A 112,716-nucleotide genomic window follows, 5' to 3' on the forward strand; every position below is an offset into this window, starting at 1 on the left:
CAAGGCGGCGCAGTTGGCGGACGTGCTGTCGGCGGCGATCGGCGCCCTGGACGAGGAGGACCACCGATGAGTGAGAACGGCTTCCCGTCCCTGAATCTGGTGCCCAAGGCCGAAGGGCCGCAGAGTGCCCGGGACTTCAAGACCGACCAGGAGGTGCGCTGGTGTCCCGGTTGCGGGGACTACGCGGTCCTGGCGGCGGTGCAGGGTTTCATGCCGGAGCTCGGCATCAAGCGCGAGAACACCGTGTTCGTCTCCGGGATCGGCTGTTCCTCGCGTTTCCCGTACTACATGAACACCTACGGGGTGCACTCGATCCACGGGCGGGCGCCGGCGATCGCGACCGGGCTGGCGTCCTCGCGGCAGGACCTGAGCGTGTGGGTGGTGACGGGGGACGGTGACGCGCTGTCCATCGGTGGCAACCACCTGATCCACGCGCTGCGGCGCAACGTCAATCTGAAGATCCTGCTGTTCAACAACCGGATCTACGGGCTGACCAAGGGTCAGTACTCGCCGACCAGCGAGCTGGGCAAGATCACCAAGTCGACGCCGATGGGCTCGCTCGACGCGCCGTTCAACCCGCTCTCGCTGGCGATCGGCGCCGAGGCGACCTTCGTCGCCCGCACGATCGACTCGGACCGCCAGCACCTGCAGTCGGTGCTGCGGGCGGCGGCCGCGCACGAGGGCACGGCGCTGGTGGAGATCTACCAGAACTGCAACATCTTCAACGACGGCGCGTTCGAGGCCCTGAAGCAGCCCGGCACCCGGGACGAGGCGCTGGTCCGGCTGGAGCACGGGCAGCCGATCCGCTTCGGCGCGGACCTGGCCGGCGGCGTGTTCCGCGGCCCGGACGGCGAGCTGTTCACCGCGCCGGTGACCGCGGACAACGAGGCGCGGGTCCTGGTCCACGACGCCCACGCGGCCAACCCGGCCACCGCCTTCGCGCTCTCCCGGATCGCCGACGCCGACACCCTCCACCACACCCCGATCGGCGTCCTGCGCGACGTCCACCGACCCGTCTACGACGAGCTGATGGCGGGGCAGCTGGCCGCCGCGCAGGCCGATCGCGGGCCGGGCGACCTGGCCGCGCTGCTGGCGGGCGGCGACACCTGGACGGTGGACTGACCGGTCCGGTCCGGTCACGGCGGCGCCCCCTCGGCCGATGGCCGAGGGGGCGCCGCCGTTTCGGGCCTCGGTCACTGCTGGGGGGCGGTTACCGCTCGGCCCACTCGACCAGTTCGATCACGACCCCGTTCGGGTCGGTGACCTGGAACAGCTTCTCGCCCCACGGCTCCTCGCGCAGCGGCAGGGTGATCTCGACCCCCTCGCCGCGCAGCCGCCGCTCCTCGCCGGCGAGGTCCTCGACGACGAACGCCAGGATGACGCCGGTCGCGGTCCGGTCGCGCTGGTCCTCGGACAGCACCTCCAGGCCGCGCCGCAGGCAGACGACGCCGACCCCGCCGCCGGGGTGCTGGAGCGAGACGAAGCCGTCGGCCGACATCTCCTCGGTGTAGCCGAAGTGCCGCTGGAGGAAGGCGGCGGAGGCGGTGGCGTCCTCGACGGTCAGGGCGAGGGTGGTGGTGGTGATCTGCATGGCGGAGCCCTCTCGTCGGCGCGAGCGCGCGGTTATCCCGTACGCAGTACACTATACATAGTACGGAGAATCATGCGAGGGGTGTCCGCCCTGGGGTCGGACGCGGGGGAAGGGCGTGGGGAAAAGCCGTGGGGAAAAGCCGTGGGGAAAAGCCGTGGGGAAAAGCCGTGGGGAAAAGCCGTGGGGAAAAGCCGTGGGGAGGCTCCCTGGTGGGAGCCTCCCCACGGCTCGGTGCGGTGCGTCAGGTGCGGGGTGTCAGTAGACGCAGGGGATGCCGCCGTCGCTCTGGGCGTCGACCGACGGGCCCTGTACGGGCAGGTTGGCCGCCGGGTCGGACGGGGCCCCGGTCGCGCCGCCGCCCGGCGCTGCGGCGCCGGTCTTGTCGTCGGTCGCGCCGGTGAAGCCGGTGCCGAGGGTGACGACCACCCGGTCGGCGGGGGCCGACGCGGACTCCATGGCGGTGACGCCGTAGCGGGCGGCGATCTGGTCGGCCGCCTCCTTGGCGCCCTTGCCGTAGGCCACGGTGGTGGTCTTGGGCTTCGCGGCGGCGCTGCCGGTCTTGCCCGCCTTGAAGCCCATCGCGACCAGGGCCTTGGACTCGGCGGTGGAGGAGACCCCGGCGGCCGTGGAGGCGTTGAAGACGTCCACGGTGGTGGGGGCGGCGGCCTTGGTGGTGGGCGGCGCGGTCGTGGCCGGCCCGGAGGGGGCCGCCGGGGCGGGCGTGTCGCCCGCCGCGTCGGGGGCGGCCGGCGCGGAGTCGGCGTAGCCGAAGATCTGCTTGACGACCTTCTGGAGCTTCGCGGGGGTGACCAGGTTGACGTCCTGGCCGTTGCGGGTGCCGAAGCCGTCGAAGGTCAGGGTGTTGAACTCGACGTTGCCGCCGGTGAGGTTGGGGGCCTGCTGGGCGAAGTCGAGGACGTTCCACTCGTTGTCGATGACCAGGTCCTTCTGCACCACGCCGAACAGCTGCTGCAGCTTGCCGAGGTCGCTGATGACGCCGTCCTGCTTGAGCTTGTGCACGACGGAGGAGATGAAGGCCTGCTGGCGGTGGGTGCGGGCGAAGTCGCCGCTGTTGCCGTCCGGGCCGTCCAGGTTGTGGCGCTGGCGGACGAAGGAGAGCGCCTGGGAGGCGTTGAGCTTGTTGATGCCCTTGTGGAAGTCGGCACCGGAGCCCTGGCCCTCCATGGCCGGGTCCTTGGTGTCGTGGGTGAGGCAGACCTCGATCGGCTCGACGGCCTTGGCGATGTCGTAGAAGCCCATCAGGTTGACTTCGGCTATGTGGTCGACGGGCTGGTCGAGGAACTTCTGCACGGTCTGGATGGTGGCCGCCCGGCCGGCGTCGCGGCCGGCCTTCTCCAGGTCCGCGCCCTTGAGCCCCTTCGCCTGGAGGGCCGGGGTGGCCTTCTCCTTGGCCTCGCCGTAGGCCTCCTTGATCTTGCGCATGCCGGCCTGCTTGCCGTCCCCGGTGTAGGTCATGACGTAGTCGTCACGGGGGATGGAGACGGCCTGCGCCTTGCCGCCGCCGGCGGGGATGTGCAGCAGGATCAGGGAGTTGGTGTTGTAGCCGCCGATATCGGAGCTGTGGCCGGCGTGCAGTTCGTCCTGGACGAACTCCGGCGGCAGGTCCGTCCCGTCCATGTTCTTGCGGCTGTCGAGGCCGATCAGCAGGATGTTGACGGAGTTGTCGAGGTGCTTGGGCGCGTTCTTCTTGGTCTCGGCGATGGCGTTGGAGGTGGTCATCCCGTCGGTGAGGGACGTCACCTCGTACCAGACCACCCCGCTGGCGCCGAACACCGCCAGGGCGACCGAGCAGGCCAGCGTCCGGCCCGCGATCAGCAGGGGGGAGATGCGGCGGGTCGGGGGCGCGGCGGCGCGGCCCCCGTCCCGGGTCTGCGGGTTCTCAGCCATGGTCCCTCCTCCGGTCCCGGACCAGCCGGACCACGATCACCAGGGCGGCCGCTGCGGCGGCCGCGGCCATCACGGGAAAGTCGTGGACCACCCACTTCGCCGAGCCGGTGGCCAGGTTCTTGCCCCGGTAGGCGTCGCCGTTGGCCAGCAGTTCCGCGCCGGCCGTCACCCCCAGGACCAGCAGCGGAGTGGAGGCGAGGACCCACCACCAGCCATTGCGGCTGCTGAGTGCGGCCGCCAGGCCGGTGCCGAGCACGGCGCCCACCAGGAAGGCCGTCCCCATGCCGGGGCCGGAGAGTTCGTCGATCCCGGCGCCCACCGCCGGCAGCCCCACGGCCAGGGCCACGGGCAGGGCCGCTCCGCCGGGGAAGGGGCGGACGGGGGCCTTGTTCGCCCGCCGACGGGCTCCCTGGTCGGAGGTGCGCCCCGGTGCCCGCCGGTCGGGTGTCCGCCCCGGTGACCGCTGGTCGGCCGTCCGTTGGTCGGTCGTCCGCGCCTGCGTCTCCTGGCCTGGCGTTCGCCCGCGTGCCTCCTGGTTGGACGTCCGTCCTCGCCGCCCCGCCACGCACTCACCCCCGGTGTTCCCGTGCTTTGCGCCCCTGTGGCGCCTGCGCCCGGTCCTCGTGTGATGAGCCGTTGTGCGCTGCCACTTCTGGACGCTGCTGTTCGGCCGGCCGGTTCCCGCGCTCGGCTTCCGTGTTCCGGTCGGGGGCAGGCGTGCTGTTGAATTCCCTCTACACGGGTGTAGAGGTTGTAGGCAGCATAGAGCACCCTTGTTCGATGGCAACCCGGCTCAGGCGGGCTCGGGAGACACTACACCGGGCAGTTTTCGAGAGTCCCGGTAGATGAGGAGTGGCGCCGTGGCGGCGACGGGCGGAGCGGGACGGCCGGAGAAGCGCAAGGCGATCACGCGGGCCGCGACGGCGGTGTTCGGGCGCGAGGGATACGTCCGGGCCAGCATGGACGCGATCGCGGCGGAGGCCGGGGTGTCCAAGCGCACGGTCTACAACCACTTCGCCGACAAGGAGACCCTCTTCCTCTCCGTCGCACTCCAGAACTCGGCCGAACTGACCGAGGTCATGCGCGAGTTGATGGACAAGCACCTCGACCGGGTGGTGGACCTGCGCCAGGGCCTCACCGACTTCGCGGTCGAACGGGCCCGGGCCGTCCTCTCGGCCGGGGACCGCGGCGCGCTCGGCCGGGCCATCCGCGCCGAGGTCGCCAACATCCCGGCCGACGTCCTGGAGGCGTGGCTGGAGGCCGGCCCGATCGCCTCGCAGCGCGACCTCGCGCAGCGGTTCGAGGCGATCGCGGACCGAGGCCTGCTGGCCGTCGACGACGCCCCGCAGACCGCCGAGCAGTTCACGCTGCTGACCTTCCACGGCGTCGCCGAGCGCTCGTTCTGGGGCGCCCTGCCGGTGGCGGACGAGGAACTCGCCCGGATCGCGGCGCTCGGTGTCGACGCCTTCCTGCGGATCCACCGGGTGCCTGTGGCGCGGTGACGGCGCGGGTGCCTGCGGCGCGTTGACGGCGGACGCCGGAGCGTGAGACGCCCGCAGCGCGGTGACGGCGGACGCCTGACCGTGACACGCCGTCGGGGAGGGGGTCGGCGGCGTGTCACGGGGCCCACTCGTGGGCGAGCAGGTCGAGGACCGGCTCGCCGACGAACCCCTCCGCCGGCCCAGGGGTGGCTCGGGCGGAGGGTGGTGGGCGCGGACCGGTCCGCCCGCCGGAGTCGGCGAACGGACCGGGGACGGGTCGGGTCCGACGATTCGCGCCCCGGGCGGGAACCGTCGGACCCCTCTCGGGGAGCCGTCAGCCGATCTTCCAGCGCTGGGCCGGGTCGCTGCCGTTGCAGGACGTCACCGAGGTGAGCTGGGCGACGCCGTTGGACTTGAGGCACTGGCCGGTGGCCACGTTCTGGATCAGGTACCAGCCGCGGTCCTCGCTGGTGCGGATCCACTTCTGGTTGGCCGGCAGCCAGTCGCCAGCCGGGCGGTTGAGGCCGTCCCAGCCGCCGGGGGTGTCCCAGAGCTGGACGGCGCCCGAGCCGGTGTCGAGGTCGACGACCTTGCCGGCCGAGCCGTGCGAGATGGCGGTGGTGCCGTCGCAGTAGCCCCAGAACGACCAGGTCTGCGCGGGGCTCTGGTTGCCCTGGTAGACGCCGATCCGCTGGCCGTTGGTCTCCGTGTTGGCCGGCAGGTCGAGGACGCCGGTGGCGCCGTTGTAGACGGCGGTGACGGTCTGCAGGTTCGGCGCCAGCTCGCAGCCGGCGGCGTGCGCGGCCGGGGAGGTGACCACGGCCGCCCCCGCGACGGCCGCGACGGCGCCGAGCCCGGCGAGGAACCTGCGGGTACGGGTGACGGGTTTCATCGGGTTCTCCTTCTTGGGTGTGGTGGATCCGGGTGTGGTCGAGGTGCGGCGTCAGCCGCGCGGGACCTGGAGGGCGTCCCACTGCTTGGGGCCGGGGACTCCGTCGGCGTCGCTGCCGGAGTCACCCAGCTTGTGCTGCCAGTTGCGGAAGGATTCGAGGTCCGCCCCGGACCACTCGGGGCCGGGGCCCTCGGCGTAGGCGGAGCAGCCCTCGGCGACCAGGCGCTCGCCCATCCGGGTGATGACGTCGCTCTTCTGGCCGTCCTGGAAGAAGTCGGCGCCGGGGAAGGGCTCGTAGCCGCCCTCGCCCCCGCCTCCGTCCCCGCTGCTGTCGGCCTGGGGCCGGGCGCCGCCGTTCGGCTGGTCGGCGGCGGAGGCCTCCTGCCCGAAGTAGACGGCCCCCTGGCGGTCCCGCCACTGCGGGTCGGCGAGGATGACGCCGTCGGCGAAGTCCGGGACGCCGTACCCGTACACCCAACTCGACTTGCGGTCACGGGTCTTGAGGTAGACGCCGTCGCCCTCGGAGCTGCCGTCGTCGTTGGTGTTGCCCTCGACGGTGGTGATGGTGGAGCTGGTGTAGGCGACGCAGATGCCGGTGTGGCTGCCGCCGCCGGGGCCGTAGAACACCTGGCCGCCGATCACCGGGTAGTCGGTGAAGCGGTCGCGGTCCCTGAACCAGGCGACGCCCTCGGCGCAGGAGGCCGTCACCGGGAACAGCCCGGCGTTGCCGGACTGCTGGGCGCACCAGGCGACGAAGGTCGCGCACCAGGCCTCGCCCTGGGACCACTCCAGGCCGGGGACGGTCGGGGAGTACTTCTGGATGTTGTTCCAGTGCGAGCCGCTGCGGCCCTCCTGGTATCCGACCTCGTCTCGGGCGACGCGGATCAGGTCCGCCGCGTTCGAGGACATGAGGGTGGCTCCTTGCTTGCTGTGGCTGCTGTGGCTGCTGTGACGGCTGAGGGGGCGGGGAGGTCAGGCCTGGGCGAAGGTCTGGACGTAGCGGCCCCAGTTGCCGCGCTGGCGGGGGGTGTAGCCGATGCCGATGGAGGTGAAGTCGCGGCCCAGGATGTTGTCGCGGTGGTGCGGGCTGTTCATCCACATCTGCATGGCCTCCGCCACGCTGTTGCCCGGGGTGACGTTCTCGGCGGCCGAGCGGAACTGGAAGCCGGCGGCGTGGATGCGGTCCCACGGGTTGCTGCCGTCGGTGCCGTCGTGCTGGGTGAGGTCGTGGGACGCCATGTCGTTGGCGTGCCGCTGGGCGGCGGCGCTCAGGCGGTCGTCGAGCCGCAGCGGCTGGAGGCCGGCCCGGCCGCGCTCCGTGTTGACGGAGGCCAGCATCTCGGTGCGGAAGTCGCCGCCGGGCTGCGGCTGCGGCTGGGGCTGGGGCTGCTGCTGGCCGCCGGCGCCGCCGTTCTGGCCGCCGGCCGGGATGAGCTGCCAGCGCTGCGCCGGGTTGTTGTCGTCCTGCTTGGTGAGGGTGAGCGGGGCGCCGGGGGCGGCCGCGGTGAGGAACAGCTGGCCCTCGTCGCCGCGGACGGTCCGGACCCGGAACCAGTCGTTGTCGATGACGTCCAGCACCCAGCGCTGGTTGGGCTGCCCGTGCTCGTTGAACAGCCAGGTCTGGCCGGTGGAGTAGTTGTAGTCGATGACGACGGCCTGGCCGGGGGCGTGCCTGCCGTTGGTGAGCTGGGTCTCCAGGAGCCAGCTGCCGCCGTCCTTGGCCCAGAAGACCCAGCCCTGGGCGGTGGTGCCGTTGGGGCCCCAGGACTGGACCGGGGTGCCCGGGCTGCTCTGGCTGGAGCGCACGTCGGCGACCGTTCCGTTCGCGGACTTGAGGGTCCAGACCTGGCCGTTCTGCGGGAGCGTGGGCATGAGTGGCGCCTATCTTCGATGGGAGTGGCCCCGGCTCCGCACTGGTGCGGTCCGCGACCTGACGAGAGAGAAGATCGCGGACCGCGGTAGACAAGTGATCAACAAGGGGGGGCGGCCCCCGGGCCCAGGGCCTGCCAGGTCTCGTCCGGCCCGCCGAGATCGGCCGGGACCTAGGGCTGCGGCAGGCCGTCCAGCAGGGCCCTGGTCCGCTCGGCGTCCTCGCCGAGTCCGAGCCGCTCGTACACCTCCAGCGCGTCCGCGAGGCAGGCGCGGGCCTGGCGGGGGCGGCCGAGGCCGGTGAGCGCGGTGCCCAGGGTGCGCAGCAGCGCGGCCTCCAGGGCGGCGCTGGTGCGGCGGGCGAGCGGCAGCGCCGCCTCGGCGGCGTCGGCGGCGAGCAGCCAGCGCTCGGCCTCGGCGTGGATCCGGGCGGCGAGGTCGCCCGCCGCCGCCGCGAACACCGTCACCTGAAGGGCGGCGAACTCGTCGCGGGCGCCGGCCGCGTGGGCGAGCGCCGCCTCCGGGTCGCCGCACAGGCGCAGGACCCGGGCCAGGTAGTAGCGGCCGGTGGCAGCGGACACCGGGCCGGAGCCGCTCATCAGGCGGGCGCCGCGCTCGGCGGCGTCCCGGGCCTCGGCCAGCCGGCCGGTCTGGGCGCAGCTGAACGCGAACTCGCCGAGGGCGCTGCCCTCGGAGCGTTCGGCGCCGAGGCGGCGGAACAGGTCGGCGGCGCGGCCGGCGTGTCGGGCGGCGTCGGCGTAGCGGCCGTGGACGCGGGCGTTGCCGCCGAGGGTGAGCAGGGCCTTGGCGAGGACGCGGACCTTCGGGCCGTCGCCGCTGCCCCCGTTGCCGCCGTCGTCGTCCTGGCAGAGCGCGACGGCCTGGCGGATGTCCTGCTCGGACTCGGCGTAGCGGTTGATGTGCCAGAGCATGCCGCCGCGCACGTAGCGGGCGAGGGCGAGCGGGCCGTGGTCGCCGCGGGCGGCGGCCTCGCGGGCGATGCGGTCGGAGAGGTCGGCGATGTCGCGGGTCTGGGTGCGTTCGGCGAGTACGGAGCCCATCCGGTCGGCGAGTTCGGCCGCCCGGTCGAGCGGCAGCGCCGGGTCGGCGCAGCTCAGGGCGATGGCGGAGGCGTGCACGCCGGCCTGTTCGCGCATCCAGCGGACGGCGGCGGGCCCGTCCGTGATCGTCTTGCCGGGGGAGCGGACGGGTGCGTCGAGCAGGCTGAGTTCGACCGGGTCGGCCTTGCGGGCGGCGCGGTCGGCGTTGCGGGCGGTGGCCAGGCAGTAGTCGACCAGCCGGTCGGCGGCGGCGGTGCGTTCGGCGGCGGGCTCCTCGGCGGCGAGCCGGCCGCGGGCGTAGTCGCGGACCAGGTCGTGGAAGCCGTAGCGGCCGAAGCGGGGGGAGTGCAGCAGGTTGAGGTCGACGAGCGCTTCGAGGAGTTCGTCGGTCTCGGCTTCGGTGCGGCCGAGCAGCGCGGCCGCGCAGGGCAGCGGGACGTCCGGGGCGTCGGGCAGGGACAGCAGGCGGAAGGCGCGGGCGAGTTCGGCGTCGAGGCGGTGGTAGGAGAGGGCGAAGGTGGCCTCCACGGTCCGTTCGCCGTCGCTGAGTTCGGCCAGCCGGTGTTCCCGGCGCAGCCCGTCGGCGAGCGCGGCCAGGGTGAGCGCGGGGTCGGCGGCGAGCCGGGAGGCGACGATGCGCACGGCGAGCGGCAGCAGTCCGCAGGCCCGCACGATCTCCTCGGCGGCCCCGGGTTCGGCGTCGACGCGGTCGGCGCCGATGATCCGGGTCAGCAGTTCCAGTGCCTCGGCGGGCGGCAGGGTGTCCAGGCGCATCTGGTGCGCCCCGGCGAGGCCGGCCAGCCGGACGCGGCTGGTGACCAGGACGGCGCAGCCGGACGAGCCGGGCAGCAGTGGTTCGACCTGGCCGAGGGTGGCGGCGTTGTCGAGGACGACGAGGACCTGCCGCCCGGCCAGTGCCGAGCGGTAGAGGGCGGAGCGCTCCCCGGTGTCGAGCGGGATCTCGGCGGCGGCCACGCCGAGGGCGCGCAGGAAGCCGGCGAGCACCGCGCCCGGGTCCAGCGGGGTGCGGTCGGCGCCGCGCAGGTCGGCGAAGAGCCGCCCGTCGGGGAAGCGTCCGTGGGCCTGTCGGGCGACGTGCACAGCGAGTGTGGTCTTGCCGACCCCGCCCATGCCGTCCAGGGCGGAGACCACGACGGCTCGCCCGCCGGCCCCGGCGAGGCGGTCCACCAGGGTCTCGACCTCCTCGGTGCGGCCGGTGAAGTCGGCCAGGCCGTCGGGCAGTTGGTCGGGCGGCTGCCAGGCGGCGGCGGGTTCGGCGCGGACGGAGGCGGAGGCGGCGGGGGCGGGCAGCAGGGACGGGTCCTCGCGCAGGATCCGCAGGTGCAGTGCGGCGGGGCCGTCCTCGGCCGTCGGAGCGGCGGCGGCGGCCGTCGGCGGCCGGCGGGTGTCCTCGTGCCGGGTGGGCCCGTCCCCGCCGGACGGCAGTCGGCGGCGGGCGTCCTCGTACACGGCGAGCGCCTCGGCCTTGCGGCCCGCCTGGTAGAGGGCGCGCATCAGGACGGCGGTCAGCCGGGGCCGTTCGGGGTGTTCCAGGGCGAGTGCGGCGGCCTCGGCCGTCAGACCGGTGTGGTCGCCGATCTCCGCGTCCAGCTCCAGCCGCGTCTCCTTGGCGTGAAGTCGCTGTTCGGCGAGGCGGGAGCGGACGGCCTCGGCGTGCGGCCCCGGCAGCCCGGCCAGCGGTTCGCCGACCCACAGCCGCTGCGCGGCCAGCAGGACCTCCCGGACCTCCTGCGGCGGGGCCTGCTCGTCGCGCAGCCGTCCGGCCGTGGCCAGCAGTTCCTCCCAGCGGGCCGCGTCCACCTCCGCGTCCGGCACCCGCAGCGCGTACCCGTCGCCGACCCGCACCAGCGGCATCCGCTGCGGATCCGGCCCGGTGTACGGCTTGAAGGCCGAACGCAGCCGGGAGACGGCCAGCTGGACGGCCTTGCGGGGGTCGGCCGGTGCGGCCCCGCCCCACACCCCCTCCACCAGCACCGGCGTCGCCACCGTCCGTCCGGCGGCGTCCAGCAGCACCGCCAGGACGGCCCGCTGCTGCGGTCGGCCCAGTTCGATCTCCCGCTCCCCGTGCCAGGCGCGCAGTGGTCCCAGCAGTCCGAACCGCAGCCCGGACGCCCCGATGTCAACCATGTCCCGTCCCCGAATGTCGTCCGGTGCCCGGATCACGCCACTTCCGTACGGACGGCGGCGCCCCCTGATCCGGTCACCTATGCTCTGTCACGGATTGTGTACTTGAACTCATGGCTTCGAGGGGTGGGGGCATGGGGCTCGAATTCCGTGTTCTGGGGCCGCTGCGGGCCCGGTGCGACGGCCACGAGATCGATCTCGGTCGGCCGCAGCAGCGGGCCGTGCTGGCCGCCCTGCTGCTTGCCCCGGGCCAGCTCGTGCCCACTGAACGGCTGGTCGAGGGCTTGTGGGGCGAGGATGTCGCCCGTTGGCCCAAGGCCCCGGCCGGCCAGATCGGCACCCACGCGCACCGGCTGCGCCGTGCCCTCGCGGCCCCCGGCCTGCTGGTCGCCACCGCCGGTGGCTACCGGTTGGAGGTCGACCGGGCCGCCGTCGACCTGTTCCGCTACGAGGCCGGGGTGGGTGAGGCCGTCACGCTGCGCTACGACGACCCGGTGCGGGCCCGGGAACTGCTCGCCGGCGCGCTCGCGCTGTGGGAGGGGCGTGCGCTGGACGGCGTGCCCGGCGGTTTCGCCGAACGCGCCCGCGAACGGCTCGCCGCCGGTCACCATGCCGCCGTCAAGGTGCTGCACGACCTGGACCTGGCGCTCGGCCGGCACGCCGAGGCGCTGCCCGCGCTGGACGCGCTCGCCGCCGCACACCCGCGCGACGAGGAGGTGCAGCGCCTCCACCTGCTGGCCCTGCACCGCTGCGGGCGGACGGCCGAGGCGCTGGCCGCCTTCGAGGCGCTGCGCGAACGGCTGGACCGCGAGCTGGGGCTCGAACCGGCACCGGCGGTCGCGGACCTGCACGCCCGCATCCGGAGAGGGGACGCCGAGCTCGCGGCGCCGTCCGCCCCGGTACCGCCGTGCCGGCCCGCCCGGCCCTGCCAGCTGCCGCCGGACATCCCCGACCTGGTCGGGCGGGCGGCCCAGGTGCGGGAGGCCGAGCGGATCCTGCGGTCCGGTGCCGGTGCCGGTGCCGGCGGTGATGTCGACGGCGGTGATGCCGGGGCCTCGCCGGTGCTCGGCCTGTCCGGGCCGGCCGGCAGCGGCACCTCCGCGCTCGCGGTGCACCTGGCGCACACCGTCCAGGACGCCTTCCCGGACGGGCAGCTGTACGCGGCCGGCGGGACGGCGGAGCCGGGAGCGGTGCTGGCCGCTTTCCTGCGGGCCCTGGGGGAGCGGCCCGTCGAGGACGCCGGTGTCGGCGAACTGGGCGTGCGCTACCGGGCCGCGCTCGCCGGACGGCGGGTGCTGGTCGTGCTCGACGGCGTCACCGACCCGGCGCCGCTGCTGCCCGCGGTGGCGGGCTGCGCGGCCGTCGTGGCCGGCGCCGAACCGGGCGCCCTGCCCGCCGACGCGGCCCGGCTGGCCGTCGGCCCGCTGGAGCCGCAGGACGCGTACGAGCTACTGGCCCGGGTCGTCGGCGCCGAGCGGATCCGCCGGGAGCCGGGCCCGGCCGCCGAGGTCGCCGAGCTCTGCGGCTACCTGCCCGTACTCCTGCGGTCGGTGGCGGCGCGCCTCGCGGCCCGCCCGCAGTGGTCCGTCGCCGACCTGGTCCGCTGGCTCGCCGAACGGGGCGCCTGAGCGGCGCTCCGGGCCGGTGCGGTGGTCAGTAGAGGTCCGAGGACATCGCCCACATGCGGATGTCGTTGGTGGGCGTGGTGACGATGGGGACCTCGCCGTCACCCCAGTAGATGGCGACGCCGCCGAGCCTCTTCACCACCAGCCGGGCGCCCGGGTGCCCGTACGTGCCGGAGGACCAGCAGACGCCCCCGGAGGCGGAGTAGACGACCAGGTTGCCGTCGGACTGCATGACCGCCTTGTACCCGCAGTGGTTCACGTGGGTGCCGGAGTTCCAGACGGCCAGCGGGTTCGGGGTGTTGTACCCGCGGTAGACGACCAGGTTGCCGTCGGACTGCATGATCAGCCGGGAGTTCTCGGAGTCGACGTGCCAGCCCGGGTAGAGCGGCTCGTCGTTCCAGAGCGTGTGGGTCGTCGGGTCGTACGCCGCCTGCGCGGTGCCGGCCCCCAGCATCGTCCCCGTCAGCGCCAGCGCCGTGGCCGCCACCCCGACGGCCATGCGTCGCACTGCCTTCACTGCCTTCATCCCCGGGTACCTCTTTCGTCCATATCGCGCCCGTGAAAGTTCGGGGCGCCCCGTGGGACTGACCATGGGGCAAGGCGGTAGACAAACGATGAACGATCCCGTTGATGGGCGCGGGCGGGACGGCTCAGCCCCGGTGCTCCTCGTCCTCGTGGGTGGCGGCGTGGTCGGCTCGGCGGCCTGCGGTCGGGCCGGACATCACCCGCCGGGCGTTGGCCTCGGCCTCGCGCTCGAAGCGGTCGGACGGGTCGCTGACGCTCAGCCCGGAGCCGTTGTCGGAGCCCGCCACGGGGCCCTGCCGCTGCTGGAGCACGTGGGTCAGCTCGTGGGCGAGGGTGTGCCGGTCGCCGCCGCCGTCGCCGATGACGACGTGGTTGCCGGAGGTGTAGGCGCGGGCGCCGATCTCGGCGGCGGAACTCCGGGCGGCGCTGTCGTCGTGGATCCGGACGTCCGAGAAGTCGGCGCCCAGGCGGGCCTCCATGTCGGCGCGGGTGGCGCCGTCGAGCGAGCGGCCGCCACTGCGCAGCACGTCGTGGACGGCGGCGGCGGAGCGCTGCACCTGGCCGGCCCGCTGGAGTCGTCGGACGACGGCGGCGTTCCCGACGGACGCCTGGAGGCCGAGCAGCGCGGGTGCTGGTGCGGGCGCGTGCGCGGGTGTCCGGGCGGTCGAGGGGGCGTGCGCCTTGTCGTCACTGTCGCTGGTCCTCATCGGCGTCCCTTCGGGTCGATGGCCGGTGAGTCCTGGATACCCCGCCCACACCCGGAGCGATAGAGATGGCGGGGGCAGCAACCCTGCCCACCGAGGGCAGTCCCGCCCGCCGGTCGGTCCCCAACGCGCGGGCAGGGCAGGGGTTTTCGCCGTCGAGGGCAGGGCGTGCAGGCGAGGCGGCCATGGCGGATCAGCGAAGCCGGTACTCCTCGTGCGGGATGGCTCGTTCCCACACCGTTTCGAAGGCCGACTGCACCAACTCCACGACGGCCGGCTCGGTGCGCCATTCGCGGTCGACGACCTCACCGACGCCCGAGAAGTACGTGAAAAGTACCGACGACCCGTCGAACAGCCACAGGTCGGTGCCGGGCAGCGCGATGTCGGCCGCCTTCCGGCGGGGAAGCCAACGGACCTGTTCGCCCGCCCGGACGTTCGGGAACGTCACGTCGTACTCGTACCGGATGTAGTCGGTGACCGGTTCGGAGACGACCCGGGCACGCCTCATCACGAGACCGCGTGCCGTCGTCTCGGCCACCACGTCCAGGAACGGGCGCCACCAGGACGACCGCTCGGCGGCAGGGTCAAGGCGTTTGCCCTGCTGCCATGCGATGAACTCGGGGTCGCTGGGCTGGTAGGCGTCGCGCATCTCAAGGTGTACGGCGGAAACCTTGGCCGTGGCCAGGCCCTCAAGTGCCGGGTTTGTCATCGCTCCTCCTCATCGTCGCGCAGATCTGCTTTGCCGCCCGCTCGTTGGGTTCCAACGAGCGGGCGGGAGGGGCTCGTCCTACGGCACCCGGCTGATGACGGTGGTCGGGCCGTCGAGGAAGACCTGCTGCTCGTCGCCGACGATCCGGAGCCCGAACCGGTCCGGGCCCGGCCGGTCGGCCTTCTCCCACCAGCCGTGGGCCTCCTCGATCTCGTCCCAGAGTCGGCGAGGCCCGTACTGCCAGACCGTGAACCGGTCCTCCTGGCGGCCGTCGTGGTCCACCGCGGCCCACGAGGTGGCGTCCGTGGTGGCCACCCACAGGCGGGTGGCCACCCCCTCGACGTCGGGTTCGTGGTGCCAGGCGGTCCACACGTCGCCGAGTTTCAGGCCGAGTGCGAACCGCACGTCCAGGTCCTCGCCGCACACCTGCCACGGCGACAGCCGGGTGGTGGACTCGTCGGGCTGGTGGTGGTCGCGCACGACGTCCCGGTAGATCCGCAGGTCCGTCCGCTGGGCGCGCATCAGCATGAAAGAGGCGTGCGGGCTGAACTTCCCGTAGGTGTGCTGCTCGTCGACGACGAGCCGGAGCAGGCCGAAGGAGAGCATCGGGCTCTCCCAGGGGGTGACGATCACGCCGCCGGGGGCGGTCTGCTCGATCCACGCCGTAGGCACCCTGCGGACCGAGCAGGTGGAGATGATCCGGTCGTACGGCTGCCGCGAGCCCCAGCCGCCGGCGCCGTCCCCGCAGACGGCCTCCACGGCGAGCCCGGCCGCGTTGAGCGAGGCGCGGGCCTGCCGGGCAACGTCAGGGTCGACCTCGATCGAGGTGACCCGGTCGGCGCCGAGCCGGTGGGCGAGCAGCGCGGCGTTCCAGCCCGTCCCGGTGCCGATCTCCAGGGCGTTCAAGCCCGGCCAGACACCGAGGTCGTCGAGCATCCGCACGACCATGGCGGGCGAGGAGGCGGAGGACGACGCCCAGGCCTCCGCGCCGTCGGCGGGTTCCTCGCCGTCGTTGACCTGCGTGACGACAGGCCCATTGGCGTAGGCGGCCTCGAACCACCGGTCGGGCTCATCCCGGAGGTCGCAGGGCCGGAGATCCCCGTTCTCGTCGTCCAGCCAGATCCGGTCCGGCAGGAACCGGTGACGAGGGGTCGCCCTGATCGCGTCCTTCCATTCCTGCGGGACGGGCTTGTCGAGTTCTTCGCTGATGGCCAGGAGCAGACCGCGCATGGCGGCCTGCTCCTGGCGGATGTTCTCCGTCACTGGTCCTTCTTTTCGTGCTTCGGAGGCGGCTTCGGGCGCGAGGTGTCCTTGGACGGCTTGTCCTTGCCCGGGTCCTGCTGGCCCGCGTGCTTGCCGGCCGTTCCGCTCATTGGCCCTCCCTGTTGGTCGGTGAGGTGTGGAGGTCGTCGCGTGGCTACAGGTCCGGCGGCCTCGGCGACGGGGGTGAGGCGGGCTTCTTCGGCTTCGGGGGATCGGTGACCTGCAACGTCCCTCTCCTGTCGGATCGTTGTGTCCTCGACGGTAGGGAGGGGGCTTGCGCCCGGTCGATGGACTTGCTAGACCTTGCCCGGATTCACCCGAGCGCGTTGATGGCCTGGGTGATGAGCGAACGTGCCTCGGCGCCGTAGACCGCGATGCTCGCCAGTTCGGAGAAGGTCTGGCCGTACTCGGCGATCTCCGCTGGTTGGGTGATGGTGAGGTGGGCGGAGACAAGCTCGACGTTCACCTGCGCATCGTCGTACATGGTGAAGGACTCAACCGGCCATCCCGCGCCCCTGGTTGTCCCGAGGGGAATCACTCCGAGGCTGACCGAGGGGAGGGAGCCGATACCGATCAGACGGCCAAGCTGGCCCAGGAGGACGTCCGGCGTGCCGATGACCGTTCGCAGCACCCACTCCTCGACCAGGACGGCGAAGCGGTGGTCTCCGGTGTGCAGCACGTTCTGCCGTTCCATCCGTACAGCGACGGCTTCATCGACGTCGTCGGGCGTGTTGCGCAGCGACACGATCGTGTGGAGCACCGCACGCGTGTAGGCGGCGGTTTGGAGCAGGCCAGGGACGACCCACGACTGATACATGCGGAAGCGGCGTGTCCGCTCGAACAGCGGGCGCACGGATTCCTGCGCCCGCTTGAGTCCGGCTCGTTCGAGGCGGCGCCACTCGACGTACATGCCTTCGATGTTCCGAGCAGTCGCGATGAGGTCCGCAGCCTGATCAGGGACGCCACAGATGGCCGTCCAGACGCGTATGTCAGCCTCCGACGGCATCACCCGGCCGCTCTGGATCTTGGAGCACTTCGATTCATGCCACCCAGCGGCCTCGGCCACCGCCCGCGCGCTGAGTCCGGAGTCTCGCCGGATATCGCGCAGGCGCTGGCCGAGAGCCTGTTTGGCTTGCTGGACGCTGGATGACGCGGACACGGTCTAGTGCAGCCGGAAGTCCTCGTGCGGCACTGCCCGCTCCCAGACGGCCTCGAACGCGGAGTGGCAGAGCTTCAGGGTCTGAGGGTCGGTGCTGATCTCGTCGTCGACGAAGTCGCCCTCCCCGCTGAAGTGGTGGACGACGAGATACTGCCCGTCGATCAGCCAGAAGTCATTTCCCGGGAGAGCCAGATCGGTCGCCTGCCGCCGGGGAAGCCACCTGACCTGCTCGCCGGAAACGACGTTCCGGAACGTGATCTCATACTCGAACCTGATGTACTCGCTCACCGGTTCCGACACCACACGGGCGCGTCGGACCTCGACGCCTCGGGCGGTGGTTTCGTGGATCAGCTGCAACCACGGGTTCCACCACGACGAGCGGTCGGCCGGGTCATCCCGGTGCCCGTTGAGCCAGCGCACCAACAGGGGGTCGTCGCGCATGTAGCCGTCGCGCATCTCAAGGTGAAGCGCCGACTGGGTGCAGGTCTGCAGCAGGTCCTCAAGCGTGGGGGCCGCCGTCACCGTTCACCTCCGGGAAGAACTGCATCATTCGTTTGGGGAATTCGATCACGGTCTCGTGCCCGGGGACATCCATCTGCGCGAGCCGGTCCGGGTCGAGGACCTTCCAGCCCTGGAGGATGTAGTTGCCCGTCGCATCGTCGAAGTAGACGGTCGGGGACTTGCCGTCGGGGCTCTCGGGGTCTTGTCCGAGCTTGTGCAGCGCCATCGTGGGCCTCCTCGTGGTTGGAGTCGATCGCTGTGAGAGAGCTTGCCGCACAACTCGGGACCCGCACCACGAACTTGCTTGAACTTGCCCGGCGAGAGCCAGCAGGTTCATGCAGCGGAAGTCGCTGACGTTGTTTTTGATGACCTATCAGATCCAGCTTTCGGCAGCCGAGGTGAGCAGCCGCCGGGCGTCCGTGTCGTAGAGCGCGCTCGGGGCCAGCAGGTCGAAGACCTTGCGGTACTGGGCGATCTCCTCGGGCAGGCCCAGTCGGAGTTCGCCGCTGACGACCTCGACGGAGGCCAGTTGGTCGTCGAAGATCCAGAATCCGTGCACGGGTGAGGCCGGCAGGCGTGTGCGGAACGGCACGATGCCCAGGCGCAGGGCCGGGAGGGTCGTCGCGGAGACCAGGCGGTCGATCTGGGCGCGCATCACCTCGGCGGAGGCGGTCCCGTAGAGCAGGGCGGCCTCGGTGAGGAGGATGTGCCAGTGGCGGCCGCCGGGCGAGTGCGAGTACAGGATCTGTTGACGGGCGAGGCGGGCGGCCACGGTGGCGTCCGTGTCCGGCGGGCTGTCGTTGAGCTGGGCGTGCTCGCGGAACCGTGCGGCCGCGTAGTCGGCGGTCTGGAGAAGACCCGGCACCCAGCAGGGTTCGAATGCGCGGATGGTCTGTGCCGCGGCCTCCATGTCGGCCCAGGACTTCTGGACTGCGGCGTGGCCGTGCCGCAGCTCGCGCCGCCATTGGGCGTACCGGTCGTCCAGCTCGTGCAGTTGGACGACGAGTTCCGCAGCCGCCTCGGGGACGTCGCAGGCGTCGACCCAGGCTCGGACGTCGGCGACCGTAGGGGATTGCCGCCCCTGCTGGAGCTTGGACACCTTGCTCGTGGGCCAGCCGAGCCGGCTCGCGAGGGTGCGTCCGTCGAGCCCGGCCGCCGTGCGGATCGTGCGAAGGCGGCGGCCGAGTTCCAAGCGGGCTTCGTGGACACCCTGTCGTGCGGTGCTCAACGCGGGCTACCGATGAGTCGCAGCTTCACGATTGCTCCTCCTAGCCGAAATTTCTCAAAATTTCTCACCGGCGTGGTCGTGTCGGAAGGCTGGAATCGGCCAACGATGCGTCATGGCGGGCTCTTTGAGGGCGGGAGGCCGGCCGGGCAACGGGAGGTGCCCGCTCGTTGGGATCGACGAGCGGGCGAGGGTGTGTAGCTGTGGAGCGGGGCTGCCTCAGATGGCGAAGAGGCGGCGGCGGGGAGCGCGCGCGATGACCTTGGCGTGTTTGAGGGTGCCGGCGAGCTCGATCCGGAGCCGGGGCCCGGTGGCGTCGCCGCCGCCGGCGGAGCGCTGCTTGACCTTGGAGAAGACGACGGTGAGATCGTCGGTGTCGACGGTGACGAGGCCGGGCGGGCTGATGATGAGCAGCTTGCCGTACTTCAGGGCCATGTCGATCAGAAGGGTGTCGGCCGTGATCACCGCCTCGGTGAAGTCGAGGGTGACCGTGCAATGTTTCGGCCGCAACTCGATGTGCCGGGGGACCACCCAGCGTCCGGTCCGGGTGTACTTGCCGCCGCGCTGGTCGATGACCAGCACGTCCTTCGGCGTGGGCACGGCCGACGCGAAGCTCGGCAGGTCGGTGGTCAGCTCAGCCAGCTCGGCGAGCGTCCGGGCCGAGAGCGCGGATTCCAGCCGGGCTTCGAGCTCCTCGGGGGTGAGCCGGCCGTCTGCGGCGGCGACCTGCAGCGTTTCTACGGTGCGGTCCCGGTCCTGATGGGATGCCCGTAGCGCGGGCAGGTCTCTCGACATGGGTCCACGCTAACCCAGTGCGGGCGGCCCGGAACAGGGAGCTGAGCGGAGGCGGTCAGCACCGAGTGTGCTGACCGCCGGGCGTGCGTGGAGTTCAGGCTCGGACGAGATGGTCGAACTCGCCGGCCTTGGCGCCGAGGAGGAAGGCGCGGAGTTTGGGGACGGTGGTGGTGACGATGACGTCGGGGTCGTCGGACTCGCGGAAGTGACGGAGGCTGTCGACCCCAGTCGCTAGTTCAAGACATGTGCTGCCGCCGTCTGCGTCGCTGAAGGATGACTTCTGCCAGGCAAGGTCGGACATCGGGCGCCTTTCACGTTTGAAGCTGGTAGATGAGGTGCTGAAGGAGTCCCCACGAGTCACGAGAGGAATCACGCCTGGGCTTCGACGCATCCACGGCCGGTAATGAGAGATCGCAGGCCTCGCGAAACTTCTGGTGGTAGGCCACTACATCTGATGGATCCCCAAGGTGAATAGCGCGCTTGGGCCCATCCAGGATGATGGTCGACAGCGCGGTGCACCCGGGGTCGCAGATCAGGAAGGCGCCTGTGTAGGGGACCTTCTTGGGGGCGTCGAATGGAATGATCTCGATCGTGACATTGGGTAGCTCCGCCATATCGACGAGGTGAAGAAGCTGCTCGTGCATGACCGACTTGCCGGCGAACCGCATCTGAAGAGCTGCTTCGTGGATGACGAATCGAAACTGACGCCTACTGTCGGTCAGGACGCGCTGCCGCTGTAGACGGAACTGGACGGCGGTCGCCGTGTCCCAACGGCCATCTTGGTAAGCATCCTTGTAGATAGCTTCGATATAGCCCGGGACCTGCAAGCTGCCGGGGATATGGAGCGTATCGAACACTGAGAAGGTCTGTGCCCTGTCCTCCGCCTCGGCCAGATCCAGCGCGAGTGTCGGAACTTTGCCCTCGAACTCGCTCCACCAGCCCTTGCCGCTGCTCCGCCCCATCTCGGTAAGACCCGCGCGGTATACCGGGTCCGTGCAGCCATAGGCGTCGAGCCAGACTTCGAGGCGTTCGGGGTTGAGAGTGATCCGACCAGCCTCGGTGTGGCTCACTGCCGGAACCTTCATACCGACCAGTGCCCCGGCGTCGGCAGACGACAGCCCGGCGGCTGTCCGCAGGTGCTGCAGCTCCTCGCCGAATCGGCGCTGCCGTTGGCTGATTGGTCCCTTGTATCCCACGATCGTCCTTCCCTGTCGGCGCAGTCTCGCGCACAACCCCTCCGGGATGCCACCAACGAGTGATGGCTGGTACGAGTCTCCTGGATCTGCTTGCAACCTTGCCAGACAGACCCCTACTCTCAGTGTTGCACTGATCACATGACGGAGCGTCAGTCCGGTTCATGGCGACGTTTCCGCCGATTCCCCTCCTCTCCTCCTGGGGTCTCCCATGCGTGCTTCCAACCCTCCCGACTGGACCGCCGCCCGCACCGAGCTGTGCGACCTCCTCACCACCGCCGGCTGGCCGCCCCCCACCATCTCCGACGCCGAACTCGCCCTCCACGAACTCTTCTTCAACGCGTGGAAGCACGCCGGGAGCCTCGCGCCCCTCGTCGTGCTGTCCCTCCTCAACCGCAGGCTCCGGGTCTCGGTCTGCGACGACAGCCAGACCCTCCCGCCCGAGCCGTGCGTCCCCGCCGACCCCCTCGCCCTCTCCGGCCGGGGCCTCCACCTCGTCCGTTCCCTCACCCACCGCTTCGGCACTGACCTGCGTAAGCAGGGCAAATCCGTCTGGTTCGAACTGCAGTTGGACGCCGCCTGATGCCTCTTCCCCGCCGCTACCCGATGCTGCCGACCGACCCCCGGATCCGGTACTACACCGACGACCACATCCGCACGCTCCTCGCCGAAGTCGACGAGCGCGGCCGCAGGTTCGGCCTCATCTTCCCCTCCGCGACCACCGACCGCACCATCGACGGCCGCATCCTCGTCCGCTTCAACACGGCCCCCGCCTCCACCCTCCTCAACCTCCTCTCCCTCCTCCTCGCCGCCGACCGAGACTGCGACGACCCGTGCGCTTTCTGATCGCGGCCGCCTTCGCCGTCCTCCTCGCCCTGGCGATCGCCACCGTCGTCCTGGGCGTCATCACCGCACTCAACGTTGCAAAGCCCGACGAGGAGGACCCCTGACATGTCCGACCCCGCCCCGGAGCCCGACTTCGGCCCCAACCCCCTGGCCAACGCCCTCGCCGCGACCCACTACGCCGTCGCCGCCGCCTTCAACACCCTCGCCCCCGGCGCCGCCCAGCCCGTCCCCGACGACTTCGACTGGCGCGAACTCGAAGCCTTCATCTTCCACTTGGGCTTCGCCGCCGACGACTCCGACGCCGCTCTCAACCTCTACCGCCTGCTCACCGCCGTCCAGCGCATCGCCTACCGCGAGGCCGCCGGTCGCAACGCCGCCGGGCACCCCGCCCGCCTCAACCCCCACCTCAACCCCAGCCCGAGCCCTCGCTCGTCCTCGACCGCGTTCACCCGTGGGAGTGGTGCCGGGTGAATGCCACCGACCGCGCCCCGCGCGGCCCCTAGCGTGGGCAGCGCCAAGCGCCAGCCACCCCAGGGGAGGGGACCCGACGTGTCCGACGTCGCCGAATACCTGCTGCTCTACGTCGAGGGCGACGCGGTCGTGGCGCACGACGCCGACCTGCGCCCGCACACGTTCCCCCTCCCGCCCGGCGAGCTGGGCGCCACCATTGCCCGGGCCGACGCGGCCGGCGGTGCGCAACTCCTGTTGACCGTCAGCTCGTCCGTGGTCATCTCCTGCCGCAAGATCTGACGGATCGTCAATCTCCGGGCGTGTTCCGCGCCGACCGCCGTCCGTGTCTGGTTGGCTACCCGGATGCGAGGCGACAGGCGCCTCCAAGTCAAAGGAACACCGGCATGACGACAGAGCGCACCAACCCGGCGGCCCGGCTCGGGTTCGAGCCCGGGCAGGTCGTCCAGGAGATCGGCTACGACGAGGACGTCGACCAGGATCTCCGCGAGGGCATCGAGGTGCTGATCGGCCAGGACCTCGTCGACGAGGACTACGACGACGTGGCCGACACCGTCCTGCTCTGGTTCCGCGAGGACGACGGCGACCTCACCGACGCCCTGGTCGACGCCATCGGCCTCCTCGAAGAGGGCGGCATGATCTGGCTGCTCACCCCGAAGCCGGGCCGGGGCGGCTACATCGAGCCCAGTGACGTCAACGAGGCCGCCCAGACCGCCGGCCTCGCCTCGACCAAGGCCATCAGCGCCGCTGCGGACTGGACCGGCATCCGCCTCATCGCCCCCAAGCGCTGACACCCCCGGAGCAGGAAGTCGGCCCCGCCGACTTCCTGCTCCACGCCCTTCGCCTCACCGCTGCGGCAGCTCGCACCCGTCCGGCCCGCAGACCTCGCCGCTGCCCTCACCGCCGGCGCCGCCGACCAGCAGGGGCACCGCCACCCGGCTCTCCCAGGCCTGCTCCAGTGCCGCCGTGAACGTCTCGGCGGGCTGGGCGCCCGAGACCCCGAGCCGCCGGTCGAACACGAAGAACGGGACCCCGGTGGCGCCCATCGCGCCCGCCGTCGCCTCGTCCTCGCGTACCGCCTCCGCGTAGGCGTCCGGATCGGCCAGCACCGCCGCCGCGGCCTCGCCGTCCAGCCCCGCCTCGACGGCCAGGTCCACCAGTCGCCCTTCCGCGAACGCGGATCGCGCGTCGGCGAAGTTGGCCCGGTACAGCGCGTCCAGCAGCTGCCCCTGCCGCCCGTGGTCCTTGGCGAAGTGCAGCAGGCGGTGCATGTCGAAGGAGTTCGCCGCGTCGCGCCCCTCGCGGAGGTACGCCAGCCCCTCCCCGTGCGCGTTGTCCGCGATCCGCGCCTCCGCCGCTTCGGCCTGGTCCAGGCTGAGCCCGTACTTGGCGGCGATCAGCGGGACGACCGGCCGCGCCTCGGCCGGCGAGTGGGGGTCGAGTTCGAAGGAGCGGTGGACGACCTCCACGTCCCCGCGGTGGGGGAACCGCTCCAGGGCCTGCTCGAACCGGGCCTTGCCGATGTAGCACCACGGGCAGTTGATGTCGGTCCAGATCTCCACGCGCACGGCGTCGCTCCCGTCTCCAGCCGTGCGGGGCCTTCCCGCACCCGGCTCCGTGGTCAACGCCGACGACCACCTGAATATTTCTCGTGATGAAATATTCAGGTGCCCGACGGGACCGGCCTCACCGCAGCCGCGCCGTCGCGAGGTGGATCCTGAACCCGTACGGGAGGTGCCCGTCCGCCGAGCCCGACGCCGCCCGGGCCTCCGTGAGGAACGCCTCGTGCAGGACGGCGCAGGCTCCTCGTCGAGCGCTGGGATGCGCCGGTCTGCGGGGGGCCGTGAGCAGGAAGTCGGCCCGGTCGACTTCCCACGCACGGGGTCGCCGGTCAGCAGGAGATGTTGCCGCCGCCGACGTCGGTGCCGAGGACGCCGACGAACTTCTTGTAGAGGTTGATGCGGTCGTTGCGCTCGTCCGGGTTCTTGCCGTTGCACTCCAGGTCGCCGTTGATGCTGCGGATGGTCTCGCCGAAGCCCTTGCCGTTGACGATGGCGTCGTGCGCGGTCATCGTCCCGGCGCCCTTCTGGGTGTTCCAGAACCAGAGGCCGGTCTTCCAGGAGACGGCCGGGTCCTTCTCGGCCAGGTAGGGGTTGTTCAGCAGGTCGATGTGCAGGGCGTCGCCCGCGGCCTTGTAGTTGAAGTTCCAGCTGATCTGGAGCGGGCCGCGCCCGTAGTAGGCGCTCTTGCCGGCGGGACAGCCGTAGGGCTGCGAGGCGTCGCAGTAGTGGCTGTAGTTGGCGGTGTTCTGCTCGACGACGTACTTCAGGCCGCCGGTCTCGTGGCTGACGTTGGCGAGGAACGCCGCGGCCTCGCGCTTGCGGGTGGCGTCGTTGCCGGTGGTGGTGAACCCGGGGTAGGCGCTGAGGGCGTCGGTCAGGCCGCGGTAGGTGTAGAAGGAGTTCCGGCTCGGGAACATCTGGTTGAACTGGGCCTCGCTGACCACGAACGAGGCGGCGGCCGCTGGTGTGGCGTGCCCGGTGAGGGCGGTGGTGCCCAGGGCGACGGTGCTCAGGACGGCGGCCGAGGCGGCCATGGACAGGGTGCGGGAGAGCTTCATCGTCACTTCTCGCTTGTCGTCGGGGTGGGGGTGCTCCGGTGGGTGCTCCAGTGAGTGCTCCGGTGGGTGCACCGGGGGGTGCTTCGGGAGCGAAGCGTCGGGAGCGAAGCGTCGGGAACATCGTGGTGCGCCGATTCCGGGAAAAGGCGCCGACCAGCACCCAAACCACTCGTTCGGGGTGTATCCGACCTAGAGGTGAGCGCGATTCAGGCCAATTCCAGCTCGTCCGACACACCGGCAGATTGATCATCCGGTCATCAGATACGCGGGATAGCCTCGTCCGCGCACAAGGCAGACACCGCGAGCGGGGGGACGACCACATGGGGCACGCCGACGACGAGGGCGACGAGCGGCTGGCGGCGGAGGGCGAGGTGGCGGTGGCCCGGCTGGCCATCGACTCCGGAGACCTCCCGCACGCCGCCGACCACCTGGCCGACGCGATCCTCGCCGACCCCCAGCTGCCCGAACTGTACGAGGCGCTGGCCGAGTTGTGCGCCGCCGCCGGAGGACCGGCCGCCGCCCGCGACCTGTTCCCGCTGGACGGCCAGGTCTACCTGGGCACCGTCGCCTGCCGGGCCCACGTCGAGGCCGCCGCCGGGGACTGGGACACCGCCGTCGGCCTGCTCGCCTCCGCGATCCAGTACGAGCCCGCGAGACCCTGGGCGCACACCGCCTGGCTCGCCCGCGAGGACCTGCCCGCCCTCGTCGACCCGGACGCCGTCGCCCAGGCGGTGGCCCGGGCCGCCGGCGGACTGCCCGACCCGCTGCCCGCCGAACTCGCCGAAGCCGTCCAGCCGTTCGAGGACTTCGTCCAGTCCGTGGTGGCCCGCCACGGCGACCACGCCTTGCTGCTCGCGATGGCCTCCGGCCTCACCCGCCGCCTCGGCGCCACCGACCGCGCCGTCGAACTCGCCGAACTGGCCCACCTGCTGGCCCCCGGCTACCTGCCGTCCGTGATGCTCGGCAACGCCCTGCGCGCGCACGGCCGGCCGGAACGGGCGCTCGCCGTCTGGGAGGCCGAACTGGCCCGGGTCGAACCGGAGCGGGACAACTCCAGCAGCTACCTCGCCGTCGACGTCGCCGAGTTGTACGGCGCCCTCGGCCGCCCCGCCGACGGCCTGCCCTGGCTGGACCGCGTGCTCGCCACCGAACCCGACCACCCCAAGGCGGCCCCCGCCCGGTACGGCCTGCGGCACGCCGCCGACGGCGACCCCGCCCACCTGCTCGCCCTGGCCGACCACCACCGCGCCCACCCGGACCACGAGTACGCCCAGGACCTGCTGGAACGGCTCAGCCACCGGGAACCCTGGCTCGGCATGGTCTCCGGCGCCACCGAGGCGACCGTCAACGTGCTGCACCAGCTGCTCGCCGCCCCCGGCACCACCCGCGACAGCGAGATCGAGTGCAGCGCCTCCGCCGTGGAACCGCCCAGCTCCCTGCTGGCCGTCCGCCTCGCCCTGCCGCGCGCCACCGTCGACTACCGGTCCGTCGCCGAGCCCGACCCCCGGCTCCCGCTGGCCGAACCGGCCACCCGGATCTGGGCCTGGGACGGGACCGACCCGCGCCCGGCCGTCGCCCCGCCCGCACCGGACAGCGCCGAACTCGTCCGGGCCACCGCCGAGATCGTCTGGGCGACCGTCCCCGCCGCCTACGACCACGCCGTCCGGCTGGCCGGGCTGCCGCTCGACGACCTGCTCGGCGCGCTCGTCCACCCGCCGATGCCCCGGGAGGACGACCTCGGCCGGGCCCTGCTCGCCCACCAGCCCGAACTGTGGGTGCGGGCCGTCCAGGTCTTCGCCTGCCTCGGCATCGCCCACCACCGCACCGACCAGCCGTGGGAGGACTCCGACCGCCGCCGCGTGCTGGTCGACCTGCTGCTCGGGCCCGAGGACTGGGTGGTCGAGGCGGCCGGCTTCGCCCTCGTCGCGATCGGCTGGACGCACCCCGAGACCCGCGCCGACATCGCCGACCGGCTCCGGCAGCGGCTGCACTACAGCGCCCGGGCCCGCCGCACCCGCGTGGTGACCGTCCTGCGCTCGCTCGCCGCGCTGGCGCTCACCGCGCCCTGGCTGCCCCGGGCCGACCTCGACCTGGCCCGGCGGCTGATCGAGCGGGCCGAGGCCCAGGAGGCCAGGGAAGCCCGGGAAGCCGGGGAAGCCGGGGAAGTCGGGGAAGTCGGGGAAGCCCAGCAGGCCGAGGTGGCGCCCCAGGAGCAACCGGAACCCCGCCCCGGCCTCCTGCGCCGCCTCTTCCGGCGCGCCTGACGGGCGCTACAACAGAGGTCGGCGGGCTACGCCCGTCACCCGATGCCCGGCAGCGGATCCTGGTCGACGTCGAAGCGCGCGACCCGCTCCGCCGGATCGCGGCACTCCGGGCCGAGCCGCAGGATCCGCGACTCCGGGTCGTGCAGCGGGCGATGGCAGCGGCGGCAGGTGACGCGGGGCCGGATGGCCTCGGGAGTGTCGGTGCCCGGGATCGGGTCCGGGCCGCCACCGGTCGAGCCGCCGCCACTCGGGCCGTTGCTGGTCGGGCCGTTGCTGGTCGGGACGCTGGTCATGGGGAGACGGTAGCCCGGCCTCGGGGAACACCGGTACAGCGGTTGGCGCCGAGCTTGATCATGGTCGGCTAGGGACCTCTCTTTCGGATCTTGTCGAATCAGCGCGGCATCGGGCGGCCGGGAAGACCGGAGTGAGCAGGCCTGAACGTCTGCGCAGAACGGGAGAGGAGCCGGCGTCGACTGGCTGATCGGCTTCTGGACGCGGGGTCAGCCGTGGTACTCAAAGTCCTCGATGCAGAAGCAGGCCGCGCTGACCGAGGTGTCCCCTGCCCGCTCCGCCCGTGCCCACACCTGAGAGTCGCTCGGGCTGATGTCCCCGCCGCAACCCATGCGCAGGTCCAGGCCGCGGTCCTGGATGTAGCGGATGATGTCCGCCTCGACGGCGGAGGGCTTGCGGCCGATCAGTTCGATGCCGTAGAGGGACACCAGGGGGCCGCTGCGCCCGTGGACGCTCACCCGGGCCAGCACGGAACCCCTGCCCGCCTGCGACGCGTAGAAGTAGTGCGCGCTCGCCCCAGCCCGGGCGTAGTACTCCTTGCTCACGTGCCACTCCTCGGGAGTGCCCTGGTCCTCCCAAGGGCTGCCCACCGGGAAGGGGTGGTGGCCCCAGCCCTCGGCCGGCACCTCGCCGTCCAGGGCGGCCGACACCTGCTGCGGACTCATCCCGAAGCGCAGCGGACCGACTCCCTCCAGCGGGGTGCAGTACCACCGCTGTCGGTCCCCCTGCTTCCTGTTCCTCAGGCTGGCTGCGCCGCAACCGGGACCGCGGCCTGCTCCGCTTCCGGCACTGGCCGTCCCGGACCCGCCGCCCTCGGTGCCGCGCTCGACGGGCTCTTCAGCAGCAGGGCGCAGGCCAGCGCGGCCAGCAGGGCGAGGCCGGCGGAGACCAGCAGGCACAGCCGCATGCCGTCCAGGAAGGAGTTGCTCAGCGCGGCCAGGGCCTGTCCCGTGGCGGGGCCGAGGTCGAGTCCGGCGACGGCGCCCAGGCCGTGTTCGCGGGCGGAGTCCAGGACACGCGCGCCGGTCTGGGCCGGGACGCCGGCGTTCGCGAGCTGTGCGGGCAGGGCGTTCAGGGCACGGGTGGTGAGCAGCGCCCCGAGGACGGCGGGGCCGAGCGCGGCGCCGACCTGGCGGATCGCGTTGTTGCCGGCCGCGGCCATCCCGGCCAGGTGGAAGGGAACGGCGGAGACTGCGGAGGCGGTCATCGGGGTGAGCACCGCGCCCATGCCGAGTCCGAGCAGCACCAGTCGCCAGGTCAGCGCCGCGTAGGAGGTGTGGGCGTCGACGCCGGTCATGGCGAACATCGCGGCGGCGACCAGCGCCAGCCCGGAGGTGATCAGCACCCTCGGCGGGATCCGGTGCATCAGCCGTCCGACAGGGAGGCCGGCCACCAGCGAGGTGCCGGACACCAGCACCATCCGCAGTGCCGCCTGCATGGTGCTCAGGTGCTGGACCAGGCCGAAGTACAGGCTGAGCACGAAGAAGAAGCCGATCAGGCCGAGGAAGCTGACCACGGCCACCAGTGCGGTGGCGGTGAACGCGGGGCTGCGGAACAGCGCCAGGTCCAGCATCGGGCTGGTACTGCGGAGTTCCACCAGGACGAAGGCTCCGGCGGCGACCGCGCCGAGCGTCAGCGCGGTGATCACAGCGGGTTCGTCGAAGCCGTCCGCGCCGCCCTCGATGACGCCGTAGACCAGTGCGGTGACGGCGGTGGCGGCGGTGATCTGGCCGGGCCAGTCGAGCCGGCGGCCGTGCGGGGCGCGCGAGTCGGGCAGCCGGAACGCGGCGACGGCCAGCAGGGCCACGGAGAGCGGTATCGGCAGCAGGAAGATCCAGCGCCAGGTGGTGTGCTCCAGCAGGGCGCCGCCGATCAGCGGGCCGACGGCGAGCGGGGCCGTCAGGCTCATCGCCCAGAAGCCGATGAACTTGCCCCGCTCACGGTGGTCGGGCACGGCATGGCTGATCAGTGTGAGTGTGGTGGGCAGCAGAGCGGCGGCGCCGATGCCGGAGACCGCCTGCCCGACCCACAGTGCCTGCACCGAGCTGGACAGCAGCGAGATCGCGGCGCCCAGCGCACAGAAGACCATGCCGGTCTGGAAGACCTTCTTGCGGCCGTGGACATCGCCCCAGACGCCGGTGGTCAGGATCAGCGCGGCCATCGGCAGCACGAACGCGTCCGACACCCAGGACAGTTCGGAGGTCGACGTGCCCAGCGCGCGCTGGATCGCCGGCAGGCTCACCGACACGGTGGTGACGGGCAGGTAGGCGACGAAGACACCCAGGCAGGCCATGACGAGCGTGGCGGCCCGTCCGGCCCTGAGGTCCGGCGTCGTTGTGGAGTTCACGGGGTCGTTCCTTCGGCTGCTGCGGGGGAGGCCCCGCATTCTCGGAGCGCCGCCGGGAGCGTGCGCCCGCTCCCGGGGGCGACGGCCGATGGCAGCCGCCCGTGGAGCCGCCGATCAGCTTCTCCCCGAAGCGCCCGAAACCCGCAGTCGATCCCAAGAAGCCTCCCGGAACCTCCGCCTGAGCGCCTGGCGATGGGACCATTCCTCCATGGCTGATGATCTGGACCGCAAAATCATCCACGGTTTGCAGTGCGCGCCCCGGGTCTCGTTCCGGCGGCTCGGGGAGGTCATCGGCGTGTCCGAACAGACTGTGGCGCGCCGCTACGCCGCCCTGCGGCGGGACGGCCTGCTGCGCGTCGTCGGACTGGGCAACCTGAACGCCGACGGCCAGGCGGAGTGGATCGCCCGGCTGCGCTGCCGACCTGATGCGGTGGCACCGCTGGCCCAGTCACTGGCCCGCCGGTCCGAGGTGGCGTACGTCGGCATCGCCTCCGGCGGCTCGGAGATCATCTGCATCATCCGGTCCCCCGCCGGAACCGACCATGACGACCTGCTGCTGCGCCAGCTGCCGCGAGCGGGCGCGGTCCTGGACGTGAACGTCGACCTGGTCGTGCGTATCTACGGCGGTCCCGGAACCGCGCCCTGGACCGACCCCGACGCCTCGCTCACCCCCGAACAGGTGCGGCGGCTGACCTCCGGCCACCCCACCCCGGCAGTGGCCTCGTCGACGCCCCTGGGTGAACAGGACCTGCCGCTGCTGCGCGCGCTCGCCGAGGACGGCCGGGCCACCCATACCCACCTGGCCAAGGTCACCGGCTGGTCCAAGCCCCGGGTCGCCCGTCGCCTGGAGGCACTGGAGGCAGCAGGCTCGCTCACGTACGACGTCGACACCCTGGCCGAGCGCCTCGGCTACCGGCTCAACGCCACCCTGTGGCTGCAGGTCGACCTACCGCGGTTGCACCAGGTCGGCGAGGAGGTCGGCGGCCACCACGAGTGCGCGTTCGTCGCCGCGATCAGCGGACGCCACAACCTGATGGCCGTGGTCGCCTGCCGGGACACCCCCGACTTCTACCGTTACCTCACCGGCCGCCTGGCCCACGTCGAGGGCATCCGCGGCTACGAGATCAGCGTCCGGGTGAACCGGCTCAAGCAGTCCGCCTCGCTCATCCACCACGGGCGGCTGATCCACCCGGCGCTCGTATGACGCCGGCACCGGGCTGCCGAACCGCCGAGCGACCGTCCGTCGCTCCGTCGAGCTGTCGGCGGGGCCGTGAAAAGATCCCCCCATGGCCACGGACCGCAGCAGCGCAGGAGATCCGGCGCGCACCCTCGCCCTGCTCTGGGGGCTGACCGCCGAGGAGAAGCCCGGCCGGCGCGGCCCGCGGCAGGCCCGGTCGACCGGCGAGATCGCCGCCGTGGCCATCGCCCTGGCCGACGCCGAGGGCGTGGACGCCGTCACCATGCGCCGGGTGGCGCAGGAGCTGGGGCTGTCCCCGATGGCGCTGTACACCTACGTCCCCGGCAAGGCCGAACTGCTCGACCTGATGCTGGACACCGTCTACGCGACGACGCCGCGCAGCACCCCCGCCGACGACGGCTGGCGGGCCAGGGTGACCGCCGTCGCCGACGACAACCGGGCGCTGCACCGAGCCCACCCGTGGGTCTCGGCGGTCTCCACCAGCCGCCCGCCGCTCGGCCCGGGCCTGATGGCCAAGTACGAGTACGAGCTGCGCGCCTTCGAGGGCACCGGCCTGCCCGACGTCGAACTGGACGCGGCGCTCACCCACCTGCTGGGCTTCGTCCAGACCTGCGCCCGGATGGCCGCCGACGAGCGCGCCGCCCGGCAGGACAGCGCGATGACCGACGCGCAGTGGTGGGCCGCCAACGCCGAGCTGCTCGCCAAGGTCTTCGACGCCGAGCGCTACCCGGTCGCGGCCCGGGTGGGCGCCGCCGCCGGCGAGGCCCACGGCGGCGCGTACGACCCGGACCACGCGTACGCCTTCGGCCTGGCCCGCGTGCTGGACGGGCTGGCGGCCCTGATCAGCGAACGCTAGGCCGGGCGTCGTACTCCGCGCGGGCGGCCTCGACGGCGGGGACCCGCTGCTCGGACCAGTGCGCGAGGGCGGCGACCAGTTCGGCGGCCTCCCGGCCGAGCGGGGTGAGGCTGTAGTCGACCCGGGGCGGGATCACCGGGTGGGCCTCGCGGTGCACGAAGCCGTCGCGTTCCAGCGTCTGCAGGGTCTGCGCGAGCATCTTCTCGCTGACGCCGGAGACCCGTCGGCGCAGTTCGCTGAAGCGGTAGCCGCGCTCGCGCAGCGCGCCGAGCACGAGGACGCCCCAGCGGCTGGTGACGTGCTCCAGCACGCCCCGGGACGGGCACATGCGGTCGAACACGTCCGCCGGCGGCAGCTCGCGCACCGGGACGGCCGGGCGGCCTTCCTCCAGGGTCTTCATGACTGTCCTGCCATTACCTTCATGTCAGTACCGTACTTTGAAGTGCGTACTTTCGAAAGGTTAGTGCAGTCCCTAGGGTGAGTTTCGAGGCGGGAACCCCGTCGAGGCAGAAACCCACCCAAGGAGCATCCCCATGTACGTCGTCACCGGTGCCACCGGCCAGCTCGGCCGTCTCGTCGTCGAGGGCCTGCTGGCCGCGGTCCCCGCGAGCGAGGTGGCGGTCGCCGTCCGCTCCGCCGAGAAGGCGGCCGACCTGGCCGCGCGCGGGGTGGCCGTCCGCGTGGTCGACTACGACGACCCGGCGTCCCTGGCCGGCGCCTTCGCGGCCGGTGACCGGGTGCTGCTGATCTCGGGCAGCGAGGTCGGCCGGCGGATCCCGCAGCACCGCGCGGTGGTCGACGCGGCCCGTGCGGCCGGCGTCGCGCTGTTCGCCTACACGAGCGCGCCGGGCGCGGCGACCTTCCGGCTGGCCGACGAGCACAAGGCGACGGAGGAGCTGATCCGCGCATCCGGCCTGCCGTCCGTCCTGCTGCGCAACGGCTGGTACACCGAGAACTACCTGGGCGACGCGGCCGGCACGGTGGCGCGCGGCGTGGTGCTCGGCAGCGCCGGGGACGGCCGGGTGGCCACCGCCCCGCGCAAGGACTACGCGGACGCGGCGGTCGCCGTGCTCCTCGGCGAGGGCCACGAGGGCCGGGTGTACGAGCTGAGCGGCGACGCCGCGTGGAGCCTGGCGGAGCTGGCGGCCGAGCTGGCGCTGGTCTCCGGGCAGCCGGTCGCGCACCAGGACGTGGCACCGGCGGAGCACCTCGCGGCGTTGGTCGGCGCGGGCCTGCCTGAGGGCTTCGCCGAGGTGCTGGTGGACGTGGACGCGGGCATCGCCCGTGGCGAGCTGGCCGGCACCCCGGGCGACCTGGCCCGGCTGATCGGCCGCCCGACCGTCCCGCTGGCCGAGTCGGTGCGCGCCGCGCTCCGGGCCTGAGGCGCTCCAGGCCTGAGGCGCTCCGGGCCTCAGGTCCTCCCGCACTCCGGACCCGCCGTGGGCCCGCGTTTCCCGAGGTCAGCGATGTCATGACCAAAATGCGGAAACGGAGATGACAGCCTGCCCCTCCGCCCGCTACCGTCACCTCGACACACGCGCGCGGAGGGCAGGCGGCCATGCCAGAGACAACCCAGCAGGACAGCGGCCGAGGCCTCTGGTACGGCGTCGCGGCCTACGGCATCTGGGGCCTCTTCCCCCTGTTCTGGCCACTGCTGGAGCCCGGCGCCGCCGACGACATCCTGGCCAACCGGATGGTCTGGTCCCTGGTCGCCGTGGTGCTGCTGCTGATCGCCCAGCGGCACTGGAGCTGGATACGCCCGCTGCTGCGCCAGCCCCGCCGGCTCGCCATGCTGGCCGGCGCGGCCACGGTGATCTCGATCAACTGGGGCGTCTACATCTGGGGCGTCAACGCCGGGCACGTCGTCGAGACCAGCCTCGGCTACTTCATCAACCCGCTGGTCACCATCGGCTTCGGCGTCCTGGTGCTCAAGGAGCGGCTGCGGACGGCGCAGTGGGCGGCGGTCGGTGTCGGCGCGGCCGCCGTCGCGGTGCTCAGCGTCGCGTACGGGCGGCTGCCGTGGATCGCGCTCACCCTGGCGCTCTCCTTCGCCACGTACGGGCTGCTGAAGAAGAAGGTCGGGCTGAGCGGCCTGGAGAGCCTGGCGGCGGAGAGCGCCTTCATGTTCCCGTTCGCGCTCGGCTACCTGGTCTACCTGGAGGTCAGCGGGCGCGGCACCTTCGGCCACACGGTGGCCGGCTCGTACGGCTGGGGGCACTCCGGGCTGCTGCTGCTCAGCGGCGTGATCACGGCGATCCCGCTGCTGTTCTTCGGCGCGGCGGCCGTGCGGGTGCCGCTGACCGTGCTCGGGCTGCTCCAGTACCTGGCGCCGGTGTTCCAGTTCCTGATCGGCGTGGCGGTGTTCCACGAGTCGATGCCGCCCGCCCGCTGGGCCGGCTTCGGCCTGGTCTGGCTGGCGCTCGCGGTGCTCACCTGGGACGCGCTGCGCCAGGTGCGGGCCGACCGCGCGGGGCGGGCCGCGGCCGTGCCGCAGCCCGCCCCCGCCGCCTCGGCGGTCAGGCGCTGATCCGCTCCCGCTGATCCGCTCCCGCTGGTCCGCTCCCGCTGGTCCGCTCCCGCTGGTCCGCTCCCGCTGGTCCGCTCCCGCTGGTCCGCTCCCGCTGGTCCGCTCCCGCCGAGGCGGCGGTCAGACGCTGATGTCCCGGCTGGTGAAGCGGGACCAGGCCGCCGCGCCGAACACGGCGACGTAGGCGGCTTGGAGGCCGAGGTCCTTCCACACGCCGTCCCAGTACATCGGCTGGCGCAGCAGGTCCGCGAAGCTGAGCCAGTAATGGGTGAACAGGAACGGCCTGACGGCGTCCAACTGCGGGAAGGCGTCCAGGATCTGCACGGTGACCACCAGCCCGACGGTCGCCGCCATCGCCGCGATGCCGCTGCCGGTGAGCGTGGAGACGAACAGCCCGATCGCCACCAGCCCGGCCAGCGAGGCCGCCACCACCCCGGCCACGAGCACCGCCCGCAGCAGCGCGTCGCCGAAGCCGATGGTGTCGCCGGAGATCAGCGTCACCTCGCCGAGCGGGAACAGTGCGGCGCCGGTGGCCAGCGCCGCCGCCGCGACCGCCACGGTGGCGGCCAGGCAGAACACCAGCCCGGCGGTGAACTTGGCGGCCAGCAGCCGGGTGCGCCCGGCCGGCGCGACCAGCAGGTAGCGCAGCGTCCCGGTGGCCGCCTCGCCGGCGACCGAGTCCCCGGCGACCACGCCGACCGTCATCGGCAGGAACACCGGCAGCGCGACCGCGAGGGCGGTGAAGACCAGGAACAGGCCGTTCTGGGTGGTCTGCGCGATGAAGTTCACCCCGCCGCCGCCCTCGTGCGGGCTGCCCGTGTTGAGCTTGACGACCACGCCGATCAGGATCGGCAGCACCGCCAGGATCCCCAGCAGCACCTTGGTGCGCATCCGGCGGAAGGTCAGGTGCAGTTCGTTGCGGAACAGCGCCAGGAACCCGGCCGCCGTCTGCGGCCTCCGCCCGGTCCGGACCGGCTGAGCCCCGACCGGCACCGCCCCGGCCTGCGACATCCCGGCCTGTGACACCCCGGCCTGCGACAGCTCAGCCTGCGACATCGAAGCCCTCCCCGGTCAGCGCCACGAAGGCGTCCTCCAACGTGCCCCGCTCCAGCCCGAACCCGTGCACCCGCACCCCGGCCTCGACCAGCGCCGCGCACAGCTTCGGCAGCGCCTCCTCGACCGGGGAGCCGAGCGAGCCGAGCGCGCCGAGCTCGCCGTCCACCCGCCCGTCGCCGGGCAGCAGGGAGCCGACCCGGTGGGCCGCCAGTACCTCCACGGCGTGCGCCACGTCCGGCGTGCGGACCACCAGTCGGCCCTGCGCGCGGGCGGCCAGTTCGGCGACGGTGCCCTGCACCACCAGCCGGCCCCGGGACATCACCGCCGCGTGCGTGCAGACCTGCTCGATCTCGTCCAGCAGGTGCGAGGAGAGGAACACCGTGGTCCCCTCCGCCGCGACCTCCCGCACCAGCGCCCGGATCTCGCGCATGCCCTGCGGATCCAGCCCGTTGGTGGGCTCGTCCAGCACCAGCAGCTCGCGCGGCTGGAGCAGCGCCGACGCCAGGCCGAGCCGCTGCTTCATGCCCAGCGAGTACGCGCGGGCCTTCTTGGCCGCCGCGGCGCTCAGCCCGACCCGTTCCAACGCCGTCTCGACGCGCAGGCGCCGGGTGCGCGGGTCGGCGGTCGGGTCGGCGGCGTCGAACCGGACCAGGTTGTCCCGCCCGGAGAGGAAGCCGTACAGCGCCGGGCCCTCGATCAGCGCGCCCACCCGGGGCAGCACGGAGGCGACGGACTGCGGCATCGGCTCGCCGAGGACGGTGGCGACGCCGGAGGTGGGGGCGATCAGGCCCATCAGCATCCGGATGGTGGTGGTCTTGCCGGAGCCGTTCGGGCCGAGGAAGCCGAAGACGGAGCCGCGCGGCACGCTCAGGTCCAGGCCGTCCACGGCGAGCTGGCCGCCCCGGAAGCGCTTGGTCAGACCGCGGGTCCTGATCACGTCGTCGGGCCGGGAGGAGCCGGGGGAACCGGGGGAGGAGGTGGAGGGGGAGGTGGAGGTGGAAGGCACGGGGCCCGGGCGCTGCTCGGCGCCCGGACCCCCGGCCGACTCCGTAACGTCCCCCGTTACGGGAGCCTTCGTCATCCGTCAGTTCACCCCGGCGGCGTGCTGGAGCACCGGCAGGGTCACCGCGCCGGCGAACACCCGGCCGTCGTCGGTGACCAGGACGTTCACCACCTTGGTGCTGATCAGCGTGCCGCCGCCGACCGGCTTGCCGAGCGACTTCACCAGCGCCTGCGGGTTCAGGGCCGCGCCCCGGCCGCCGTGCTTGCCGCCCTTGCCGCCGTCCTGCGGCGCGTCGACGGCGCCGCCGGGCAGCTGCGCCGAGACCACGGTCGTCCAGCCCTCGCCGATCACGTTCACGCCGCCGTGGTCCCGGCCCGAGGCGTCCTGACCGGCCTGGCCCCCGGGCGCGGAACCCTTGGGCGCGAAGCCCTGCGGCACCTCACCCTTGGCGCCCTCGTCCGCCTTGTGCTCCGTCACCTTGGCGCCCTTGGGCACGGTGAAGTCGAAGGTCTTGGCGGCCGGCTTGGCGAAGGACACGTCGGTGAAGTGGACGTCCAGCACGGTGGAACCGTCGACGCCCTTGACCACCACCGAGAGCGGCACCCCGTTGTCGGCGGCGACCGCGATCCGGACCTCGGCGACGGTCGAACCGGACTGCGCGGGCTTGACGCTCAGCTGGTACGCCTTCTGCCCGGCCACGTTGGCGGTGCCGGCCACGGTGACCGACGTGGTGCCCGCGCTCGCGGTCAGGAACTGCCGGGCGGCCTCCTGCGGGGTCGTCGGCACCCCGGTCAGCGGTGCCCCGGCGTGCTTGCCGGCGGTGTCGGGGTGCTGGGCGGGCGCCTGGCCGGTCAGGCGCACGGCGGTGTTGGTCGAACTGTCCCAGGCCCAGGCCTGGTCGCCGTTGTGGACGACGGTGTAGCCGGCCATGTCCTCCAGCAGGTCGACCCGCTGGCGGTCCGGGCCGTCCACCGCGACCCGCAGCGTCTGGTCGCCGCCGAGCAGGCCGAGCAGCTTGGCCTGCGGGTCGGCCGAAGAGGAGCCCTGGCCGCCGCCGCGCCCGGCCGCCGCGCCGATCCCGCCGGCCGCGACGCCCAGCAGCTGGCTGGGCAGGCCGAGGTCGGTGGAGACGGACACCGTGCCGGAGAGGCTCTGCGCGTCGGAGCCGAGCACCTTGGCCACCAGCTGCTCCGGCGTCAGCGAGGGAAGTTCGGGCGGGGCGTCGGCGGCCAGTGCGGGCACCAGGCCGATCCCGGCGGCGATCACCGCGGCCACCGTCAGCGGCACCCCGGCCCGCACCAGCATGCGCCGCCGGGAGCGGTACGGCACGCCGCCGTCCACGTTGTCCCCCGCCGCCGTGTCATTGGTCATGGCGTCCTCAACTCCTCTACGAACACGAGCGATTGGCTGTGCCCTTCCATTAGAGGCCCGCACTCCGGCCCCGTCATCGCCCTGCGGGGCCAGTTCGGGGTCAACCTCGCGGGTACATCGACCCTGAGACGCCCTCAGGGTTGGCTACTCCGAACGTACGACACCTGGCGTAGGGTCGCGCCATGGACGGAACCGCCATGGACGCAAGCAACCCCCCGACCGCTAACGCGATGCGGCGCGCCCTGCGCCGAGCCCGGGACGGCGTCGCCCTGGACGTCACCGAGACCGCGGTGCTGCTCCAGGCCAGAGGCGAGGACCTGAACGACCTGTGTGCGAGCGCCGCCCGGGTCCGCGACGCGGGGCTGGCGGCGGCCGGGCGGCCCGGCGTCATCACCTACTCCAAGAGCGTCTTCATCCCGCTCACCCGGCTCTGCCGCGACAAGTGCCACTACTGCACCTTCGTCACCGTCCCCGGCAAGCTGCGCCGGGCCGGCCACGGGATGTTCATGTCCCCCGACGAGGTGCTGGACGTCGCCCGGCGCGGGGCCGAACTCGGCTGCAAGGAAGCCCTGATCACCCTCGGCGACAAGCCCGAGGACCGCTGGCCCGAGGCCCGCGAGTGGCTCGACGCGCACGGGTACGACGACACCATCGCCTACGTGCGGGCGATGTCGATCCGCATCCTGGAGGAGACCGGCCTGCTCCCGCACCTCAACCCCGGGGTGCTCGGCTGGACGGACTTCCAGCGGCTCAAGCCCGTCTCCGCCTCCATGGGCATGATGCTGGAGACCACCGCCACCCGGCTGTGGAGCGAGCCCGGCGGCCCGCACTTCGGCTCGCCGGACAAGGAACCGGCCGTCCGGCTGCGGGTGCTGGAGGACGCCGGGCGCAGCTCCGTCCCGTTCACCAGCGGCCTGCTGATCGGCATCGGCGAGACGTACCAGGAGCGCGCGGAGTCGCTGTTCGCGCTGCGCAAGGTCTCCCGGGCCTACCACGGCGTCCAGGAGCTGATCCTGCAGAACTTCCGCGCCAAGCCGGACACGGCGATGCGCGGCATGCCCGACGCCGAACTGGACGAGCTGGTCGCCACCGTGGCGGTGGCCCGGCACGTGATGGGCCCGGCGGCCTGCCTGCAAGCGCCGCCGAACCTGGTGGACGGCGAGTACGGGCGGCTGATCGCGGCCGGCGTCGACGACTGGGGCGGCGTCTCCCCGCTCACTCCCGACCACGTCAACCCCGAACGCCCGTGGCCGCAGATCGAGCGGCTCGCCGAGCGCTCCGCGGCCGCCGGCTTCGAACTGCGCGAGCGTCTCGCCGTCTACCCCGAGTACGTCCGGCGCGGCGAGCCCTGGCTGGACCCGCGGGTGCTGCCGCACGTGCGCGCCCTCGCCGACCCGGAGACCGGGCTGGCGAACCCGGACGCGGTGGTCCGCGGCCTGCCCTGGCAGGAGCCCGAGGACCTGCCCGTCTCGTACGGGCGGACCGACCTGCACGCCACCATCGACACCGAGGGCCGCACCGGCGACCGCCGGGCCGACTTCGAGGACGTCTACGGCGACTGGGAGGTGCTGCGCGAGCAGGTGCTCGCCGAGGGCGCGCCCGAGCGGCTGGTCGGCGACCTGCGCGAGGCGCTGGCGGTGGCCGCCGACGACCCGACGCGGCTCACCGACGACCAGGCGCTGGCGCTGTTCCACGCGGACGGCCCGGCCCTGGACGCGCTCTGCCGGATCGCCGACGACGTCCGCCGGGACACCGTCGGGGAGGACGTCACCTACTGCGTCACCCGGAACATCAACTTCACCAACGTCTGCTACACCGGCTGCCGCTTCTGCGCGTTCGCCCAGCGCCGCACCGACGCCGACGCCTACACCCTGTCGCTGGAGCAGGTCGCCGACCGGGCCGCGCAGGCCTGGGAGGTGGGCGCCACCGAGGTCTGCATGCAGGGCGGCATCCACCCGGACCTGCCCGGCACCGCCTACTTCGACATCGCCCGCGCGGTGAAGGAGCGGGTGCCCGGCATCCACGTGCACGCCTTCTCGCCGATGGAGGTGGTCAACGGCGCGACCCGCACCGGGCTGTCCATCCGCGACTGGCTCCAGCGGGCCAAGGAGAACGGCCTGGACAGCATCCCGGGCACGGCGGCCGAGATCCTGGACGACGAGGTCCGCTGGGTGCTCACCAAGGGCAAGCTGCCAGCCGCCACCTGGGTCGAAGTGGTCACCACCGCGCACGAACTGGGCATCCGCTCCTCGTCCACCATGATGTACGGGCACGTGGACACCCCGAAGCACTGGCTCGGGCACCTGCGGCTGCTGGCCGAGATCCAGCAGCGTTCCCTGGAGACCAACGGCACGGGCGGCTTCACCGAGTTCGTGACCCTGCCGTTCATCCACACCAACGCGCCGGTCTACCTGGCCGGCATCGCCCGGCCCGGCCCGACCGCCCGGGACAACCGCGCGGTGGTCGCGATGGCCCGGCTGCTGCTGCACCCGCACATCCCCAACATCCAGACCAGCTGGGTCAAGCTGGGCGCGGAGGGCGCCGCCGAGATGCTCCGCTCGGGCGCCAACGACCTGGGCGGCACGCTGATGGAGGAGACCATCTCGCGGATGGCCGGCTCGGCGTACGGGAGTTACAAGTCGGTGCGCGACCTCCAGGCGATCGCCGAGGCGGCGGGCCGCCCGCACCGCCAGCGCACCACCACGTACGGCGAGGTGCCGGCCGAGCGCCGGGCCGCGGCGCTGGCCTCGGACGGGCACCTGCCGGAGCTGCTGCCGGTCCTGGACTGATCCCGCCACCGGCCTCCCGGTTCCGCCGGTCCCGGCCTCCCGGTTCCCCCGGCCCCGCTGCCGCCCGTACGGCGGCCGGGGCCGGGGAACCGGAGCACGAGGGACGCCCTTGATTCGCTCGGGTCTTCGAATACAGTGCCAGGGCGCGCGCCGCGGCCGTGCGTCGCGCAGCCCCCTGCCCCGAGGAAAGGCGCCCCGTCGTGATGCCACTGTGGTCACGCGCCCAGCAGCAGGACTTCCGCAGCCGGGTGCGGGGCTGTCTGCTCGGCGGTGCCATCGGCGACGCGCTCGGCGCCGGCGTCGAGTTCGAGCCGCTGGAGAAGATCCGGGCCCAGCACGGCCCGCAGGGCGTCACCGGCTACGTCCCCGCGTACGGGCGCACCGGCGCCGTCACCGACGACACCCAGCTCACCCTGTTCACCGTCGACGGCCTGATCCGCGCCCACATCCGGCGCGACACCGGCAGCTGGCACCCGCCCACCGACCTGCACCTGGCCTACCTGCGCTGGGCCGCCACCCAGCGCGACTGGGGCCCCGACGAGCGCCGCCCCGACCTCGGCTGGCTCGGCCGCGAGGAGTGGCTGTACGCCCAGCGCGCCCCCGGCCAGGGCTGTCTGTCCGGCCTGACCGGGGCCGACGCCGAGTTCCTCGGCACCGTGGAGCGGCCGAAGAACCCGCACTCCAAGGCCTGCGGCACGGTGGTGCGGGCGGCGCCGTTCGGCCTGCTCACCAGCTGGGAGCCGGGCCTGGTCTTCCAACTCGCGGTGGAGTGCGCGGTGCTCACCCACGGCCACCCCACCGGCTACCTCGCGGCGGGCGCGCTCGCGGTGATCGTCCAGAGCGTGGCCCGCGGCGGCACCCTGGAGGAGGGCGTCCACCTCGCCCTGGCGCTGCTCTCCGAGCGGCAGGCGCACGAGGAGACCACCGCCGCGCTGCGGGCCGCGCTGGACGCGGTCCGGGCCGGCGAGCCGTCCGCGGACCGGGTGGAGGCGCTGGGGGAGGGCTGGGTCGCCGAGGAGGCGCTGGCGATCGGGGTCTACTGCGCGCTGGTCGCGCACGACGTGCGCTCGGGCCTGCTGCTCGCCGTCAACCACTCCGGGGACAGCGACTCCACCGGCGCGGTCTGCGGGAGCCTGCTCGGGGTGCTGCACGGTGACACCGCGCTGCCGTCGGGGCTGGTGGCCGGGCTGGAGGGGCGAGGCGCCATCCTCGAACTCGCCGACGACTTCGTGCTGGAGCTGATGCACGGCACCGAACTGCACGATCCGCGCACCCCGGAGGGGCTGACCTGGTCCGAGCGGTACCCGGTGGTGCGCTGAACGGGGCGGACGGGACGGACGGGACGGGCGGGGCGGGAAGTTCGGGCGGGAAGTTCGGGCGGGAACGACGTTTGCCCGTAGCGTCGGCCGCCGGCGAGGGCGACGGCCACTGCTACGGGCAAACGGGCCGAGCTCGGATTCGCACCGGGGGCGCGGGGCCGGGTCGGTGGCCGCCGCCGCAGGGTCAGTGGCGGCCGAACACCCCGGTGGCCGCAGCGCTCGCGAACGCGGTCCAGGCCTCGGCGGAGAAGCGCAGCTGCGGCCCCTGAGGGTCCTTGGAGTCCCGTACCGCCACCGCCCCCGTGGCCGGCGTGGCGATCTCCACACAGGCGCCGTTGCCGCCGCTGTGGCTGCTCTTCCGCCAGCGGGTTCCGTGCTCGGAGGTGGTGCTCATCAGTGGTATCCCTCTTCAATCTCAGCTATCAGTGCCCGGCTCTCCGCCACGCCGAGTGCCGCCGCCCGCAGGTAGTCGTACAGACCGGTATAGCGGCGGACGTCCGCGTCCTTCTCCAGGTAGAGATCGCTCGTCACCCCTTCGAAGTAGACAACCGTGGAATCGGCTGACTCGGGGAACTCCAGCAGGGAGAATGTCCCGGTCATACCGGGGTGGGCCCCGGCCGAGAACGGGATCACCTGGATGGTGATGTTCGGGTGCTGGCTCAGCTCCATCATGTGCTTGAGCTGCTCGGCCATCACCTCGCGGCTGCCGACCTCGCGGCGCAGCACCGCCTCGTCTATGACGGTCCACAGGCTGCCGAGCTGGTTCTCGCCCTGGATGCGGTCCTGGCGCTTCATCCGGACCTGCACCCGGCGCTGCACGGCGAGCGCGTCGGTGTCCGGCTGGGTGCCCTCCACGACGGCCTGCGCGTACTGCTCGGTCTGCAACAGGCCCGGGACGAAGGAGGATTCGTACGCGCGGATCGAGGAGGCCTCGGCCTCCAGCCCGATGTAGACGCTGTACGGGGTCGGCATGTCGTTGAAGTCGTGCCACCAGCCGCGCTGGCGGGACTCCTTGGCCATCTCCATGAGGCTGGCGCGCATCTGCTCGTCGTTCACGAGATAGACGTCGCAGAGGTCGCGCACGTCGCGCTGGCTGATGCTGCGGCGGCCGTTCTCCAGTCGGCTGATCTTCGACTGGGAGACCATCAGCCGGCCCGCCACCTCCTCCGCCGTCATCCCGAGGCCCTCGCGGAGTTTGCGCAGCTCCGAGCCCAGGCGCCGACGGCGCACGGTGGGATTGATGCTCGTCGACACATCGACCTCCGGCCGGACCTCTGGTGATCGTTGGAACGGCAGCCCTCGGAACACTTCGGACATTGGGACCAACCCCCCTGACTTGGAGCAGCATGTCACCTTGGGCCAGGTCGGCGTCAGGGAATCACAGCAGCGCAGTAGAACAGATCGTCGGAAAAGCACTTCTGTGAGACGGCGAGGGCCCTCAAGTGGTAATGCGGCTCAGCGGCTCGAACCGGTACGGGCTAAGGATGTGCTCCCCGGCGGCGCAGGTGCCATTGGCACGTGCGAGGGCAGGACCGCCGGGCTCCCCGGACGGGCCCCAAAGGGCCTTCGGGGACGGCAGAGGGGCGGTCGCCGGGCGACTTCCGTCGCGGGGCGACCGCCCCTCCGTGCTCCTGGTGGTGCGGGTGCTGCTTCGGTGGTGCGTCGGGTCCTTCAGCGCCGTTGCTCAGCGCCGTCGGGCGGCGTGAACGGGGCGGCGCGCGCCGGTGGAGGTGCCGCCGGGCCCGTGGTGCCCGTGGTGCCCGCCGGTCCCGTGGTGCCCGCCGGTCCCGTGGTGCCCGCCGGGCCCATGGTGCCCGCCGTCACGGGCCGTACGGGCCGTGCGGGCTGCACGTGCCGCGCAGGCCGTACGGCGATCGGTGCGGTGTCCCGCGCGCCCGGGCGGTCCCGGTCAGCGGACGCCGACCCGTGAGGCGGCGACCCGCCCCGAGCCCCGGCCCGCCGCGCGGGCGCCGGAACGCCCGGTGCCGGTACCGGTCCCGGAACCCTGGGCAGAACGGTTCTGCTGCGCCGGCAGGCCGTTCTGCACGTCCATCACGGCGTGCGCGACCATCCCGCCCAGCGGGTCGTACCGGATCAGGTCGCGCAGCCGCGACCGCGAGGACCGGCCCTCGTTGCCCGGATACAGGTGCTTGCCCAGGCCCACGGAATGGGCCAGGGCCGCCAGCGCCGCCGTCCGCGGGTCCGGCGGCACGCCGGTGCGGATGGCGGTGTCCAGCCGCTGTTTGATCGCGGCGTTGGTGCAGTCGTCCGACGCCTGATAGCGGGTCGTCGGCAGCACCCCGCACACCTGGCCCGGCACGGCCGTGACCATGCCGCAGCGCTCCAGGTGCGCCAGGTAGGTCTGCCGCAGCCCCAGCCGGGGCCCGCCGATCCAGTGCGCCGCGCGGACCGGACTGCCGCGTCGGCGCAGCAGTTCCAGTGCGTGGTCCAGGGTCGGGTCGCCGGTCGGCCGTGCGAGCACGACAGCGATCCGGTCTCCCTCCGGTACGATCCGTCCGGCCAGGGACAGCTCGACGAGCTGGGCCCCGGCGAGTCCGAGGTCGAGGGTCTGCGGCTGCGCCGTGGTACCCGTGGTCGGGTCCAAAGCGAGCAGCAAGAGTTCCTCGGGAACAGTTCTGCGGCTCTTGCCCATCCAAGCCTCCCCGCGTGGATGAGAGACAGGGTGACGCCTCTCACACGGGCTTGTCGAGTACGCCTCCGAATCGTGACCTTGCGGTGGAGGCGGGGAACCAGGGGCGGCGGGCCCGGCGTCTGACCGGTGAACAGACCGCAGTACGCCCGTGCGACGGCAATAAGCGCCGGTCGGGCGGGGTGTGCGCGGCCGGATCGGCCGGCGGTGGCGGAGACTGTACAGGTACACGGGGCGGGGCGTCGGCTTCCCGAAATCGGGTCTGCCGGTGCCCCGCCGGGCGTTGAGGAGGCTGGGATACGTGGGCGAGTCCCCCGACAGGGTGCTGAGGGACGGCGAGCGGGCGCAGGAGCGCGAACGCGAACGGACCGGGACGGCCGGCGGTGCGGGTCCGGACCCGGACGGTGCTCCGGACGGCAACCCGAACGGCAGCCGGGAGGCCGAGACCGGCCCCGGCGACACGCCGGCGGCGGGGGCCAAGCGCGGCTCGACCGTACAGCTCCGTGTCCGGGATGTGGACAGCAAGACCACGATGCTGCGGCTGCCGGTGGACAGTGCGACCACCGCGCTGCGGCTGCCCGAGGAGCTGACCAGGCCCGCCGGTGACGGAAGTTCCGACGTCGCGGCCGGGGAGGCGGAGGCCGTGACGGCCTCCGACGGCGAGGAGAAGGCGGCCGGACGGCCGACCGGAACCGACCCGCGTCTCGCCATGCGGACGGCCGCGGCGGGTGCGGGAGCCGTGGCGGGGAGTGCGGAGAAGGGCACGGAGAAGGGGGCGAGGGAGGCCGGCGAGAAGGCCGCGTCCGAGGGCGACACGCCCGGGGCCGCCGCACCCGCCGAGGTTGCCGTGCCCGCCGAGGCCGCCACACCCGCCGAGGCCGCCGCACCCGCCGCGCCCGAGAGCGACGAACCGGACGAGGCGGCAGCCGGGCCGGCCAAGCCCGGGGAGCCGGCCAAGCCCGCGCCTGCGCGCGCCTCCGCCGCCGCCACGGCCCCCGCGGCCGCCGCGTCCGGCACCGTGCCCGAGCCCCCGGCGCCGACCCCGCAGCCCGAGCCGTCCCCCGTCCCGGAGCCGGTGCCTGAGCCGCACCCGGCGCCCAAGCCCCTCCCCGAACCCGAGCCGCAGCCCGGTCCGGAGCCGCTGCCGAAGCCGACTCCCGCCCCCGTGCCCGGCCCCGCCCCGGCCCCCGAGCCACTGCCCACCCCCGACCCGCGGCCGGTGCCGCCCGTCCCGCCGCTGCCGAAGCCCGAGCCGCTGCCCCTCCCGGAGCCGCCGCCCGCGCCGGAGAACACCGCCGAGGCGATGGAGGTCCTGGCGACCCTCAACGCGCGCCCGGTCTCGCCGCTGCGCCGCGCGCTCAAGCGGATCACCATCTGGACGGCCTTCCTCGCCGTGGTGCTCGGTGCGGCGGTGGTGGCCCAGCTGCTGCGTCCGCTGCCGGACGCCAAGGTGCGGATGTCCGCCGCGGGCAGCTTCAGCTTCGCCGGCGACCAGCTCGACCTCGCCTGGCCGGCCAAGGGCCAGTCCGCCGCCGAGGTGGTCGGCGTCGGCAGCCTCGGCAGCTCCGGGCAGGAGACGCCGTCCTCGATCGCCAGCGTCACCAAGGTGATGAACGCCTACCTGATCCTCCAGAAGTTCCCGCTGAAGAAGGGGGAGAGCGGCCCGAAGATCACCGTGGACAAGCAGGCCGCGCAGGAGTCCGGCAACGTCGACGAGTCCCGGGTCACCCTCACCGAGGGCCAGGTGCTCACCGAGTACCAGGCGCTGGAACTGCTGATGCTGCCCTCGGCCAACAACGTGGCCCGGCTGCTCGCCCGCTTCCACTCCGGCTCCGAGGACGCGTTCGTCAAGCTGATGAACGAGACGTCGGCCAAGTTCGGCATGACCAACACCACCTACGCCGACCCGGCGGGCTTCCTCGCGGACACCAAGTCCACCGCCAAGGACCAGCTGAAGCTGGCCGAGCAGGTCATGCAGGACGAGATCTTCCGGCAGATCGTCTCCACCCCGGAGACCAACTTCAACAACGCGAAGATCTCCAACACCAACAACCTGATCAACCCGAAGACCGGGGTCATCGGCGTCAAGACCGGCTCCAGCACCCCGGCCGGCGGCTGCCTGATGTGGGCCGCCTACAAGGAGATCGGCGGTGTGAAGCGGCTGATCATCGGCGTCACCCTGGGCCAGCAGGCCACCTCGCCCAACCCCGGCGACGGCATCCTGCCGACCGTGCTCAAGGTCAGCGGCAAGCAGATCCAGGCCGCGCAGGGCGGCCTGACCGGCCAGACCGTGGTGAAGAAGGGCGACGTCGTCGGCACCGTGGACGACGGCCTCGGCGGCAAGGTCCAGGTCGTCGCGACCAAGGACCTCGTGGTGGCCGGCTTCCCGGGCATCACCGGCACGGTCACCCTGGACGCGGCCAAGCTCGGCCACACCGCGAAGGCCGGCCAGGAGGTCGGCCTGCTGCGGGTGGGCGCGGGCGACGACAAGACGGAGGTCCCGGTGGCCCTCCAGTCCGACCTGAACCCGCCGTCCATCCAGTCCCGGCTGACCCGCACGCTCTGACACCGCGACGACGGAGGGGGAGCCGGTTCGCCCGGCTCCCCCTCCGTCGTGTTTCCGCGTGCTCCGGGTCTCGCTCGTCAGTTGTCGCGTGCTCCGGGTTCGTCCCGTCAGTTGTCGCGGTCGAGCAGCGCGACCGTGAACCCGCCGAGCGGCGTGACCTGGTCGGGCGCGCCGTACTGCGTGCGGAGAGCCTGCGCCTGGTCCTCCGGCATGGTGGTCAGCGGGTCCTCGGTGTCCCCGAGGACCAGCAGCCAGATCCGCGCCGCCTGCCCCAGACAGGCCTCCGGCTGCGGGCACGGCGTCGGCGACAGGTCCTCCGCGTCGTCGGCGCTCTGCGCGACGAACACCGGGTACGGGTGGACGTCCGACGGCAGGTAGTAGCTGACGCCCGGCCACACCATCGCCCAGGCCTGGTTGCCCAGGGGGGCCGCCATCCCGTCCCCGGACCGGTAGCCCGCGGCGATCACCCCGGCCGCCGCCCGGAACGGCTCCTCCGACCCGTTGTGCGAGCCCACGTAGCGCACCGCGGGCTGCTTCGGCAGCGCCGCCACGGCCGGGGCGGCGAGCAGTCCCAGCGCCAGCAGTCCCACCGCCGCCCTGGCCGGTCCCGGAGCGCGGAAACGTTTCGCCCAGGCCGCCGCGACGCCGTACACCGCGCCGACCCCGCCCCCGGCCAGCACCGCCCACGCGGGCACCGTGAACAGCATGTACCGCTCGATGAAGTACGAGGTGCCGCCCTGCGACACCACCCACACGCCCATCACCGGCAGCTCCGCGAGCAGCAGCGCCTGCCCGGCCTGCACCCGCCGGCCCGGCAGCAGCAGCGCCGGCAGCGCCAGCAGCACGAAGGCGTAGAACACCGTGTGCGAGCCGAACAGGTGCTGGCCGAAGTGCACCAGGCCCCCGAGGTTCGGCGTCTCGATCCAGCCCAGCTGCCGGTCCGACTGCCGGCTGCCGAGCAGCACCACCGGCAGCACCGGCACCGCCGCCACCCCCACCGCCACCGGGTACTGCCACAGCAGCCGCCGCTCCGCCGCCCCGCGCGTGCGCCACAGGTGCAGCAGCACCAGCGCCACCTGCCCGGCCACCGTGCTGAACGAGATCAGGTGCCCGGCGCCGGCCACCGCCATCGCCGCGCAGTACGGCGCCCACCGCCGCCACGTCGGCCGCTCCAGCGCCCGCACCAGGAACCAGGTGGCCGCCGCGATCGCGAAGGTCACCAGCGCGTACGCGCGCGCCTCCTGCGCGTACCGCGACACCTCCGGCGGCACCGCGAACAGCAGCCCCGCGCCGACCGCCGCCACCCGGTTGCCGAACAGCCGCTCGGCGGTCAGCGCCACGAACGCGGCCGCCCCCGCCATCGCCAGCACGGAGGGTATTCGCAGCGCCACCACGGAGTCGCCGAACACCGTCGTCCAGCCGTGCATCAGCAGGTAGTACGCCCCGTTGCTGGCGTCCACGTGCTGGAGCAGCCGGAGCAGGTCGCCCAACGACCGGGTGGCCACCGTCCAGGTCGCCATCTCGTCCCGCCACAGCTCCGGCGTCCCCAGCCGGTACCCGCCCACCGCCAGCATCACCACCGCGGGCCACACCCACACCTGCCCCAGCAGTCGCACCACCGGGTGCCCAGCAGGTCTCATCGGGTCCTTCGTCTCCTTCGCACGGCGCGGCAAGGCGGTCGAACACTTTTCCGGCAGGCTACTTGACCCGCTCTGACCCCTCGTCGGCACCCGCACCCCCACCCGGTCCCGACCCGGCCAGGCGCGGTCCCGACCAGGCCCCGGCGCGGACGCCGACCGCTCCTGGCCGGAACGGTCCAGGGCCACTTCCGTCCAGCCGAAGTCCCTTCCACCGCCGCTGAGCGGCGACGAAGCTGGTGATCGCCGCCAGGGAGCACCGCTCAGGGCGGCACCGGAGAGCGCGTCACCGCGGGACGCGGCCACCGGATCCCACCCTCACGTCGCAGCAGGAGAGGACGCCGTCATGCTCCGCACCGTCATGACCGAGGCCACCGCGGTCGCCACCCTCGCCGTCGCAGGCCGGGCCGCCGCCGCGGCTGCTTCTTAGCGCCTGTCCGGGGCTGACGGCCCCACCACCTCGCCCCGGCCCCGCCGGGCCCCATCGACCGGCTGCTCCTGCGGGGCGGCCGTCCCGCCGGGCCCGCTCCCGAGGCAGGCCGATCCGAGCGCCGTACCCCGGCCTCGCCGAGCGCCGCACCCCGCAGCGCCCCGCACCAGCGCGTCGAACCGCCGCCAGGCCGGCTGCTCCCGCAGGGCAGCCGACCGGAATCCGCGCGCCGCGTGAGCCGCCCGTCACCGTCGGGCCCCGAGCACCTCGAAGCCGGGCCCAGCCGCCAACCCCGTCCACCACGTCCGGAGGTCCGCCATGTCCGCCAACCGTTCGAAGCTCGCCAACGTCGCCCTCGCCGGGGCCCTCGCGCTCGGCGCGGTCGTCTCCACCGTGTTGCTGACCGCACCGGCGCAGGCCGTCGGCACCTCGTCCGTCAACGGCCCGATCAGCCGCTCCGAGATCATCGCCCGGGCCCAGAACTGGGTCGACCAGGCGGTGCCGTACAGCCAGAGCCTCTGGCACAGCGACAGCAACGGCTCCTACCGGCAGGACTGCTCCGGCCTGGTCTCGATGGCCTGGCACCTCGGCTCCAGCCGGGTCACCTCCACCCTCGACGACATCTCCACCCAGCTCGGCAGCCTCGACGACCTGCAGCCCGGCGACATGATCGACAACATCAGCACGCACGTCGTGCTGTTCGCCGGCTGGACCGACGGCAGCCACAACACCGCCGTGGTCTACGAGGAGCCGCGGCCGGGCCTGACCGCCCGCAAGATCAACTACTCGCGCAGCTCCCTGATCAGCGGCGGCTTCAAGCCCTTCCGCTACGACAAGACCGTCGACAGCACCCCGCTGCCGCCGAAGCAGGGGGCCGTGGGCTGGGGCGCCCAGGTCGTGGTGAACGGTGGCGGCAACGTCTTCCACACCACCCGTTCCTCCAACGGGAGCTGGACCGGCTTCGGGAACGTGGAGAGCGTCGCGGGCGACATCGGCGGCGTCCAGTCCATCGCGGACGCCGGCATCAACGGCGACACCCACCTGCTCGCCGTCGGCGGCGACGGGAACATCTACCACACCATCCGTCGCTCCGGCGGCAGCTGGGACCGCTTCACCGACATCGGCCCGCAGACCAACAGGCTGGGCAACGTCACCAAGGTCTCCGCGGTCTCGATCGGCGGCGACCTGCACGTCGTCGCCGTAGCCGACGGCAAGCTCTTCCACACCGCCCGGCTCGCGAACGGCACCTGGCTGCCGTTCGGCGACATCACCCCGGCGGGCGGCGCCGTGACCAGCGCCTCGGTCGCGAGCGTCAACGGCGAACTCCAGGTCGTGACGGTCTCGGGCGGCACGGTCTACCACGCCATCCGCGCCGTCAGCGGCTCCTGGTCGGCCTGGGGCAACGTCTACGACGCCGCCGGGAACGTCGGCCCCGCCCAGGACGTGGCGGTCGCCGGCACCGGATCCGACGCGCAGATCGTCGTGGTGAACAACAACGGCCAGCAGTTCCACGGCGCCCGCTACGGCAACGGCACGTGGCAGCCGTTCGCCGAGCTCGCCCCCGTGATCGGCTCGTTCACCGCCAACCGGGTCAGCGCCGCCAACATCGACGGCGAGTTCCAGGCCGTCTTCATCACCAACGACGACCGGATCATGCACACCATCCGCGACGGCTCCGGCAGCTGGGACCCGGCGGCCCCGATCCAGCTGAACGGCGTGAGCGGCAACCACTACGCCGTCTCCATCGGCGGCACCTACAACTGACCGTCCCCGCCCGCCGGTTCCACCCGCCGGCCCACCGCCGCCCCGCCGCGGTGGGCCGGCCCCCTCGCCGCCGCTCTCCTGCCGTCTCGCCGCTCGCCCCCGGCTCCGACCCGCGCGAGCCGTACCGCCCCTCCGAGAAGAGGTCACGATGTCCCGCGCCTCCCGCCGACCCCGCGCAGCCCTCCTCACGTTCACCGCCCTCGCCGCCCTGAGCCTGTCCACGGTGGCCGCCGGCTCGGCCCAGGCGGCCTCGGTGGCCACCTGGGACCGGGTGGCGCAGTGCGAGAGCAGCGGCGACTGGAGCTACTACAAGGCCGGCTGGCCGTACTACGGGGGCCTGCAGATCACGAAGAGCACCTGGGAGGCGTACGGCGGCACCCAGTACGCGCCGATGCCCCACCAGGCCACCAAGCAGCAGCAGATCCTGACGGCGGAGCGGATCCTTGCCGGCCAGGGCGCCGGGGCCTGGGCGGCGAAGTGCAACGGCGGTCTGAGCACCGACCACGCCAACCCGTACCCGTCGCCGACCGCGCCGGTGAGCAAGGCCGGCGACCTCTTCCACGCCACGCGCCTGGTGGACGGCAACTGGACGTCCTTCAGCCCGCTGGACGGCTACGCCGGCTCGGCCTTCTTCAACGGCTCGCAGGACGCCATCGCGGCGACCCCGGACGGCTCGACCCAGACGCTGGCCACCGGTGCCGACGGCAACCTGTACCACACGGCGCGCTACCCGAACGGATCCTGGACGGGCTGGGCGCCGCTGGACGGCTACGCCGGGTCGGCGCGGTTCGCGGCCCGGGCCGAGGCGATCGCCGGAATGCCGAACGGCGACACCCAGGTGATGGCGATCGGCAAGGACGGGAAGATCTACCACAACGCCCGCTACGCCTCGGGCGCCTGGCAGGGCTGGCTGCCGATCGGAGACTGGGGCGCGCAGAAGATCGCGGCCGCAGGACTGCCGGACGGCAGCATGCAGGTGCTGATCACCGGCAACGACGGCAACGTCTACCACAACGTCCGTTCCGCGAACGGCGCCTGGCAGGGCTGGAACGCCGTCGCGGGCGTCGGCGCCGCGACCTTCCAGGCGAAGGACGTCGCGATCGCCGGAATGCCGAACGGCGACACCCAGCTGCTGGCGACCGGCAGCGACGGGAAGATCTACCACAGCGCCCGCTACGCGAGCGGCTCCTGGCAGGACTGGAACGTGGTCGACGGATACGCCGGCGCGGCGAGCTTCCAGTCCGGGAGCTTCGCGATCACCGGCATGCCGAACGGCGACGCCCAGCTGATCGCCGTGGGCAACGACGGCGTCGTCTACCACAACGCCCGCTACACCTCGGGCAGTTGGCAGGGCTGGTGGAGCACCTCCTTCGGCGGGCAGAAGGTCGCCGTCGCCGGCCTGCCGGACGGCAGCGCCCAGATGGTCGTTTCCCGCAGCTGAGCACCGCCCCCGGCCCGGCGGGCAGCCGTCACCGCCCGCCCCGACGCCCCGTCGGAGCCCGGAGGGCGGCACGTCCGGCCCCGTTCTCGGCAAGATCGCGAAGCCGCCGCCCGGGCGCCGCCCGACCCGCTACACTGAGCCGGTAGCGGCTTGCCCTCGGGCCGGCCGCCCCCGGATCCGCTTACGGGATGCAGTCGCTCCCCGGCGGATCCTCGCCTCAGTAGCTCAGGGGATAGAGCACGGCTCTCCTAAAGCCGGTGTCGCAGGTTCGAATCCTGCCTGGGGCACCAGAGACGCGTGTGTCGCCGTAGGCCCCCCACCCACCAGGGCGGGGGGCCTACGGCGTTTCCGGGGCCGGGCCGGGTCGGGGGCGGCGTACCTCTCGGGGAGGAGGGGGCGCGGTCGGCCGTCCGTCCTCGGAGTGATCATCGAGGAGACTTCGTGCTGACGGGCCGGGGCGGGTGCGGACCCTAGGCTCGGTGAGGCCCCTGCCAGTGCGTCGTGCCTGGTCAGGGCGGACGAGCCGGGGAGCGATGACGACGTACCGATACACCGTGGCCGAGCTGCGCGGGCAACTGCGGCAGCTGCTCCTGAGCGGGGCCGCGATCGCGCTGGGGGTGGCCTTCCTGATCGCCTCGGTCAGCGGCAGCGGGGCGCTGGTGGACTCCTTCAGCCAGACCGCGGCCGCCGAGGTCGGGCCCGGCGACGTGCAGGTGACCAGGACCGCCGCCGGCGGTGGGCTGGACGCCGCCGCCGAGCGGGCCCGGCGGACGGCCGGGGTGGCCGGGGTGGCGCCGCGACTGGTCGGCAAGGGATCGGTGCTGACGGCCGACGGGCGCCCGCTCGACCAGACCGCCGCGGTCAGCGCGGTCGCCGACGACCCGGCGCTGCGCTGGCAGTTGCTCACCGGCGGCCACTGGCCGGCCGGGCCCGGCGAGGTGCTGCTCGACGCCGACACCGCGCACCGGCTCGACGCCGCCCCCGGGGCCGAGGTGCGGCTGGCCCGGGCCGACGGCTCCGCCGCCACCGCCCGGCTGGCGGGCGTCCTGGACGGCCGGGGCGCGCCCAGCCTCGCCGGGCGCCCGATCGTCGGCGTCCCGGCCGGTGCGGTCGCCCAGTACGCGACCGGCGTCACCACCGCCCAGCTGGACGTCCGGGTCCGGCCGGACGCCTCGCGGGCCCGGACCGTCGAGGCGCTGCGCGCCGTCCTCGGCGACGGCGTCGAGGTGCGCACCCGAGACGCCTCCGTCACCGAGGCGACCCGGCAGAGCCGGACCCTCTACGGGGTGGTGCTGATCGCCGCGCTCTCCTTCGTGCTGATCGCGCTCGCGGTGGCGCGGATGGTGGTCGGCAACACCTTCACGGTGGTGCTGGCCCAGCGGACCCGCCAACTCGCCCTGCTGCGCTGCGTGGGCGCCGACCGGCGGCAGCTGCGCCGGCTGATCCGCCGCCAGGGGCTGCTGCTCGGGACGGGAGCCTCGGCGGCGGGCGTGCTGCTGGGGGTCGGCCTGTGCGCGGCGGGGACGGTGGTCGTCGGCACGCTCGACCTCGGCCCGGTGCACCTCTCGCTGGCGCCGGCCCCGCTGACCTGCGCGCTGGCCGGGCTGTTCGGCGTGCTGCTCACCCTGCTGGCCGTCCGCGGCCCGGCGAAGGCCGCGGCGGCGGTGCCGCCGGTGGCCGCGCTCGGCGGCACGCACGGGCCGGTCGGCGGGGCGGCCAAGGCCCGGGCGGCGGTGTGGACGGCGGTGCTGCTGTGCGCGGGGACGGCGCTGCTGGTGGCCGGCGCGGTGGCCCCGCCGCCGCTGTCGCTGCTCGCGGTCACCGTCGGCGCGATCGTCAGCTTCTTCGGCGTGCTGCGGCTCGCCGACCGGCTGCTGCCCGCCGTCGTCGGCGTGCTGGGCGGCCCGGCCCGGCGGCTCGGTGGGACGGCCGGGCGGCTCGCCACCCAGCAGCTGCGGCTCAACCCGGGCCGCACCGGGGCGACCGGCTCGGCGCTGCTGCTCGGCGTGACCGTGATGGTCGGCGCGGTCACCGCGCTGGAGATCACCTCCAACTCCCTGGTGCCGGCGGTGTCCGCGCGCCAGCCCGGGGTCTTCTCGGCGGTCGTCACCGGGGGCGGCGCGCTGCCCGCCGGGGCGGTCACCGCGCTCGGTGCGCAGCGCGGGCTCGCCGTCACGCCGGTCCGCTCGGCCACCGTCGAACTCGACGGCCGGCCCACCCTGGTCGCGGCCGCCGACCTGGCCCGGCTCAACCCCTCGGCGGACGGCGTCGACCAGGCCGGGGCGCTCGCCGACGGCGCCGCGCTGAGCGGTCTCGGCGGCGGCGGGGTGCGCCGGGTCGGGGGCCCGGCGGGCGGGCCCGGCACCGACCTGCGGGTCGAACCCGGACGCAGCAGCCTGCCGTTCACCCTGCAGACCGGTGCGACGCTGCTGGTGACCCCCGCGACCCTGGACCGGCTCGCCCCCGGCGCGGCCGTCACCACGGTCTGGATCAGCCCGGGCGCGGGCGAGGACCGGTCGACCGCCCGCCGGGCGCTGGACCGGGCGCTCGCCGACCACCCGGAGGTGGCCGTCACCGACACCGGCGCGCAGGTGGAGACGCTGCGGCTGCTGCTGGACCGGATGACGACCGTCAGCATGGCCCTGCTGTCCTTCTCGGTCGCCATCGCCGGGCTCGGCGTCGCGGCCACCCTGATGCTCAGCGTCAGCGAACGCGCCCGCGAGATCGGCATGCTGCGCGCCATCGGGATGTCCCGGCGGCAGCTGCGCCGGATGCTCACCCTGGAGGCGGTGCTGCTGTCGCTGGCCGGGGCGTTGGTCGGCACCGGACTGGGCGTCGGCTACGGCTGGGCGGCCGCGCGTTCGCTCACCTCCACGGTGGGGACGGTCGGCGGCCCGCCGGTGGTGCTGGTGCTGGCCGCGCTCGGGCTGACCGTCCTGACCGGGCTCGCCGCCGCCGTCCTGCCAGCCCGTCGGGTCGGCCGGATGACCGTGGTGGACGCGATGCGGACCGCCTGACCGGCCAGCGCACCCGGCTCGGAGCGGCCGGGCCACCCCGCCTGCCCGGAGCGGCCGGGCACGGAGGTCGACCGGCTCAGGCCAGGGTGAAGAGGGCGCGCGGGGCGGCCGGGCGGGCGCCGGCGACGGCCAGGTCGGCGAGCATGGTCTCGGTCTCCCGGGCGGCGCGCAGGACGGCCGGGTCGAGGTCGACGACCACCAGTTCGCGCCGGTCCTCGCCGGCCTCGGCGAGCAGCCGGCCGTCCGGGGCCCACACCGCGCTGCCGCCGCAGGTGTGCCAACCGCCGGTGTGGCCGATGTGGTTGGCGAGCACCGTGTAGAGGGTGTTGTCGAGCGCGCGGGCGGGGAACCAGGTGCGGGACTCGTGGTGGCCGTGGCCGACGCTGAACAGCGCGCCGACCAGGTAGGCGTGGCAGCCGTCGAGTGCGGCGGCGCGGGCGTGCTCGGGGAAGCCCGAGTCGTAGCAGACGCCGAGGCCGAGCCGCCAGCCGTCCAGCTCCAGGGTGCAACCAGCCGCCCCGGGGCGGTAGTAGTCGCGTTCGGTCTTGAACAGGTGCTGCTTGTCGTAGCGGGTGACGAGGCCGCCGTCCGGGCCGAGGACGAAGGCGGAGACCCGCAGCTCGTCGCCCATCTGCGCGGCGGCGCCGACGATCGCGGCGGTGCCGGTCTCGCGGCAGGCCTCGGCGATCGGCGCGAGGCGCGGATCGCCGGGCTGGACGGCGCACTTGAGCGGGTCGGTGCGGATCAGCTCGGGCTCGTAGCCGGAGAGGAACTTCTCGGCGAACAGCACCAGGCGGGCGCCGGCCGCGGCGGCCTCGCGGATCAACTCGGCGGCCTGGGCGGCGTTGGCGGGTATGTCGCCGGCCACGGCCTGGGCCTGGACGGTGGCGATCCGCAGCGGGCGCTCGGGGTGACGGACGGCGGCGGTGGGGACCGGGTCGGGAGACATGGCCGTCACGCTAGCGGACGGCTTCGGGCAGCCCCGGACGGCCTCGGACGGCCGCGCGTGGATGCCGACGGCCTCAGTGGACGGCCCCGTCCGGGTGGTCGGTGGCGGCGTCGCCCAGCGGGTCGGTGCCGCGCGGCGACCGGACCGACGGCACGGTGATCCGCTGGACCCTCGGCCGGGTACGCCAGTTGACCCGCCGTACGTCGCGGGCGAGCGCGCCCGGTCGCCAGAGTTCGACGACGGCCGTCACGGCGCCCAGCACGAATCCGGCGGCCAGCCAGCCGGCGACCACGTCGCTCGGCCAGTGGACCCCGAGGGCGATCCTGGTCCAGCCGATGGTCAGCACCGTCGCCGCCGCCACCGCGCAGGCGGCGATCCGCCCGCGTCGACGGACCCGGTACCAGACCAGGCCGACCAGCACCGCGCAGGTGATCGCCGAGGCCATGGCGTGCCCGGAGGGGAAGGCCGGGCCGCCGGCGTGCGAGACCGGGTCGGCGAAGGAGGGCCGTTGGCGGTCGACGGCCAGCTTCAGCGCCCACTGGCCGCCCCAACCGACCAGGGTCTGGGCGGCCACCCAGCCGGCCAGGACCCGGGCGCCGATCAGCCACAGCCAGACGGCCGCGATGCCGAGCAGGGTGCGCATCGTGACCGTGCCGCCGATGTCGGAGAGCGTCTGCACCGAGGCGGTCCAGATCCGGTGCCGCCGGGCGAAGGTGTGCAGTTCGCCGATCCAGCTCTGGTCGAGCTGTTCCAGCGGATGCCAGTGTCGGGTCACCAGGGCGGCCAGGAGGCCGAACAGCGCGGCACAGACCACCGCGAGCGCCGAATCCCGCAAGAGGCGGCGGTGACGCGCAGTGACGGCGGTCGAGCTGTTGGTCAGGTGCATGGCTGACACCTTCCCAGTGTCCCGGGGCGATCAGGACCACGGGTGATAGCGATTCGGCATCGTTTGTGGGGAGAACCTGCGTGCGCCGGGGAGCGGGCGCCGGTGGAAGGCGGGGGCGCGCGGGAACGCGCGTGCCCGTTCGGGGGTTTCACCCTGTATGGCGGCCGGTGGGGCGGCGGGCGCGTGTGCGGGGCGTGACGGAAGCGTTCGGAAGCGGTAGTGGAAACGACACCGTAGGTGTTCGTCCGGTCGCCCGGTGTCCATGGCCGGGGTGAAAACCAGCAGGGTACTGCATCGCGGGGAAGAATCTGAGTGACTTGGGAATGTTGTCCGGATTCTGTTCGTTGGATCGTTACGTGTGAGCCCCGGCGGGGCCCGCACTTCTTGCCCTCTCGGGGGGCAGGCAGGCAGACCTCGGCAATTCCAGCAAAGGGAGCAAGCATGGCCACCCGTGCCGTCGTTCGCGACAGGGCCGACCGGACTCGCGCGGCCCGCCCGACCAACCTTGAGGCCGACCGCGACCTGGTCGGTATGTACCTCGACGAGATCGCCAGGACACCCCTGCTCGATGCCGCCGAGGAGGTCGAGCTCTCACTGCGGATCGAGGCCGGCGTGTACGCCCAGCACCTGCTGGAGGAGGGCGTGTTCCCCGAGGGCGTGAAGCGCGAGGAACTGGAGGCGATAGCCGAGGACGCCGAGCGCGCCAAGGACGTCTTCATCCGCTCCAACCTCCGGCTCGTGGTGGCGGTCGCCCGCCGGTACCCGCGCAGTGGCCTTCCGCTGCTGGACCTCATCCAGGAGGGCAACGCCGGCCTGGTGCGCGCCGTCGAGAAGTTCGACTACGCCAAGGGCTTCAAGTTCTCCACCTACGCCACCTGGTGGATCCGGCAGGCGATCACCCGGTCGATCGCCGACCAGTCCCGCACCATCCGGCTGCCCGTGCACCTGGTCGAGGAGCTGGGGCGGATCCGGCGGGTGCAGCGGGAGAAGTCGAAGGAGCTGGGCCGCGAGGCCGAGCCGGCCGAGATCGCGGCCGAGCTGGACACCACCGAGGCCCGGATCAAGGACGTGCTGGACTGGGCCCGCGACCCGGTCAGCCTCAACATGGCGGTCGACGACGAGGGCGAGACCCAGTTCGGCGACCTGGTCGAGGACACCGGGGCGACGTCCCCCGAGGACGCCGTGATGGTGATGCTCCGCCGCGAGGAGCTGGACGGCCTGATCGGGCGGCTGGACGACCGCACGGCCTCGATCATCCGCTCCCGCTACGGGATGGAGGACGGCCGCGAGCGCACCCTCACCGAGGTGGGCAAGCAGCACGGCCTCACCCGCGAGCGGATCCGCCAGATCGAGAAGCACGCGCTGGCCGAGCTGAAGAAGATCGCCGACCACGCGGGCTTCGAGGCCGCCTGAGAACCCGAGCCAACTGCCTGCGGCTCCACCCGGCCCCGGGCCCTGGTGCGGAGCGCTCCGCACCAGGGCCCGGGGTGTGTCGCGGGGCTCTTAGGCTGGAGGGACGGGACGATCCGGACGGCAGTCGACGGGAAGCGGAAGTGAGCAGGGTGAGCGAGCAGGGGCAGGCGCGGGAGCCGGAGCAGGGGCAGGGACAGGGACAGGGTGAGCAGCAGGGGCGGGAGGAGCGGCCGGCGGCGCCGAAGGCCCGGCTGGTCTTCCGGGACCCGCTGGACCAGCAGTCCCGGGACGACACCGACACCGGCTGGGGTGAGCGCCCCGGGGCGGGGGAGAGCGGTGGGCGGGGGCTGGACTGGTACCTGAGCCAGCGCCCGCCGCACCACGGGGACTGAGGAGCGGTGCTCAGCGCTGCGGGGCGATCAGCGCGTCGCGGATCTCGGTGAGCAGTTGGACCTCCTTGGCCTCGGCCTCCGCCGCCGTCTCGGCGGTGCTCTTTCGCCTGGCGGCCAGCCTGTTCATGGGCACGATCAGGACGAAGTAGACGACGGCCGCCGTGATCAGGAACTGCAGCAGGGCGCTGAGCACCGATCCCCACAGGATGAGGATCCCGGACGTGACCTCGCCGGTGGCGTTCAGCTCGCAGGGGCCCTTGAGGCAGGAACTGTAGGACGCCAGGTCCTTCGTTCCGAAGACGCCGACGATCGGATTGATGACGCCCTTGACGAAGGCGTTGACGATGTTGGTGAAGGCCGCGCCGATGACGACGGCGACGGCGAATTCGACGACGTTTCCACGCAGCAGGAATTGCTTGAAGCCTTTCATGCCGCCGTGAACGACGAAGTCGTTGCCCGGTTACGGGTGATCTTCCGTTGGGCCGGATTGACAACCCGTCCGGCCCACCGGGCCGCCCGGCGGCGCCGGCAGCCCGGCCCGCGCGGGCCCGACCGCGAGCGCCGCGGCCACCGCGAGCAGCACCAGCGCGGGCACCCCGGCCCGGTGCCGTACGGCGTGCCGCCAGCGGTGCCACCCGCCGGCCCCGCGCCGGATCGGCGGGAAGCGCGGTACCTCCCGCCGGGGCGGTACGGCGGGTGCGGGCAGCGGTACGGAGAGGCTCATGGTCGTCATGGTCACCACCGAGGTCGTGGGGGCCGCTCCTGTGCGGGCCGGTCGTTCTCCGGCGACCCCTACGATGTGCGCCGCGCGCCGCCCCGGAAAGCCCTTATCCGCAGCCTGTGGACAACTCGGGCCCTGTGGACGAATTCGTACACCCGCACGAGTGCATCCGGCCCGCCCGGGATGACGAACCGGGGCGACGAGTGGTGACGGCGAACCGGGACGACGAAGGCCCGCCGCCCCGCGAAGAACGCGGGGTGGCGGGCCTTGTCGATGCGCTGGGCGTCCGGCGCCGAGGTCAGCTCGCGGCCGGAGCCGGGCTGGAGGAGCTGGAAGAGCTCGAAGAACCGGAGGACGAGGACGTCGATGACGTCGAGGACGACGCCGGGGTCGAGCCGGACGACGACGCCGAGGAGCTACCGGAGGAGCCTGCGCCCACCGTGCTGCTGGAGGACGAACGGCTGTCGGTGCGGTAGAAGCCCGAGCCCTTGAACACGACGCCCACGGCCGAGAAGACCTTGCGGAGCCGTCCCTGGCAGTCGGGGCACGTGGTCAGCGCCTCGTCGGTGAACTTCTGCACCGCCTCCAGGCCGTTGCCGCACTCGGTGCACTGGTACTGGTACGTGGGCACTTGTCTTCCTCCTGGCACTCTCGCCTGATGAGTGCTAACGATGGTCAATGATGCGGCATTCCGCTGGATCAGTCCAGCGACTCCGATGTGAGATGAGCCGTGGCCGAGCCGCGCACGCTCTTCCACCGCGGCTCCGCGCCGCCCCCACCGCGCGCCGCCCACGGCTTCGCGCGGTGCGCCACCGCGTGCCCGCTCAGCCCTTGGCCGCGCCCACCAACTGCGGCGCGGCGCCGCGCTCCGGTGCGGCCGCGACCACCTGGCCCGGCGCGGTCAGCAGGTGCCGCAGCGACACCAGCGCGATCAGGCCCAGGCCGGCGCCGGCCACCGGCACCAGGAACCCGCTGGACGGCCCGTGGCCGTCGATCAGCTGCCCGGCGATCATCTGGCCGACCGCCAGGCCGAGGCCGATGGCGCCGGTCAGCCAGGTGAACGCCTCGGTCTTGGCGCCGTCCGCGACGAGCGTCTCGACCAGGGTGTAGCCGCTGATCAGGGTCGGCGCGATGGCCAGGCCGCAGACCAGTCCGGCGACGGCGAGCGCGATCAGGTTGGGCATCGCCCACAGCGTCGAGCAGCCCAGCACGAGCAGGGCGTAGCTCATGATCATCCGCTGCTGCACGGCCCGCCGCCAGGCGATCACGCCGTACAGCACGCCGGCCACCATCGAGCCGCCGGCGAAGATCCCGTACACGGTGCCGGCGGCGGCGTGCTGCCCGACCGAGTCGGCGAAGGCGTTCACCGAGACCTGCATGCCGCCGAACACGGCGCCCACCCCGAGGAAGGCCCCGGCCAGCAGCCGGACGCCGGGGGAGGCGAGCGCGGAGGCGCGCCGCACGCCGGGCTGGGGCACCGCCCGGGCGGGCGCGGTGCGCCGCTGGGCGGCGAAGGCCAGGCCGCCGACGAGGGTCAGCGTGGCCTCGGCGATCAGCCCGGCCGAGGGGCTGACCGTGGTGGCGACGGCGGTGGCCAGGATCGGGCCGATCACGAAGGTGAACTCGTCCGTCACGGACTCGAAGGCGAACGCGGTGCCCACCTTGGCCGCGGACGAGGCGGACGCGCCGTCCGCGGTGAACTCGGCGATCCAGCGGGACCGGACCATGGCGCCGATCTGCGGAACGCTCGCGCCGGCCGGGACGGCGGCCAGGAACAGGCTCCAGGCCGGTGCGTGGCCGAGCGACAGTGCGATCAGCGCGCCGACCGAGGCCGCGTGCACCACGACGGTCGGGACGAGGACGGCGGTCTGGCCGTACCGGTCGGCGAGCCGGCCGGTCTGCGGGCCGATCAGGGCCTGGGCGACGGCGGCGACGGCCGCGACGGTGCTCGCGGTGCCGTACGAGCCGTGGGTGTCCTTGACGAGCAGCAGGATGCCCATGCTGAGCATCGCGTACGGCAGCCGCGCGAGGAACGCCGGTGCCAGGAACGTCCAGGCGCCGGGCGTGCGCAGCAGCGCGCCGTACCCGACCCGCACGGGGGCGGGGGCGCCGGCGGCATCGGCGGTGCCGCCGGCAGGGGTGGCGTTGGCGGTGTCACGCGGGGTCGCGGTGTCCGCGGGGTCGTCGACCGTTCGGCGGGCCGTCACGGTCGGTCCTTCCTGCTGCCTGGTAGCGCGGCAGGGCATGGGGTGGCCCCGACGGCGCCGAGAGTCGTCCTCTCGCGCGTCGACCGGGGTAGATACCGGGCCGGCCCGGCGTGGTGGCCGAGGTCCGGACCGCGGCCGCCGAACGGTCGCGCCAACTCTGCTTCAGGCAGATGCTGGGTGTGATCTGACCATCATACATATACGCGCGTAGATGTCGCGCGAATCCCCAGACTACAAGGCCCGTCCAAAATTGTCCTGCCCATCGAAGGTGAACAGCTGGTGAGGCCTTCCGGTCTTCCGGCCTTGCGGTCGCCACCCGCCGCCCACTTGCCCGGCTCAGCGCCCGACGGCGGGTCCCACCGCCCGACGGCGGGTCTCACCGCCCGTTCAGCCACCCCGCGAGCTTGCCGCCCTTGTCCACGGCCCGCAGCCGCCGTTCGGCCGCCTCGCCGACCTCGTCGGTGGTGACCACCAGCAGCTCGTCCCCGCCGCGCAGCACCGTCGCCTTGTCCGGCACGAAGGAGCTGCCCTCCCGCACCACCAGGGTGACGGCGGCCCCCTTGGGCAGCCGCAGCTCGCTGACCTCCACGCCGGACATCCGGGAGCCGGGGGAGAGCGCGACCGACAGCAGGTGCCCGTGCAGCTTCTCCAGCGGGGCGGACTCGATGTCCAGGTCCTGGCCCATCGAGCCCTCGCCGATCCGCAGCTGCTTGGCCACCCAGGGCAGGGTCGGGCCCTGGAGCAGGGTGAAGACGACGACCAGGATGAAGACGATGTTGAAGACGTCCTGGGCCTTCGGCGCGCCCGACACCAGCGGGATGGTCGCCAGCACGATGGGCACCGCCCCGCGCAGCCCGGCCCAGCTGAGCAGCGCCTGCTCCCGGCCCGGAACCTTGAACGGTGTCAGCGTCAGCACCACGGACAGCGGCCGGGCCAGGAAGACCAGCACGCCGCCGATCACCAGCGCGGGGACCACCGCGGAGCCCATGGTCTCGGGCGTGCAGAGCAGGCCGAGCAGCACGAACATGCCGATCTGCCCGATCCAGGCCAGGCCGTCGGCGAAGCCCCGGACGGCCGGGCCGTGCGGCAGCTTGGCGTTGCCGAGGATCACCGCGCAGATGTAGACGGCGAGGAAGCCGGAGCCGTGCAGCAGTGCGCCGCCCGCGTAGGCGAGCACGGTCAGCGCCATCACCGCGATCGGGTACAGGCCGGAGGAGGGCAGCGCGACGTGCTTGATCCCGTACGCGCCGAGCTTGCCGACCGCGAAGCCGACCGCCGCGCCGATCGCCAGCTCGGCGATGATCGTGCCGACCAGGACGTACCAGGAGTCCAGCTCGCCGGTGGTGGCGAAGGCGACGACCAGGATGACCACGGGCGCGTCGTTGAAGCCGGACTCGGCCTCCAGCAGGCCGGTGAGCCGGTGCGGCAGCGGGACCATGCGCAGGACGGAGAAGACGGCGGCGGCGTCGGTGGAGGAGACGATCGCGCCGAGCAGCATCGAGGTCCGCCAGTCCAGGCCGACCAGCCAGTGCGCGCCGGCCGCGGTGACGAACACGCTGACCCCGACGCCGACGGTGGCGAGCACGGTGGCGGCCGGCATCACGGGTCTGACCTCGCGCCAGCTGGTCTTGAGGCCGCCCTCGGCGAGGATCACCACGAGCGCCGCGTAGCCGAGCACCTGGGTCAGCTCGGCGTTGTTGAAGGAGACGCCGATGCCGTTCTGGCCCAGGGCGACGCCGATCCCGAGGTAGATCAGCAGGCTCGGTAGCCCTGAGCGGGTGGATATCCGCACGGCGACCACCGCGACCAGCAGGATCACGGAGAACTCGAGGAGGAGCTGGTTCAGGTGGTCGATGTTCACGCAGTGGCACCTCGTGCAGGCAGGGGCGGGCGGGGTGTCTGGTGGTGCTGGAGGGCGCGACCCGTTAAGAAGGCGTCAATGCTCCTGTTGCGGATCGTTACTCAGTCTAACATTTTGCCATATCTTTAGTTTCTTTTCCTCCTCGGGCCCCCAACCGCCGCTTCCGGGCCTCCTCGTTGACCTCCTCCGATCCCACGGTGAGCGTCCCCCGTGCACGCCGCTCGGCCGACTCGGCCTAATGTGGTGCCCTGTCACGGCCCCCGGCCCTGGACACGCCCGCCCGCCCCGAAGTCAGGACCGCAAGGACCCAGATGCCCCGCTCGAAGAAGTTCCGGCGCGCCCGTCTGATCGTGATCGTGCTGGTCGTGCTGCTGGTGGCCGGCGTCGGCTACGGCGGCTACCGCGGGGTCACCGCGGTCCGCGCGTCCTTCCCGGAGGTCGACGGCACCGTCAAGGTGGCGGGCATGAGCGCGCCGGTCGACGTCAAGCGGGACGCCAACGGCATCCCGCAGCTCTACGCCGACACCAACGAGGACCTCTTCCGCGCCCAGGGCTACGTCCAGGCGCAGGACCGCTTCTGGGAGATGGACGTCCGGCGGCACATCACCGCCGGCCGGCTGTCCGAGATGTTCGGCGACGGCCAGGTCGACACCGACGCCTTCATCCGGACCATGGGCTGGCGGCAGGTGGCGCAGAAGGAGTTCGACACCAAGCTGTCGGCCGACACCAAGAAGAACCTCCAGGCCTACGCGGACGGCGTGAACGCCTGGCTCGCCGAGCACCCCGGCGGCGAGAAGGCCTCTCTGGAGTACGCCCTGCTCGGCGCCGTCAACGGCGACTACCAGCCCGAGCAGTGGAGCCCGGTCGACTCGGTGGCCTGGCTCAAGGCGATGGCCTGGAACCTCTCCGGGAACCTCCAGGAGGAGATCGACCGCTCGCTGCTGGCCCAGGACTTCGGTCCGGACAAGATCGCCGAGCTGTACCCCGACTACCCGTACACCCGCAACGGCACGATCGTGAAGACCGGCACGGTGGCCGGCGACAACTACCGCCCCGCCGACGGCTCGCCCCCGTCCGGCGGCGGCACCGCCACCACCCAGGGCGCGGCCACCACCAAGGCGCTGCTCCAGGGCCTCACCGACCGGATCGACGGCATGCCGCAGCTGCTCGGCCGCCCCGGCCAGGGCATCGGCTCCAACTCCTGGGTCGTCGCCGGCACCCACACCACCACCGGCAAGCCGCTGCTGGCCAACGACCCGCACCTCGGCCCCGGCCTGCCCTCGGTCTGGTACCAGATGGGCCTGCACTGCCGCACCAGCTCGCCGGCCTGCCAGTACGACGTCTCCGGCTTCAGCTTCGCCGGCATGCCCGGCGTGATAATCGGCCACAACAAGGACGTCGCCTGGGGCTTCACCAACCTCGGCGCCGACGTGACCGACCTCTACCTGGAGAAGGTCACCGGCCCGGACACCTACCAGGTCGACGGCAAGGACGTGAAGTTCGACCTCCGCAAGGAGACCATCAAGGTCGCCGGCGGCGACGACCGCACGATCACCGTCCGCACCACCCAGACCGGCGCCCCGCTCATCTCCGACCAGAGCACCGAGCAGCAGAACGTCGGCAAGTACGCCCCCAACGGCAGCGCCGCCCCCGACCGCGGCACCGGCGGCTACGGCGTCGCCCTGCAGTGGACGGCGCTGAACCCCGGCAAGACCATGGACGCGGTGTTCGAGCTGGACCGGGCCCGCAACTGGGACGAGTTCCGGGCCGCCGCCAAGGACTTCGCCGTCCCCGCGCAGAACCTGGTCTACGCCGACGCCAAGCACATCGGCTACCAGGCCCCCGGCGACATCCCGGTCCGCGGCAAGGGCGACGGCACCTACCCGGCCCCGGGTTGGGACTCCACGTACCAGTGGAAGGGCTCGATCCCCTTCACCGCCCTGCCGTACAGCCTGGACCCGTCCGCGGGCTACATCGTCACCGCCAACCAGGCCGTGGTGGACCCGAGCTACAAGTACTCGCTCACCAAGGACTGGGAGTACGGCACCCGGGCCAAGGAGATCACCGACCAGATCGAGGGCCTGCTCAAGAACAACGGCAAGATCTCGCCGGACGACATGCAGACCATGCAGCTGGACAACACCAGCATCATGGCCAAGACGCTCGTCCCGCTGCTGCTCAAGCAGCAGATCGACGACCCGTACGTGCGTGAGGCGCAGGACCTGCTGAAGGACTGGAACTACCACCAGGACGCCGACTCGGCCGCCGCCGCCTACTACAACGGCGTCTGGCGCCAGCTGCTCAGCCTCGCCTTCGGCCAGAAGTTCCCGGCCGACCTGCGGGCCAAGGGCAACTGCCTGCTGGTCCGCCAGCAGGACGACCCGACCAGGCCGGACAGCTCCAGCAAGATCGTCACCGAGTGCGGCACCCGCGACCCGGGCAAGGCCCAGCCGGACGGCGGCGACCGCTGGACCGAGGTGGTCCGGCAGCAGCTGGACAAGCCGGACAGCTCCTGGTGGACGTACATCGACTCCCAGCACAAGGAGCAGAAGGGCCTGGACAACCTGCTCAAGGAGGCGATGAAGGACGCCCGGCAGGACCTCACCTCGCTGCTCAGCAAGGACATCTCCACCTGGAGCTGGGGCCGCCTGCACAAGCTGACCCTGCGCGAGCAGACCCTCGGCACCGACGACTCCTCGATCGCCTCCGGCGCGGTCCACCGGCTGCTCAACCGCGGCCCGTACCGGCTCTCCGGCGGCTCGGCGGCCGTCGACGCGGCCGGCTGGAACGCGGCGGCCGGCTACCAGGTGGACTGGATCCCGTCGATGCGGATGGTGATCGACCTGAGTGACCTCGACTCCTCGCGGTGGATCAACGTCGGCGGCGCCTCCGGCCACGCCTTCCACGACAACTACAACGACCAGACCGACCTCTGGCTCAAGGGCAAGCTGCTGACCTGGGCCTACACGCCGGACGCGGTCGAGAAGGCCACCAAGCACAAGCTGGTGCTCACCAACGGCTGACCCCGCACGACCCGCACGACCCGTACGACCCCGGCGGCCCCGCTCCCTCCCCGGAGCGGGGCCGCCGCCGTCTCACCCCAGCCTCCGCAGCCCGGCGGGCGTGACCGCCAGGTCCACCGGGCGGTCGTGCGGTTCGGCCGGCACCTCGTCCAGCAGCTCGTGCTCGTAGAGCAGAACCGCCAGCACCGGCCGCGCGCCCGCCCGCCCCAGCCGGGCCAGCACCCGGTCGTAGCTGCCGCCGCCGCGGCCCAGCCGCAGCCCCCGCCGGTCCACCGCCAGGCCCGGCAGCAGCACCACGGAGGCCTCCGTGACCGCCTCCGGGCCGAGCCGAGGGCCGACCGGCTCCAGCAGCCCGCGTCCGGCCGGGGCCAGCTCCTGCGGGCCCCGGTAGGCGGCCCAGTCCAGGTCGTTGTCGGGCAGCAGTACCGGCAGCAGCACCCGCACCCCGCGCGCCCGCAGCGCGTCCAGCAACGGCCTGGTCCCGGGCTCGGCGCCCACCGACACGTACGCGGCCACGGTGGCGCCCGGCGCCGCCAGCTCCCCGGCGTGCCCGGCCAGCGCGAGCGCGGCCTCCGCGCGCCCCTCGGCGGAGAGCGCGCGGCGCCGGGTCAACAGCCGTGTCCTCAGATCGCTCTTCTCGTTGTGCATCGGATCCTCCGCAACTCTGTGCCGTCGAGCCGTGCCGCCGACCGGTCCCGCCGGCCGGCGCCATCGACGCGCAGAGCCTGACACGCGAAAGGGCGCCGCGATTGTCCACCCCGCTGCTGGTCCAGGCCCTGGCCGTGCTCAGCGCCCCCGCGCTGGCCGGCGCCACCGTGCTCGGGCTTCGGCTGCGCCGGGGCGGCGCCGAAGCCGCCGCCCGGCAGGAACGGCTGCGCGAGCGGATCGCCGAACTGGAGACCCGCTGCGCCGACCTGGAGCGCACCGCCTCCTGCGACCCGCTCACCGGCGTGTGGAACTACCGCCACCTGCAGCTCACCCTGGACCGCGAGATCGAGCGCGCCCGCCGCGCCGAGCGGACCGACCAGCCCGAAGGGCCGCGCCCGCTGGCCGTGCTGCTGCTGGAGATCACCGGCTTCGACGCGGTCGTCGCCGAGCACGGCCGCGGCCGCGCCGGCGCGGTGCTGCGCGACCTCGCCCAGCGGCTGGCGATGGAGATCCGCCGTGCCGACACCCTCGGCCGCTACAGCGGAGAGGAGTTCCTGGTGGTGCTGCCGGACACCGGCGCCGAGGGCGCCGCGCAGGTCGCCGAGCGCCTGGTCTGGTCGGTCCGCCGGCACCTGCTGCTCGACTGGTCCTCCGGCCCGCGCGAGTCCCGCCCGGCCCACGGCAACGGCCTCACCGCCGCCGTCGGCGTCGCCGTGCTGCCCGAGGACGGCACCCACGCCGCCGTGCTGCTGCGCGCCGCCGACCGCGCGCTCGCCGAGGCCAGGGCGGCCGGCGGCGACTGCTGGCGGGTCCGCCCGGGCCCCGGCGACCGGTCGGCGGCGCGGCCGGCCGCCCCGCCCGCCGCCGGTGCGCAGCCCAACGCGACTGCCGAGCGTGACCGTTCGGGAAAGCCGGGTAGTCTGTCGCCCTGTGCCGGCGGGGACCCCCTCGCCCAGCCGGTCAATTCCCATACGCCTGCCGCCGTGGCCGGGCCCCGCGACGTGCTGTCCTAGCCGTCGACCGCGCCCGGCCGGGCGAAAACGTGCCTGAGTAAGGTAAACGCATGACGACGACCAACTCCCGAATCCCGGTAACCAAGGCCGTGGTACCCGCGGCCGGACTGGGCACCCGCTTCCTCCCGGCAACCAAGGCCACTCCGAAGGAGATGCTGCCCGTCGTCGACAAGCCGGCCATCCAGTACGTCGTCGAGGAGGCCTCCTCCGCGGGGCTGTCCGACATACTGATGGTCACCGGCCGTAACAAGCGGGCCCTGGAGGACCACTTCGACCGCGCCTACGAGCTGGAGGAGCTGCTCGCCCGCAAGGGCGACGAGGACCGCCTGCGCCGGGTCCGCGAATCCGTCGAGCTGGCCAACATGCACTACGTCCGCCAGGGCGACCCGAAGGGCCTCGGCCACGCCGTCTCGGTCGCCGAGCAGCACGTGGCCGGCCAGCCCTTCGCCGTCCTCCTCGGCGACGACCTGATCGACCCGCGCGACCCGCTGCTCGCCCGCATGATCGAGGTCCAGCAGGAGCTCGGCGGCTCGGTCGTCGCCCTCATGGAGGTCGACCCCTCCCAGATCCACCTCTACGGCTGCGCCGCCGTCAAGGCGAACGGCTTCGGCGAGGACGTCTTCCAGGTGACCGACCTGGTCGAGAAGCCCGAGACGAACGAGGCCCCCTCGAACTACGCCGTCATCGGCCGCTACGTCCTCGACCCGCTGGTCTTCGACGTGCTGCGGGAGACCCCGCCCGGCCGCGGCGGCGAGATCCAGCTCACCGACGCCCTGCGCGAGCTGACCACCCGCGAGCCGGAGGCCGGCGGCCAGGTCCACGGCGTGCTCTTCAAGGGCCGCCGCTACGACACCGGCGACCGCGCGGACTACCTGCGCGCTATCGTCCGACTGGCCTCCGAGCGCGAGGACCTCGGCCCGGAGTTCCGCTCCTGGCTGCGCGAGTTCGTCGCCTCCGAGCTGCAGGACTGACACGACGACAGAGAGCGAGCCGCCGATGACCGGGTCCACCCAACACACCACCGGATCCGCCGCAGCCTGCTGCGACGGAACCACGGACCCGGCACCGGCGGCCCCCCGCCTCTGGACGGTGGACGAACACCTCTCCGACGTCCTGGCCGCGGTCGGCCCGCTGCCCGCCATCGAGCTGCAACTGCTCGACGCCCAGGGCTGCCGGCTCGACGAGGACGTCCTCGCCGACGGTGACCTGCCGCCCTTCGACAACAGCTCGATGGACGGCTACGCCGTGCGCACCGCCGACACCGCCGGCGCCACCGACCCGTACCCCTCGGTGCTCGCCGTCGTCGGCGACATCGCGGCCGGCGCGGGCGAACTGCCCCGGGTCGGGCCCGGCCAGGCCGCCCGGATCATGACCGGCGCCCCCGTCCCGCCCGGCGCCCAGGCCGTCGCCCCGGTCGAGTGGACCGACGGCGGCACCGGCACCGGGGTGCCCGCCGACGCGATGACCGCGCCCGTCGAGGACGAGGAGGTCCGCGTCCTGCGCCCGGTCGCCGAGGGCGCCCACATCCGCCACCGCGGCAGCGACGTCGCGGCCGGCACCAAGGTCCTGGGGGCCGGCACCCGGCTCGGCCCCACCCAGCTCGGCCTGCTCGCCGCGATCGGCCGCGCCACCGTCAGGGTCCGCCCGCGCCCCCGGGTCGTAGTGCTGTCCACCGGCAGCGAGCTGGTCCAGCCCGGCGAGCCGGTCGGCCCCGGGCAGATCTCCGACTCCAACAGCTTCACCCTCACCGCGGCCGCCCAGGACGCCGGCGCCATCGCCTACCGGGTCGGCGCCGTCCCGGACCAGGCCGACCGGCTGCGCGCCGTCCTGGAGGACCAGCTCGGCCGGGCGGACCTGATCGTCACCAGCGGCGGGGTCAGCGTCGGCGCGTACGACGTGGTCAAGGAGGTCTTCGAGTCCTACGGCGGCGTCGACTTCCGCAGGCTGCGGATGCAGCCCGGCAAGCCGCAGGGCTTCGGCCGGATCGGCGGCCCGGCCGGCGTGCCGCTGCTCGCCCTGCCCGGCAACCCGGTCAGCGCCTACATCTCCTTCGAGCTGTTCGTCCGCCCGGTCATCCGCACCATGCTCGGCGCCGCCGACGTCCACCGCCCGGTGGTCCGCGCGCTCTGCCCGGCGGCGCTGCGCTCCCCGGCCGGCCGCCGGCAGTTCCTGCGCGGCCGCTACTCGGCGGCGGACGGCACCGTCGAGCCGGTGGGCGGCGCCGAGTCGCACCTGGTGGGCGCCCTGGCCCGGGCGAACTGCCTGATCACCGTCCCCGAGGCCGTCACCGCCCTGCCCGCCGGCAGCGAGGTCGACGTGGTCCTGCTCGGTTCCTAGGACATGTCTCGCGGACCAGGCCCCTCCCACGGGGTGTGGCGGGGGAGCTGTACGGTAGCGCGGTATTCGACCTGCGTGCCCCTGGAGCCACCCGTGACGACACCTCCCCCCGGCGACCGCCTCACCCATGTCGACGACCAGGGCGCGGCCCGGATGGTCGACGTCTCCGAGAAGGCCACCACCGCGCGCACCGCCGTCGCGGCCGGCCGGGTCCGGGTCTCCCCGAAGGTGGTCGAGCTGCTGCGCGGCGAGGGCGTGCCCAAGGGCGACGCCCTCGCGGTGGCCCGGATCGCCGGGATCATGGGCGCCAAGAAGACCCCCGACCTGATCCCGCTCTGCCACCCCATCGCCGTCTCCGGCGTCACGGTGGACCTCACGGTCGCGGACGACGCCGTCGAGATCACCGCCACCGTGAGGACCGCCGACCGCACCGGCGTCGAGATGGAGGCGCTGACCGCCGTCGCGGTGGCCGGCCTCACCGTCATCGACATGGTCAAGGCCGTGGACAAGGGCGCTGCCATCGAGTCCGTCCGGGTGCTCAGCAAGACCGGCGGCAAGAGCGGCGACTGGTTCGCGCCGGAGGCGGGCGAGTGAACGGGCGGAGCGAGCTCACCACCGAGGGGTCCGGACGGATGAGGGCCCTTGCGGTCACCGTGTCCAACCGGGCCTCGGCCGGCGTCTACGAGGACAGGGGCGGCCCGCTGCTGGTGGCCGGCCTGACCGCGATGGGCTTCACCGCCGACGGCCCCCGGGTCGTCCCGGACGGCGAGCCGGTGGAGGCCGTCCTGCGCGAGGCCGTCGCGGCCGGCTACGACGTCGTGCTCACCACCGGCGGTACCGGCATCTCGCCGACGGACCTCACCCCGGAGATGACCGCCCGGGTGATCGACCGGCAGGTCCCCGGCATCGCCGAGTCCATCCGCGCGTACGGCCGGGAGAAGGTGCCGACCTCGGCGCTCTCCCGCGGGCTGGCCGGGCTCGCCGGACGTACCCTGATCGTCAACCTGCCGGGCTCGACCGGCGGCGTCAAGGACGGCCTGGCCGTCCTCGAACCGCTGCTCGTCCACGCCATCGACCAGCTCGGCGGCGGGGACCACCCCCGGCCGGACGCACCAGCTTCCGGGAGAACGCACTGAACGCCGGTTGGCCGGTAGAACTCCACGAGGGGGAGGTCGTGCTGCGCCCGATCCGGGCCCGCGACCAGCGCGAGTGGCAGGAGGTCAGCCTCCGCAACCGGGACTGGCTGCGCCGCTGGGAGGCGACCGTCCCGCCCGGTCCGGCCGGGCAGGCCGCCGGGCCGCGCCCGACGTTCCGGCAGATGGTGCGCTTCCTGCGCGGTGAGGGCTCGGCCGGGCGGATGCTGCCCTTCGTCGTGCTCTACAAGGGCCAGCTGGTCGGCCAGCTGACCGTGGGCGGCATCACCTGGGGCTCGATGTGCTCGGCGAACGTCGGGTACTGGATCGACGAGGCGGTGGCCGGCCGGGGCATCATGCCGACGGCCGTGGCGCTTTCCGTCAACCACTGCTTCCGCACCCTCGGCCTGCACCGGATCGAGGTCTGCATCCGCCCGGAGAACGGCCCGAGCCGCCGGGTGGTGGAAAAGCTCGGCTTCCGCTCGGAGGGAATCCGCCCGCGCTATCTCCACATCGACGGCGCCTGGCAGGACCACCTGGTGTACGCGCTGACCGCCGAGGAGGTGCCGGAGGGGATGCTGGAACGCTGGCGGTCGATCAGTTCAGGTCGCGAGTCAAGTAATTGAATATATGTTCGAAACAAATATCGATATGGCATCGTCGCGACGGCGGACTGGCACAAATACCGGCAAAATAGTCGGAGAATCAGCTTGATCACACGACACGCCGAGCCAAATTGCTGCCAGGCCTTCCCGGCGCCCGTACGGTGTGGATCGTGAGCAGTAGCGGCCTTATCTACGCCGTCATCGTAGGGGCCTGGGCCGCCTATCTGGTGCCGATGTGGCTCCGCAGGCAGGACGAACTCAACGAGGCGCGCCCGACGGAGCGCTTCAGCACCGCCATCCGCCTGCTGGCCGGGCGTTCGGGGCTGGAGCGGCGGGCAGCCCGGGCCCTGGGCGACGAACCGCGTGACGACGAGCACAGCAGCGACGGCCCTCCCGGACGGGACGGGGCCGCCTCCGGCGACCCCGCGGCGGACTCCGCGCCGCCCGCCGTGGGGCCCGAGTCCCCGCCCTCCGTCGAGCCTCCGCCCGCGCCGGTGCCCGCGTCCGCGTCCGCGTCCTCGCCCGCATCCTCGTCCTCGCCCGAGCGGGGCGCCCGGGGAGAGCGTCCGGGCTCCGCGCCGCACGGCGGGGCGCAGCGCCGGGCCCGGCTGCTGGCCCGCCGGCGTCGGATGGTCACCGCCCTCTTCCTGGCCTTCGCGCTCGGCGCCGTGGTCGCGGCGGTGGCCGGACTGGCCTTCCTCTGGGTCCCGGCCGTCCCGGCGATCCTCCTCACCCTGTACATCGGCCACCTGCGCAAGCTGGAGCGCCAGCGCTACGAGGTGAAGCTCGACCGCGCCCGGGCCGCCCAGGCGGCCGAGCGGCTGCGCAAGCGCGAGCAGCAGCGCGCCGCGGCCCGGAGCGTCCCTGCCGAGGCCGTTGACACCCAGGCCCACACCCAGGCCCACGTCCGGGCCCAGGCCCCGGTTCGTGCCCAGGCCCCGGCCTCCGAGGTGCGGGCCGGACGCCGCCCGCACCTGCGGCTGGCCGCCGACCCCGGCGAGGCCGCCGTCTCCGCGCCGTCCGCCTCCGCGGTGGCCGAGGCGACCGAGCACGAGGAGTGGGTCGACGGCATGCGCGAGCGCGGCGCGGCCGGCCCGGACTCCTGGGAGCCGGTGCCCGTCCCGCTGCCGACGTACGTCACGGCGCCGGTCGCCCCCCGGGTCTCCCGCGGTCTCGACCTGACGGCCCCCGGCACCTGGACCGCGGGCCGCCCCGCCGAGTCCGCCCGCAACACCCCGCTGTTCGACCAGTACGCCGAACCGTCGGCCCCGGAGGCCCGCCCCCGCGCGGCCAACGAGTGACCTCCCCGGCCCCCGGACCAGCGCCGCATCGCCGGGGGTGGTCACGGCCCCCCTCCGGAAGGTGCTAGAGTTTCTTCTCGTTGGGGCTGTGGCGCAGTCCGGTAGCGCACCTCGTTCGCATCGAGGGGGTCAGGGGTTCGAATCCCCTCAGCTCCACCCAACGACTGTTCACGAGTCTGATTCGTGAGTGGTCACGAGATCCCGCTCGACCGATTCGGTCGGGCGGGATTTCTGCTTTGGGCGGGTCTGTTCGAGACGGCGTGCGATGGCGATGGGGCTTCGTGACGTAGATCACGCGACTGCGCGGGCTTTCTCGGGGCCGGCCGAGCTGTTGCGGTCGTGCGGAAGCCGCCGTCGAGCGGCGGGCCAACGGCTTTGTGGGGTAGGCCACTTCGGGGTGTCTGCGAGTTGTTCGTCAGCTGTGCGGCGGGGGCAGGCCGTTGAAGTCTGCGGGGGCGGGCGTGAGGCCGTCGTAGTCCTCGATGCTGTTCGCCGCTGTCAGCCCGGGGCTGCTGGCGCGGAGCCGGTCCTGGACGGTCAACAGGTTGATCATGAAGACCATCAGGGCGAGCAGGACCGCTTGGGCGACGCGTCCGCCGGTACTGGAGAAGATCCGTGTCCCGCGGACAGGGCCGGGCAGGCCCCGGAAGACGCCCGACAGCGTGGCCGCCGACAAGGCCTACAGCAGCGGCCCGTGCCGCGCCTGCCTGCGCAGGCGCGGCATCCGGCACACGATCCCGGAGAAGGCGGACGGTCAGGCCGCCCGCCTGCGCAAAGGCTCACGCGGCGGGTGCCCACCGGCCTTCGACGAGAAGCGGTACAAGAAGCGCAACACCGTCGAACGGGCCATCAACAAGCTCAAGCACGCCCGAGCGGTCGCAACCCGATACGACAAGCGCGGATACGTCTACCTCGGCACCGTCACCGCAGCCGCTCTCGTCATCTGGCTCCGCGCATGATCGCCCGGACAGCTTTGCCTGGTACTCCAGCGAGAGTTCTCCATTGGGCCCCGCTCACCAAGCCACGGGCAGTGACCGCATCCCGTAGATGAACGACTCGGTACGGAACTCGCGCTCGCCGGTCAGCCGCAGCCCCGGCAGCCGGCGGAACAGCGTCTCCAGGGCGATCTGGAGTTCGGCGCGGGCCAGCGGCTGGCCCAGGCACTGGTGTACGCCGAAGCCGAACGCCAGGTGCCGCCGGGCGTCCCGGTCCAGGTCCAGCTCGTCCGTCGCCCGATGGCCGGCGCCGCCGAACACCGCCTCGTCCCGGTTGGCGGTGGAGAGCATCGCCATCACGCCCTCCCCGGCCCGGACGGTGACGCCGCCCAGCTCCACGTCCTCCAGCGCCACCCGGGGCAGGCCGGTGTGCACGATGGTCAGCAGCCGCAACAGCTCCTCCACCGCGCCCGGCAGGGTGGCCGGGTCGGCCAGGCCGGGGATCTGCTCGGGGTGCTCCAGCAGCAGCGCGGTCGACAGCGAGATCATGTTCGCGGTCGTCTCGTGCCCGGCGACCAGCAGCAGCACGCCCATGCCGGCCACGTCGTCCGGGGTCAGGTCGTCCCGCGCCGCGAGTCGGCTGAGGGCATCGTCCTCCGGTTGTGCGCGCTTGCGGGCCGTCAGGTCGCGAAGGTAGTCCCGGACCTCCTCCTGGGCCTCCCGGAGCTGCTCCACGGTGCTCTCCCGGCTGAGCATCGTGCGGCTCAGGTTCTGGAAGCGGTCGTGGTCCTCGTACGGCACGCCGAGCAGCAGGCAGATCACCAGCGAGGGCACCGGCAGCGCGAAGTCGGTGACCAGGTCGGCCGTGGTCCGGCCCGCGGTCATCCGGTCCAGTGCCTCGTCCACAATCCGCTGGATCTCCGGGCGCAGCGCCTCCACCCGCTTGACCAGGAATTCCCCGGTGATCATGCGGCGCTGGCGGGCGTGCTCGGGGTCGTCCAGCCGCAGGAAGTCCGGATTGTCGGTGATCAGCTCGCGAGCGCCGGCGACCAGCAGCGGGAAGGTCGGGTGGCGGATGTCGGCACTGAACCGGCGGTCGGACAGCACGGTGCGGACCTCGGCGAAGCCGGTGACCAGCCAGCAGAGGTCGCCGTCGGGCAGCTCGGCTCTGGTCACCGGCCCGGTGGCGGCGGCCTCGGAGTACGCGGGCGGCGGGCCGAACGGGCAGCCACCGGAGTGCCGGGCCGGCAGCGGGAGGACGGGGGTGGTGGATGCGGTGGTCAAGGCGGGGGTCTCCTCACGTCGCGGGTGTTCTCGTGGGGTTCGGGGCCCGGGAAGGTTCCCGGCGCGGCCTGCGGGGCCGGCGGCGGGGGTCCGTCAGGCCCCGGTCCGCGCGGGCTCGTCCCCGGTGACGGTGATCGCCCGGCCCGGGCAGAGCTCGGAGGCGAGTCTGACGTCGTCGAACTGCTCGGGCAGCAGGACGGTCTGACGGAGTCTCACGAGACTGTCCCGGTCGTCCTGGTCGAAGACCGCGGGGGCGTTCATCACGCACATGCCGGAGCTACAGCAACGGTCCCGGTCGACGCTCACCTGCATGTCGGGCACCTTTCGCCAGGGCGGCGCCGGCTGCCCGGCGGCCGCCTCTCGTTGTCACGGTCAACCTAGCCGTCGCTGGTCCGTTCACGGAGGGGTACGGTGGCCGGATCGAGAATGGCTGACTCGGCCCCTGTGTGTGAACCCCCATTGCGGCGCAATGCGTTTCAACCGGCGGTACTTCGCCGGACGGGTCGGCGGACCAGGCCGCGCGGACGGCCTCACAAGAGCCTTCGGCGGTGGCCAACTCCCGTGCGGAGGCCACCGTGTCGGCCTCGGCGGCGCTCTTGTCCGGCCGGTAGCGCACCACCCGGGGTGAACCGCAGGGCCAGCCCGGCGGGGTAGCGGGGGCCGCGCTGGAGGCCGTCGAAGGCGACCTCGACGACCAGTTCCGGCCGGACCGGCACCGTCCGGGCGTCCCGCCCGGTCTCCCGGGCGAGCAACTCGGCGGTCTGCCAGGCGAGCGTCCGCTCGGTCAGCCCCTTGAAGGTCTTGCCGAGCGTCACCCACGGGCCGAGTCCCGGCTCGCCGGCCGCCCGGGCGGCGGCGAGGCCCTCGGACGGTCCCGGTCGCCGGTCGGTCGCGCACGGGGGCGGGAGCGGGAACCGGAGCGGGAACGGCCGAGGGCCGGCCGGGGGAGTCCGGCCGGCCCTCAGGGTTGGGCGGGGTGGGTCAGGGGCGCTGGGAACCGGCGTAGGGGCCGGGCTGGGGGGCGCCGGACTGCGGCGGGACGGCGCCGTAGCGGGGCGGGCGGTAGCCGCGTGGGTGCCGGGTCAGGTTGTAGCCCAGGACGCCCGCCAGGGCGGCCAGGGCGCCGCCGCCGATGGTCCAGTACCAGCGGCTGTTCCAGCCGGAGAACCAGCCGGTGTACCAGTGCTCCTCGGCCGCCACCGGGGCGGCCGCCTTGGCGGTGCTGGCGCCGCCGCCGGCCGGCGGGACCAGCGGGGCCTTGAGCTCGCCGCCCTCCGGCTGGGCGTTGTCCGCGTTGCCCTTGGCACTGACGTGCAGCTGGACGGAGGTGGCCAGGCCCAGGTCGGTCTGCGGGACGTCGCTGACCGAGAGCCGCACGTAGTAGGTGCCGGGCAGCGGGTCGCCGGACCACGGCTCGGCCCAGGAGCGGATCTCGCGCAGGGTGCAGCTCAGCGTGAGCGTGCCGGTGTTCTGGTCGCCGGTGGCGTTCTGGGTGCCGGCGGTGCAGGACTGGCGGCGGCGGAGCCCGTCGAAGACCTCGGCGGACCAGGTCTGCGGGCCGTGCCGGTCGGTCGCGGGGGCCAGGTTGACGGTCAGGCCGATCGTCGGGGTCTGGCCCTCGGAGGTGCCGAACGCCCAGTACAGGTAGTCACCGGTGGAGGCGGCGACGTTGGCGTCCTGGCCGGGGGAGAGGTTGGTCGCGGTCAGGAAGGAGGTGCCGGCCTTGGTGGCCGGGGCCGGGGCGCCGCTCGCGCTCGCCGAGGGCGAGGGGGAGGCGGCGGAGGCGGTCGGGGCGGCCAGCGCGAGGGCGGGCAGCAGGGCGAGGGCGGCGAGGGCGCCGCGAAGGGTCGTGCGCGTGGTCGGTCGCATGGTCAGTTCTCCCGCCAGACAGAGATCCGCCAGCGGGCGATCCAGCCGAACACCAGGCCGAACAGCAGTCCGGCGAGGGTGAGGGTGAGCAGCAGGATCCAGCCGCGGCCCAGGCCCATCGCCGCGCCCTCGGGGGCGGACGAGGCGGTGGCCAGGTCGACGGTCAGCTCCAGCGGCAGGCCGGGGTCGGCCTGGACGCCGGCCTGCGGGGCCAGCGAGTTGCTGACGACCAGGCAGACGGTGGTCTCCGGCTTGGCGCTCGACGAGGAGGTCGGGCCGGTGGTGATGTAGCCCTTGGAGTCGCTGGTGGACCAGCGCAGGCCGGTGGAGATCACGTCGGTGCGGCTGCTGCCGGCGTCGGTGCCGCGGACCAGCTCCTGGCCGGTCGCGCTGGTGGCCTGCAGCAGGACGCCGTAGTCCCGGGCCACCGCGCGGTCCAGACCGACGCTGACCGAGGCGCGCAGCTCCTGGCCGGACTTGACCGGGACCTTGTAGACGCGGTGCTCGGAGAACTTCTCGCGGTCGCTGTACACGCCCGGGGCGAGCACCGGGGCGCTCTCGCACTTGTCGGCGCCGGAGGTCTTCACCGGGGTCACCGCGTAGGTGTCGTTGGAGCGGTCGACCAGCTGCTTCACCTTGTCGGTGAGCTGCTCCTGGGTGCGGACGTCGGTGTAGGTGCCGCCGGTCGCGTTGGCGATGCAGAGCAGCTGCTGGCGGGTCTTGTCGTCGTGGGCCAGGCCGAGGGTGTCGACGACCAGGTGGATTCCCTGGGAGGCGAGTTCACGGGCGACGTCGCAGGGGTCCGGCGGGGTGCAGGTGTCCTCGCCGTCGGTGATCAGCACCACCCGGCGGGTGGTCTCGCCCTTGCCGAGGTCCTGGGCCGCGCCGCGCAGGGCCAGGCCGATCGGGGTCCAGCCGGTGGGCCGCAGGGTGGCGACGGCCGTCTTGGCCTCGACCTTGTTGGTCTTGCCGACCGGGTACAGCTGCTTGGTGTCCTGGCAGCCCTGGGTCTTGTCGTTGCCGGGGTAGTTCGCGCCCAGGGTGCGGATGCCGAACTCGGTCTCCGCGGGCAGCGCGTCGATCACGTCGTTCAGCGACTGCTGGGCCACCGAGATCCGGCTCTTGCCCTGGATGTCCCGCTCGTTCATGGAGCCGCTGACGTCCAGGACGAGGTCGACCCTGGGGGCCTCCTTGGGCGCTGCGGCTCCGGCTGATGGTTCGTCGGCGTGGGCGGGCAGGCCGATGAGCAGCGAGGCGCCCGTTATCGCCAGGGCGCCCAGCAGGCTGCCGAGCCTGGTCTTTGGTCGTCGTCCGGTAGTCACCCGGTGATCCTAGGGATCATCAGTTCGCGATGGCCAAACGAGAGCGGATCGTGTGCCACCTCGCCACGGCGTGAACTCCGGCGCGTGGAAAGGCGGTCGGGGCTGCGCGGACTTACGTCCGCCCTACCCGGGCTGGATAGCCTTCCGTGCGGGTTTCGTGCGAGTCCGGGCGGGAATGGGGGCGCGGTGGAGCTGACGGGGGTCGGAAAACGGTACGGGCGGCGCGGGCGATGGGTCCTGCGCGGGGTCGATCTCGCCGTCGGGCCGGGGGAGTTGGTGCGGATCGCCGGGGCGAACGGGAGCGGCAAGTCGACGCTGCTCCGGCTGGCGGCCGGGATCGAGCGGCCGACCGCCGGGCGGGTGGCCCGCCCGGGCGGTGCCGCGTACGTGCCCGAACGCTTCCCGCCCGCGCTGCCGTTCGACGCCGCCTCGTACCTGCTGCGGGTGGGCCGGGTGCACGGGCTGTCGGCGGAGCGGGCGCGGCGGCGGGCGGGGGACTGGCTGGACCGCTTCGGCATCGCGGACCGGGCGGGCACCCCGCTGAGCCGGCTGTCGAAGGGCACCTGCCAGAAGGTCGCGGTCGCGCAGGCGCTGCTCGCGCAGGCCCCGGTCCTGCTGCTGGACGAGGCCTGGACCGGGCTCGACCCCGACGCCAGGGCGGTGCTGGACGAGGCGGCCGCGGAGCGGGCGGCGGACGGCGGGGCGGTGCTGTTCGTCGACCACGACCCGGCCCGGCTGGCCGGGCTGACCAGCGCCGCCTACCAGGTCGGCGCGGACGGCGGTCTGCGGCCCGCCGAGGAGGCGGGGCCCGTGCCGGACGGCGGCCCGGAGACGGAGGTCGAGGTGGACGTCCCGGACGGCACCCCGCTGCCGCCCCGGCTGCCCGGGGCGCCGCGGCTCACCCCGCTGGCCGGCACGGCCGTGCGGCTGACCGTGCCGGCCGCGCACACGGAAGCGCTGCTGCGCCGGCTGCTGCTCGGCCGACCGGCCGTCCGGGTGCTGGCGGTGCGGCAGCGGGAGGGGCGGCGGTGAGGCAGCTCGGGGCGCTGACCCGGTACCACCTGGAACTGCTGGTGCGCTCGCACGCCTGGCTGCCGCCGTTCCTGGCGTACGCGCTGCTGCTGGTGGTGGGCGTGTCGGCGGGCAACCCGCTGCTGGGCGACCTCGGCTACGGCGCGGCCGTGCTGCTGCCGGTGAGCGCCTGGTACGTGCGCAGCGCGCTCGGGGCGGAGCCGCCGGCCTCGCGGGCCTGCCTGGTCGCGGCGGCGGGGCCGCCGCGGGTGCACCTGGGCGCGCTGCTGGCGGCGCTGACGGCCGGGCTGGTGCTGGCGGCGGCCGAGGTGGCGGCGCTGTGGTGGCTGAGCGGGACGGTGGCCAACCCGGGGGTGGAGCGGCAGCCGCCGGTCGGACCTGCGCTGGCGGCCGGGGCGTCGGCCGCGGTGGTGTGCGTGCTGCTGGGGGTGGCGGCCGGGGCGCTGGCGAACCGGCCGGTGCTGGCGCGGCCGCAGTACGGCATCGCGCTGGCGCTGGCGTTGGCCGCGTTGGCGTTGGTGGCGCCGCTCTCGCCGGCCAACGCGGCGGTCCGCGGTCTGGTCTCGGCGGCCCGCACCGGTCGGGTCGCCGTGCCGTGGGCGGAACTGCCGCCCGCCGCCGCCCTGCTGGCCGCGGCGGCGGCCGGGGCGGCGGCACTGGCCGGACGGCGGCCCGAGTGAGCGGAGGATTCATGCCAAGGGCGGACACACCGCAGCAAAAAGCCGATAAATATGGATAGTGCTCGTTAGGGTGACGAACCTGGGTGAACCGGCTTCGTGTCGCCGGTCCATTCCGATTGGCATCCCCCGGAACAGCGCTCCGGCTCCCCGCGACCCCCAGGACGGTCCGTGGCGACACCCCCCGCCGTGACGAGAACCGCAGCCCGGCCGAGCCGGCCGGTGCCGACCAGGCGCACCACCGAGCTGCTGCTGGTCCTGGCCGCCGTGCTGATCGCCGTGTTCGGCTACGTCGAGGTCGGCGTCAACCTGGACGGCAGGGTGCCGGCCGACGCGGCCGAGTACGGCGCCGCGCTCGGCGTGCTCGCCCTGCTGGCGCACGCCGTGGTCCGCCGGCGGGCCCGGTACGCGGACCCGCTGCTGCTGCCGATCGCGGTGCTGCTCAACGGGATCGGCCTGGTGGTGATCTACCGGCTCGACCGCGCCACCTCGGGCGTCGGCGCGGCCTCCACCCAGCTGCTCTGGTCGAGCCTGGGGGTGGCGCTGTTCATCGCGGTCGTGCTGCTGGTGCGCGACCACCGGCGGCTGCAGCGGTACGCCTACCTCGGGGCGCTGGTGGCGCTGGTCCTGCTGGTGCTGCCGATCTTCTTCCCGCCGGTGTACGGCTCGCGGATCTGGATCGTCCTCGGGCCGCTGTCCTTCCAGCCGGGGGAGTTCGCCAAGATCCTGCTGGCCGTCTTCTTCGCCGCCTACCTGGCGGTGCACCGGGACGCGCTGGCGCTCACCGGCCGCCGGGTCTGGCGCTGGCAGCTGCCTCGCGGCCGGGTGCTCGGGCCGGTGCTGCTGATCTGGGCGGCGTTCGTCGGCGTCCTGGTGCTGGAGACGGACCTCGGCACCTCGCTGCTGTTCTTCGGCCTGTTCGTGGTGATGCTGTACGTGGCCACCGCGCGCACCGGGTGGATCGTGATCGGGCTGGTCCTGGCGGCGGTCGGGGCGGTCACGGTGGGCTGGCTCTCGCCGCACGTGCACAGCCGGGTGACGGACTGGCTGGACCCGCTGGGCTCGATCGCGGCGGGCAAGGGCGCCAACCAGATCGCCCAGTCGCTGTTCGCCTTCGCCTGGGGCGGGGAACTGGGCACCGGGCTCGGCGACGGGCACTCGGTGCTGATCGGCTTCGCCGCCAAGTCGGACTTCATCCTCGCCACCATCGGCGAGGAACTCGGCCTGACCGGGCTCGTCGCGGTGTTCCTGCTGTACGCGCTGCTGATCTCCCGGGGGTTCCGGACGGGCATCGCGCTGCGCGACCCGTTCGGGCGGCTGCTGGCGATCGGCCTGGCCGCGATCGTCGGCCTCCAGGTGTTCGTGGTGGCCGGCGGGGTGCTCGACCTCATCCCGCTGACCGGGATGACGCTGCCGTTCGTCGCGCAGGGCGGCTCCTCGGTGGTCACCAACTGGATCATCGTGGCGTTGCTGGTGCGGATGAGCGACATCGCGCGTCGGCCGGCCCCGGCCCCGGCCCCGGTCCTGCCCGTGTCCGTGTCCGCGCCCGTGTCGGAGGAGGACTGATGGTGCGCACCCGCTCCCGTCCGCGCGCCCGGGGCAACGGGCCGCAGGGCCTGCCGGGCATCTCCGTCACCGGGCGCCGCGCGGGCGTCTTCTGCCTGCTGCTGGTCGCGGCGCTGTGCGTCCAGGCCACCCGGGTGCAGGTGTTCCAGGCCAAGGACCTCAACCACAACGCCGCCAACCAGCGGCTCACCATCGAGCGGTACTCGCAGCCGCGCGGCGACATCCGGGTCGGCGCGGACACCGTGACCGGCTCCGAACCCACCGGCGGCCGGTACGACTACAAGCGCACCTACACCGACGGTCCGACGTACGCGGCCGTCACCGGCTTCGCCTCGCAGGCGTACGGCAACACCCAGCTGGAGGGGGTCGAGGACGACCTGTTGTCCGGGACGGACAGCAGACTGGCCGGCTGGGCGGTCTGGGACGCCGTCGCCCGCAGGCAGAACCCCGGCGGGGACGTCTACACCACCCTGAACCGGGCCGCCCAGGAGGCCGCGGTGCGCGGGCTCGGCAGCCAGAAGGGCGCGGTGGCCGCGATCGAGCCGGCCACCGGCCGGATCCTCGCCCTGGCCAGCACGCCGTCCTACGACCCGGGCAGCTTCGCCGGCTCCGCCGCGGCCGACCAGGCCGCCTGGAACCGGCTGCAGGCCGACACCGACCAGCCGATGCTCAACCGGGCGCTGCGCCAGACCTACCCGCCGGGCTCGACCTTCAAGGTGGTCACGGCGGCGGCCGCGCTCGCGGCCGGGGTGGTCACCGACCCCGACGCGCCGACCGACGCGCCGTACCCGTACGTGCTGCCCGGGACGACCACGCCGCTGGTCAACGACACCTCGGCGTGCGACCGGCCCGGCCAGTCGCTGGACACCGCGATGGTCTACAGCTGCAACAGCGTGCTGGGCTACCTCGGGGTGCGGACCGGGCTGGACCCGATGGTGGCGATGGCCGAGAACTTCGGCTTCAACGACGCCAGGCTGGACATGCCGGTGCGCCCGGCCCGGTCCAACTTCGACACCACGATGAACCAGTCGCAGGTGGCGCTCTCCTCGATCGGGCAGTTCGACACCGCGGCGACCCCGCTGGTGATGGCGATGGTCGCGGCCGGGATCGCCAACGACGGGACGGTGATGCGTCCACAGCTCGTGGACAGACTGACGAAGGGCGACGGCACCGCGGTGCAGCTGATGAAACCCGCCGTGTACCGGCGGGCGATGACCCCGGCGGTGGCCGGGCAGGTGCAGAAGCTGATGACCGACGTGGTGGAGAACGGCACCGGCGGCAACGCCCGGATCGGCGGCGCGGTGGTCGGCGGCAAGACCGGCACCGCGCAGCACGGGGTGGACAACAGCGGGACGCCGTACGCCTGGTTCATCTCCTGGGCCAAGCCCGCCGGCTCGGACGCGGTGCCGCCGGTGGCGGTGGCCGTGGTGATCGCGGACAGTGACGCCACGGACGTCACCGGCGGCGGGCTGGCCGCGCCGATCGCCCGCTCGGTGATGCGGGCGGTGCTGGGCCGCTGAACTGCTGCCTTAGCTGCTGGACGGCGAATCCGCCGTCTGCGAAGTGTCCGGTTTGTATAGACTCATGCGCCAATTCGTACAATGCGCCGATCCGGACTGTTCGTTTGCGACACTGGTGCTTTCGCGGGGTACTGTCCCATCTTTGTTCGGTTGGTCCCCGATGACACCCCATGACGCGTCGAGTGACCGGCCGCCAGGACACCCTCCCCCGCCCAGAAGGACCGCAGCTGTGACCAGCAACTCTCTCGGTGCGCGTCTGCTGCGACGCAAGCCCGTCTCGTCCCTCATCGCCGAGAGCGAGGGCCGGGACGGCCTCCCGGCCGGTGCGCCCGAGGAGGGCGGACGCTCCGGCATCCACCTGCGTCGCACGATCGGCCTCTGGCAGCTGTCCTCGATCGGCATCGGCGCCACCATCGGCACCGGCATCTTCTTCGTGCTCAGCAGCGCGGTGCCCTCGGCCGGCCCGGCCGTCATCCTGTCCTTCGTGCTCGCCGCGGTCACCGCCGGACTCACCGCGCTCTGCTACGCCGAGATGGCCTCCGCGATCCCGGTCTCCGGATCCTCGTACTCCTACGCCTACGCCACCCTCGGCGAGGGCGTCGCGTTCGGCGTCGGCATCTGCCTGCTGATGGAGTACGGCGTCTCCGCCTCCGCGATCGCGGTGAGCTGGGCCGAGTACCTGAACAAGTTCTTCGACCTGACCTTCGGCTTCACCATCCCGGAGCAGTTGTCCGGCGCGCCGAACGACACCCACTGGTTCAACCTGCCGGCGCTGCTGCTGGTCGCGATGGTCTGCGTGCTGCTCATCCGCGGCGTCAGCGAGTCGGTGAAGGTCAACGCGGCCATGGTCGGGATCAAGATCCTGATCCTGCTGCTGTTCGTCGGCGTCGCGCTCACCGGCTTCCACTCCGGCAACCTGACCCCGTTCATGCCGCTCGGCATCGGCGGCGTGCAGGTCGCCGCCTCCAGCATCTTCTTCTCCTTCATCGGCCTGGACGCCGTGTCCACCGCCGGTGAGGAGGTCAAGAACCCGCGCCGCACCCTGCCGCTGGCGATCATCATCTCGCTGGTCGTGGTGACCCTGCTCTACATCCTGGTCGCCCTCGCCGGCATCGGCGCCCAGCCGTGGCAGAAGTTCCAGGGCCAGGAGGCCGGCCTCGCCCAGATCCTCCAGGACATCACCGGCCAGACCTGGCCCTCGATCGTCTTCGCGATCGGCGCGATCCTCTCGATCTTCAGCATCACCCTCGTGGTGATCTACGGCCAGACCCGCATCCTGTACTCCATGGGCCGCGACGGCATGCTGCCCAAGCGCTTCGCCGAACTCTCCCCGCGCACCGGCACCCCGGTCTGGAACACCCTCGTGGTGGGCCTCGGCGTCGGCGCGCTGGCCGCCTTCGTCCCGCTGAAGGAGCTGGCCGACATCACCAGCCTCGGGACGCTCATCGCCTTCTCGGTCGTCTCGATCGGCGTGATCATCCTGCGCCGCACCCAGCCCGACCTGCCGCGCGGCTTCAAGGTCCCCGGCTACCCGGTCGTCCCGCTGCTCAGCGTCGCCTTCTGCGCCTACCTGATCACCGGCCTGCACGCCGACACCTTCCGGGCCGGCGCGATCGCCCTCGCCGTCGCCGTGGTCGTCTACTTCGGCTACAGCATCAAGCACTCCAAGCTGGAGCAGCAGGCGCAGGCCGCCACGGCGGACAGCTCCACCGGCCGCCGCAACAGCTGAGCCGGACGAATCCGGACATGGGGGGCCGCCGATCACGACACCCGGCGGCCCCCCTCATGCCACCTCCCGCTACGTGCCCCACGCCATGGCGACAGGGCCCGGCCACCACCCATAACCTTCCACCATGGTGAGCACCCGCACGCCCGGCTTCTCCCGCCCGCGCGGCCGCTTCACCGGCCGCAGCAGAACGCCGGCCCCGCCGACCCCCGCCGGAGCGCCGTCCGGACCAGGACGACCGCCCCTCGGCTTCTCCAGTCGGCCGTTCCCCCGCCAGCGTGGCGAGAGCACGTTCCCGCCCACGCCCGATCGGCTGAATCCCGCCCGACTCGCCTCGATGCGCACCGTCCAACTGCTCGGCTGCCTGATCGCGGCCGGCTGGGCGGCCGCCTTCCCGCTCGTCTCCGACCTGCCCAACCAGCGGATGTGGGGTTTCATCGCGGCCCCCGCCTACGTCCTGGCCGGGCTGCTCTGCCTCACCCTGCCGCGCCGCTACGCGGCCCGCGCCGCCGCCGTGGTCGCGCTCGCCGGGGCCGTCCTCGCGCCGCTCGCCCTGCTCGCCGTGCAGGGCCGCCACCAGTCCGAGGTGATGGTGGTCGAACGCTCGGCGCACCTGCTGCTCACCACCGGCAGCCCGTACCTGCCGCACCCGGTGGTGGTCACCGACTACAACCCGTACCTGCCGGCCATGACCCTGTTCGGGATGCCGCGCCAACTGCTGGGCGACGGCTCCGACCTCGCCCAGGTCGCCGGGGACGCCCGGATCTGGTTCGCGCTGGCCTTCGTGGTCTGCCTGCTGGCCAGCTGGCGGCTGCTGCGGCCCACCCGCGAGCGCGCGCCGCTGCTGCCGCTCGCCGTGCTCACCGCCTCGCCGCTGATCTCGCTGGCCCTCGTCGTCGGCGGGGTGGACCTGCCGCTGATCGGCCTCTGCTGCCTCGCCATGGCGCTCGCCGAGCGGGACCGCACCGTCGGCGCCGGCCTGGTGCTCGCCCTCGCCTGCACCCTCAAGTGGACGGCCTGGCCGGCGCTGCCGGTCGCCGCCCTGCTGCTGTGGCGGCTGTACGGCCGCCGACCCGCCGCCCGGACCACGCTGATCGCGGTCGGTACCGGCCTGGCCGTGCTCCTGCCCTCCGCGCTGACCCGGGCGGACGCACTGCGCGAGCAGGTGGTGCGCTTCCCGCTCGGGCTCACCGCCATCCGCACGCCGGCCGGCAGCCCGCTGCCCGGCAAGGTGCTGGCCGGCTTCGGGCCGACCGGGCACTCCGTCTCGCTGGCGCTGATGACCATGGGCGGGATCGGGGTGGCCATCTGGCTGCTCGCCCGGCCGCCGGTGTCCGCGATCGCGGCCGCCGACCTGCTGGCCGCCGGGCTGGCGATCGCGTTCATGCTCGCCCCGGCCGGGCGGTTCGGCTACCTCGCCCTGCCGGTGGTCCTGGTGATCTGGCCGCGGCTGGCGGCCCGGCGCTGGAGCAGCCGGCGCCCGATCCCGCCGCACCGGCTGCCGGGCAGACCGGAGCCCGCCCTGCCACGGGGCTGAGCGGGCTCCGTCCGGACGGGTTGTTCTAGCGGCCCGCGGCCTTGAGCAGCGAGGCGACGGCCGGGCCGGCCGCGTCCACGCCGTGGCCGCCGCCCTGCACCTCGGCGGCGACCGCGATGTTGCCGCGGAAGGCGGTGAACCAGCTGTTGGTGGTGGTCGCGCCGGCGACCTCGGCGGAGCCGGTCTTGGCACCCGCGTTGTCGGTGATCCCGGCCATCACGTCCTTGGCCGTGCCGCCGGTGGCGGTGGCGTTCATCATCGCGCGCAGCTTGCCCGCGACGTCCGGCGCGATCTGGCGGGCCGCCGCCTGCTGCGGCAGGCCGGCGACCAGGATCGGCTGCTTGAACGCGCCGCTCTGGACGGTCGCGGTGATCGAGGCGATGGCCAGCGGGTTCATCTGGACCTTGCCCTGGCCGATGTAGTTCATGGCCTGCTCGTCCTTGCTGCCCGGCGTCGGCGGCACCTTGCCGTCGGTGTTCGGCAGACCGGTCTTCCACTCCAGGCCGATGCCGAACACGTCCTTGGCCGTGCTGGACAGCGTCTCGGGCTTGAGGCTGGTCAGGCCCTGGTTGATGAAGGCCGTGTTGCAGGACACCATGAAGTCCTGCTGGAGCGTGTTGTTGGGGAAGGCGCCCGGGAAGTCGTTCGGGATCGCGACCGGGTTGCTGCTCTTCTCCGGGCAGGCCACCACGGTGTCCGGGTTGACCCCGGCCTCCAGCAGCGCCGTCGAGGTGACGATCTTCATCGTCGAGCCGGGCGCGAGCAGGCCGGTGAAGGCCCGGTTCTGACCGCTGGCCGGCGCGTTGGCGAAGGCCAGCACCTGGCCGGTGCTCGGCTCGATCGCGGCGATCGACCCGGACTTGCCGCCCAGGTCCGTCATCGCCTTCTCGGCCGCCGCCTGGATGGTGTTGTCGATGGTCACCTTGAACGGCTTGCCGGGCTTGGGCTCGACGATGGTGAACAGCTTGTCCGAGGCCCCCTTTCCGGCCGGGTCGCTGATCACCACCGCGCTGCCCGCGTCCTGGTCCTTGTTCGGGTCCGGCGGCAGCAGCTTGTGGGCGTTGTCCTGGAGGGTGGACAGCAGCGCCGGGGTGAGCGAGGCGCCCTGCAGCGGCTTGCCGTTGCGGTCCACCACGGTGGACGGCGGGGCGAAGACCTGCTGGGTGGCGATCGTCTCGTTGCCGGACAGGTGCGGGTGGATCACCGTCGGCGCCCAGTGCACGGCCGGGGTGTTGTCGCTCATCTTCACGACGTTCAGGAAGCCGTTGTAGTCCCAGACCCGGTTGGTGCCGGCGAACTCGGCGCGCGCCTTGAAGCCCATCAGCACACCGGCGGGGCCGGCCGAGGCGGAGGCCGACGGCGAGTCGGTGGCACCGGGGGTCGCGCCCGCCGACGACGTGGCCGAGGCTCCGGCGGAGGGCTTGGCCGGCGCGGGGGTGCCGGTGGCCGACGCGAAGGCCTGCGGGGTGGCCGGGCCGGCCGGGGCCAGGGTCAGCGCGCTCGGCTTGACCTGGTCGCGGAACGCCGTCAGCGCGGTGGTGGCCGCGGCCGGGTCGTCCGTCAGCGCGGCGGCCTTGTCCAGGTCGCCGGCCGCCCAGGCCGCCAGGAAGTCCTTCGCACCGTTGGTCGCCTGCTCGGCCGAGGGCGGCTCGGCGACCACCGTGCGGGGCTTCTTCGCCGAGGACGATCCGGAGTCCGAGCCGCCCATCAGGCTGTACGCCCCGTAGCCACCGCCCGCGAGCACGGCGACGGAGACGCCGGTGATGATGCCGATCTTCGCGCCTCTGCGCATGGTGCTGTTCCCCCAAGGGTCTGCCGGACGGGCGCGACCGACCGGGGCCGGACACGTTGTTCCCCCCACCCTAGGCAGCGCCGATCGGTGCGCCGACGAAATGCCCGCGAGTTGTGACGGATCTGGTACGTGTCGTGCACCGCATACGGACGATTCGGGGAACAGCGGTGTCGATCAGATCCAGCTGTTGAACCACATCCGCTGGCGCCAGTCGTCCATCGGAATCGTCTGCCCGGTGAACAGCGGGAAGAAGAAGAGGAAGTTCCACACGATCAGCAGCACCAGCAGCCCGGCCGCCGCCGAACCGATGATCCGGCGGTCCCGGGAGGCCCCCGGAGGCCCGATCAGCGCACCGACCAGCATGGTCACCGCGAGCACCAGGAACGGGACGAACACCACCGCGTAGAAGAGGAAGATCGTCCGCTGCTGGTAGGCGAACCACGGCAGGTAGCCGGCGGCCAGGCCGCACAGCACCGCGCCCGCCCGCCAGTCCCGCCGCGCCACCCAGCGCCACAGGCAGTACACCAGCGCCACCACGGCCGCCCACCACAGCAGCGGGGTGCCGATGCCCAGCACCTCGCGGGCGCACTCGGCGGCCGTGCAGCCGCTCTGGCCCTGCTTGGGGGACTCGTAGAAGAACGAGACCGGCCGGCCCAGCACCAGCCAGGACCACGGGTTCGACTGGTAGGTGTGCGGGTCGCTCAGGTGGGTGTGGAAGTCGTAGACCGTCGAGTGGTAGTGCCACAGGGCGCGCAGCCCCTCGGGTATCCACGGGTAGTCGGTCGAGCGGCCCACCGCCCAGTCCCGGCCCCAGCCGCCCTTGCCCGGCACGTTGCTGCTGGCGAACCAGCCCCACCAGGACGTGACGTAGACGACCAGCGACACCACCACGACCGACACGAAGGCCGGCACCACGTCCCGGGCGAGCGTCGCCAGGTACGGGCGCGGGGCCCCGGCCAGGCGGCGGGCGCCGACGTCCCACAGCACCGTCATCACGCCGAAGGCCGCCGCCACGTACAGGCCGCTCCACTTGGTGGCGCAGGTCAGGCCGACGCAGACGCCGGCCGCGATCCGGTACGGGCGCCAGCCCAGGTTCGCCCGCTGCGCCAGCACCGCGTCCGGCACCCCGCCGAGCCGGTCGGCCAGCCGGGCCCGGGTGCGGTCGCGGTCCAGCAGCAGGAAACCGAAGGCGGCGAGGATCCAGAACATCACCACCAGGTCCAGCAGCGCGGCGCGGCTGAGCACCAGGTGCAGGCCGTCCACCGAGAGCAGCAGGCCGGCCACGCAGCCCAGCAGGGTCGAGCGGAACAGCCGGCGGGCGATCCTGGCCACCATCAGCACCGACAGCGTGCCGAGCAGGGCCACCGCGAACCGCCAGCCGAAGGGGTTCATGCCGAACAGCATCTCGCCGGCGCCGATGATCCACTTGCCCACCGGCGGATGGACCACGTAGGAGGCCGCCGATCGGTACGGGACGGCCGCGCCGGGCGTCATGATCTGCTCGTTGGCGCCGTCCGGCCAGTTGATCTCGTAGCCGCCGTGCCAGAGCGCGTAGGCGTCCTTGGCGTAGTACGTCTCGTCGAAGATGATCGCGTGCGGCTGGCCGAGGTTGGTGAAGCGCAGGATCCCGGCGAACACCGCCACCGCGATCGGGCCCAGCCAGCCGGACCAGCGGCACAGCCACGACCACACGGCCGGCGGCACGGACACGCCCAGCCGCAGCAGCAGCGGCGACGGAGGCACCACCGCCGGGGTCACCCCGGGGCCGTCCGGCATCGGCGGGACCAGGCGCTCGGCCAGCGGGGCCACCGGGCGGCCGGCGTAGCCGAACCCGGCCAGCCGCTCGCGCCAGCTGCGCGCGGCGCTGCCGGGTTGGTCGGGTCGGCCGGGTTGGTCGGGCTGGTCCGGGCGGTCGAACTGGTCGGGTTGGTCGGGCCGCGCGGGGCTCCCGGCCTGGTCGGCGGGCCGCGGAGCCGGGACGGCGGAGGACGGCAGGCCGGCCACGTCGCCGCCATCCTGCGCGGTGTGGTCTGTACCAGTGGGCGTGCGCGCCGCCGTGTCGCCGTTCATCCGCCACATCGTAGGGGCGCTTCTCACACGTGTGACCGCTCCCTCGGAAGCTGCCCGAATCGTCACCAAAAGCCCCCGGGCCGCGGTAGCTGCAAGGATGGGGCCCGTGACAGGAGTACTCGTTCTCGCAGGCACCCCCATCGGCGACGTCTCGGACGCCCCGCCCCGGCTGCTCACCGAACTGGCCACGGCGGACGTGATCGCGGCCGAGGACACCCGGCGGCTGCGCCGGCTCACCCAGGCGCTCGGGGTGACCCCGGCCGGGCGGGTGGTCTCCTACTTCGAGGGCAACGAGGTCGGCCGCACCCCCGAACTGGTCGAGGCACTGCTCGGCGGCGCCCGGGTGCTGCTGGTCACCGACGCCGGCATGCCGTCCGTCTCCGACCCCGGCTACCGGCTGGTCGCCGCCGCCGTCGAGGCCGACGTCAAGGTCACCGCGGTGCCCGGGCCGTCCGCCGTGCTCACCGCGCTCGCGCTGTCCGGCCTGCCCGTCGACCGCTTCACCTTCGAGGGTTTCCTGCCGCGCAAGACCGGCGACCGGGCCCGGCAGCTCGCCTCGATCGCGGCCGAGCCGCGCACCATGGTCTTCTTCGAGGCGCCGCACCGGATCGCCGAGGCGCTCGCCGCGATGGCCGAGGCGTTCGGCGCCGACCGGCCCGCCGCCGTCTGCCGCGAGCTCACCAAGACGTACGAGGAGGTGAAACGCGGACCCCTCGGCGACCTGGCGGCCTGGGCCGCCGAAGGCGTCAGGGGCGAGATCACCGTCGTCGTCGCGGGCGCCCCGCCGGCGGCGCCGCAGGAGCTCACCCCCGCCGAACTGGCCCGGCTGGTGGCCGTCCGGGAGGAGGCCGGGGAGCGCCGCAAGGAGGCCATCGCGGCCGTCGCGGCGGAGCTCGCGCTGCCGAAGCGGGAGGTGTTCGACGCGGTGGTGGCGGCCAAGAACGAGGCGAAGAGCGAGGCCTCGAAGGGGGCGGGGACGGGGCCGTGAAAGAGGGGTGAATTCCGGGGGGTTGCGTGACCCCGGGGGAGTCGTACCTTTGAGGGAAGGCCCCGGTAAACGCCCACGGAGCTGAAAGTTCGGTCGCGGTTTCCGGAACGATCCAGGCCTTTCGTATAGGAGTTCCCAACCCGCGTCCAACTCTTCACAAGCAGGGCATCGGCCGAGGCCGTCAGGGCATTTCCTGGAATGGAAAGACCCAGCCGGGCGAGCGCCCGGCGGGCGCTGGGAGACGGCTATGAGCGAGATGATCGGTAGCCCCCTCGGTGGCAACGCGCTGAGCGCCCCCGGCCTGGCCGGACGGCCGCACACTCCCGTCGAGACCGTGCGGGAGGCCTACTCCTTCGCCTGCCTGCGATGCGGGTACGGCTGGGAGCAGGCGTACGACATCGAGCACCACGCCGGCAAGGACGGGCACGTCGTGTTCGAATACCACGCCAACGGTGTCCGGGTACCGTCCCCGCTGCTCAAGCCGACCTGCCCGGGGTGTGGCGGACACACCGTCCGGATCATGCGCGAGGGCCGGGTCGCCACCGCCGACCAGTCCTGGCACCACGCCCCCGGCTACCCGGCGCACGCCGAGCCGGCCGGGGCGGCCCCGGTGACCGACCCCGCGAAGCCGCGCGGACGCTGGGCCCGGTTCTGGTCGCGGCTGCTGGGCTGACCGCCGGCACCGGGAGCGCACCCGGGGGCCGCCCGCCGCGAGCAGCGCGGCGGGCGGCCCCCGCCGTCGTCGGCCGGGCGGCAATCCGCCGAGGGCGGCGGGCGGCAATCCGTCGAGGGCGGCGGGCGGCAATCCGGTCGAGGGCTGCGGGCGGGCCCGACTAAGCTTTCCGACCATGGCGGCCACTGCAGACCACAGCACCACCGGGGCGACCGCCCCGGCGTACTACGTTTCCACCCCGATCTACTACGTCAACGATCGCCCGCACCTGGGCCACGCGTACACCACCGTGGCGGGCGACGTCCTCACCCGCTGGCACCGCCAGCGCGGCGAGAAGGTGTGGTACCTGACCGGCACCGACGAGCACGGTCAGAAGATCATGCGGACCGCCGAGGCCAACGGCGTCAGCCCGCAGGAGTGGTGCGACAAGCTGGTCGAAGAGGCCTGGAAGCCGCTCTGGGAGCACCTGGAGATCGCCAACGACGACTTCATCCGCACCACCCAGCAGCGCCACACCGACCGCGTGCAGGAGTTCGTCCAGGACCTGTACGACAAGGACGAGATCTACAAGGGCGGCTACTCCGGCCCGTACTGCGTCGGCTGCGAGGAGTTCAAGCTCCCGGCCGAACTGCTCGACGGCGCCACCGAGGACGAGAAGCTCTGCGCCGTGCACAAGCGGCCGGTCGAATGGCTGGAGGAGGAGAACTACTTCTTCCGCCTCTCCGCCTACGGCCCGAAGCTGCTGGAGTTCTACGCCGCCAACCCGGACTTCATCCAGCCGGCCTCGGCCCGCAACGAGGTGCTGCGCTTCGTCGAGCAGGACCTGAAGGACCTCTCGATCTCCCGCTCCACCTTCAACTGGGGCGTCCCGCTGCCCTGGGACGAGAAGCACGTCCTGTACGTGTGGGTGGACGCGCTGCAGAACTACATCACCGCGGCCGGCTACGGCAGCGACCCGGAGCGCTTCGCCGAACTGTGGCCGGCCTCCGTCCACCTGGTGGGCAAGGACATCCTGCGCTTCCACGCCGTGATCTGGCCCGCCATGCTGATGGCCGCGGGCCTGCCGCTGCCCAAGCGGGTCGTCGCCAACGGCTGGCTGATGGTCGGCGGCGAGAAGATGTCCAAGTCCAACCTGACCGGCATCTCGCCCACCGACCTCACCTCGCACTTCGGCGTGGACGCCTACCGCTACTACTTCCTGCGGGCGATCCCCTTCGGCACCGACGGCTCGTTCTCCTGGGAGGACTTCACCGCCCGGTACACCTCCGAACTCGCCAACGACTTCGGCAACCTGGCCTCCCGGGTCGCCGCCATGGTCGGCAAGTACTTCGACGGCGCGCTGCCGGCCGCCGCCGCCCACGGTGACGCCGAGCAGGCCATCGCGGACGGCCTCGCCACGGCCCTCGCCACCGCCGACCGGAAGATCGGCGAGGAGCTGGACTTCGCCGGCGGCCTCGCGGCGATCTTCGAGTTCGTCAAGCAGGTCAACGGCTACCTCACCGAGCAGGAGCCGTGGAAGGTGGCCAAGGACGACTCGGAGCAGGGCCGGGCCCGCCTCGCCACCATCCTCTACACCGCCGCCGAGGCGCTGCGCGGCACCGCCGTCATGCTCAACCCGGTGATGCCGTCCACCGCCGAGAAGCTGTGGACCTCGCTCGGCGCCGAGGCCGGCCTCGGCGCGCTCGCCGCGCAGACCATCGCCACCACCGCCGACTGGGGCCGGCTGCCCGCCGGCAGCACCGTCACCAAGGGCGAGATCCTGTTCCCGCGCCTCGAAGAGAAGCCCGCCTCCTGATGTCTGCCAAGGACGACGCCCGGTCGACCCCGCCGCCACTGCCGGAACCCCTGGCCGTGGCGGTGGCCGACTCGCACACCCACCTCGACATGCAGGCCGGCACCCCGGCCGAGGGACTGGCCCGGGCCGCCTCGGTCGGGGTCACCACGGTCGTCCAGGTGGGCTGCGACGTGCCCGGCTCGCGCTGGGCCGCCGAACTGGCGGCCCAGTACGAGCAGGTGCACGCGGCCGTCGCCCTGCACCCCAACGAGGCGCCGCGGATCTTCCTCGGCGACGCGGACGGCTGGTCCGGCCAGCAGCGGAAGGCGGGCGGCGAGGCCGCGCTGGAGGAGGCGCTCGCCGAGATCGACCGGCTCGCCGCCCTCCCGCAGGTCCGCGCCGTCGGCGAGACCGGCCTCGACTACTTCCGCACCGGCCCCGAGGGCGTCGAGATCCAGAAGGAGTCGTTCCGCCGCCACATCGAGATGGCCAAGCGGCACGACAAGGCCCTGGTCATCCACGACCGCGACGCCCACGAGGACGTCATCGCCGTCCTGCTGGCGGAAGGCGCCCCCGAGCGGACGGTCTTCCACTGCTACTCCGGCGACGCCGAGATGGCCAAGGTCTGCGCCGAACACGGCTGGTACCTGTCCTTCGCCGGCCCGGTCACCTTCAAGGCCAACCAGCCGCTGCGCGACGCCCTCGCCGCCACCCCCCTCGACCGGGTCCTGGTCGAGACCGACGCGCCCTTCCTCACCCCCCACCCCTACCGCGGCCGGCCCAACGCCCCGTACCTCATCCCGGTCACCGTCCGCTCGATGGCCGGCACGCTGGGGCTGCACGAGGACGAGCTGTCCACGGCGATCGCGGAGAACACGGCCCGGGCCTTCGGGTACTGAGCCGGTCGAACGAAAGTCTGATTCCGGCGGAACGATTCGGCACTCCCGGCTGCTTCTTGGGCTGGCTAGCATGAGTGCAGTGAGGGAGGTGGCGATGACCGCCGAGCCGATCGACTGGATGCATCCGCCGTCCCAGGGCTGGACGTACGAGCAGGTCAAGGACCTCGACCTGCCGTTCGATTGGGAACTGGTGGACGGAGCCGTCGTGGTCCGAGGGATGGCGAAGTGGTGGCACGACCAGGTGCGCGATCAGCTGCTCATCAGGTTGTCCGGCGCGCGGACCACGCCTTACGTCGTGAACGCCGAGCGCTGCGTCCTGCTCGACGAATACAACACCTCCAAGCCCGACGTCGTCGTCATCGACAAGACCGGCCTCGACTTCTTCGAGCTGGAGTGCACCCCGCCCGAGTCGGTGGTCCTGGCGGTCGAGGTCGTATCACCCGGCTCCAGGGTCGTCGACCGTTTCCGCAAGCCAGGCCAGTACGCCGAGAAGAAGATCCCGTACTACTGGCGGGTCGAGCGCGGCCTCGACAACCTGCCGATCGTGCACGAGTTCCACCGGGACGATGAGAAGGGCGTCTACCTGCCCGTCGCCCAGCATGAGGGCGTGCTCCGCACCTCGGTGCCGTACCCCGTCGAGATCGACCTCGCCCAGGTCGTCGAACTCTGAGGGCCCCGCGCGCCCGTATCCTTGGCGCGTGAGCACCACCGACCCCACCCCTGACAGCCACCTGCTGGGCGCCGCCGACATTCGGGAGCTGGCGGCCGCGTTCGGCGTGAAGCCGACCAAGCAGCGCGGGCAGAACTTCGTCATCGACGGCAACACCGTGCGGCGGATCGTCCGGGCAGGCGGGGTGACGGCCGAGGACGCGGTGGTCGAGGTCGGACCCGGGCTCGGGTCGCTGACGTTGGCGCTGCTGGAGGTGGCCGCGCACGTCACGGCGGTGGAGATCGACCCGGTACTGGCACAGCACCTGCCGGCGACCGTCGCGGCCCGGATGCCCGGCAAGGTCGACAGCTTCGACCTGGTGTTCAGCGACGCCATGGAGGTCACCGAGCTGCCCGGGCCGGCGCCCACCGCGCTGGTCGCCAACCTGCCGTACAACGTGGCCGTGCCCGTCCTGCTGCACATGCTGGCGACCTTCCCCAGTATCGAGCGCACCCTGGTGATGGTGCAGGCCGAGGTCGCCGACCGGCTCGCCGCCAAGCCCGGCAACAAGGTCTACGGCGTCCCGTCCGTCAAGGCCAACTGGTACGCCGACGTGAAGCGGTCCGGTGCCATCGGCCGGAACGTGTTCTGGCCCGCCCCCAACGTCGACTCCGGGCTGGTCTCGCTGATCCGCCGCGAGCCGCCGAAGACCACCGCCAGCCGCAGGGAGGTGTTCGCCGTCGTCGACGCCGCGTTCGCCCAGCGGCGCAAGACCCTGCGCGCCGCGCTGGCCGGCTGGGCCGGCTCCGCCGCCGGGGCCGAGCAGGCGCTCGCGGCGGCCGGGATCGACCACAAGCTGCGCGGCGAGATGCTCACGGTGGAGCAGTTCGCCGCGATCGCCGAGCACAAGCCGGTGATCTCCGAGCACGAGCCGGTGATCTCCGAGCACGAGCCGGTGATCTCCGAGCACGAGCCGGAGGCGGACTCCCAGTGATCACCGTGCGGGTTCCGGCCAAGGTCAACGTCCAGCTCGGGGTGGGCGGACTGCGCGCCGACGGGTTCCACGACCTGGCCAACGTGTTCTTCGCCGTCGCCCTCGGCGACGAGGTCACCGCCACGGCGGGGGAGGGCGTCACGCTCTCCTGCACCGGGCCGGACGCCCACGTCGTCCCCCTCGACGACAGCAACCTCGCCGCCCGCGCCGCCCGCCTGCTCGCCGCCCACCACGGCATCGCCGACCCCGGCGTGCACCTGCACATCGCCAAGGCCATCCCGGTCGCCGGCGGCATGGCCGGCGGCAGCGCCGACGGGGCCGCCGCGCTGGTCGCCTGCGACGCGCTCTGGCAGCTCGACACCGCCCTCGACACCCTCCTGGAGCTGGCCGCCGAACTCGGCTCCGACGTGCCGTTCGCCCTGCTCGGTGGCGTCGCGCTGGGCCTCGGCCGGGGCGAGATCCTGCAGCCGCTCACCGTCGACGGCGCCTTCCACTGGGTGTTCGCGGTCGCCGACGGCGGCCTCTCCACCCCCGCCGTCTTCCGCGAGTGCGACCGTCTGCGCGAGGAGGCCGGCACCGGCTCCAGCGACACCGACGTCCGCACCCCCGACGCCGACCCCGCGCTGCTCGCCGCCCTCGCCCAGGGCGATGCCGTCGCCCTGGCCGCCGCCCTCGCCAACGACCTCCAGCCCGCCGCCCTCTCGCTGCGGCCCGCGCTCGCCGCCACCCTGCGGGCCGGCACCGAGGCCGGCGCGCTCGGCGCCCTCGTCTCCGGCTCGGGGCCGACCTGCGCGTTCCTCGCCAAGGACGCCGACGCGGCCGCCGCCGTCGCCGAGGCGCTGCGGGCCTCCGGCACCTGCCGGACCGCGCACGCCACGTACGGGCCGGTGCCGGGGGCGGCGCTGGTGCCGTAGGGCCCGCCGGTGCCGGGGCGGCGCCCGCGTCGTAGGGACCCCGCTCGCGTCGTAGGGGCTTCGCCGGTTCGGGGCCCGCCGGTTTCGGGGCCCCCGCCGCCGCAGGCGGTGAGGGCGCTTCGGCGGGCCCATTAGGCTGGGGAGATCGGGGCGTCCCCGACAGGGGTGCCCGGCCGCGACCGGCGGGCCGCCCCGAGACCGCCAATCCCAGGAGCGCAGCAGACGTGGCCGTCAACCTCGCCACCATCGAGTCCGTCACGAAGGTCTACGGCACCCGCGCCCTCCTGGACGGAGTCAGCCTCGGCGTCAGCGAAGGCGACCGGATCGGCGTCGTCGGACGCAACGGCGACGGCAAGACCACCCTGATCCGGATGCTCGCCAAGCTGGAGGAGGCCGACAGCGGCCGGATCACCTGGAACGGCGGCCTCCAGCTGGCCGTCCTCACCCAGCACGACTCGCTCGACCCGACGGCCACCATCCGGCACGAGGTGATCGCCGACCGGGCCGACCACGAGTGGCTCGGCGACGCCCGCATCCGCGACATCGTCGAAGGCCTCTTCGGCGGCCTCGACCTGCCCGGCTTCGCCGACGGCCTCGACACCGTCATCGGCCCGCTCTCCGGCGGCGAGCGCCGCCGGATCGCCCTCGCCAAGCTGCTCCTCGGCTCGCCCGACCTGATCGTCCTCGACGAGCCCACCAACCACCTCGACGTCGAGGGCATCAACTGGCTCGCCCAGCACCTGCAGAAGCGCCGCTCCGCGCTGGTCTGCGTCACCCACGACCGCTGGTTCCTCGACCAGGTCTGCACCCGGATGTGGGACGTCCAGGGCGGCGCCGTGCACGAGTACGAGGGCGGCTACTCCGACTACGTCTTCGCCCGCGCCGAGCGCTCCCGGATCGAGGCCGTCGAGGAGCAGAAGCGCCAGAACCTCGCCCGCAAGGAACTCGCCTGGCTGCGCCGCGGCGCCCCCGCCCGCACCTCCAAGCCGCGCTACCGGATCGAGGCCGCCAACGCCCTGATCGCCGACGTGCCGGAGCCCCGGGACCGGTCCGAGCTGATGAAGTTCGCCAACGCGCGACTGGGCAGGACCGTCTTCGACCTGGAAGGCGTCACCGTCAAGGCCGGCCCCAAGCTGCTGCTGGAGAACCTCACCTGGCAGCTCGGCCCCGGCGAGCGGATCGGCCTGCTCGGCGTCAACGGCGCCGGCAAGACCTCGCTGCTGCGCGCCCTGCGCGACGCGTACGCCTCCGAGGGCGACGTGCAGCCCGCGTCGGGTCTGATCAAGGTCGGCAAGACGGTGCGGCTCGCCTACCTGTCGCAGGAGGTCGTCGAACTGGACCCGGCCATCCGGGTGCTCCAGGCCGTCGAGCAGGTCCGCTCGCGCGTCGACCTCGGCAAGGGCCGGGAGATGAGCGCCGGCCAGCTGTGCGAGCAGTTCGGCTTCGGCAAGGACAAGCAGTGGACGCCCGTCGGCGACCTGTCCGGCGGCGAGCGGCGGCGGCTCCAACTGCTGCGCCTGCTGATGGACGAGCCCAACGTGCTGTTCCTCGACGAGCCCACCAACGACCTCGACATCGAGACCCTCAACCAGCTGGAGGACCTGCTCGACGGCTGGCCCGGCTCGATGATCGTCATCAGCCACGACCGGTTCTTCATCGAGCGGACCACCGACGTCGTCCACGCGCTGCTCGGCGACCAGAAGATGCGGATGCTGCCGGGCGGCGTCGACGAGTACCTGGAGCGGCGGGCGCGGATGGCCGCCTCGATCGCCGCCGCCGCTTCGGCCGCGTCGGGTGCTTCGACCGCCTCGACCGCTTCGGCCGCGGCGTCCGGCGGCTCGGACGCCGGGACCGCCGCGTCGGCCCTGTCGGGCGGCGACCTGCGGGCGGCGAAGAAGGAGATGCAGAAGATGGAGCGGCAGATCGCCAAGCTGGACCAGAAGGAGTCCAAGCTGCACGCCCAACTCGCCGAGCACGCCGCCGACTTCTCCAAGGTCGCGGAGCTGGACGCGCAACTGCGCACCGTCCGGGAGGAGAAGGAGGAGCTGGAGCTGAGCTGGCTGGAGCTGGCCGAGCAGGTCTGAGCCCCGGTCGGAGTTCCGGCCGGAGTCCTGATCGGGGTTCTGGTTGGAGTTCTGGTCGGAGTCTTCTGGCCGGGACCGGGACTCCGGTCGGGCCCTACCGGGCCAGCAGGGCCTCCAGCTCGTCCGCCGCACGGCCCAGCGCACTGCGCGTCGGGTCGTGCGGCGCCGTCGGGCGGGCCGCCGCCCCGGTCGGCGGGCGGTGCTCGCGGGCCGCCGCCGTCAGCTCGTCCAGCGCCCGGCGCACCCGCCCCACCTCCGCCGGATCCGGCACCCGGCCGCCGTACCGCAGCTGCGCCGCGAACGCCGCCACCGCGCCGCCCAGCCGTTCCAACGCCGCCGTCGCCGGCAGCCACTGCTCCGCCAGCCGTCCCGTCGGCGGCGGCTCGGCCAGCCCCTGCCGCACCTCCTGGCGGGCGTCCTCCAACGCCCGGTACGCCGTACGGCGCAGCCACACCTCGGCCCGGCCCGCGTCCCCGGTGACCGCGTCCAGATAGGCCCGCAGCGCGGTGGCCGCGTCCACCAGCCGGGGCTCGATCCGGTGCCGCGGACGCTCGGGCCACAGCAGATAGCCGAAGAGCAGCACGATCGCGCTCGCGAGCACCGTGTCCAGCACCCGCGGCCAGAACTCGGCCGCGCTGCTCTGCCCGCCCAACTGGAGCAGGATCAACGCCATCGGCGTCATCGCCACCGTGTTCAGCCCGTAGTGCGCCGCCGTCGCGTACGGCAGTAGGGCCACGCAGAACGCGGCGATCGCCGTCAGTACCCACGCGTCGGTCGTGAGCGACACCACGGCCGCCGTGACCGCCACCCCGAGCACCGTGCCGACCGAGCGGCTCACCGCCCGCAGGAACACCGAACCGAGATCCGGCTTCAACACGAAGGCGATCGTCATCGGCACCCAGTAGCTCTTGCTGAGCGGGTAGCTGGCCGTCACCGCCGAACCGACCGCGATGCACAACGCCACCCGCAGCCCGTACCGGACCGAACCGCGCGACAGCAGCCGCACCCGCAGCCGCCACGGATCGGGCGGCGGTGCCGGTGCGGTACCGACCTCCGCCTCCCGGCCGGCCACGGTGTCGGCCGCCGCGCGCAACGCCACGTCCAGGGCCTGCCGGGACGGCGTGTCCGGCTGCCACTGCGGAACGGCGACCTCGCCGCCGCCCCGCCGGACCGCGTCCGCCAACCGGAGCGGTACCTCCGCGACCTCGGGCGGCACCGGCCGCCACGCCCACAACAGGCCCGTCGCCGCCTCGGTGGCGGCCAACGCCGCCTCGTACATCCGGCGCAGCCGAACCGTACGGGCGGACTCCGACCCCGGGCGGTGCGGTCGCGGGAGGAGGTCCTGCAACTGGTTCAACCGGGCCGTCAACACCTGGCGCGAAGCCGCGCCCTGCGGCGTGCCCAAATCGGCCAGCGTCCGGCCGAACGCCTCGTACGCGGCCGCCAGCGCACGGTTGCGCGGATCCGAGGCGGGACGGCGGTGCGCGCCCCCCGGCAGACCCAGTACCACCACGAACGCGGCACCCGCCAGCATCATCGGCGCCGCCGCCCACCACGGATCCGGCAACGGCATCCCGCTGCCCAACGCCGCCGACACCAGCAGCAGCATCCCCGCCGCCGAACCCCGCGGGCCCGTCGCACTCAGCGCGCCGGACGCGAACGCCGTGAACGTGAGCGCCGCACCGAGCACCACCGCCGAAACGTGCGCGTGCTGGAGGGAAGTGCCGATCAGCATGCCGAGCGCCGAAGCCAGCACCGCCGACGCGATCCGGGGCACCCGCAGGCCGCTCGGCTCCGCGCGGTCGTTCATCGTCGCGTGCATCGCGCCCAGACCGGCGAACACCCCCAGATCCAGCCGGTGCGCCAGCAGCCCTGCGGCCAGCGGCACCGCCATGCCCACCGCCGCGCGGGCCATCAGCGCCAGCGGCAACGGCGGCTGGGAAGGACGGGCGGCACGGGCCCACCAGGAGGGGGCGGACTCGTCTGCGGGCATCAGGTCACGTCCGTTCTGCGGCCAGGGGTCGCTGCTGTGCGACATTGCGCGGCAGATGGGGGCGTACCCGGTCCAACCGGGCGAGACCAGTCTACCGGGGCCCGGCGCGGCACCCCCGAGGGCCGCACGTGTCAAGTTCGTACCGATCCCGCACAGGCGGGCCAAGGGCCCTGCCGACCCGACAGGGGCGGTGGCTACGATTACGGAGGCGGAGACCGCCCCCAGGGCGGGCGGTGCACCGACCAGCACTGTACGACCGAGAAGTTGACGGTATGTTGCGGAGCGGCGGCCCCGGGGTTACCCCGAACCGCCGCCCGTACGGGGGAGAGGTGAACTGCTGTGGCAGGAGAGGTTCCACCGAACACGGGGGCCAGTCCGGACACGTCCGGTGACGTCACGCCATTTATGCTCAGCCACATGATGGGGTTCGGCCCCCTCGTCAGCACCGTGCAGATGAACGTCAGCGCCGCCGACCTGGTGTCCGCCTTCGGCAAGAAGGACGTCAAGGTCGAGCTCGACACGCTCACCGCGTTCGCCAAGAAGATCGAAGCCCTGCTCCAGGCCATGGAGGGCTCCCCGGCGGCCCCGTACAAACTCCAGGAACAGAAGCTGACCGGCGGAAGCTTCGCCAGCGCGGAGTTCGCCGAAGCGACGGCCCTGACCGCGGCCTACGACAAGGTGCACACCCAGCTCGTCAAGCTGCACAAGGACTTCGTGTCGCAGATCGAGGCGATGAAGACCGCGGTCGCGGCGACGGCGGGCAACTACTCGGCCAACGAGGACGACACGGCGGCCGCACAGAACGCCGTCGCGAAGAACGCGGGCGGCCCCACACCGCCGCGGGCCGACTCGACGTTCTGATGGCTGCGCCAGGAGAGACCTACGGGGAAACGGGGAGTAAGTAGTGGCAGGCGGAACGAACTTCGAGAGCTACGACCACGACAATCTGAGGAAGATGGTCGACAGCACGGACCCTTCGAAGGTCCTGAGCCGAGGCACTCAGCTGCAGTCGGCCGGCCGTGTTCTGAAGGAACTGAGCGCGGCACTCAAGTCGCACATCGACCAGGTTCACTGGGAAGGCCCCGCCGCCGAGAGCTTCAAGACCTGGGCCGGGAACCTGCATCAGTCCGCCGGGCTGCTCGGCGACTACTCCAAGACCGCCGGCGAAGCCATGCACCAGGCCGGTGAGGCGCTCAGCACCGCAAAGTCCGCTGTGCCCGAACCGCCGCACACGGAGATCGCGACGGTCACCAAGCGCAACAGTCAGACGGTCTACATGCCCTCAAGCGTGCAGCTCGCGGTCGGTCAGTCCGTCGACGATTACATGAAGACGGTCAACAAGGGCTGGGTGACTGGGACCGAGGCCGCCCAGGCCCAGGCGAAGGTCCAGAAGGAGCACCAGGAAGCCGTCCTCCAGATGGAGAAGCTCGCGCAGGCGTACGACGCGGCGACGACGAAACTGGCCGGGCTTGGGCCAGTGGACCTCCCGGGGACGCCTGGCAGTAAGGACAGGAGCACAGACTCGGTGTACACGGGCGGTGGCGGCAACGGAGGCGGCTCCGGTGGCTCCCTCCGAAGCCCCCGTTCGGGCGATGGTTTCAGCAGCGGTGGGAGCTCCCGCCCGTCCGGAGGCAACTACAGCGGCGGCTCGGTGGCGATTCACAACCCCAGGTCGGACTCGCAGGTGCCGAGCGAGCCGGGACACGGTGGCCCGATTCCGCCGCGAAGCGGTGGCGAGGTGCCGCCGACGCCGGTGGACCCGGGCTCCTCGACGCCGCCCTCTGTGCCGTCGGAACCCGTCCACCGTCCCGGTACCGGCCTCGACAGCCTGCCGACCGTGCCGACCCTGCCAGGTCAGACCGGCCCGCTCGGCCCCAGCGGTGGTGGAAGTCTCTCGCCTGACGGTCCGAGTGGGATTCCCGGATATCCGGGTGGCCCCGGTGGCACCCCGGGATATCCGGGTGGCGGCCCGGTGACCGGTTTCCCGGCCGGGGCCGGCGGCGGCTCGATTCCGGCCAAGGGTGGTGGCGGATCCGTCTCCGGCAGGGGCGGTGGCTCGATCCCCGTCCGTACGGCTCCGTTCGGCGGCGGCTCGGTGCCGGGCAAGTCCGGTGGCAACCCGGGTCTGCCCAGCGGGACGGTCTTCGGCGCCCGTGAGACCCAGGCTGGTCGGGCGGGAGCGGCCGGCAGCGCGGGCGGGGTGGGCGGCATGCATCCGGGGATGGGTGGTGGTTCCGGAGCCGTTGGTTCGGGCGGCAGCTCGCGGGGCCGGGGCCTGACCTCGACCGGAGGAGGGGCGGTCGGCGGCCGCAAGGGACCGGCTGCTGGCGGGGAGTTCACGCCGGGTGGTACAGGCCTGCGTAACCGGGCTGCTGCTGCGGGAGCCGTTGAGGGCGAAGCCCGCTCCGGGCAGAACGGCATGATGGCCCCGGGAACGGCAGGTCACTCAGGGCGGAACGAGCGCGATCGCCGCAAGCGGGCCGACTACCTCCACGAGGACGAGGAGACCTGGACCAGCGGTACGCCGCACAGCAACCCGGACGTGATTGAGTAGGACGGCAACGACTGCCCGGCCACTGGGCTCTCCCAGTGGCCGGGCAGACCTGTTCGGGGCGTATTTCTCGATCGACAGGAACTGACGAGGGGTTGTGATGGGGCGGAAACGAGTGCGTCAGCGTGTGTTTGCAGCGTCGCTCCTGGCTGCGGGAATCATGGTCGGCCCGGTTGCAGTTCCTGCGATTGCCGACGATTCGATCCGTGCCGATCAGTGGCACCTGGATGCCATGCATGCGTCGGAGATGTGGAAGATCTCCAAGGGTGAAGGTGTCATTGTTGCTGTGATCGATGGCGGCTTCAGGCTGGATCATCCAGACCTGGCCGGACAATTTCTTCCGGGGAAAGACTTCAGCGGTAGCCCTGGGGGAGTCGGTTCCTACGATAACGGGCATGGCACAGAGATGGCCAGCCTCATTGCAGGGACGGGCAAGAATCGAGGGGGTAATGGGGCCTACGGCCTTGCGCCCAGTTCCAGAATTCTTCCACTGAAGATCAATAACGGGTCTGCAGGTTCGGTTACCACAGCCGATTTTCTCGACCAGATTGGGCAGGCCGTCACCTATGCGGTCGACCAGGGGGCCCGGGTAATCAACATCTCGCAGGGCACGGCAGCTGTGGCGGCATCCCCGGAGGGTGTGGCCAAGTTGAATGGAATTCTCGCGACTGCGAGGGAAAGGGGATCCCTGGTGGTCTCCAGTGTCGGAAATTCGGCACAGTCGGGGAATCTGATTGAATATCCGGGCGCTCTGCCCAATGTCGTCGGAGTTGGAGCCGTCGACCGCGATGGAACCGTGACATCGGAGTCTCAGATGGGCCCGCAGGTCGCCCTTGTGGCTCCAGGCATGGACATGATTGAAGCTTGCACCTCTTCCACGGGCTACTGTAAGAGTCACGGAACGTCCGACGCGACCGCCCTGGTTTCCGCTTCGGCCGCATTGGTGTGGTCGGTGCATCCGGACTGGACGGCCAATCAAATTCTGCGGGTTCTCATCAATACGGCGGGCAAGTCGAGTGATGGGGCCATTCGAAACAACGATGCCGGTTATGGAGCGGTCAGGCCGCGGATCGCGCTGACGAGTCCTGGCGACCCGGGGCCGGCGGATGTGTCGCCGATCTCGATTCCAGAGGCCTCGGCACCGGCCGCTCCGTCTCCCTCGGCGAGCCCGTCGGCTACTTCGACGCCCTCGTCGAGTTCGGCCGCCCCGAGTCCGAGTGATGTGGCGGTGGGGGCGCCTCCGGTGGGGCCGGCGGCGGAGAAGTCCTCCGGTTCGGGTGGTGCGTTGCCGGTCGTGGCCGGTGTGGTGGGTGGGTTGGTGCTGGTCGCCGGTGTGGTGTTCGTCGTGCTGCGGCGGCGGAAGGCCAGTGGACAGCCTGCGGTGCCGCCGGGGGAGGACCCGTACGTGCGGTGATCCGGGGGCCTGCGCTGGTGTGCGCCTGCGGTGTTGAGCCGGGGGCGCGTGGGGTGGGGGTGTGCGCGGGGGTCACTCGGGTGGGGGCTGGTGGCGGGGCGGGCTGGTGTCCAGGGTGGTGGTATGGATGCGGAGGAAGCCCGGCGGGCGGGGCAGTTGAGGCGTGCGGCGGCTGCGGCGCTGATCGGTACGGCGATCGAGTTCTACGACTTCTTTTTGTACGGGACGGCGGCGGCCTTGGTGTTCGGGTCGGTGTTCTTTCCTGAACTGGGCACGGTGGGGGCGCTGTTGGCGGCGTTCTCGGTGTACGCGGTGGCGTTCCTGGCCCGGCCGCTGGGGGCGGTGGTGTTCGGGCATTTCGGGGACCGGGTGGGGCGGAAGGCGACGCTGGTGGTGTCGCTGTTGTTGATGGGGCTGTCGACGGCGGCGGTGGGGGTGTTGCCGGGGTTCGGGTCGTGGGGGTGGTGGGCGTCGGTGGCCCTGGTGGCGTTGCGGGTGTGTCAGGGCGTGGGGTTGGGCGGGGAGTGGGGCGGGGCGGCGCTGCTGATCGCGGAGAACGCGCCGGCCGGGCGGCGGGGGCGGTACGGGGCGTTCCTGCAGTTGGGGCCGACGAGCGGGTTCGTGTTGGCGAACGGGGTGTTCCTGGCGGTCCAACTCGGCCTGGACGAGCGGGCGTTCCGGGAGTGGGGCTGGCGGGTGCCGTTCCTGGCGTCGTTGGGGCTGGTGGCGGTGGGGCTGTTCGTGCGGCTGCGGTTGGAGGAGACGCCGCTGTTCCGGCCGGACGAGCCGAGGGACCGGGCGCCGGTGGTGGAGGTGTTGCGCGGGCACTGGCGCACGGTGCTGCTGGGCTGTGGGGCGATCACCGTGGGGTACGCGCTGTTCTACCTGACCACGACGTACGCGTTGGCGTACGCGACGTCCGGGCTCGGGGTGGCGAGTTCGCTGGTGCTGGTGATGCTGCTGGTGGGCGCGCTGGGCATGGGCGTGACGGTGTGGGTGAGCGCGTCGCGCAGTGACGGGTGGGGGCGGCGGCGGACGCTGAGCTGGGCGACGGGCCTGGCGGCGGGGTGGTCGTTGGTGCTGTTCCCGCTGCTGGAGACGGTGCGCCGGCCGTTGATGTTCGTGGCACTGGCGGGTGCGCTGGTGGTGCTGGGGTGCCTGATGGGGCCGGTGGCGGCGTTCCTGCCGGAGTTGTTCCCGACCCGGGTGCGGTACACGGGTGCCGCGTTGACGTACAACCTGGGCGGCGTGGTGGGCGGGGCGACGACGCCGCTGGTGGCGACGCGGCTGACGGAGGCGTACGGGACGGCGGAGCCGGTCGGCTGGTACCTGGTGGGGTTGGGTGCGGTGGCGCTGGGGTGCCTGTGGCTGCTGCCGGAGACCGGCGGCGCGGAGTTGGGGGCGGTGGACGGCGGACGCCGCCGGGCGCCCCTCCTGGGGGCGGACCCGGCGGCGTAGGTGCCGACCGTGCGGTGCGGTCAGCCGGCGAGGGCGGCGCGGCCGGCCAGCACGACGGCGGTGTGCTGGGCGACCCGCTCGCCGAGGTACTCGGCGGTCGCGATGTCGGCCTTGTGCACGGCCTCGGGGCCGGCGTCGGACGGGCTGGAGGCGGCGGCGCCGTTGAAGAAGCCGAGGCGGTTGAGGTCGTTCTCGGTGGCGGTGGTGGCGTTCCAGCCGGGCTTGAGGCCGAGGTTGACCCAGCTCATGGCGTGCTGGGCGGCGAGGGTCTGGAAGAAGCCGAGGGTGCCGGCCTTGTCGCCGCTCTTGGAGGCGGAGTTGGTGAAGCCGGCGGCGACCTTGTCCCGCCAGGCGTCGGAGAACCAGCGCTTGCTGGTGGCCTCGGCGAAGACGTGGAAGGCGCCGGAGGCGGTGCCCATGTAGGTGGGGGAGCCGAAGACGATCGCGTCCGCGGCGTCGAGCTGGGCCCACTGCTCGTCGGTGATGGTGTCGACGGCGATCGAGACGGCCTCGGCGCCGGCGGCGGCGGCGCCGCGGGCGACGGCCTCGGCGATGACGGCGGTGTGGCCGTAGCCGGAGTGGTAGGCGAGGGCGACGGTCGGGCGGATGGCGGTCATGCGGGGGCACTCCTATACGGGTACGGGCAGGGGCAGGGGCAGGGCAACGCAGGCAAGGCAGGGGGAAGGCAAGGGGCGGCGAGGGCCTGCTGCCGCACCCCGGCCCGTCGAATGGTCTCTAATATAGACCAAGTCTCCATTGGTTACCAAGGGTGGATTGGAGACCGCGGGGCTACCCTGGACAGCATGACGACGGAGGAAGCGGCCCGGGCGGAGAGCGACACCGGGCGGCAGGGGCAGGAACGGGAGGGCGGGCAGGACCGGGAGCAGGAGCTCGACGTCTTCGCCCAGCTCTGTCCCAGCCGCGCGATGTTCGCCGAACTGGCCGACAAGTGGTCGATGTTGATCCTGATGAGCCTCGCCGCCTGCGGGCAGCAGCGGTTCTCCGAACTGCAGCGCGGCGTCGGCGGGGTCAGCCGCAAGATGCTCACCCAGTCGCTGCGCAGCCTGGAGCGCAGCGGACTGGTGCGCCGCACCGTGTTCCCGGAGACGCCGCCGCGGGTGGTCTACGACCTGCTGCCGCTCGGCCGGGAGCTGGCTGTACTGCTGGCGCCGCTCGGCCGGTGGACGGAGCAGCGGACCGGGCAGATGCTGGCCGCCCGCGAGGAGTTCGACGAGACGCACGCCGAAGGCTGACCGCGCGCACGCCGAAGGCTGGCCGCGCGCGCCGAGGGCTGGCCGGGCCCGCGCCGAGGGGCGGGTGCCCGCCCGCCGGGGGTCGGTCCGGCGTGCGCCGGGGCCGCGGACCCGATTTCCCTTCCTGGCCGCCAGCCGTGTAATGTCTTCCTTGTTCGACCGGCCCGGCGAAAGCCCGGCAAGCCCCTATAGCTCAGTCGGTAGAGCGTCTCCATGGTAAGGAGAAGGTCTGCGGTTCGATTCCGCATGGGGGCTCCATTCGAAGGCCCTCGCTTCATGGCGAGGGCCTTTTGCTGTTCCCCGATCAGACCGTCGGGCCCGGTGCGGAGGCCGAGCGCGGCGGCCTAGCGGGTCGGGTACGGAATGCGCTGTGATGGTGCGTCATCGGCCGCCCGCCCATGGGGTGCGGGCGCGAGCCGAACCCCGACCGGGAGGGCGTCATGGGCGTTCGACTCGTGGTGGTCGACGATCACCGGCTGTTGGCCGAGGCGCTGGCCACGGCGTTGCAGCTGCGCGGCCACCGGGTGCTCGCGGTCGGCTGCCCGGCCGGGGTCGCGGCCGATCTGGTGGTCGGCCGGCGGCCGGAGGTGTGTCTGCTGGGGGTGTCCGCGCCGAGTGAGCCGGCGGCTTTCGACGGGCTGCGCCGGATCCGCCGGGAGCGTCCCGAGGTGGCCGTGATCGTGCTCGGTCCGGTGGGTGAACTGCGCGGTGTGGCGGGGGCGTTCGCGGCCGGGGCGGCGGGGTACGTGCCGAGCGACGAGCGGATCGGGGTGGTCGAGCGGGCGATCGGGCGGGCCCGGGCGGGCGAGGCGGCGGTGGCCGTGGACGTGCTGCGCGGGGCCTTCGACCAGTTGCTGCGGCCGGTCGCCGAGCCGGACGACGAGGCGGTGCGGCTGCTGCGGCTGCTGACCCGCCGTGAGGTGCAGGTGCTGGCCCGGATCGCGGACGGGGAGGACACGGCGGCGATCGCCGCCGGGATGCGGATCGCCGCGAGCACCGCCCGGACGCACGTCCAGCGGGTGCTGATGAAGCTCGGTGCGCGGACCCGGCTGGAGGCGGCCGCGGTGGCGGCCCGTACCGGGCTGCTGGAGCGGATGGCCGGCGGCTGAGGGGGGCTCGGGGTCCGTGAAACCGGCTCCCGGGCGGCCCGTTCACATGGTCCTGGGCACTCCGGCGGGCAGGGAGAATAGCCTCAGTCGTACACACGTCATCGACGGCCGCCGCTGACCGGCGGACCGTCGCCCGCTGGAGGTCTCATCATGAGTAAGTACCTGGTCACGGGTGGCGCCGGCTACGTCGGCAGCGTGGTGGCCGCCCACCTGCTGGAGGCGGGGCACCAGGTGACCGTCCTGGACGATCTCTCCACCGGTTTCCGCGAGGGCGTCCCGGTCGGTGCCGAGTTCGTCGAGGGTCGGGTCCAGGAGGCCGGCCGGGTGCTGGACGGTTCCTTCGACGGCGTGCTGCACTTCGCCGCCTCCTCGCAGGTCGGCGAGTCGGTCGTGGACCCGGAGAAGTACTGGCGCAACAACGTGGCGGGTTCGCTGGAGCTGGTCGCGGCGATGCGCGCGGCGGGTGTGCGCAAGCTGGTGTTCTCGTCCACCGCCGCCGTCTACGGCGAGCCGGAGGTCGTGCCGATCGCGGAGACCGCCCGCACCTCGCCGACCAACGCCTACGGCGCCACCAAGCTCGCCGTGGACCACCTGATCACCAGCGAGGCCGTCGCGCACGGCCTGGCCGCCGTCTCGCTGCGCTACTTCAACGTGGCCGGTGCGTACGGCGCGTACGGGGAGCGCCACGACCCCGAGTCGCACCTGATCCCGCTGGTGTTCCAGGCGGCGCTGGGTCAGCGCCCGCACATCGCGGTGTACGGCGAGGACTACCCGACCCCGGACGGCACCTGCATCCGCGACTACATCCACGTCGCGGACCTGGCCGACGCGCACCTGCTGGCGCTGGACGCGGCCAAGCCGGGCGAGCACCTGATCTGCAACCTGGGCAACGGCAGCGGCTTCTCGGTGCGCGAGGTGATCGAGTCGGTCCGGCGCGTCACCGGCCGGGAGATCCCGGTGCAGGCGGCCGGCCGCCGGGCCGGCGACCCGGCCGTGCTGGTGGCCTCGGCGGCCCGCGCCCACGAGGCGCTGGGCTGGACGCCGCGCCGCCCGAACCTGGACGACATCGTCGCCGACGCCTGGAAGTTCGCCCTGGAGAAGCACGGCAAGTAGGCCGCAGGACCCCGCAGGCGCCGCTCCCGGAGGTTCGGGGGCGGCGCCTCGGCGTTGCCCGCTTCGACCGGTGATGGCGTGAAATCCAGCCACTCGCGCACCTCCTGACGAAACTTCACCAAACCGCCACGAGGGGGTTTCCCGGCCCGTACGCTGAGTGCGGTACCGGTGGGGGCCGGCGCCCTTTTCGGCCTCACCGGCCACCGGTGGGCGGGCGGAGTGACGGGCCCAGACCGCGGGTGCCGGGGCCGGTCCCCGCCCCCGGGCTCGGGCCGGTCTGAGCAGGGGGGTAGTGACGATGGGGCGGATCCGCGTCCTGGTGGTCGACGACCACCGGATCTTCGCCGAGGCCCTGGCCGCGGCGCTCGCCGCCGAGCCCGACGTGGAGGTGGGGGCGGCCGGCAGCGGGGCCGCCGCCGAGCGGGCGCTGGAGCGTGCCGCCGTCGAGGGGCGGGCCTTCGACGTGGTCCTGATCGACGCCGACCTGGGGGCCGAGGGCACTGCTTCGGCGGGTGTCCGGAGCCGGCTCGGCCCGGACGCGGCCGACGCGGCCCGGCGGCGGCCGGCCCCGGCGGTGCCGCCGCCCCGCCACCCGGTCGGCCCGCCGGTGGCGCAGTCCGGCGGCCGCCCGGTGGACCTGCTGCGCCCGGGCGGGCGCGGCACGGAACCGGCCCGCTCCGACGCGTACCGGGCCGACCAGCTCAGAACCACGCCTCCGGCACCGGACGGCATCACCCTGCTCGCCCGGGTCCGCCGCGCCCATCCGGGGCTGCGGGCGGTCGTGCTGGCCGTCGCCGACGACCCGCACCGCGCCGCCCGGGCCCTGCACGCGGGCGCCACCGGCTGGGTGGCCAAGGAGAGTTCGCTGGCCCGGCTGCTCTCCGTGGTCCGGGGGGTGCTGCGGGACGAGACGCACCTGCCGCCCGCGCTGCTGACCGGGGTGATCCGCGAGCTGACCACCGCCCGGCGGGACCGCACCGAGAGCGAGCGGCTGGTCGACACCCTCACTCCGCGGGAGAAGCAGATCCTGCGCTGCATGGTCGCGGGCCTGGGCCGGCAGGCGGTCGCGGAGCGGCTCTACCTGTCGCCGCACACCGTCCGGACGCACATGCAGAACGTGCTCGGCAAGCTCGGGGTGCACTCCACGCTGGCCGCGGTGGCGGTGGCCCGCCGGGCCGGGGTCAGCCCGGCCGAGCCGGCCCTGCCGGCGCCGCCGTCCGTCGTGACCGCGGTGGACCGGACGTGAACTCCGGGGCGCGGATCAGCCCGGGATGTTGTCGAACGGGGCGACCAGCTGCCGCAGGAGCGCGGCGAGTTCGCCCTGCTGGCCGGAGCTGAGCTGGGCGAGCAGTTCGCGTTCGTGCGTGAGCAGTCCGGCGAGCGCCTGGTCGGCGCGGTCGCGGCCGTCGTCGGTGAGCCGGACGAGCACGCCGCGCCGGTCGTCCGGGTCGGGCAGGCGCTTGACCAGGCCCTTGCCGGTGAGGCGGTCGATGCGGTTGGTCATGGTGCCGGAGGTGACCAGGGTCTGGGTGAGCAGCTGGCCGGGGGAGAGCTGGTAGGGGGAGCCGGCCCGGCGCAGGGCGGTCAGGACGTCGAACTCCCAGGGCTCCAGCCCGTGCTCGGCGAAGGCGGTGCGGCGGGCGCGGTCGAGGTGCCGGGCGAGTCTGCTGACCCGGCTGAGTACCTCCAGCGGCTCCACGTCGAGGTCGGGGCGCTCTCGGCGCCACGCTGCGACCAGCCTGTCGACCTCGTCCTCCATGACGATCAGTGTATCGGTGGATGTGTCGATGTGAAGTCTCTTGACGTCGAGAAATGTGCCAGCAAGGCTACCTGGGATATCTTGATGTCGAGATACTTGTGAGGTGGACCATGACCAGTCCCGTCTGGGACCCGGCGCAGTACCTGCGCTTCGCGGACGAACGCAC

100 protein-coding genes, 3 tRNA genes and 3 pseudogenes (1 of these 106 only partly in view) are annotated in these 112,716 nt (G+C 72.9%); 56 read left to right on the forward strand and 50 right to left on the reverse strand.

Annotation, left to right across the window (positions count from 1 at the left end):
• Positions 1-66: 66 nt before the first annotated feature.
• Positions 67-1,122, forward strand: coding sequence for a 2-oxoacid:ferredoxin oxidoreductase subunit beta (locus tag ACIP37_RS27855; RefSeq protein WP_400844669.1), 1,056 nt, complete (start codon positions 67-69; stop codon positions 1,120-1,122).
• An 88-nt stretch (positions 1,123-1,210) separates the two neighbouring features.
• On the opposite strand, the gene ACIP37_RS27860 is transcribed toward ACIP37_RS27855, so the two are convergent.
• From ACIP37_RS27860 to ACIP37_RS27870, 3 genes are all read right to left on the reverse strand, one after another.
• Entirely contained in the window at positions 1,211-1,591 is a 381-nt protein-coding gene (locus ACIP37_RS27860) for a VOC family protein (RefSeq protein WP_363585405.1), read from the reverse strand.
• Positions 1,592-1,846: 255 nt separating this feature from the next.
• Positions 1,847-3,499 carry an LCP family protein gene (locus tag ACIP37_RS27865; RefSeq protein WP_363585404.1) on the reverse strand — a complete coding sequence of 551 codons (1,653 nt, stop codon included), beginning with the start codon at positions 3,497-3,499 and terminating at the stop codon, positions 1,847-1,849.
• Entirely contained in the window at positions 3,492-3,845 is a 354-nt protein-coding gene (locus ACIP37_RS27870) for a DUF6542 domain-containing protein (RefSeq protein WP_363585403.1), read from the reverse strand. Before ACIP37_RS27870 ends, ACIP37_RS27865 begins: the two co-directional genes overlap by 8 nt.
• A gap of 514 nt (positions 3,846-4,359) precedes the next feature.
• Here ACIP37_RS27870 and ACIP37_RS27875 point away from each other — a divergent pair.
• Positions 4,360-5,001 (forward strand): TetR/AcrR family transcriptional regulator, encoded by a 642-nt coding sequence (locus ACIP37_RS27875; protein ID WP_363585402.1) that lies wholly within the window; start codon positions 4,360-4,362, stop codon positions 4,999-5,001.
• A gap of 313 nt (positions 5,002-5,314) precedes the next feature.
• On the opposite strand, the gene ACIP37_RS27880 is transcribed toward ACIP37_RS27875, so the two are convergent.
• From ACIP37_RS27880 to ACIP37_RS27895, 4 genes are all read right to left on the reverse strand, one after another.
• Positions 5,315-5,872: an RICIN domain-containing protein gene (locus tag ACIP37_RS27880; protein WP_363585401.1), complete on the reverse strand. Its 558-nt coding sequence runs from the start codon at positions 5,870-5,872 to the stop codon at positions 5,315-5,317.
• 51 nt (positions 5,873-5,923) lie between these two features.
• Positions 5,924-6,781 (reverse strand): peptidoglycan-binding protein, encoded by an 858-nt coding sequence (locus ACIP37_RS27885; protein ID WP_363585400.1) that lies wholly within the window; start codon positions 6,779-6,781, stop codon positions 5,924-5,926.
• 63 nt (positions 6,782-6,844) lie between these two features.
• Positions 6,845-7,744: a CAP domain-containing protein gene (locus ACIP37_RS27890; RefSeq protein ID WP_363585399.1), complete on the reverse strand. Its 900-nt coding sequence runs from the start codon at positions 7,742-7,744 to the stop codon at positions 6,845-6,847.
• 170 nt (positions 7,745-7,914) lie between these two features.
• Entirely contained in the window at positions 7,915-10,950 is a 3,036-nt protein-coding gene (locus ACIP37_RS27895; RefSeq protein ID WP_363585398.1) for a BTAD domain-containing putative transcriptional regulator, read from the reverse strand.
• Between the two features lie 131 nt (positions 10,951-11,081).
• Between ACIP37_RS27895 and ACIP37_RS27900 the strand changes: the two genes are divergently transcribed.
• Positions 11,082-12,575 carry a BTAD domain-containing putative transcriptional regulator gene (locus ACIP37_RS27900; RefSeq protein WP_363585397.1) on the forward strand — a complete coding sequence of 498 codons (1,494 nt, stop codon included), beginning with the start codon at positions 11,082-11,084 and terminating at the stop codon, positions 12,573-12,575.
• A 25-nt stretch (positions 12,576-12,600) separates the two neighbouring features.
• Here ACIP37_RS27900 and ACIP37_RS27905 read toward each other — a convergent pair whose 3' ends face one another.
• The 11 genes and pseudogenes from ACIP37_RS27905 to ACIP37_RS27955 all read right to left on the reverse strand — a co-directional run bounded on the left by ACIP37_RS27905 (position 12,601) and on the right by ACIP37_RS27955 (position 20,649).
• On the reverse strand, positions 12,601-13,098 hold the full coding sequence (locus tag ACIP37_RS27905; RefSeq protein ID WP_363585396.1) for a hypothetical protein: 498 nt from the start codon (positions 13,096-13,098) through the stop codon (positions 12,601-12,603).
• Positions 13,099-13,267: 169 nt separating this feature from the next.
• Positions 13,268-13,804, reverse strand: a pseudogene (locus ACIP37_RS27910) (DUF4157 domain-containing protein); the annotation flags it as partial.
• Between the two features lie 190 nt (positions 13,805-13,994).
• Complete coding sequence (locus ACIP37_RS27915; protein ID WP_400809750.1) at positions 13,995-14,510, reverse strand: DUF6879 family protein; 516 nt, start codon at positions 14,508-14,510, stop codon at positions 13,995-13,997.
• A 78-nt stretch (positions 14,511-14,588) separates the two neighbouring features.
• Positions 14,589-15,773, reverse strand: coding sequence for a methyltransferase domain-containing protein (locus ACIP37_RS27920; protein ID WP_400809749.1), 1,185 nt, complete (start codon positions 15,771-15,773; stop codon positions 14,589-14,591).
• 313 nt (positions 15,774-16,086) lie between these two features.
• The gene (locus tag ACIP37_RS27925) at positions 16,087-16,932 is read right to left on the reverse strand and encodes a helix-turn-helix transcriptional regulator (RefSeq protein WP_363630105.1); all 846 of its coding nucleotides are present in this window, start codon (positions 16,930-16,932) and stop codon (positions 16,087-16,089) included.
• Positions 16,933-16,935: 3 nt separating this feature from the next.
• Complete coding sequence (locus ACIP37_RS27930) at positions 16,936-17,454, reverse strand: DUF6879 family protein (protein ID WP_363630107.1); 519 nt, start codon at positions 17,452-17,454, stop codon at positions 16,936-16,938.
• Positions 17,432-17,659: a hypothetical protein gene (locus ACIP37_RS27935; protein WP_363630109.1), complete on the reverse strand. Its 228-nt coding sequence runs from the start codon at positions 17,657-17,659 to the stop codon at positions 17,432-17,434. The genes ACIP37_RS27930 and ACIP37_RS27935 overlap by 23 nt, the downstream gene beginning before the upstream one ends.
• A 147-nt stretch (positions 17,660-17,806) precedes the next feature.
• Positions 17,807-18,661, reverse strand: a complete 855-nt coding sequence (locus ACIP37_RS27940; RefSeq protein ID WP_400809746.1) for a helix-turn-helix domain-containing protein — start codon at positions 18,659-18,661, stop codon at positions 17,807-17,809.
• Between the two features lie 216 nt (positions 18,662-18,877).
• The gene (locus ACIP37_RS27945; protein WP_400809745.1) at positions 18,878-19,453 is read right to left on the reverse strand and encodes a DUF1707 domain-containing protein; all 576 of its coding nucleotides are present in this window, start codon (positions 19,451-19,453) and stop codon (positions 18,878-18,880) included.
• A gap of 94 nt (positions 19,454-19,547) precedes the next feature.
• Positions 19,548-19,754 carry a DUF397 domain-containing protein gene (locus tag ACIP37_RS27950; RefSeq protein WP_363585391.1) on the reverse strand — a complete coding sequence of 69 codons (207 nt, stop codon included), beginning with the start codon at positions 19,752-19,754 and terminating at the stop codon, positions 19,548-19,550.
• A 10-nt stretch (positions 19,755-19,764) separates the two neighbouring features.
• Positions 19,765-20,649: a helix-turn-helix transcriptional regulator gene (locus ACIP37_RS27955; RefSeq protein ID WP_363585390.1), complete on the reverse strand. Its 885-nt coding sequence runs from the start codon at positions 20,647-20,649 to the stop codon at positions 19,765-19,767.
• Between the two features lie 208 nt (positions 20,650-20,857).
• On the opposite strand from ACIP37_RS27955, the gene ACIP37_RS27960 reads away from it, so the two are divergent.
• The 5 genes from ACIP37_RS27960 (at position 20,858) to ACIP37_RS27980 (ending at position 22,751) form a co-directional block, all read left to right on the forward strand.
• Positions 20,858-21,229 (forward strand): ATP-binding protein, encoded by a 372-nt coding sequence (locus ACIP37_RS27960; RefSeq protein WP_363585389.1) that lies wholly within the window; start codon positions 20,858-20,860, stop codon positions 21,227-21,229.
• Positions 21,229-21,492, forward strand: a complete 264-nt coding sequence (locus tag ACIP37_RS27965) for a hypothetical protein (RefSeq protein WP_400809742.1) — start codon at positions 21,229-21,231, stop codon at positions 21,490-21,492. The genes ACIP37_RS27960 and ACIP37_RS27965 overlap by 1 nt, the downstream gene beginning before the upstream one ends.
• Positions 21,493-21,597: 105 nt before the next feature.
• A complete protein-coding gene (locus ACIP37_RS27970) occupies positions 21,598-21,963 on the forward strand; it encodes a hypothetical protein (protein WP_363585387.1) in 366 nt (121 codons plus the stop codon).
• A 78-nt stretch (positions 21,964-22,041) separates the two neighbouring features.
• Positions 22,042-22,242, forward strand: a complete 201-nt coding sequence (locus ACIP37_RS27975) for a hypothetical protein (protein WP_363585386.1) — start codon at positions 22,042-22,044, stop codon at positions 22,240-22,242.
• A 104-nt stretch (positions 22,243-22,346) separates the two neighbouring features.
• On the forward strand, positions 22,347-22,751 hold the full coding sequence (locus tag ACIP37_RS27980; RefSeq protein ID WP_363585385.1) for a DUF3052 domain-containing protein: 405 nt from the start codon (positions 22,347-22,349) through the stop codon (positions 22,749-22,751).
• A 54-nt stretch (positions 22,752-22,805) separates the two neighbouring features.
• Here the strand turns inward: ACIP37_RS27980 and ACIP37_RS27985 are convergent, their stop codons facing one another.
• Together ACIP37_RS27985 and ACIP37_RS27990 are read right to left on the reverse strand one after the other, a co-directional pair.
• On the reverse strand, positions 22,806-23,528 hold the full coding sequence (locus tag ACIP37_RS27985; RefSeq protein ID WP_363585384.1) for a DsbA family oxidoreductase: 723 nt from the start codon (positions 23,526-23,528) through the stop codon (positions 22,806-22,808).
• Positions 23,529-23,851: 323 nt separating this feature from the next.
• Positions 23,852-24,580, reverse strand: a complete 729-nt coding sequence (locus ACIP37_RS27990) for a chitinase (protein WP_363585383.1) — start codon at positions 24,578-24,580, stop codon at positions 23,852-23,854.
• 320 nt (positions 24,581-24,900) lie between these two features.
• Here ACIP37_RS27990 and ACIP37_RS27995 point away from each other — a divergent pair, with 320 nt between their 5' ends.
• Positions 24,901-26,844 (forward strand): hypothetical protein, encoded by a 1,944-nt coding sequence (locus tag ACIP37_RS27995; protein ID WP_363585382.1) that lies wholly within the window; start codon positions 24,901-24,903, stop codon positions 26,842-26,844.
• A gap of 35 nt (positions 26,845-26,879) precedes the next feature.
• On the opposite strand, the gene ACIP37_RS28000 is transcribed toward ACIP37_RS27995, so the two are convergent.
• The 3 genes from ACIP37_RS28000 to ACIP37_RS28010 form a co-directional block, all read right to left on the reverse strand.
• Positions 26,880-27,137 (reverse strand): DUF6011 domain-containing protein, encoded by a 258-nt coding sequence (locus tag ACIP37_RS28000; protein ID WP_363585381.1) that lies wholly within the window; start codon positions 27,135-27,137, stop codon positions 26,880-26,882.
• A 207-nt stretch (positions 27,138-27,344) separates the two neighbouring features.
• Positions 27,345-27,800: a hypothetical protein gene (locus tag ACIP37_RS28005; RefSeq protein ID WP_400809738.1), complete on the reverse strand. Its 456-nt coding sequence runs from the start codon at positions 27,798-27,800 to the stop codon at positions 27,345-27,347.
• 74 nt (positions 27,801-27,874) lie between these two features.
• Positions 27,875-29,428 carry an MFS transporter gene (locus ACIP37_RS28010; RefSeq protein ID WP_400809758.1) on the reverse strand — a complete coding sequence of 518 codons (1,554 nt, stop codon included), beginning with the start codon at positions 29,426-29,428 and terminating at the stop codon, positions 27,875-27,877.
• 262 nt (positions 29,429-29,690) lie between these two features.
• Here ACIP37_RS28010 and ACIP37_RS28015 point away from each other — a divergent pair, with 262 nt between their 5' ends.
• Both ACIP37_RS28015 and ACIP37_RS28020 read left to right on the forward strand, forming a co-directional pair.
• A complete protein-coding gene (locus tag ACIP37_RS28015) occupies positions 29,691-30,686 on the forward strand; it encodes an AsnC family transcriptional regulator (protein ID WP_363585379.1) in 996 nt (331 codons plus the stop codon).
• Positions 30,687-30,768: 82 nt separating this feature from the next.
• The gene (locus ACIP37_RS28020) at positions 30,769-31,536 is read left to right on the forward strand and encodes a TetR/AcrR family transcriptional regulator (RefSeq protein ID WP_363585378.1); all 768 of its coding nucleotides are present in this window, start codon (positions 30,769-30,771) and stop codon (positions 31,534-31,536) included.
• On the opposite strand, the gene ACIP37_RS28025 is transcribed toward ACIP37_RS28020, so the two are convergent.
• Positions 31,523-31,864 (reverse strand): helix-turn-helix domain-containing protein, encoded by a 342-nt coding sequence (locus ACIP37_RS28025; protein WP_350877776.1) that lies wholly within the window; start codon positions 31,862-31,864, stop codon positions 31,523-31,525. The two genes, ACIP37_RS28020 and ACIP37_RS28025, sit on opposite strands and share 14 nt — an antisense overlap.
• A 205-nt stretch (positions 31,865-32,069) precedes the next feature.
• On the opposite strand from ACIP37_RS28025, the gene ACIP37_RS28030 reads away from it, so the two are divergent.
• Both ACIP37_RS28030 and rarD read left to right on the forward strand, forming a co-directional pair.
• Positions 32,070-32,918, forward strand: a complete 849-nt coding sequence (locus tag ACIP37_RS28030) for an SDR family oxidoreductase (protein ID WP_363585377.1) — start codon at positions 32,070-32,072, stop codon at positions 32,916-32,918.
• Between the two features lie 176 nt (positions 32,919-33,094).
• Positions 33,095-34,063 (forward strand): EamA family transporter RarD, encoded by a 969-nt coding sequence (gene rarD, locus ACIP37_RS28035; RefSeq protein ID WP_400809736.1) that lies wholly within the window; start codon positions 33,095-33,097, stop codon positions 34,061-34,063.
• Between the two features lie 120 nt (positions 34,064-34,183).
• Here rarD and ACIP37_RS28040 read toward each other — a convergent pair whose 3' ends face one another.
• From ACIP37_RS28040 to ACIP37_RS28050, 3 genes are read right to left on the reverse strand one after another with little or no spacing between them, the layout of a single operon-like run.
• Entirely contained in the window at positions 34,184-35,119 is a 936-nt protein-coding gene (locus ACIP37_RS28040) for an ABC transporter permease (RefSeq protein WP_400328196.1), read from the reverse strand.
• Positions 35,106-36,200, reverse strand: a complete 1,095-nt coding sequence (locus tag ACIP37_RS28045; protein WP_400809734.1) for an ABC transporter ATP-binding protein — start codon at positions 36,198-36,200, stop codon at positions 35,106-35,108. The genes ACIP37_RS28040 and ACIP37_RS28045 overlap by 14 nt, the downstream gene beginning before the upstream one ends.
• A gap of 3 nt (positions 36,201-36,203) precedes the next feature.
• Complete coding sequence (locus ACIP37_RS28050; RefSeq protein WP_400809732.1) at positions 36,204-37,493, reverse strand: outer membrane lipoprotein carrier protein LolA; 1,290 nt, start codon at positions 37,491-37,493, stop codon at positions 36,204-36,206.
• Between the two features lie 182 nt (positions 37,494-37,675).
• On the opposite strand from ACIP37_RS28050, the gene ACIP37_RS28055 reads away from it, so the two are divergent.
• Together ACIP37_RS28055 and ACIP37_RS28060 are read left to right on the forward strand one after the other, a co-directional pair.
• Positions 37,676-40,282 carry a bifunctional FO biosynthesis protein CofGH gene (locus tag ACIP37_RS28055; RefSeq protein WP_363585372.1) on the forward strand — a complete coding sequence of 869 codons (2,607 nt, stop codon included), beginning with the start codon at positions 37,676-37,678 and terminating at the stop codon, positions 40,280-40,282.
• 203 nt (positions 40,283-40,485) lie between these two features.
• Positions 40,486-41,601 (forward strand): ADP-ribosylglycohydrolase family protein, encoded by a 1,116-nt coding sequence (locus tag ACIP37_RS28060; protein ID WP_350877669.1) that lies wholly within the window; start codon positions 40,486-40,488, stop codon positions 41,599-41,601.
• 184 nt (positions 41,602-41,785) lie between these two features.
• On the opposite strand, the gene ACIP37_RS28065 is transcribed toward ACIP37_RS28060, so the two are convergent.
• The 3 genes from ACIP37_RS28065 to ACIP37_RS28075 all read right to left on the reverse strand — a co-directional run bounded on the left by ACIP37_RS28065 (position 41,786) and on the right by ACIP37_RS28075 (position 44,254).
• Positions 41,786-41,995 (reverse strand): DUF397 domain-containing protein, encoded by a 210-nt coding sequence (locus ACIP37_RS28065; protein WP_350877671.1) that lies wholly within the window; start codon positions 41,993-41,995, stop codon positions 41,786-41,788.
• Positions 41,995-42,855 (reverse strand): helix-turn-helix transcriptional regulator, encoded by an 861-nt coding sequence (locus ACIP37_RS28070; protein ID WP_350877673.1) that lies wholly within the window; start codon positions 42,853-42,855, stop codon positions 41,995-41,997. The genes ACIP37_RS28065 and ACIP37_RS28070 overlap by 1 nt, the downstream gene beginning before the upstream one ends.
• Positions 42,856-43,510: 655 nt before the next feature.
• Positions 43,511-44,254 (reverse strand): GPP34 family phosphoprotein, encoded by a 744-nt coding sequence (locus ACIP37_RS28075; RefSeq protein ID WP_363585370.1) that lies wholly within the window; start codon positions 44,252-44,254, stop codon positions 43,511-43,513.
• 298 nt (positions 44,255-44,552) lie between these two features.
• On the opposite strand from ACIP37_RS28075, the gene ACIP37_RS28080 reads away from it, so the two are divergent.
• The gene (locus ACIP37_RS28080; protein ID WP_400809731.1) at positions 44,553-46,817 is read left to right on the forward strand and encodes a hypothetical protein; all 2,265 of its coding nucleotides are present in this window, start codon (positions 44,553-44,555) and stop codon (positions 46,815-46,817) included.
• A 107-nt stretch (positions 46,818-46,924) separates the two neighbouring features.
• On the opposite strand, the gene ACIP37_RS28085 is transcribed toward ACIP37_RS28080, so the two are convergent.
• On the reverse strand, positions 46,925-48,457 hold the full coding sequence (locus ACIP37_RS28085) for a glycosyltransferase family 39 protein (protein ID WP_363585368.1): 1,533 nt from the start codon (positions 48,455-48,457) through the stop codon (positions 46,925-46,927).
• 745 nt (positions 48,458-49,202) lie between these two features.
• On the opposite strand from ACIP37_RS28085, the gene ACIP37_RS28090 reads away from it, so the two are divergent.
• The 4 genes from ACIP37_RS28090 (at position 49,203) to ACIP37_RS28105 (ending at position 55,106) form a co-directional block, all read left to right on the forward strand.
• Entirely contained in the window at positions 49,203-50,648 is a 1,446-nt protein-coding gene (locus tag ACIP37_RS28090) for a hypothetical protein (protein ID WP_400809729.1), read from the forward strand.
• Between the two features lie 148 nt (positions 50,649-50,796).
• Positions 50,797-52,089 carry a transglycosylase family protein gene (locus tag ACIP37_RS28095; RefSeq protein WP_400809727.1) on the forward strand — a complete coding sequence of 431 codons (1,293 nt, stop codon included), beginning with the start codon at positions 50,797-50,799 and terminating at the stop codon, positions 52,087-52,089.
• Positions 52,090-52,303: 214 nt separating this feature from the next.
• A tRNA-Arg gene (locus ACIP37_RS28100) sits at positions 52,304-52,379 on the forward strand.
• A gap of 243 nt (positions 52,380-52,622) precedes the next feature.
• Positions 52,623-55,106, forward strand: coding sequence for an ABC transporter permease (locus ACIP37_RS28105; RefSeq protein WP_363585365.1), 2,484 nt, complete (start codon positions 52,623-52,625; stop codon positions 55,104-55,106).
• 76 nt (positions 55,107-55,182) lie between these two features.
• Here the strand turns inward: ACIP37_RS28105 and ACIP37_RS28110 are convergent, their stop codons facing one another.
• The gene (locus ACIP37_RS28110; RefSeq protein WP_363585364.1) at positions 55,183-56,055 is read right to left on the reverse strand and encodes a carbon-nitrogen hydrolase family protein; all 873 of its coding nucleotides are present in this window, start codon (positions 56,053-56,055) and stop codon (positions 55,183-55,185) included.
• A gap of 73 nt (positions 56,056-56,128) precedes the next feature.
• Entirely contained in the window at positions 56,129-56,941 is an 813-nt protein-coding gene (locus ACIP37_RS28115; protein ID WP_363585363.1) for a phosphatase PAP2 family protein, read from the reverse strand.
• Between the two features lie 441 nt (positions 56,942-57,382).
• Between ACIP37_RS28115 and ACIP37_RS28120 the strand changes: the two genes are divergently transcribed.
• Both ACIP37_RS28120 and ACIP37_RS28125 read left to right on the forward strand, forming a co-directional pair.
• Positions 57,383-58,354, forward strand: a complete 972-nt coding sequence (locus ACIP37_RS28120) for a sigma-70 family RNA polymerase sigma factor (RefSeq protein WP_363585362.1) — start codon at positions 57,383-57,385, stop codon at positions 58,352-58,354.
• Between the two features lie 140 nt (positions 58,355-58,494).
• Positions 58,495-58,746, forward strand: a complete 252-nt coding sequence (locus ACIP37_RS28125) for a hypothetical protein (RefSeq protein WP_400809530.1) — start codon at positions 58,495-58,497, stop codon at positions 58,744-58,746.
• Positions 58,747-58,756: 10 nt separating this feature from the next.
• On the opposite strand, the gene mscL is transcribed toward ACIP37_RS28125, so the two are convergent.
• From mscL to ACIP37_RS28150, 5 genes are all read right to left on the reverse strand, one after another.
• On the reverse strand, positions 58,757-59,176 hold the full coding sequence (gene mscL / locus ACIP37_RS28130) for a large conductance mechanosensitive channel protein MscL (RefSeq protein WP_363585360.1): 420 nt from the start codon (positions 59,174-59,176) through the stop codon (positions 58,757-58,759).
• 30 nt (positions 59,177-59,206) lie between these two features.
• Positions 59,207-59,470, reverse strand: a complete 264-nt coding sequence (locus ACIP37_RS28135; protein WP_363630137.1) for a hypothetical protein — start codon at positions 59,468-59,470, stop codon at positions 59,207-59,209.
• Between the two features lie 295 nt (positions 59,471-59,765).
• Positions 59,766-60,098 (reverse strand): FmdB family zinc ribbon protein, encoded by a 333-nt coding sequence (locus ACIP37_RS28140; RefSeq protein WP_350877692.1) that lies wholly within the window; start codon positions 60,096-60,098, stop codon positions 59,766-59,768.
• A 193-nt stretch (positions 60,099-60,291) separates the two neighbouring features.
• The gene (locus ACIP37_RS28145; RefSeq protein ID WP_400809528.1) at positions 60,292-61,674 is read right to left on the reverse strand and encodes an MFS transporter; all 1,383 of its coding nucleotides are present in this window, start codon (positions 61,672-61,674) and stop codon (positions 60,292-60,294) included.
• Between the two features lie 376 nt (positions 61,675-62,050).
• Positions 62,051-63,535 carry a potassium/proton antiporter gene (locus ACIP37_RS28150; protein ID WP_363585358.1) on the reverse strand — a complete coding sequence of 495 codons (1,485 nt, stop codon included), beginning with the start codon at positions 63,533-63,535 and terminating at the stop codon, positions 62,051-62,053.
• Between the two features lie 311 nt (positions 63,536-63,846).
• On the opposite strand from ACIP37_RS28150, the gene ACIP37_RS28155 reads away from it, so the two are divergent.
• Complete coding sequence (locus tag ACIP37_RS28155; protein WP_363585357.1) at positions 63,847-66,558, forward strand: penicillin acylase family protein; 2,712 nt, start codon at positions 63,847-63,849, stop codon at positions 66,556-66,558.
• A 72-nt stretch (positions 66,559-66,630) separates the two neighbouring features.
• Here ACIP37_RS28155 and ACIP37_RS28160 read toward each other — a convergent pair whose 3' ends face one another.
• Positions 66,631-67,206: a 5-formyltetrahydrofolate cyclo-ligase gene (locus tag ACIP37_RS28160; RefSeq protein ID WP_363585356.1), complete on the reverse strand. Its 576-nt coding sequence runs from the start codon at positions 67,204-67,206 to the stop codon at positions 66,631-66,633.
• A 101-nt stretch (positions 67,207-67,307) separates the two neighbouring features.
• On the opposite strand from ACIP37_RS28160, the gene ACIP37_RS28165 reads away from it, so the two are divergent.
• From ACIP37_RS28165 to ACIP37_RS28200, 8 genes are all read left to right on the forward strand, one after another.
• Positions 67,308-68,219 (forward strand): GGDEF domain-containing protein, encoded by a 912-nt coding sequence (locus tag ACIP37_RS28165; protein ID WP_400809524.1) that lies wholly within the window; start codon positions 67,308-67,310, stop codon positions 68,217-68,219.
• Between the two features lie 50 nt (positions 68,220-68,269).
• Positions 68,270-69,190 carry a UTP--glucose-1-phosphate uridylyltransferase GalU gene (gene galU / locus ACIP37_RS28170; RefSeq protein WP_363585354.1) on the forward strand — a complete coding sequence of 307 codons (921 nt, stop codon included), beginning with the start codon at positions 68,270-68,272 and terminating at the stop codon, positions 69,188-69,190.
• A 25-nt stretch (positions 69,191-69,215) separates the two neighbouring features.
• The gene (gene glp, locus ACIP37_RS28175; protein WP_363585353.1) at positions 69,216-70,556 is read left to right on the forward strand and encodes a gephyrin-like molybdotransferase Glp; all 1,341 of its coding nucleotides are present in this window, start codon (positions 69,216-69,218) and stop codon (positions 70,554-70,556) included.
• A 153-nt stretch (positions 70,557-70,709) separates the two neighbouring features.
• Positions 70,710-71,150 (forward strand): cyclic pyranopterin monophosphate synthase MoaC, encoded by a 441-nt coding sequence (gene moaC, locus ACIP37_RS28180; protein WP_363585407.1) that lies wholly within the window; start codon positions 70,710-70,712, stop codon positions 71,148-71,150.
• A gap of 38 nt (positions 71,151-71,188) precedes the next feature.
• Positions 71,189-71,692: a MogA/MoaB family molybdenum cofactor biosynthesis protein gene (locus ACIP37_RS28185; RefSeq protein WP_363585352.1), complete on the forward strand. Its 504-nt coding sequence runs from the start codon at positions 71,189-71,191 to the stop codon at positions 71,690-71,692.
• Positions 71,693-71,730: 38 nt separating this feature from the next.
• Positions 71,731-72,315, forward strand: coding sequence for a GNAT family N-acetyltransferase (locus tag ACIP37_RS28190; protein WP_400809521.1), 585 nt, complete (start codon positions 71,731-71,733; stop codon positions 72,313-72,315).
• Positions 72,316-72,464: 149 nt separating this feature from the next.
• On the forward strand, positions 72,465-73,595 hold the full coding sequence (glpR, locus tag ACIP37_RS28195; RefSeq protein ID WP_400809519.1) for a gephyrin-like molybdotransferase receptor GlpR: 1,131 nt from the start codon (positions 72,465-72,467) through the stop codon (positions 73,593-73,595).
• An 82-nt stretch (positions 73,596-73,677) separates the two neighbouring features.
• A tRNA-Ala gene (locus ACIP37_RS28200) sits at positions 73,678-73,751 on the forward strand.
• A gap of 259 nt (positions 73,752-74,010) precedes the next feature.
• Here the strand turns inward: ACIP37_RS28200 and ACIP37_RS28205 are convergent.
• Entirely contained in the window at positions 74,011-74,271 is a 261-nt protein-coding gene (locus ACIP37_RS28205; protein WP_400809760.1) for a hypothetical protein, read from the reverse strand.
• On the opposite strand from ACIP37_RS28205, the pseudogene ACIP37_RS28210 reads away from it, so the two are divergent.
• A pseudogene (locus ACIP37_RS28210) lies at positions 74,192-74,554 on the forward strand (transposase); the annotation flags it as partial. The gene ACIP37_RS28205 and the pseudogene ACIP37_RS28210 overlap by 80 nt on opposite strands.
• A 54-nt stretch (positions 74,555-74,608) precedes the next feature.
• On the opposite strand, the gene ACIP37_RS28215 reads toward ACIP37_RS28210, so the two are convergent.
• From ACIP37_RS28215 to ACIP37_RS28235, 5 genes and pseudogenes are all read right to left on the reverse strand, one after another.
• Positions 74,609-75,814, reverse strand: a complete 1,206-nt coding sequence (locus ACIP37_RS28215) for a cytochrome P450 (protein WP_363585350.1) — start codon at positions 75,812-75,814, stop codon at positions 74,609-74,611.
• Positions 75,815-75,907: 93 nt separating this feature from the next.
• Positions 75,908-76,126, reverse strand: coding sequence for a ferredoxin (locus ACIP37_RS28220; protein WP_359896573.1), 219 nt, complete (start codon positions 76,124-76,126; stop codon positions 75,908-75,910).
• A 259-nt stretch (positions 76,127-76,385) separates the two neighbouring features.
• Positions 76,386-76,656: pseudogene (locus tag ACIP37_RS28225) on the reverse strand (ATP-dependent DNA ligase); the annotation flags it as partial.
• Between the two features lie 139 nt (positions 76,657-76,795).
• Entirely contained in the window at positions 76,796-77,683 is an 888-nt protein-coding gene (locus tag ACIP37_RS28230; protein WP_400809515.1) for a peptidase, read from the reverse strand.
• Between the two features lie 2 nt (positions 77,684-77,685).
• Positions 77,686-79,005 (reverse strand): VWA domain-containing protein, encoded by a 1,320-nt coding sequence (locus tag ACIP37_RS28235; RefSeq protein ID WP_371517392.1) that lies wholly within the window; start codon positions 79,003-79,005, stop codon positions 77,686-77,688.
• 186 nt (positions 79,006-79,191) lie between these two features.
• On the opposite strand from ACIP37_RS28235, the gene ACIP37_RS28240 reads away from it, so the two are divergent.
• The 6 genes from ACIP37_RS28240 (at position 79,192) to ACIP37_RS28265 (ending at position 87,063) form a co-directional block, all read left to right on the forward strand.
• Entirely contained in the window at positions 79,192-80,037 is an 846-nt protein-coding gene (locus ACIP37_RS28240; protein ID WP_363630147.1) for an ATP-binding cassette domain-containing protein, read from the forward strand.
• Complete coding sequence (locus ACIP37_RS28245) at positions 80,034-80,717, forward strand: ABC transporter (protein WP_363630148.1); 684 nt, start codon at positions 80,034-80,036, stop codon at positions 80,715-80,717. The genes ACIP37_RS28240 and ACIP37_RS28245 overlap by 4 nt, the downstream gene beginning before the upstream one ends.
• A gap of 186 nt (positions 80,718-80,903) precedes the next feature.
• Positions 80,904-82,280 (forward strand): FtsW/RodA/SpoVE family cell cycle protein, encoded by a 1,377-nt coding sequence (locus ACIP37_RS28250; protein ID WP_363585346.1) that lies wholly within the window; start codon positions 80,904-80,906, stop codon positions 82,278-82,280.
• The gene (locus ACIP37_RS28255; RefSeq protein ID WP_363630149.1) at positions 82,280-83,800 is read left to right on the forward strand and encodes a penicillin-binding transpeptidase domain-containing protein; all 1,521 of its coding nucleotides are present in this window, start codon (positions 82,280-82,282) and stop codon (positions 83,798-83,800) included. Before ACIP37_RS28250 ends, ACIP37_RS28255 begins: the two co-directional genes overlap by 1 nt.
• A 160-nt stretch (positions 83,801-83,960) precedes the next feature.
• Positions 83,961-85,529 (forward strand): amino acid permease, encoded by a 1,569-nt coding sequence (locus ACIP37_RS28260; RefSeq protein ID WP_400809511.1) that lies wholly within the window; start codon positions 83,961-83,963, stop codon positions 85,527-85,529.
• Positions 85,530-85,653: 124 nt separating this feature from the next.
• Positions 85,654-87,063 carry a glycosyltransferase 87 family protein gene (locus tag ACIP37_RS28265; RefSeq protein WP_400809509.1) on the forward strand — a complete coding sequence of 470 codons (1,410 nt, stop codon included), beginning with the start codon at positions 85,654-85,656 and terminating at the stop codon, positions 87,061-87,063.
• Between the two features lie 25 nt (positions 87,064-87,088).
• Here the strand turns inward: ACIP37_RS28265 and ACIP37_RS28270 are convergent, their stop codons facing one another.
• The gene (locus ACIP37_RS28270) at positions 87,089-88,855 is read right to left on the reverse strand and encodes a penicillin-binding transpeptidase domain-containing protein (protein WP_363585342.1); all 1,767 of its coding nucleotides are present in this window, start codon (positions 88,853-88,855) and stop codon (positions 87,089-87,091) included.
• Positions 88,856-89,029: 174 nt separating this feature from the next.
• Positions 89,030-90,925 carry a phospholipid carrier-dependent glycosyltransferase gene (locus ACIP37_RS28275; protein ID WP_400809506.1) on the reverse strand — a complete coding sequence of 632 codons (1,896 nt, stop codon included), beginning with the start codon at positions 90,923-90,925 and terminating at the stop codon, positions 89,030-89,032.
• A gap of 106 nt (positions 90,926-91,031) precedes the next feature.
• On the opposite strand from ACIP37_RS28275, the gene rsmI reads away from it, so the two are divergent.
• The 8 genes from rsmI (at position 91,032) to ACIP37_RS28315 (ending at position 99,900) form a co-directional block, all read left to right on the forward strand.
• On the forward strand, positions 91,032-91,913 hold the full coding sequence (rsmI, locus tag ACIP37_RS28280; protein ID WP_400809503.1) for a 16S rRNA (cytidine(1402)-2'-O)-methyltransferase: 882 nt from the start codon (positions 91,032-91,034) through the stop codon (positions 91,911-91,913).
• Positions 91,914-92,160: 247 nt separating this feature from the next.
• Positions 92,161-92,586 (forward strand): hypothetical protein, encoded by a 426-nt coding sequence (locus ACIP37_RS28285; RefSeq protein WP_363585339.1) that lies wholly within the window; start codon positions 92,161-92,163, stop codon positions 92,584-92,586.
• Positions 92,587-92,761: 175 nt separating this feature from the next.
• Entirely contained in the window at positions 92,762-94,381 is a 1,620-nt protein-coding gene (gene metG / locus ACIP37_RS28290) for a methionine--tRNA ligase (protein WP_363585338.1), read from the forward strand.
• The gene (locus ACIP37_RS28295; protein ID WP_363585337.1) at positions 94,381-95,259 is read left to right on the forward strand and encodes a TatD family hydrolase; all 879 of its coding nucleotides are present in this window, start codon (positions 94,381-94,383) and stop codon (positions 95,257-95,259) included. Before metG ends, ACIP37_RS28295 begins: the two co-directional genes overlap by 1 nt.
• A 70-nt stretch (positions 95,260-95,329) precedes the next feature.
• Positions 95,330-95,929, forward strand: a complete 600-nt coding sequence (locus tag ACIP37_RS28300; protein ID WP_400809500.1) for a Uma2 family endonuclease — start codon at positions 95,330-95,332, stop codon at positions 95,927-95,929.
• Positions 95,930-95,957: 28 nt separating this feature from the next.
• Positions 95,958-96,902, forward strand: a complete 945-nt coding sequence (gene rsmA / locus ACIP37_RS28305) for a 16S rRNA (adenine(1518)-N(6)/adenine(1519)-N(6))-dimethyltransferase RsmA (RefSeq protein ID WP_400809497.1) — start codon at positions 95,958-95,960, stop codon at positions 96,900-96,902.
• Entirely contained in the window at positions 96,899-97,816 is a 918-nt protein-coding gene (locus tag ACIP37_RS28310) for a 4-(cytidine 5'-diphospho)-2-C-methyl-D-erythritol kinase (protein WP_363630158.1), read from the forward strand. The genes rsmA and ACIP37_RS28310 overlap by 4 nt, the downstream gene beginning before the upstream one ends.
• 224 nt (positions 97,817-98,040) lie before the next feature.
• Positions 98,041-99,900: an ABC-F family ATP-binding cassette domain-containing protein gene (locus ACIP37_RS28315; protein WP_363585333.1), complete on the forward strand. Its 1,860-nt coding sequence runs from the start codon at positions 98,041-98,043 to the stop codon at positions 99,898-99,900.
• A gap of 94 nt (positions 99,901-99,994) precedes the next feature.
• Here the strand turns inward: ACIP37_RS28315 and ACIP37_RS28320 are convergent, their stop codons facing one another.
• Positions 99,995-101,893: an FUSC family protein gene (locus ACIP37_RS28320; RefSeq protein ID WP_400809494.1), complete on the reverse strand. Its 1,899-nt coding sequence runs from the start codon at positions 101,891-101,893 to the stop codon at positions 99,995-99,997.
• Between the two features lie 417 nt (positions 101,894-102,310).
• Between ACIP37_RS28320 and ACIP37_RS28325 the strand changes: the two genes are divergently transcribed.
• The 4 genes from ACIP37_RS28325 (at position 102,311) to ACIP37_RS28340 (ending at position 107,316) form a co-directional block, all read left to right on the forward strand.
• A complete protein-coding gene (locus tag ACIP37_RS28325; RefSeq protein WP_400809492.1) occupies positions 102,311-102,754 on the forward strand; it encodes a hypothetical protein in 444 nt (147 codons plus the stop codon).
• A gap of 43 nt (positions 102,755-102,797) precedes the next feature.
• Positions 102,798-104,447, forward strand: coding sequence for a WXG100 family type VII secretion target (locus ACIP37_RS28330; RefSeq protein WP_400809489.1), 1,650 nt, complete (start codon positions 102,798-102,800; stop codon positions 104,445-104,447).
• 112 nt (positions 104,448-104,559) lie between these two features.
• Positions 104,560-105,858 (forward strand): type VII secretion-associated serine protease mycosin, encoded by a 1,299-nt coding sequence (gene mycP, locus ACIP37_RS28335; protein WP_400809486.1) that lies wholly within the window; start codon positions 104,560-104,562, stop codon positions 105,856-105,858.
• Between the two features lie 123 nt (positions 105,859-105,981).
• Positions 105,982-107,316 (forward strand): MFS transporter, encoded by a 1,335-nt coding sequence (locus tag ACIP37_RS28340; protein ID WP_400809484.1) that lies wholly within the window; start codon positions 105,982-105,984, stop codon positions 107,314-107,316.
• Between the two features lie 20 nt (positions 107,317-107,336).
• Here the strand turns inward: ACIP37_RS28340 and ACIP37_RS28345 are convergent, their stop codons facing one another.
• The gene (locus tag ACIP37_RS28345; protein WP_363585327.1) at positions 107,337-107,933 is read right to left on the reverse strand and encodes a flavodoxin family protein; all 597 of its coding nucleotides are present in this window, start codon (positions 107,931-107,933) and stop codon (positions 107,337-107,339) included.
• A 186-nt stretch (positions 107,934-108,119) separates the two neighbouring features.
• Here ACIP37_RS28345 and ACIP37_RS28350 point away from each other — a divergent pair, with 186 nt between their 5' ends.
• The 5 genes from ACIP37_RS28350 (at position 108,120) to ACIP37_RS28370 (ending at position 112,037) form a co-directional block, all read left to right on the forward strand.
• Positions 108,120-108,569 (forward strand): winged helix-turn-helix transcriptional regulator, encoded by a 450-nt coding sequence (locus ACIP37_RS28350; protein WP_400809481.1) that lies wholly within the window; start codon positions 108,120-108,122, stop codon positions 108,567-108,569.
• 182 nt (positions 108,570-108,751) lie between these two features.
• Positions 108,752-108,827, forward strand: a tRNA-Thr gene (locus tag ACIP37_RS28355).
• A 182-nt stretch (positions 108,828-109,009) separates the two neighbouring features.
• Positions 109,010-109,678: a LuxR C-terminal-related transcriptional regulator gene (locus ACIP37_RS28360; protein WP_363585325.1), complete on the forward strand. Its 669-nt coding sequence runs from the start codon at positions 109,010-109,012 to the stop codon at positions 109,676-109,678.
• A 150-nt stretch (positions 109,679-109,828) separates the two neighbouring features.
• Positions 109,829-110,791, forward strand: coding sequence for a UDP-glucose 4-epimerase GalE (galE, locus tag ACIP37_RS28365; RefSeq protein WP_350877731.1), 963 nt, complete (start codon positions 109,829-109,831; stop codon positions 110,789-110,791).
• A 298-nt stretch (positions 110,792-111,089) separates the two neighbouring features.
• Positions 111,090-112,037, forward strand: a complete 948-nt coding sequence (locus ACIP37_RS28370; RefSeq protein ID WP_400809476.1) for a LuxR C-terminal-related transcriptional regulator — start codon at positions 111,090-111,092, stop codon at positions 112,035-112,037.
• A 15-nt stretch (positions 112,038-112,052) separates the two neighbouring features.
• On the opposite strand, the gene ACIP37_RS28375 is transcribed toward ACIP37_RS28370, so the two are convergent.
• Complete coding sequence (locus ACIP37_RS28375) at positions 112,053-112,550, reverse strand: MarR family transcriptional regulator (protein ID WP_363585323.1); 498 nt, start codon at positions 112,548-112,550, stop codon at positions 112,053-112,055.
• A 110-nt stretch (positions 112,551-112,660) separates the two neighbouring features.
• Here ACIP37_RS28375 and ACIP37_RS28380 point away from each other — a divergent pair, with 110 nt between their 5' ends.
• Positions 112,661-112,716, forward strand: partial view of a methyltransferase domain-containing protein gene (locus ACIP37_RS28380; RefSeq protein WP_400809474.1) — the start only. 736 nt of this gene lie beyond the right edge of the window; only the first 56 of its 792 coding nucleotides appear in the window; the start codon lies at positions 112,661-112,663; the stop codon falls past the right edge of the window.

The sequence above is a fragment of the Kitasatospora sp. NPDC088861 genome, from assembly GCF_044750105.1.
Classification (GTDB): domain Bacteria; phylum Actinomycetota; class Actinomycetes; order Streptomycetales; family Streptomycetaceae; genus Kitasatospora.

Excerpts from the sequence above, each read along its gene's own strand:
- ACIP37_RS28300 (WP_400809500.1), top strand. The coding sequence starts at position 95,330 with ATGAGTGCAGTGAGGGAGGTGGCGATGACCGCCGAGCCGATCGACTGG.
- ACIP37_RS27890 (WP_363585399.1), bottom strand. The coding sequence starts at position 7,744 with ATGCCCACGCTCCCGCAGAACGGCCAGGTCTGGACCCTCAAGTCCGCG.
- ACIP37_RS28000 (WP_363585381.1), bottom strand. The coding sequence starts at position 27,137 with ATGACCAGCGTCCCGACCAGCAACGGCCCGACCAGCAACGGCCCGAGT.
- ACIP37_RS28370 (WP_400809476.1), top strand. The coding sequence starts at position 111,090 with ATGGGGCGGATCCGCGTCCTGGTGGTCGACGACCACCGGATCTTCGCC.
- ACIP37_RS28040 (WP_400328196.1), bottom strand. The coding sequence starts at position 35,119 with ATGTCGCAGGCTGAGCTGTCGCAGGCCGGGGTGTCACAGGCCGGGATG.
- glp (WP_363585353.1), top strand. The coding sequence starts at position 69,216 with ATGACCGGGTCCACCCAACACACCACCGGATCCGCCGCAGCCTGCTGC.
- ACIP37_RS27895 (WP_363585398.1), bottom strand. The coding sequence starts at position 10,950 with ATGGTTGACATCGGGGCGTCCGGGCTGCGGTTCGGACTGCTGGGACCA.
- ACIP37_RS27860 (WP_363585405.1), bottom strand. The coding sequence starts at position 1,591 with ATGCAGATCACCACCACCACCCTCGCCCTGACCGTCGAGGACGCCACC.
- ACIP37_RS28350 (WP_400809481.1), top strand. The coding sequence starts at position 108,120 with ATGACGACGGAGGAAGCGGCCCGGGCGGAGAGCGACACCGGGCGGCAG.
- ACIP37_RS27945 (WP_400809745.1), bottom strand. The coding sequence starts at position 19,453 with ATGTCGAGAGACCTGCCCGCGCTACGGGCATCCCATCAGGACCGGGAC.
- ACIP37_RS28185 (WP_363585352.1), top strand. The coding sequence starts at position 71,189 with ATGAGGGCCCTTGCGGTCACCGTGTCCAACCGGGCCTCGGCCGGCGTC.
- ACIP37_RS28285 (WP_363585339.1), top strand. The coding sequence starts at position 92,161 with ATGAGCGAGATGATCGGTAGCCCCCTCGGTGGCAACGCGCTGAGCGCC.
- ACIP37_RS28220 (WP_359896573.1), bottom strand. The coding sequence starts at position 76,126 with ATGCAGGTGAGCGTCGACCGGGACCGTTGCTGTAGCTCCGGCATGTGC.
- moaC (WP_363585407.1), top strand. The coding sequence starts at position 70,710 with ATGGTCGACGTCTCCGAGAAGGCCACCACCGCGCGCACCGCCGTCGCG.
- ACIP37_RS28025 (WP_350877776.1), bottom strand. The coding sequence starts at position 31,864 with ATGTGCCCGTCCCGGGGCGTGCTGGAGCACGTCACCAGCCGCTGGGGC.
- ACIP37_RS28360 (WP_363585325.1), top strand. The coding sequence starts at position 109,010 with ATGGGCGTTCGACTCGTGGTGGTCGACGATCACCGGCTGTTGGCCGAG.
- ACIP37_RS28030 (WP_363585377.1), top strand. The coding sequence starts at position 32,070 with ATGTACGTCGTCACCGGTGCCACCGGCCAGCTCGGCCGTCTCGTCGTC.
- ACIP37_RS28085 (WP_363585368.1), bottom strand. The coding sequence starts at position 48,457 with ATGAGACCTGCTGGGCACCCGGTGGTGCGACTGCTGGGGCAGGTGTGG.
- ACIP37_RS28095 (WP_400809727.1), top strand. The coding sequence starts at position 50,797 with ATGTCCCGCGCCTCCCGCCGACCCCGCGCAGCCCTCCTCACGTTCACC.
- ACIP37_RS28050 (WP_400809732.1), bottom strand. The coding sequence starts at position 37,493 with ATGACCAATGACACGGCGGCGGGGGACAACGTGGACGGCGGCGTGCCG.
- ACIP37_RS27855 (WP_400844669.1), top strand. The coding sequence starts at position 67 with ATGAGTGAGAACGGCTTCCCGTCCCTGAATCTGGTGCCCAAGGCCGAA.
- ACIP37_RS28055 (WP_363585372.1), top strand. The coding sequence starts at position 37,676 with ATGGACGGAACCGCCATGGACGCAAGCAACCCCCCGACCGCTAACGCG.
- ACIP37_RS27880 (WP_363585401.1), bottom strand. The coding sequence starts at position 5,872 with ATGAAACCCGTCACCCGTACCCGCAGGTTCCTCGCCGGGCTCGGCGCC.
- galU (WP_363585354.1), top strand. The coding sequence starts at position 68,270 with ATGACGACGACCAACTCCCGAATCCCGGTAACCAAGGCCGTGGTACCC.
- ACIP37_RS28375 (WP_363585323.1), bottom strand. The coding sequence starts at position 112,550 with ATGGAGGACGAGGTCGACAGGCTGGTCGCAGCGTGGCGCCGAGAGCGC.
- ACIP37_RS27950 (WP_363585391.1), bottom strand. The coding sequence starts at position 19,754 with ATGTCCGACCTTGCCTGGCAGAAGTCATCCTTCAGCGACGCAGACGGC.
- ACIP37_RS27935 (WP_363630109.1), bottom strand. The coding sequence starts at position 17,659 with ATGGCGCTGCACAAGCTCGGACAAGACCCCGAGAGCCCCGACGGCAAG.
- ACIP37_RS27900 (WP_363585397.1), top strand. The coding sequence starts at position 11,082 with ATGGGGCTCGAATTCCGTGTTCTGGGGCCGCTGCGGGCCCGGTGCGAC.
- ACIP37_RS28230 (WP_400809515.1), bottom strand. The coding sequence starts at position 77,683 with ATGCGACCGACCACGCGCACGACCCTTCGCGGCGCCCTCGCCGCCCTC.
- ACIP37_RS28260 (WP_400809511.1), top strand. The coding sequence starts at position 83,961 with ATGACACCCCATGACGCGTCGAGTGACCGGCCGCCAGGACACCCTCCC.
- ACIP37_RS28320 (WP_400809494.1), bottom strand. The coding sequence starts at position 101,893 with ATGCCCGCAGACGAGTCCGCCCCCTCCTGGTGGGCCCGTGCCGCCCGT.
- ACIP37_RS28010 (WP_400809758.1), bottom strand. The coding sequence starts at position 29,428 with ATGGCCTGCCTGGGTGTCTTCGTCGCCTACCTGCCCGTCACCACCGTG.
- ACIP37_RS28275 (WP_400809506.1), bottom strand. The coding sequence starts at position 90,925 with ATGAACGGCGACACGGCGGCGCGCACGCCCACTGGTACAGACCACACC.
- ACIP37_RS28340 (WP_400809484.1), top strand. The coding sequence starts at position 105,982 with ATGGATGCGGAGGAAGCCCGGCGGGCGGGGCAGTTGAGGCGTGCGGCG.
- ACIP37_RS28045 (WP_400809734.1), bottom strand. The coding sequence starts at position 36,200 with ATGACGAAGGCTCCCGTAACGGGGGACGTTACGGAGTCGGCCGGGGGT.
- ACIP37_RS27990 (WP_363585383.1), bottom strand. The coding sequence starts at position 24,580 with ATGAAGCTCTCCCGCACCCTGTCCATGGCCGCCTCGGCCGCCGTCCTG.
- ACIP37_RS27970 (WP_363585387.1), top strand. The coding sequence starts at position 21,598 with ATGTCCGACCCCGCCCCGGAGCCCGACTTCGGCCCCAACCCCCTGGCC.
- ACIP37_RS28110 (WP_363585364.1), bottom strand. The coding sequence starts at position 56,055 with ATGTCTCCCGACCCGGTCCCCACCGCCGCCGTCCGTCACCCCGAGCGC.
- metG (WP_363585338.1), top strand. The coding sequence starts at position 92,762 with ATGGCGGCCACTGCAGACCACAGCACCACCGGGGCGACCGCCCCGGCG.
- ACIP37_RS27960 (WP_363585389.1), top strand. The coding sequence starts at position 20,858 with ATGCGTGCTTCCAACCCTCCCGACTGGACCGCCGCCCGCACCGAGCTG.
- ACIP37_RS27965 (WP_400809742.1), top strand. The coding sequence starts at position 21,229 with ATGCCTCTTCCCCGCCGCTACCCGATGCTGCCGACCGACCCCCGGATC.
- ACIP37_RS28160 (WP_363585356.1), bottom strand. The coding sequence starts at position 67,206 with ATGCACAACGAGAAGAGCGATCTGAGGACACGGCTGTTGACCCGGCGC.
- ACIP37_RS28105 (WP_363585365.1), top strand. The coding sequence starts at position 52,623 with ATGACGACGTACCGATACACCGTGGCCGAGCTGCGCGGGCAACTGCGG.
- ACIP37_RS27905 (WP_363585396.1), bottom strand. The coding sequence starts at position 13,098 with ATGAAGGCAGTGAAGGCAGTGCGACGCATGGCCGTCGGGGTGGCGGCC.
- ACIP37_RS28135 (WP_363630137.1), bottom strand. The coding sequence starts at position 59,470 with ATGAGCCTCTCCGTACCGCTGCCCGCACCCGCCGTACCGCCCCGGCGG.
- ACIP37_RS28270 (WP_363585342.1), bottom strand. The coding sequence starts at position 88,855 with ATGCGCAGAGGCGCGAAGATCGGCATCATCACCGGCGTCTCCGTCGCC.
- galE (WP_350877731.1), top strand. The coding sequence starts at position 109,829 with ATGAGTAAGTACCTGGTCACGGGTGGCGCCGGCTACGTCGGCAGCGTG.
- ACIP37_RS28075 (WP_363585370.1), bottom strand. The coding sequence starts at position 44,254 with ATGGGCAAGAGCCGCAGAACTGTTCCCGAGGAACTCTTGCTGCTCGCT.
- ACIP37_RS27995 (WP_363585382.1), top strand. The coding sequence starts at position 24,901 with ATGGGGCACGCCGACGACGAGGGCGACGAGCGGCTGGCGGCGGAGGGC.
- mscL (WP_363585360.1), bottom strand. The coding sequence starts at position 59,176 with ATGAAAGGCTTCAAGCAATTCCTGCTGCGTGGAAACGTCGTCGAATTC.
- ACIP37_RS28325 (WP_400809492.1), top strand. The coding sequence starts at position 102,311 with ATGATGGGGTTCGGCCCCCTCGTCAGCACCGTGCAGATGAACGTCAGC.
- ACIP37_RS27980 (WP_363585385.1), top strand. The coding sequence starts at position 22,347 with ATGACGACAGAGCGCACCAACCCGGCGGCCCGGCTCGGGTTCGAGCCC.
- ACIP37_RS28295 (WP_363585337.1), top strand. The coding sequence starts at position 94,381 with ATGTCTGCCAAGGACGACGCCCGGTCGACCCCGCCGCCACTGCCGGAA.
- ACIP37_RS28015 (WP_363585379.1), top strand. The coding sequence starts at position 29,691 with ATGGCTGATGATCTGGACCGCAAAATCATCCACGGTTTGCAGTGCGCG.
- ACIP37_RS28265 (WP_400809509.1), top strand. The coding sequence starts at position 85,654 with ATGGTGAGCACCCGCACGCCCGGCTTCTCCCGCCCGCGCGGCCGCTTC.
- ACIP37_RS28090 (WP_400809729.1), top strand. The coding sequence starts at position 49,203 with ATGTCCGCCAACCGTTCGAAGCTCGCCAACGTCGCCCTCGCCGGGGCC.
- ACIP37_RS28060 (WP_350877669.1), top strand. The coding sequence starts at position 40,486 with ATGCCACTGTGGTCACGCGCCCAGCAGCAGGACTTCCGCAGCCGGGTG.
- ACIP37_RS27865 (WP_363585404.1), bottom strand. The coding sequence starts at position 3,499 with ATGGCTGAGAACCCGCAGACCCGGGACGGGGGCCGCGCCGCCGCGCCC.
- ACIP37_RS28155 (WP_363585357.1), top strand. The coding sequence starts at position 63,847 with ATGCCCCGCTCGAAGAAGTTCCGGCGCGCCCGTCTGATCGTGATCGTG.
- rarD (WP_400809736.1), top strand. The coding sequence starts at position 33,095 with ATGCCAGAGACAACCCAGCAGGACAGCGGCCGAGGCCTCTGGTACGGC.
- ACIP37_RS27885 (WP_363585400.1), bottom strand. The coding sequence starts at position 6,781 with ATGTCCTCGAACGCGGCGGACCTGATCCGCGTCGCCCGAGACGAGGTC.
- ACIP37_RS27915 (WP_400809750.1), bottom strand. The coding sequence starts at position 14,510 with ATGACAAACCCGGCACTTGAGGGCCTGGCCACGGCCAAGGTTTCCGCC.
- ACIP37_RS28115 (WP_363585363.1), bottom strand. The coding sequence starts at position 56,941 with ATGCACCTGACCAACAGCTCGACCGCCGTCACTGCGCGTCACCGCCGC.
- ACIP37_RS28345 (WP_363585327.1), bottom strand. The coding sequence starts at position 107,933 with ATGACCGCCATCCGCCCGACCGTCGCCCTCGCCTACCACTCCGGCTAC.
- ACIP37_RS28120 (WP_363585362.1), top strand. The coding sequence starts at position 57,383 with ATGGCCACCCGTGCCGTCGTTCGCGACAGGGCCGACCGGACTCGCGCG.
- ACIP37_RS28255 (WP_363630149.1), top strand. The coding sequence starts at position 82,280 with ATGGTGCGCACCCGCTCCCGTCCGCGCGCCCGGGGCAACGGGCCGCAG.
- ACIP37_RS28005 (WP_400809738.1), bottom strand. The coding sequence starts at position 27,800 with ATGAGTCCGCAGCAGGTGTCGGCCGCCCTGGACGGCGAGGTGCCGGCC.
- ACIP37_RS28020 (WP_363585378.1), top strand. The coding sequence starts at position 30,769 with ATGGCCACGGACCGCAGCAGCGCAGGAGATCCGGCGCGCACCCTCGCC.
- ACIP37_RS28065 (WP_350877671.1), bottom strand. The coding sequence starts at position 41,995 with ATGAGCACCACCTCCGAGCACGGAACCCGCTGGCGGAAGAGCAGCCAC.